This is a genomic window from Bacillus sp. cl96 (genome assembly GCF_900100505.1).
Lineage (GTDB): Bacteria > Bacillota > Bacilli > Bacillales > Bacillaceae_G > Bacillus_A > Bacillus_A cereus.
In genome coordinates this window covers 115344-218150 of the sequence record NZ_FNDM01000010.1, presented here as the reverse complement: position 1 = coordinate 218150, position 102807 = coordinate 115344, and the positions used below count along the sequence as shown (strand labels likewise).

The window sequence follows — 102807 nt, the reverse complement described above, 5'->3', positions numbered from 1 at the left end:
TGTGTTTTTTCAAGTATCTGACATATGTTATTCAAAATAGTTTAATACATTAAAAATTGATAAGCTTCTGCACTTAAGAAACCTTCAATTTTATTCAAAGGTGATTCCAATTACGTCCACATTAGATCTCCTGTAGAAAGCTTTTTAACAATTAAACCTCTTCTTCCCTTATTAATAATTTTAAAATTAAATTTCCCTCTATAGTATAATAAAGATGTTTCGTTTTCTAATGGGGTATGTCGTAAAATCAAAAGAGATTTTATCTCTTTTACCTTCTTTTCAGAGTAAAGTTCACCACTAGGAAATTCTATTATTCCTAATGTAATCTTTAATTCGCTCTCATCAAAAGCCCACTCTTTATTAAGTTCTCTTATCTTTTGTATAAAGCTTCTTTTAGTTTGTCCTATATAGAGCAATGTTACATTCTTAGCATATACTCTAGAGATTGCAAATATCCCCTTCTTAGAAGCTTCTTCCCTATTATAGAAGTCATTTATACTATACATTCCATACCATTTAATATGTACTGTTTCTATGAATCTCGCCTCGTTTTTAGCCAATATTATAATTTCTGAATGTTCGAATTATTATGGGTACATATGCTTGATTACTTGAATTATAAATTGTGCTTTTCAATAATACATTTTATTATTACTAATTTCAATAATGAAGAAAAAATACAATATTATAGTTTAATTATAAAGCTGTATAAAAACAAAGTGATGTCGTGCCACATATTTTCTTTTTTTACAATTTCAAACTATCGTGAACAAAATTTTAAAATTTATGAAATAAAAATATAATGTGTATGTACATACACATTATATTAATTGAAGAAAAAGAGTAGAAATTTAATCTCTCTACGCTGTTAAAATTATTCAACTCCAAAAAACTGTACATCTTCTAGAGATACTAATTTTCTAGTTTTGATGTTTTTATAGTGCTTGAGAGTGATATTATTCAAGCTTTTTCATTGAGAATGCATAAATACAAACAAAACCAGTAATACATCTTTTCTGTACCGTACTGGTTTTGTTTAAGATCATCTTAAATTATAGCTAGTTCACCGAGATTGCAAATTCCGATTTCGGTGCCCCAGCGAATACGATTGTTCCGTTCTTCGGAAGTTCCACCTTGTTATTGCCACTCACAATGGTGAAGTTGACGCAAACTCCCTTCTCATCATACACCGCAAATGAACCATTTGATGGCAGCGTCACGGTCATCCTTTTGTCTGTTGCCGCTTGTGGAATTGTAAACCATTTCGCATGTCCATTTGCTCCCAGCGTAACTTTGGATGATTGGCCTACATCAATTGGTTTTACATTAGATTCACTTACGTATAACAATCCAGCCATCTCCATATATTCATTGCCGCCTTCTGTATAGAAATGCGTTTCCGTCGTATCACGACCATTCATCACGGGTACTTGGATCTGATGCACCGCGGTGTTCGGACCTGTAATTTTTCTGCCATCCCAATAGCCTGCTGGGCCTTCCTTGCGAGTAATTTGAGTACTAAGATGTTTCGACTGAACAAGATATTGAATAGAACTAAATTTCTCGTTTACACGATAAAACTTGACACCTTCCCTCTTTACCCATGCAGCAGCGGTTTTCTTCGAAAGCACGTTGTCTTCTAGTTTCTCAGCTAAATAGTGGGTCATCACACTTTGCCCTAAACCTGGATAAGATTTATATGCGCTCTCCTTCAAATAAGTTCTTCCATTCTTCTCGGTTACGAAGTTGAGCTTGGAAGTACCCCCCTCATTAATAAAGCTTCCATCAGCAGTATATACATATTTTTCTTCTGGATTAGATGGTAAGAACAGTTCTCCGTTATTCGTAATTTCAATTTTAAAATGAGTTTCGCTATTGCCATAAAATCCAGCTTTCTTTGCTACGCCTTGAGGCATTTTGACTTTGACCGGCTTACCAAAGGATTTGTTCGGCTTGATTTCCTTAATAGTACCTTTTTCTTTAAGCGTAGCGAGCAGCAATTCAGTTGCCATTAGCTGATTTGTAGAGCTCCGTCCACCAGATGTCAATACAGCCGCTGCTATTTTCTGTTCCGGAAGCACGACTAATATAGCATGTTGCAATGCCGTATCGCCGCCCTTAGCCAAAGCTTTGATCCCATATTCACTGAATGGGTATAGTTTCACACTATCCCAGCCAAGACCATAGTTAAAAATATTCTCGCCAGCCCCCGGCCACATTCCTTTTTTATATTCCTCTTGCTCCATTGCCTTAACTACCTTATCAGAGAGGATTCCTTTTCCCTGTCCCATAAATAGTTGTGAGAATCGCACCATATCTTCTGCCGTGGAAGATATACCTCCCGTACCAATAACATTCACCGATTCAATTGGAAGTTGCCCTTGGTACGCCGGGTAATATAGTCCAGCCCGATTTTCATCCCTCCATTTGTCCTGCGGCGTTTTCGTATGATTCATTTTTAAAGGCTCTGTAAAGTTTTGATGTAGAAATTCAGTAAAGCTCATACCACTAACTCTTTCCACCAAAATTTCGGCCAGCGTAAAACCATCGTTACAGTATACCGAGAAAGCACCAGGGTCCGCCTTCAAGTTTTGATTTGACAATTGCTGTAACAAGGTATCATGGGCATAGGTATCATTATCGTTAAATAAAAATGCATTACCTAACGTAGAACCTTGCAATCCAGAGGAGTGATTCAATAACATACGCGGTGTAATACGTTTGTATCGACCGTCCTTCATCTTAAAATCAGGAACATAGCGGACAACAGGAGCATCCAAATCGACTTTTCCTTCATCGACCAATTTCATTACAGCCGCTGTTGCATACATTTTACTAACTGAACCAATCCCGTATAAAGTATCTTTGGTTAGCGGCTTTTCCCCTTCCATATCGTTCTTGCCAGCCTGACCCGACAAAATAAGTTTTCCATTATCAATTAGTGCATACTGCACGCTAGCTGCCCCATGGGACTTCGTAAGTAGCTCCGCCTTCTCTGCTGCAATCTTCTTCAGTTCCTGACTAGCTACTTCTTCACCAATTACAACAGTAGTCTTACTTTCAGAAAATGCTTTCGCTCCGGTTGGTAGAATCATAGTTACCGCTAATGCAGTGGCTAACACACCAGTTAGCTTATTTTTCATCACGGAATTACCTCCTTAAATAATTGATCGTTTTCATCATTCATTTGTGTAACTATGAAACTATGATAAATTTTACCCGTTTTTACTTTTAGACTACTTGCTAAATTCAGCAAGTAAAATATTTTTAAAAGGATCAGGAGTATCAGCTTTAAGGCTGTTCAAATTGACTGCCAATGTATGCTTGCCTCCAAGTGTGCCTCCAGCAAAAGTTAAAAAGCCAGGAATGGTTCCTCCATGCCCCCATATCGATTCACCGTTTGAAAGCTTCATTTTGAAAATTCCAAGCCCGGAATCACCAAGCTCATCTACTCCTGTAGGGACTGTTGTAAGCATTTGCTTTAGTTGCTGTTCTTTCAATAACTTGCCCCCAAGTAAACAAGAAAAGAATTTGTTTAAATCATCAGCTGTAGAAATCATATCTCCGGCTGAGCTCCCCATACTTGGGTTATAATAAGTAACATCTTTCGGCTCACTTGCTCCGTCTAATTGGATATATCCACGGGCATGCTTGGTTCCTGGAATGACGCTTGAATTTCCAGGTAAGAATGTATTCGCTAATTCAAGTGGTTCAATAATTCGATTTTCAATCTCTTCCGCATAGCTGTTCCCAGTTACTTTTTCAATAAGAATTCCTAGTAATACATATCCTGTATTTGAATACGACCAGCTCTTTCCTGGAGCAAAATCTGGAGGCATGGATATTCCCATCTTTACTAATCCTTCAGCAGTATAAGATTTTTTTGTATCCATCATATTAAAATCCTTTGACCTTGTGTAATTAGCGATACCACTTGTGTGATTCAATAATTGCCGGATAGTAATCTGTTTATCATCATATCCATTTCCTTGAATGACACCAGGTATCCATTTTTCAATAGAATCGTCTAGATTTAAGCGGTTTTCTCCTGCTAATTGAAGTATAACTGTTGCAGTGAACGTCTTTGTCACGCTGCCAATTCGAAAACGAAAATCTGTTTTCATTGGTTTCTTAGTACTCAGATCAGCTACACCAGCCGCATAACTCCATGTTTTTCCACTCTCAGAAGTTTTAGCAAGTATCCCTGGATATCCTAGTTTCAATGTATCCCGCATTGCCTCTTTGACGGAATTATGATCTCTTTGGGTGCTTATTTGTAACGAACTAGATACATTTTGAATGGACTCCGCTTTTACACTTGAGGTTAGAGGTGTATAAAACAGGGAACCTCCAGTTATTAAAAGAGCTAAACCTGAACATGTAATTTGACTATGCTTTTTCATCAAAATAATCCTCTCCCCTATTCATATTGTATAAATAGTTATTTGCTGTTTGGAACTAATCACACAGCTTTCTTCTTACCCCACTGCAAAAGGACGACATTGAATCTGTAATGTCTCTTTTCCTCCAAACAAGTCTTATTAATTGATTTGTTTTTTATAGAAATATATAGTATTTTTCTCCTCTCACTCTTCTTTACATTTTCATCTTACACAAGGAAAATCTCTTTTTTCTTACCTCTTCCTTACAAATTCCTTACGTTCAAAATTACTTTTATAATTGATTATTTTTTATGCGAGTCCCCTCACCATCAATTTAAGAATTAAAAAAAGAGGGGATTATCCCCCTCCTTTTTACGCTTGCTCCGACTGTCGGAATTATTTAATAAAACCACGATTCAACTTAGTTAACTTTTCATTGATGTTAAAAATTCTTACTCTAATATCTTTAACACCAGCTGCTTCAAGTCTGCTCTTGTGCATTTCCGCATATTTTTCAGCATCTTGTTTTTCTTCAAATACATAAATGCCTCCAGCTTCTTTTGTTTCTTCATTCTCAGTCCATATTTTCCAATGGAATCCTTCTTCTTCGTTAATACTTTTTGCTAAATCCCAAAATCCTTTTTCCATTTCTTCACCAAAAGGACCTTCAAACGGAAAATCAACTTGTAATAAATATGCCATTTTCACTCACTCCTATTTTTAATATAAAATTCATCGGGAATTCCTTTGTATAAAAATTCTTCCCATTCTTTTACTGATCATGATTCGAATGAAAGTAATGTCTAAATCCATATTGCTATTATTATTCAAGCACTAATTGGAGAATCCCCCTATTTGTAACATAATCACAAAACGATAGTAACTTGAACGCATAAAGTGAAAGTTTAATAGTTTTCAGTTATGTTTAAAAAATGTGATACAAACTTATCCCTAAACTAAGGACAAACAAAACAAGTGCAGGTATTGCTTTCTTAAAGGGATCTCTCGCTAATACAATTAGAGTTAATGCGGCTGCAAGCATCGTACCGCCTAATAACAATCCTGCCCATAAAGCTATTGTTGGAATCCAAATTCCTATCAACATTCCAATCGCTCCTACAATCTCAAAAGCTCCAGTTAAGAAATTAAAAAACGAAGGTAAACCAAATCGTTTGAATTCATCTGCCATTTTCCCCGATATAATTTTCGTTCCTGTCATTAAAAAGAACAGAAACAACACTACTTTTACAATATTGATGAAAATTAAAATAGTAATCACACCTTTCTTATTATTTGATAAAAACTCACTATTGTTCAGGTAGTAGTCACTACCTTTACCCTATTTCCTGAGATTACCCGTATGGAAGTCGCTTCAATTTACATTACCCTTTTCCATATTAAAGGGCTAGAAATTACATGCTATAGCATGTATAATACAAAAAATTTTGACTGGTACTAGGCAAAAAAGTGAACCTGAATCAGATATGATACAAAATAAAGTTATCTTTCCATTCGTCCAAACAAACAAAAATTATATGCTATAGCACATATAATACCTAAAACAAAGTTTGTTCCTTATGAATAGCATAGCATCAATAAGGAACAAATATTAATAGTGTGTATCATACAATTTGTTTAATAACGACTGTAATACTTTAATTTCTTCCTCGCTCAAATTACTCGTAACGAAATGGTGAGCGTCTTTCACTACAGGCAAGATTGTTTTCTTTAATTCGTCACCTTTTTCAGTTAAAAAAAGGTTATGTGAACGCCTATCTTGGTCATTCAAAGCCTTCTTTACAATCCCTTTTCTCTCCATTGACTGTATCATTCTAACAACAGTAGTTTGATCTTTATCAATAGCTTCCGCCAACTCTTTTTGAGTAGTGCTCCTTTGGCTACAAAGAACACTAATAATCCCCCACTGCTCTGGCGTAACTCCATACGGCTTTAATTTCTTCGTAAAATAATTGGTCATTTTCACATCAGTACGATGAACAAGATAGCCTATTAAATCATGTAAGTTCATATATCACCTCTATAAATTAAGATATAAAAGGATATAGCATACCAGTCAATCATTCACAATGAATGTATTTGTTTCACCATATATATGCTATGGCACATATAATAAAGTAGATTATTTTAATTGTCAAATGATTTACCTATTATTTTTCGAAAACAAAATCGCCCCCCCTTAGATTATAGAAGGAATGACTAATTTGACGTATTTCTCTGGCGATTTCTCCTCTGTCGTTTTATGATATGCTAATAACATTTGATAAAATATGGTATCTACAAATAGTCAAATACCTTTAAAGATACCTCGTCCAGTTCTTGCTGTTGCAAGATAAACAGCATATAATCCGTTAACCACCCACATTAGCAACGAAAACATAAAGAAAAGGCATTCCAAATATGAAACACCTTCTTTCGTTTTATAAAACCATCCACTTAAATCTATTTTACAAATATAACATTCAACACGCTGAAATCTTCTATTTAACGTAATCACTCATTTAACTAAAAAACTTAGTTAATTGCACAATGCTCTTCTCACTTTTCTTGCAAAATTTAGTGGATCATCAACGTCTTCGATATTAACGTAAATCAAATTTGGATCATCACATAACCACTCATTGTGTATAGACGAAACAATTATTCCTTGTTTAATAATTGTCGCCACAAATTCAGTGACTTCTTTTTGTAAGAGTGCTACTCGGCCTAGGCATAATGCTCGTCCAGTTTTATTGTCTCGTGATTCGAATGAAAAGGAAGTTGTTACTCTAAAACGTTTTCCCAAGATTGTTGCTCGTATTTCATCCCTGTTTATTGTTGCCACGCATTTCCCACCGGCGAATCCTTCTTGCCCGCCGATAATTCTTGCAAACTGTTGACAAATTAATTCATCATTAAACGCCATACCTTTAATCATCCCCCCTTTTACTGTTAGGTTATGAATGAATACATAGGTCTGAAACGGTAATGAATCTAATGTATTATAAAAAAAATGATGACAATCTATCGAGAGCTATTAGCTCAATTATTCTTGATCGTATGAATTGTTATCAGAGTTTAAATGGTGCAGAATTTTCATTTTATGTTTAATGGGCATCGGAGACTGAAAGCAAAACTCAGCTATTATATGGTAAGACATTTTTAAAAAGCATAAAAAAGACACCCTAAGGTGCTATCCTCCGACTTGAGAATCGTATCTATGTATGGAGAAATTTAGAAAAGACAAATACAAAAGAGAAGATTCTAACTATAATTTATAGAACTCTTATGCCATGAATTACTTACATATTTCCTTATTTACCAGAAGAAGAATCTCAGTTACATTATTTTCTGAACAGTCTCGTTAAAGCCATCCCAAGAAATCCAATGCCCATTCCTATTAGCCATCCAGTTTGGGCATTACCTAACATAGATCCCACTCCTCCACCAAGAAACATACAGCCAACGAATACTAATCCTCCAATTCCCCAATTCGGCCGTTCCATAATTCAATCACATCCTTTCAATAAAACATATGCGATTAGCTCCCTCAACTTTCTTCTATAGGATAGTTCATTATTTTGCTTAGGTTTAGCGCTTCAAGGAATTCATAAGATGTGAAGCTTGAGCCATTTATATAGATTGTCGAAGTATGAAGATTTTCCACATTTTCAAATGGTAACGTATAAGCATGAAAACACTATCGAAATAAAACCCCAGAAATCCAACGGTCTCTGGGGCTTCATTATATATTTAGCTCTTTTTGCTTTTTGTTTTGTTTATGTCTATAGAGCAATTTACGACTTATTAGAGAAATCACTAATAAGGTCAGAATTAATAAGATAAGTTGCATAAATGATAAATCAAAATATTTAGCACCTGTAACGATTAAAAGTGTAGAAATCGTGCCTTTTACAACGAAAAAAATAATAACCCATAACCCGCCTTTTTTCCAGTTCATTTTATATTACCCTTTCCTACGTTTAAATTCTTAAAATATTTAATGATAGTTCGTAAATATGACAACTTAATAGAAATCTATTATATTAACAAAAAATTCATGTCTAATTAAATGCGACGATTCTATATTAAGTGAAAATGATATTCATTGTCAATTTTATTGATTATTTGAATACTTATTCTTAATCTCTTTCTACTTTGTTTCTTATTAACAATACACTTTTGTATTCAAACAAAAACACCTCCATTACATTTGCACACTTAGTATGCGAATGCAAGAGGTGTTTTTTCATATACCATCAGGTAAGATTTCCTGTTTTGTTTATTTCTTGATACGTAGCTATTTTTTAGTACACGATAACTGGATCATACGTGTTCAAACTATCATATACAGTTTTTGCAACATTAGGAAGAAGGTTCACACACCCACCTGATCCTCCTGTTAAATAAGCATTATTTCCCCAGTCTTTTCGCCAGCCGGCATCGTGGAATCCTTGACCACTATTTGTGAATGGAACCCAGTAATCTACTTTAACCGCATAATCAGCTTTCCCTACTGCGCTACCTCTTAGCGTGTATGGTGTTCGTTTATATAGAACGTACCACACACCTGGTGATGTATCTTCACCAGTACTATGTTTACCAGTTACTACATTTGTTGTAACAACTAATTTTCCATCTTTGTAAATCCAAATTTGTTGCTCTGCAATTGAAACTTCCGCATACGTGTCTCCGATGCCATTATTCGCTGTTGTTTTATAACCGATACCTTCCTTCTCCCAACCATTTCCGTGAATATTAGAAGCAGAAAGCGATTTTTCGCCTTTCTCAAAGGCTTGTTGAACTTGTTTAGTTTCTTTTTCAACATCTAGTGCCCAGCCGTATCCTTGTCCTTTTACTGATATGACTGAACCAGAATGCGTTTTAAATGAGAAATCTTTATTTAATGTTGATTTGGCATTATTAATTTCAGTAATTTTCTTCTTAATGTCACTCGCATCAATTGTAACTTTCATATCCTTTGACATAGAGGCATTTTGAATTAAATCTTTCGCTTTTAAAGGATAAACTTCATCCTGCACTTTATACTCAACAGACTGCCCAAGAAGATTCTGTAGTGCTTTCTCCTCTTTTTTGACAATCGGATCGTCTTCTTTAATAGGTTTTATGTATGCAGACTTCAGATGAATTTCGCTTTTATATTTTTGCTTATCGTAATCTTTCAGTAGACTAGTAACATCATACTGTTTTCCTTCAACACTTTTCGAAATAACAATTTTCCCTTGTTCTAGCTTCGCCATAGCATCTTGAGGCGCTTTTAATTTTTCATTCATAGAGATGAGCGTTTCTTCTACAAGTTTTTTCATCGTTTCACTACGATACTGATCTGCCTTCTCTGGTAGCAATGAATAATTTTCTCCCTTTGAGGAGGGGAAAAATGTCCACTGACTTTTTAATAGTTTCTTAACTTGAGGCAAATCTTTTTCCGTAAGTTCCGTTTTTGTATCTTTTTCATCTAAAATTTGTTGTTGATCAACATAGACTTTGTTTGCTAGTCCAGATGTCTTTAATTTCTGTATTGCCTGATCAGCGCTCAGACCACCAACTTTTGTGTCATTAATTGTAACATTCGAATTGAAGTGAGTTGCCTGATAATAACTCATTCCCCCAATAAGAAGTGCAATTACACCAATACCCGCTGCGATAAACTTCCAATTTGTATAACGTTTTTTTGATCTTACTCGTTTTTGATCAATTTCTTCAACTGATTCATTTGTTGTATTGTTGTTCATCAATCTTTCCCCCGTATGCATTAACATCAAACGATTTTCAACTAAAATCATAGACTAGTGTACCTTATTTTTCCTAAAATTTCATTATTTCCGACCACATTTTATCGCAATTTAATGATTTAATTTAGATTTTTTAATAGTACGATGCATTGAACAGCCCTTTACAAGTCATAAAGTGAAACTTAAATTAACCGTCACACCAAGATATTTAGCTTAATATTCTAGGGGGAAATTTTTCTCTTTACGTAAAATACGAATTATATTATCCATTTTCATGAACATCAATCCCTAATTTTGTCAAAAAAATAAACGATAGTCCTTCTACATTTTTGATAAAAGGACTATCGTTTTTTCAGTTAGAGTATTTGTATAATCGTTTAACTTTTTATTTCCTGAAGGTCTAATGTGATGAAGATGATGAAATTTCATCTCATAGCCTTTAAATGAAAAACATTATTTTTTTATGACAATCAAGTTTATTTTTATAAATTAACCCCTTAGCTTGATGCCTTCCATATATCCAGCAGCCTAAGATTAAGTAAGAGTCCGTTCAACTAGATTTTTTCTAATATTTTTAGGAGCATCTTATTTCAGCCTCGTCATATTACACTAATTGAATTTAAAACAAATCCGTATGCTATTTAGTAAAATTTACGATTCGAGACATAATTATTGCAGTAGCCAAGATAATAATAGCGGTTATCAAACCAGATTCTCCAATCCAAATCTCAGTTTGATCTCCTGTACTTGCACGTGCGAAAGGTCCTTGAATAATGGCATTCCAAGTAGTATGAATGATAACCGAAGGCCAAACGCTACCTGTGATAAGTCGTAAATAAGCTGTAATATAACTGAATGGCACAATACAAAAATAGATGCCAAGTACTGAAAGTAGGGCAGATGTTCCCTCTACATATAGACCAGCAATAACAATTGGAACATGCCACGTTGCCCAAATCAATCCGCTAATAAGGATTGGGCGTGAAAACTCTGCATCGATTAGTCTTGTAAGCATATAACCTCGCCAACCCATTTCTTCTCCCATAACTGGAATTAAGTTAAGCAAGCTACCTAATACTCCGCTCAATACTACTATAAAAATGAAACTTAATGGTATCGGTAGATACTGAAATCCAAGTATATTGTAAATAGGTTCTAGCATACCACCTTGCGGGGGCTGAAACCTCGCAATTCCGCTCAACCAGGCGATAGAATAAGTAATTCCACAAATAATCATAGGTATTAGCAGAGCAAAACCAATCCCCTTCCATATCTTTAAGTTACCGAGACTAAAAGATACATCTTTAAACCCTTCTTTCAATATTATGCGAGTCAAAATAGAAGAAAATGCTGGGGTAAACATATATACCACAATAAGCGGCATACTTTTAATAACCATTACTACTACATTTAGAATAATAGAAGTAATGGTTAAGATACTTAGAAAGAGTTGAAGTCCTATTTTAGCACGTTGGATTTTATCTTTATTGTGGAATGCTTCTCCGTGTAATAACATTGTAATCCGCCCTTCCCCTTTTATTCATTTGTTTATCAAATTTACTTCCTGTCATTTCAACAGCTACAACTTAGAATAAAAATATTTTGACATACAGATCATTCATCTTTAAAATCCCTCCCAAATTCATAATCTAGTCTTACTTGCGATTCAACAATTTAATTATTATTTATAAACTGTCATAGCCAATAGTACAAAAGTGTAATGATTAACCTATGACTTGTGTCAATTAATCTTATGACAATATGTAACTAGAAAATATGATATGGAATAAATAACAATTGAATTAAGGCAATTGATTCGTGCAAGTACATGAATCAATCTTGTTTATAAAAATAATTCAATTGAGGTGGGCAAAAATGAATAAGAAAAGAATGATTGCAATGGTTAGTACAGCTTTATTAGTCACAGGATGCGCGGAAGTAGGAAACGCTCAAACTGTAGCAGTCGAAAATTCAGGTCAATCAGTCCAAAAAAATATAGTTAAATCAATACAATCACAGGCTAACCCATTAAAAACGATAGAGCCGTCAAAACCATTTGAAGATTTAAAACCACTTAAGAAAATGATTGGGAACGCGCAATATGTAGGATTAGGAGAGAATACTCATGGAAGCTCTGAAATTTTCACTATGAAGTTTCGCCTTGTGAAATATTTGGTTACTGAAATGGGTTTTACGAATTTTGCAATGGAAGAAGATTGGGGAAACGGCTTAAAACTAAATGAATATATCCAAACAGGAAAAGGAAACCCTAGGGAATTTTTAAAATTGTTATATCCTACTGATGAAATTATAGCCATGATTGAGTGGATGAAAGATTATAATGCTGATCCATCCAATAAAAAAAAGATCCAATTTATTGGGCTCGACTTAAAGGCGTTGGACCAAGGTAGCTTTAATAAAGTAATTGATTATGTAAGGCTTCATCGACCAGATTTGCTGGCAGAAGTAGAAGAAAATTATAAAGAATTGTCTTCTTTTACTGGAAGTATACAGGAATATATGAAACTTGCTCCTGAAAGGAAAGAGAAGTTTAAAGCAAACGCTGAGAGAGTAGCCCGATTACTAAAAGATGAGAATGAACAAGCCAACACAGAAATAATTCCATCCGATTACATCTGGGCGAAAGCAACGGCAAGTGCAATAGAGAAATTTACCACAATGCTACTCCCTAACGACTATCCAAGTATAATAAAACTACATGAACAATACTTGGCCGATCATGCAATGTGGGCACAAGAGACATTTGGTGGTAAAACGATGGTATGGGCACACAATATTCATATAGCTAAAGGAATTATCGATGAGAAATTATACCCTTATGTTGCGGGGCAGTTTTTGAAGGAACGTTTAGACAATAATTATGTCACAATTGGTAGTACAACTACGGAGGGGAATTTTACCTTATACAGCGAATATGATCCTTCCACTGGAGGTAAGATTACAACCGACACTATTCCACAAGATGTAAAAAGTTTCAATTATACTCTCGGAAAAGTGCCATATAAAATGTTTTTATTGGATAACCGTCACCTTAAAGGACAAGCAGAAAAATGGGTTAAAGCAAAAAGACCATTACTAAGTATAGGGGGACAAATCCTCCCGAACAGTTCGGTGTATTTTGATACTTCATTGCTTGAGCAATTTGATATTATTTTTCATATTCGAAAAACAAGTCCATCTCATATTAAATAAAAGTACAAAGCAATCCCGTTCTTGCAGATGTAAGAACGGGATTGCTTTGTGGAGGAGTAATAAAGTGAAACTTTAATCAGCAGGTTTTTGTTCATCCCCCACTGATTATTAGCCTTCACCAATCGTGCGTTTACCGGCAGCCCGCCCCCCACCTAACGCTGAATTTTGAGGTGGGAGTCTTACTGCCCAGTAAATAGCGGGATAAAAGCATCTTTTTTAACCAGAAGTAAGCTGCTCTCCCCTTTTTAACATCATTTAGAACTGTCATATGACACTTTTACACTAGTGAGAATGACAAAAAAAGCAGTATGATTCGGTTATTACACAGATAGGAGCGATGAACTTTATGAAATCAAGATTCATCCAGAATGGTTATTTTTTATTGCTAACTTTCGGTACAGGATTGTTTTATTTTTGTTTTTACCTAATAGCTCTGCTATTTAGTTTAACCCTTTCATTTACTGTTGTTGGGATTCCATTAATTATGCGCGTACTACAGACTACCACACCCTTTATCCAATTCGAGCGCATACAGACGAAAATTTATACAGATATTTCAACAGACTCTTACGATAGAAGTATAACAATGGATACATCGAACTGGTCTCAGGTGAAATTAGTGCTAACAGATCGTCGCACTTGGTGTGCTGTCTATTGGCTAATGCAGAAATTTACGATTGGCATTTTCAGTCTCATTAGTGCAATCATTTTTTACGTAATGCCACTTATGTTCCTGTTGGCACCACTACTGTATCGATACATCGATATGAATATTATATTTATACAAATAGATACTTTTTCCAAGTCACTCTTTGTAATGTTTATGGGTATAGTATTTACCGCCATAAGTATTAGAATAGTCGATGGTTTGACAAAGAAAATTGGGGGCTATACACGTAGTATGATTCGGCAACTAAATCAATAGAAGTTTGCAGTCTGTGAGTAGTATCGTATTTTTAAATTAAAAAGTATAATAAGGCAGGAAGGATTAAATTATTATATAGGAAGTAAAATGGTAGGCTATTTAGGGGGTAAAGGACTTGTTAGATATGGTTAAGTATTGGTTTTGGTATGATTGGATTATGTTAGGGGTACGCCTACTTGCTAGTGTGTCTATCATTCTAGCTACATTAAATTTTCAGGATGGTTTAACATTACCACTTTGGATTATTATTCTTTGGGAAATTATTGCCTTCTCTGTTCCATGGGTAGCCTTACTATTCAATTATAAATATTATTTGTTCACAGAAATACTGCTATATGGTGGACTATGTATATATTTAACCTTATTATTTCCAGAAGCTTACAACACATTTCTTATATCGGTGTTTCTAATTGCTGCGAATAGTAAGCATTTGTCCTATTATTGGACAGCTCCAATAACGGTTTTTATAACAACTGGAATTTTCTATGCGGTTGCGCCAAGTAATAGCTATTGGATTATGGTCACCTATTATGGATTCGCATATGTAATGGGCTTCGCTTTTCATTTATTAATCGTCAATCATAAACAAAATGAATCAATTCGTAAACAAAACGCGGTACTTGAGCAATATATGTCTCAGATTGAACGCATTACACTGGCGGAAGAACGAAACAGACTGTCGAGTGAGCTTCATGATACAGTTGGTCACGCTTATACTTCTATTATTATGGGGATGGAAACGTTGCGCACCGAACTTGCTACTGAAATGGGTATACAGAGGCTAGATTCTCTGCTTGAAATGGGACGTAAAAGCATCGAGGACGTGAGAGGTTACCTACATCAAATGGAGTCTCCTTGTCAATCGCCTTCCTTAATTCAATCTCTCCAAAATCTTGGAGCCGAATTTCAGGAGCACGCTCTGGTTAATGTAAGTTTTCGGGCATACGGAGAGGAATATGAATTGTCTCGGCAAGCGAAGATAGCGTTCATTCGTTGCTTACAAGAGTCCCTTACGAATGCAGTACGTCATGGTCAGGGAACTGAAATTATAGTTTCATTGCAGTTTGAACAACAATATACGAGATTAGAAGTTCAAGATAATGGAAAAGGAAATGTAGAATGGCAGGAAGGCTTCGGTCTGAATGCAATGAAAGAACGAGCAATGAATTTGCAAGGTCAATTGTCTGTATATACAAAGCCAGATGAAGGAATGCTTGTTACATGTACCATACCGCGACAAACTGAAATAAAAGATGGACTTATTCGTTTGTTAATTGTAGACGACCAGCCGTTTGTTCGGGAAAGTTTGAGGACACTACTCGATAGATATGAAGATTTAAATGTAGTCGGTTTGGCCGAGGATGGCAATGAAGCCATCGATTTGTGTGGGCGCCTTCAGCCTCATGTTATACTTATGGATTTAGATATGCAACACATGGATGGAGTCGAAGCAACCAAAAAGATTAAGCAACAATGGCCACATATCCGCATATTGATTTTTACCACTTTTCAGGATACCGAACAGGCGTTGGAATCGCTTCGCAACGGTGCGGATGGTTTTTTACTCAAATCTATTGAAACATTGGAGCTAGCTAATACGATCCGACTTATTCACAAAGGTGGGACACTGATTGATCAAGGGATGTCTCACAAAATATTTGAGAAATTTGATGAGCAAAAAGAGACACCACAATCAAAAGCAACCGCTTATGAGCTAACAGCTAGGGAGATAGAAATATTGCAGCTAGTAGCAAAGGGACTTCGATACACTACCATAGCATCAAGGTTATATTTATCGAATGGTACGGTCAGAAATTATGCTTCCACAGCTTATACAAAGCTAGGAGTCCGCAACAAAGAAGAAGCTGTGCAAAAGGCTCTAGAAATTGGAATTATTGAATAAAAAAACGTTTTTTGTTTCTTTACAGCAAGGTAAAATGTAGTTACAAGATACAGTAAAGGATAAAGTGAAACTTTAATCAGCCCTCATCAGTCGGACTTTTACGGGCAAATAGCGGGATAAAATGAGCGAACTATCATGAACTCCTGTTTTATGCGTATAATTAATAGACAACCTAAGTAACAAGTTTGTTCCATTTTTATCAGTAGTCGTATCTAGAAACCTAAAAAAGTCCATTTAGAAGATCTAAATGGACTTTTTCACTCATATAATCCTATCTATAGTTAAACGAATAAGATTAAATAAATTTAAATTTTCTTGTTTTATCTACTAAACTGTTTAGGCATTTCTTTAACGTGCTTATCATCATCACGCCAATCATAGGTTTCTTTCTGCGAAACATCTAAAGTTTGATCTCCAATTCTAACAATATTCTTATTTACCCATTCAATATATGGATCGGTATCTGGATAATTCCAATATATATTTTTCTCTGAATCTGTATCAAGGTTAACTAATTCACCCCTAACAGCATCCGCACTTAATGATCCTGCATTATGAAAATAAGTCTTGATGAGATATTTTCCATCTGGAGATTTCACTGTTCGAATTAATTCCCCTTTTGGAACACCTTGCAAACTAAAAAGTTTCCAATATCCAAATCCAATTATAATTACTAACATAGTAAGTATAGTTAGTAATACTTTTCTTTTCGTTTTTTTAATTTCACCTTTTGTATTTATAATACTCATTCAACTCCATTTCATAGAATACGCACCATATTATACCATTAAGTAAATGGTATAATATATCAAAATTAAAAATCCTCCCGTAATAGTATTATAAAAAGGGCATGTGATGATCTCCCTATTTATAAAGTGACACTTTAATCCCCCTCACCAATCGGGCTACCCGTTAATGCGGGATAAACATGAAAATTCCCCTTTAAGAAAAATATAAAAAATCAGACAGTATACTTGAATTGCTCTTCGCAAGAGAATATACTAATAAAGCAGGCTATGACGTTCCTTCCTTCTAACTTCTTTGGCGAAATAGGGATGTTACTTTCCTGCTAAACACATAGGCTATGACAATTCTTCCTTCTTTGTAGAAATTTCAAATTGTTTTAGAGTTGTCAATTTCCTATGAAAATAATTAGACTATAAAACCTCTTTCTTCTTTGGGTTTGAATAAACTTTAGTTTATCAACCATTGATGTAGAGGTTTTCTTTTCTTAATTAACAAATTACCACTTAACAACTAAATGTTATACCCCTAATTTTTCACTAAAAAATAGCTTTATACCCTCAGTGCATTTCTCTACAATTAGTGTGTTTATGCATGTAAAAATAAAAATCTACCACTGAAAGGAGGACAGTCGGACTATTCCCCTCTTTTATAAGGAGTGAATAATCGGCGTTCTCATGAAAAATTCTATTTACATAAGAAGAAGTTTGAAAGTAATTATAAAAAGAGAAGAAAATAAACTACCGAACATGTATTTAGCCACTGCTTTAAAAAACTTGGAAAGTTTAGGATTTACTTTTTCTGAGCCTTTAATAGAAGAGTTGCAAACACTTTCGGTTGGTGCATTCACATCGTTTTACAAAGAGTTGGTAAAACATTTAAAAGAAATGGTTGGTGCACATATTCAGTTTACTCCTATGTATCCAAACTTTCCGCAACAAATGATGGATTTAAGTGACGCTGATTTATACATCAATGCCGTTATTCATTATGTGACGTTGCGCCTACCTGTATCAAAAGTAGAAGAACGACTTCCTCTTTTAGATAGCGTTGATTTGAAAGTGATTGACTTAGGAAGTGAAGAAGATTTCAATCAAATGATTTCTCAATTGATTCGTGCAAACAGCTCTATTTCCTCAACTGATAAGACAGATGTAGAATGGGCTATTACACACACTGAAGATGTTTCCTGTTTTCTACCTAATGTAATTCCCCATAAGGAAAATATGTCTTTTATAATTGGGGTTTTATTAATAAACAGAAAAATATCAGCCGATGCTGCTGCAAAGTATTTTAAAACAGCAACTGATGTTCTTCGCCTTGCAGTTGCTTTATCTGAAGGTGATGTGAGTTTAGCATCCTCCGTTCGATTCAAGAAGTTTAACCGAGCAGAAAGACGCTTCCTTTTAGGATTGTTAGAGCAATGCGGAAACATTACCGAAGATATGCTTCGATACAAAAAACGTTGGATTCGTTTAGGTGAAATTCTTCATCCAGCAGAATATCATACTCGTTTCCCAAAAACCCACCGAGCATTTGAGATTCTTCGCAACAACATTAAAGTTGAAACATTTAATGGAAAAATAGAAGCAGCTTTGTTGAATCGTGATATCATGACAGCGAAAAATCTTTTAAAAACTCGCCCGGGGGAATTTGCCAGACGCTTGGATCATTTAATCCGTTTATGTAGTGATACATCAACAAATGTTTTCAATATTCTCGAAGAGTTTCTAAGTATAATAGGAGACGTTTCTACTCCTGTATTACTTCAACTCACGGCTCATTTTAAGCATCGAAATGATAAAAATGAATTTCGCACCTTTTTTCCAAAGGGAAATGTAGCAAAAGCTATTGGTATTGAAAATACACTTCCATTTATCTCAGAGGATATTTGTTTAATGATTGTAAAAATGTGTGAAGATACTTTAAAAAATCGCTTCGCAGAACTTCCAAGTCTCGGAAAAGTATTTTTGGATGAACAGTTAAAAAATCACTTAGTTCCCTTCTCTCAACGTTCAGCCAGCAAAGCGCTTCGCACATTATCTCGAGGAAGTAAAGTAGATTTGCCAGAAGGAGATACGATTCGTTTTTTCCTATGGTGGAAAGAAGGCTATGTGAATGGACAACATACAGGACGTGTTGACATTGATTTGTCTGCTGCAATGTACGACGAAGATTGGCAATACAAAGAACATGTATCCTTCACGAACTTACGTTCAAAAAATTTCAAAGCCTACCATAGCGGAGATATTACTTCTGCACCAAAGGGGGCATCTGAATTCATTGATTTCGATATTCCGTCTGTGCTGAAATATGGTGGACGCTATGTAGTTATGACTTTGCTTTCTTACACAGACCAACCATATAAAGATTTACCAGAATGCTTTACTGGTTGGATGGTTCGTCAATATCCTGGTTCAGGTGAAATATTTGAACCTTCTACTGTTCAAGATAAAGTGGATATTACTGCCGACACCCAAATCTCTATTCCAGTTATTTTAGACTTAAAGGAACGAAAATTGATTTGGACAGATTTGTCTCTTACAAGAGATCTAACTTATGATAATACCATCGAAGCTAATCAAAAAGGTATGATACTAGTTGGAAAGGCTTTAACTAATTTAGTTAAACCGAATTTATATGACTTGTTCCGATTACATATTGAAGCTAGAGGTGAACTCGTTCAAGACATCGAAGAAGCAGAAACTATTTTCTCTTTGAATAAAGGGATTACTCCTTTCGATATCGAAAAAATAATATCTGATTTTATAGCTGACTCAAAAGGCTAACTACATTACAAACATTGATAATGTGTGGAAAATATCGATGTATAATGTCTATGTGAAACAGGACCTGATAGATGTATATCAGGTCCTGTTTTTTATTTAGTAGATACTAAATAATCTGGTTAATCACTATTCATCTAAATACACTATACTAATAAAGTGAAATTTATTCGAAAGAAGTTCATTAGTTAATATGTATCTAATTAAGAAACATTCATATACCAGCCCAAACATCTTTTCCATATCGCCCTTCATCTTGCACACGATCCAACCAATTTCTTGCTTCTTGTTCACTGACTTCATGAATTTCTTGATATGCTTGACAAAGGGTATCTTCTACATCCGGAGCCATTTTACTTCCATCACCACATATATAAAGATGAGCTCCATTATCTAATAACGAAATTAAATTGATTCTATCTTGTTTTATCAAATGCTGTACATATGTTTTTGGATGTCCCTCTAAACGAGAAAAAGCTGTGTGTAAAGAGATTAATCCATCTCTTTCATCATTTTCTAATTCTGTACGATAGAGATAATCTTTTTCAGGATGACGACAACCAAAATATAGATGCGCTTGTCCTAAGTTCATACCTTTTTGCTTTTGAACACGACGCGCTTGCAAGAATCCACGGAATGGTGCAATTCCAGTACCTGGCCCAACCATAATAATTGGTGTTTCTGGATTTTTAGGTAATTCAAAGTTTGATTGTGGCGTTCGAATGAAACAGATAATCTCATCTTTATTATGACGCTGAGCTAAGTAATTAGAAGCGACTCCTTCATATGTCCCTTCCCCACTCCATGCAGGCGCATTAACAACACCGACCGTAATGCTCAGACGATTGTGTGCAACGAGTGGAGAGCTTGAAATAGAATAGTAACGCGGTTTGAGCGCAGGAAGAAGTTCTAAAAAGCGTTCAAATCGGATTTCACAAGCCTCATACTTTTCAAGAAGGTCCAACATTGAAATCCGTTTCTTTAATATTTGTTCATGGTAAACTCCTTCTTCTAATAATGCTTCCAATTCTTTTTTATGAGGAGGACATGCTGTGAATGTTACCATTTCTCGTATTTGTGCTCGAGTGGCAGCTTCTTGAACTTCAACACTATAACTAAGAAGGTCCAATAAACTAACAGGACTGTCTAAAGGTATGTGATTTATACTTCGTCCACTTGCACTCAGTATAACTTGATCCTTCCCATTTAATCCAAAACGTTTTAAAATTCGGTTGATATTTTTCTCGCTATTAACTGGCAACACTCCAAGGTGGTCTCCTTCTTTATATGTAGCGCCTTCTGGCAAAGATACCTCGATATGTCGTGTACTTCTATCACTGCTGGATGATTGAAGTTCACGATTTTCTAGTATAGATGCATAAACTGCTTCATATGTTCGTGCAAGAGGAGATCCTCCAAGACGACTGACAAATTGCAGACTCAAAGTACTGCGCTCTTTTTCCATATTTTTGTTGAGCTCCAATCCAAATGCCTTCATCGCATCAGACCACATGTTTTGTTTCCATTGCTCAAGCTGTTCCTCGAAATCACCACTTGCATCTGCTTCTCCGCGTTTAGAAAATCTTGTTGCTCCTTTTTGAGCCATTTGCTCATCAATGTATCTTGGAATCCGTTGGTAGGTACTAGCCCAATTATGATCTCCACAACCAAAAACTGCGTATTGAACCCCTTTTAGCTCATCTGGTTTTAGTTCCTCCAACCATTGCACAAACTGCCCTGCATTACTTGGCGGTTTTCCATTATAAGAAGAAGTCACAATAAGTACCGCTCCTTCTTTTGGCAAACTTCCAATTCGATCGTTAAGAGCTACCACTTCCGTTTGAACTCCTTCTAAACTAGCTGTATCTGCTAATTCTCTTGCAATACCTTCTGCTACACCTGTATCCGAGCCATACAGAACAAGAAGTGAAAGATTATCGGCCCCAATAATAGAAGGTGTCTTCTGGACGTGTTGCTTAATTTCATCGTTTTTCAGCTTGTCCTCTGTAGGTGCAAGAACAGTAGGATGACTAATAGTTTGTTTTCGGGGTAGAATCCTAATCTTAAAATCACCGGGCTTTAGCGTTAATGTTTGTTTTACGTCCAGCTGATAGTTTTGATAATCGATTATTTCAAAATGTTGAAGAAGCATTCCCATTACAAGAGTGGCTTCATGAAGTGCAAATTGCATACCGATACATGCTCTCTGGCCATTTCCAAATGGCTTATAAGCATGATGAGGAACCTTATCCAGCTCTTCAAATCGTTCAGGTTGGAATTCTTCCACATTGTCTCCCCATGCATCTTTATCCCTATGTAGCTGTGGAATAAGAACAGAAATACGATCTTCTCCTTTCTTAATTGGGTATTTCCCGCCAATCACTGTATCTTCTTTTGCATAAAGACTGAATGCTGGAGCGGTAGGCCATAGACGTAGCGATTCATTTAAAATCATCCGTATATACTTCAGTTTCATAACTTGTTGGTATGTTGGAGTAGGATCTGTCAAAACACGGTCTACTTCTTCATAGGCTTTTTTCAATTTATCCGGATTCTTTAATAAGAAGTAAATTGCAAAAGATAACAATCCACTTGTTGTCTCATGTCCAGCTATTAAAAAGGTAATAATTTGAAAACGAATATTTTCATCATCTAATTTTTCACCAGTTTCCGGATCCTTCACATTTAACATACGGGAAAGTAAATCATTTTCTTCCTGATCTCCACTACTTTTACGTTCAGCAATAATATTATCTACTAAAGAAAACATAGATTGAATATCATGCTGAAATTGACGTTTCGTTCTCCACATGAGTTTGTCTTCTATATCCAGCCTCTGTAATTGGTGCATCGCCTCATCTAGAGCACGGGTCATGCTAGTAATAAAAGGATGAGGTGTCTCACGATAAAAGCTATTGAATCGGTAATTAAAACCACATAGACCAATTGTATCTAACGTAAGACGTGTCATATCCTCCGGAACATCTACGTTTTCATTCGGATTAAGCCGTGCCCATTTTTGAACGAGTTGTACAGCAATATCGACCATCATGGCATGGTAATCTTTCATTGCCCGTTGGCTGAATGTAGGCATCAAAATATTATGAGCTTTTTTCCAGTTAGGCTCGTGAGTCTCGCTAGTAAATAATCCGTCCCCAGCAAAGGCACGAACTTTTGCTAAAGCACCCTCTATACTTTTATCGAACCGTGTTTCGTCACAAACTTCCGCTACCAATTCATGTCCAGAAACGACAATGATGGTATCACTTAAAGTTTGAATTTGAAAAATGGGACCATACTCTTCCGCTATCTTGATAAAGGATAGGGTCGGTTTATCTTTATCGATTAATGGGAGATTACCCAGCGGTCCATATGTTTTCGGCTGAGGAATGGCAGATACTTTTTTTTCCATTAAAAACACCCTTTCAAAAAAGCATGAAATAAAGATATGTAATTGATTACCTTATTTTATCTTTTCCCTAACTATTCATGATTATGATATTGCGTATAAGCTTGGCAATTAGATTTATAACTTGTAGAAAAATACTAAATTAAAATGAAGCGAATAAATATAGTTGGAGCCTTTTAATGTTGGTATTAAAAGATAATCTAAACTTGTAATGTTTATGAGAAATTGCAAACGGATCTCATCTCTTGTATTTGTTCATAAAAATGATTATTTTGATTCATTTTCTTCTAAAACACCCCAAAATAGAGAAGTTGACGAGCTTAAGATTGTAGTATTTGAAAAATCAGTGGTTTAGTTAAACCAATACAATAAGCAATATACCGTGTTACTAATGAAAGAGGACCTGATATGAACATCAGGTCCTCTTTCACTATATAATTATGTCACTGCTTCTTTCAGTTCTTTTCCCATTTTAAATACCGGCGCCTTAGTAGCAAAAATTTGTATTTCTTTATAGTTTATCTAATCAGCAAACAACTTGTAGGAATCATTATCTAACGTTTTATTCTTCTCTACCGATTTAACTTCTCGACGGCTTCCGCACTTGTATCTACACGTTTAACGAAAAAAACTAATAGTAGTGCAACAACATTCATGCCAAGCGCTACGTAGAATGAATATTGAATTCCGGATAATAAAGCCTTCTGAGTTACTATTGCCTTCGTAGTTTCTGTGAAGGTTGTTGGATCTATATGAGACATTAAACTTTCAGCTTTTGTTTTTGTTACAGAATTCATAATCGTAACAAGAATAGCAGTACCAATCGAACCGGACACTTGTTGAGCCGTATTATTAACAGCTGTACCGTGCGGATTTAAGCGAGTTGGCAATTGATTAAGACCATTTGTCATAAGTGGCATCATAACCATCGCCATCCCAAACATCCGCAGTGTGTAGATAAGAATAATATGTGTGTGACTAGAGTCAATTTGCAGACTTGCCAACATATAAGTTGAAACAGCTGTAATGGAAAGCCCCACTATGCCAAGAATCCGAGGACCATATTTATCAAATAGTTTACCTGTAATTGGTGACATAATCCCCATTATAACCGCACCTGGAAGCATCATCAGCCCAGAGCTCAGCGGCGAAATACCACGGACGTTTTGTACATAAGCTGGTGTTAAAATCATACCCGAAAACATGGCCACCGCGTTAACAATTGCAATTACAGACGCAAGTGCAAACATTGGGTACTTGTAAACACGTAAATCCAATAACGGCTCATCCATTTTTAATTGACGGATAATGAAAGCAATTAAGGCAATAGCGCCTATGATTAAGGCTGTTAAGACAACTTTATTCGTCCAGCCATCGGAGCTTGCAGAACTGAATCCATATAACAGACCGCCAAAACCGACAGAAGATAATAGTAATGAGAGATAATCAAGTTTTGCATTTTTGTTTTGTTTCATGACATTCTCAGATTTCCAAATCCCTAACAGTAAGCTAATGATTGCTAACGGTAAAATCATTTCAAAAAGCAAACGCCAGTCATAATACTCTACAATATAACCTGATAGTGTCGGCCCAATTGCTGGAGCTGTAATCATAACTAGTCCAAAAATCCCCATTGCTGTTCCCCTTTTTTCTCTCGGAAAGCTTACTAGCATAATATTCATTAACAAAGGTCCCATCACTGAAGAGCCTGCCGCTTGAACCATCCGACCAGTAAGTAATAAACCAAAATTCGGTGCTACAGCCGCTAAGGCAGTACCAAGAATAAAAATCACCATAGATGTAATAAATAGGCTCCTATTTGAAAAACGCGTTATTAAAAATGCTGAGGCCGGAATTAATATACCACTTACAAGCATATACCCTGTAGAAAGCCACTGGATCGTTGAATAATCTTGAATGTTTAAATCTTTCATTATTGATGGCAAGGCTACATTTAAAAGGGAGTTATTTAGAAATGAAACAAATGCCCCAATAAAAAGGATTACAAGCATTAAATATGGTGGTTTTCTTTTATGTAATGTTTCACTCATATATTTAATTGCCCCTTCATTATAAATTTCATTGATTCGTTTAAATCGTTTACATATTTGCACAAGAAAACATTACCCTTGCAGTATTTTGCCAAACTCTTCGAATGGATATTCTCTTTTTAGCAATTCCACTTGCTCAACATACCATTTTAAAATCTTTTTGTTGATGAAACCTTTATAAAAACGTTTGTTAACGGAATTTAAATTAGGCTGAAATACAAAAAGAAGCAACTGAAAATACCCTTCTAAAATAAATTGAAACTTTAAATCAATGGGAATTTTACAGGCAGTGAGAAAAATCAACAAGACCACGCACCCATTCCTTTAAATACAGGCTTGTAGATCTAGTTATGTAACCATCCAAAAAAAGGAATATTACATAGGCTAAGTCTAACATTACATTTTTAAAGTGAGGGGAATTAGCGTATGCACCAATATTGGTATTTGAAGTCACAGGGAAACGGGGAACAATATAATAATAAAATTTCATTATATTCACAGCCCGAAATAACTAAATTTGAGGTAATGAATGATTTGAAGCTTCCTGAGAATTGGAGTTACCGAGTTTATCCAGTTAGTTGGGATTCATCAACCAATTATACGGGGTTCAATCCCCAACCTCCTCCCTTCTCTTTGGGGCAGCAGCCAATTAATTATGCAGGGATAATACCACAAGGTCACCCTGCTAATTGGACTCCATTACCAGGGCATGCAGGTTTTAATTTTCAAAAACCTCCCTTCCCCTGGGCGCAACCATTCAATCATACAGGGATGTTCGCACAAGGTCATCTTGCAGCTTTACTATCGCCGCCAGCCAAGCCTTTTCATTTCAATACCAATAACTCGGGTGTTTTTGGAAACCCTCCAGGATGGGGTGGTCCGTGGGCCCCAATGGGATGGGGAAATAACGGAGGTAACGGTCAGCTAGGACTGCTTGGAAACTTACTTACAGCAGGAAAAGGCACCATGAGTGGAATAGGAATGATCAGTAGTTTAATCGGGATGGGGAAGTTCTTCTTTTAGTTAATTAGAACAGGAGAATGTGGCTGTAGCTTTAATCAGCCACATTTAAGGACAGTAATCTCCCACCTAACTTCCTAGCATAGCATTCGCGGAAATTTTAGGTGGATATGTATTGTTACAAGTTACTGTTTTACTTTGAGTACTCCTTTACTTTCTTATCAAGTGCCTTACTATAAGCATCTTTGTTTTCCTGTGATAACTCATAAACTGCTTTTTTCCAATGCTCTCCGTCTACACCTGATAAAAATTCAGTACCTTTCATTGCAGCTTCTTGAATCTTCTGTTTATCTTCTTTACCAGCATCCTTAATTAACTTCGTTGCTTTTCTTGCCTCTGTTACCCCTTCTTGTATGGATTTGTGAATGTCTTTGTATGTATCAGGTACTTTTATGTGTTCCATATTATCTAAAATTTTATCTATCTCGTTTGATGTTTTTAAAACAGCTTTTGCTTTTTCTTTATCCTTTAAGGATTCCCCTAAGTTTAGTAATAGTTCATCCTTCTTAAATTGGAACCCTACCACTTGCTCACATATGTAGTACGGATACTGTTGTTCGGAAAGTATTGTTATTGCTTTACTAGTTTGCTCAGTCTTATGAGTAGAATCTTTATCTCCTACCTCGCATCCGACTAACAGCATAAATGGAACTGCTAACGTTACTAGTTTCTTTGCTCTCATTATGTATTCTCCTTGTGGAAAGTATTGTAAGTAATTAACATATCAAACTATAACATACATTACATTATGGTTCACTTCCATTACGCTTTTAAAATGTAAAATAAGAATACACCTCATAAGCCACAAATAAGATTAATAGAATAGAAATGCCGAGTACCGTATATATAATCCATTTTAAATTTGAATTCATATCATCCTCCTACCTCTCAATAATTCCAGTATATAACAAAAAAGCATTGGATACCCAATGCTTTTTACACTTACGCAAATAAAGAAGTATTCGCATATAAAGCTGGTGAACCACCTGAATGTACGAATAAAATATTGTCTTCCTTATTAAAATTACCTTTTCTAATTAAGTCGATTAATCCCGCTACTGCCTTACCTGTATACACTGGATCAAGTAAAATACCTTCTGTTTTCGCAAGTAACTGAACTGCCTCTACCATTTCCGGCGTTGGTAACGCATAGCCTGGTCCTACATATTCATCAAAGCACGTAACAGCGTCGCGCGAGATAAAGTTTGGAATACCAACATGTGCTGAAGTTTCATCTACAAGTTTTGCTACTTTCTCTTCTTGCTCAGCTTTTCCTCTACTTACATTAATCCCGATTACAGGAATATGGCTTTGTGTTCCAGAAAAACCAGTAATTAAACCAGCATGCATACCGCCGCTACCACTTACACAAACAACTGAACTGAAATCAATTCCTTGCTCAAATGATTGCGCCATAATTTCTTGCGCACAAGCAACGTATCCCATAGCGCCTGTAGGGTTTGATCCACCAACTGGAATTACATATGGTGTACCACCTTTTTCACTTACTTCTTTTGCTACTTTATTCATCTCTTCCATCAGGTCTGCTCCGTTCGGTACAACAATTACATTTTCAGCACCTAATAAGTGATATAAGAAATAGTTTCCGTTAAAGTCTCTCTTCTCTTCTGGCTCAAGCCCTTCCTCTAATACAAGAATACATTTCATTTTTTCTTTTACCGCAGCAGCAAGTGTCAGGCGGCAATGATTTGACTGAATACCACCAGCTGTAATTAACGTATCTGCCCCCTTTTCCTGTGCATCTGCAACTAAAAATTCTAACTTTCTCGTCTTATTGCCACCGGCTGTTAAACCAAGTAAATCATCTCGTTTAAAATAAATAGTCGGACCACCAAGTGCTTCAGAAAAATTGTTTACCTTTTCAATTGGTGTATATGATTCTGTATATTTTTTTCTCGGGAATTTAGCTAAATTCATTGTAACGCTCCTTTTGTACTTCTTTCACAATATATGTAACGTTACTATTATTACACGTAAAAATGGTGAAGTCATCTTTCTCGGTTAAAAATGTATTAGAATTTCATTTTGATAAGTAAAACCGTATTAATGATTTTAACTCAATTACGGTACATGAAATTTATATCAACGATTTTTTAAATATATCGTTCATTACTTACAATATATCAACGATTTTTCAAATATATCGATCGTAACTTGCAGTATATCAACGATTTTCTTAATATATCGATCTATCGACAAAAAACGACAGACAGGCAACCCCTTTCTCATCAACAAAAAAAGAGCCCACACATTCAAATGCAGACTCCCTCCAATCACTTATTTACCGAAAAACGAAGTAACTGCGTTAATCCCGGCTCTAAATTCATTTCACCTTTATGGCGTACGTATACAGTTTTATCTCCATCAAATTTCGGAGGATTTGCTTGACTATACGTATGCCACTCATTCGTTCCTTCTATAGAATACTCCATATATTCATTTGCACCGACAATTATATTTTTACGATCATCTGCCATTACATTTGGTGCCATCTGCGCAATTTTTGAATCACTAATTAATAACTTCTTTATATCCTTATCACGTTTGTAATCGTAAGCTGTCACAATTACATCGTTACCATATGCTTTCACTTGTAACCCTTGTTTAAATGAATAGCCATCTGGAGCAGTTTTCTCTCCTCCATTTGGTCCTGCTGACATCCAGCCTGTTTCAATCCCGCCCGTATTTACAACAGTGAAACCTTTTTCATCTCCGCCTTTAATTTTCTTTTTACCAGCCCAGTCAGGTAAGTTTAAATCCCAATGTGTATGACTCGTGAAGAAAACAACTTGCGGATAGTCTTTTAATATATCGTACAATTTATCCACGTTTAAATAATCTTGTAAATATGGTGATTGTCTTGATCCAGATACTGTATCAGGTAAAACGTGATGAGAGAAAATGAAAATTGGTTTATTTTTATCTTTTTGGCTGTACTCTTCTAAATTTTGTTTTAACCAACCTAATTGCTCATCACTCATATATACTTCGTCCCACATTTTTGAATCGTGGTATTTCATATATTTTTCCGTTCCTAAAAATAGAAACGGATAACCGTCTAATTCTTTTTTATGATATACCTTTTCTTGTCCACTAAATTGTAAGTAGCGACCAAATAGCGTTTCTTCCGTTACACCATTTGGCCATGTACTTTGAGAAAGTTTCCCATCCGCTGTCCATTTACCAGCATAAAACTCATGATTCCCAACAGTAGACCATACATTTTCTGGATGCTTATTTTTATTTAACACACGCTTTACATCATCATATTGTGACTGTTGTCCAGTCGGCGTTATATCCCCATTCATAATAAGTGCTCTAGAAAGTGGCGTCACTTTGTTCATATCTTTTAGCACATGATCAAAATCCCCTAAATCACCTTGAATATCACTAATAACATTAAAAGTTGTAGCTGATTTTCGGGCTTGCTCTTTCCCTTCCGCATGTGCTGAAAACGTCGGTAATAATGCCGCCATAACTGCTAACGAAGCAACTGTCTTTTTCATACAAATTCTCCCCCTAATAATAGAATGTACAAACTGACATGTTCTGCTTTCTCTTAGGTGCTTGTCCAATTCACATTATAGGGGGAGATTGTAAAGATAGATGGAGTTAAAAGTTAAGTGTTTTTTAAGAGATTTTGTCGTTTTTTGCACTCCACAATTCGCGATTCACGCCAATCTAGCTTTCTAGTCTTTTACATTACATAAATGTAAATGAATATAATGAATCTCTTAGTTTAATATGTTGTCTTTTTAATCTCTGTTATATAACCGCCACAAAATATGCTATCTTTTCAAGTTCTCTTTCTTTAATAAACGTTACTCCTCTTTTAATTCGCCTTAAAATTGTAAAGTGGCTTAATAATATGTTTAATATCAATTGTTTCTTTTGTATTCTCAATAATTTCTTCCATTGGCTTATATACCATTGGCGCTTCATCTAAAGTACTTTCTGCAACAGATGTAGTCCAAACCTCTGTCATTGTATTTTGAAAATCCTCTAAGTTAAGTACTTCTTTCGCCTTCTTACGGCTCATAATACGTCCTGCTCCATGAGGGCCAGAAAAGTTCCAATCTGGATTTCCTTTACCAAATGCAATGATAGAACCGTCTCTCATATTAATTGGAATGATTACTCGTTCATCTTTCTGAGCTGAAATAGCACCTTTTCTTAGAATCATATTGTCCATATCGATGTAGTTATGGATTGTAGTGAATTGATCTGTTACTTTCCAATCCATTTTAGTGACGATTTCATCAATCATTGCTTTACGATTTAACTCCGCATATTTTTGAGCAATTTTCATATCATTCATGTAATCTTTAAATCCTTGTCCTTCTAAATAAGCTAATTCTTTGCGAATCACCGGTTTCTTAATTCCACGTAAAGCTTCATGTATTTCTTGTTGTCTACCTTCTTTCGTTAAACGTTCAATAATTTCTTCTTTAATAGATTTAACGTTTATAAGTTGCTCGTAAGCAAAGTTTTGATAATACTCTGCTACCTGTTTCCCTAAATTACGCGAACCACTATGAATGACAATGTATACATTTCCTTTATCATCCTCATTCAGTTCGACAAAATGATTGCCCCCTCCAAGCGTACCAATACTTTTTTGAGCACGTTGCAATGTAAACGGGGCTCTTACACTATCAAAATCAATCATTTCTGAAAATCTATGTTCCTTATCTCGAATACGAAAACCACTTGGGACAAATTTGCGTATCGTTTCGTCTAAGTGATCGAAGTTGATTTCCTCTTTTTTCTTATTAATCATAACAACTTCCATGCCACAACCAATATCGTACTTACCTCTCAGTTTCCTGAAAGAGTGGACTATACCTTCTCTACAGTCATCGAGATATGCAGTCTCTACTGTAGGCTCACCGTATTAATTATTCCTCTTCAATTCAAAATGGATGAGGAATAATTCTGTACCTTAGTCTGCTAACATCGTACAAGTCTCTGAACCATTCGATTATGTCACCATAACCACTGGCTGCTGATTGCCCTCGCCTTTTATCGTTAGGGTTTCCAGTCAATTGAGTGAGTAGTTTAAAGTCTGAGCCGCTTAGTTAACCCCGACTAAATTAGGAACAATCTTATCTTGAATTGTCATTGTTGTCCCAATCGTACAACCTGCGCCCGCATGTGTATCTGGCATAATACGGATCTTGCTATCCTTTACGAATTGTTGGTTACAAAGATCAATAATTTGACCTGCTGCAGTTTTTTCTACATTCGTAGTAAACACTTTTGCTTCATTGTATTTCCCTTGTAATTTCAACATCTTCTATTTCCCCTTTCCTTTAGTTTCTACAAAAAATCAATTCATACATATTATATAAATATATTTCCCACCACTACATCTCATTTCCTTTTTTATAAAGAAAGACACAGAGATTCCTCTCCATGCCTGTTAATTTCCTACCTCTTCACCGCATGCACATAATATACCGTCTCGAAAGCTTTCAAATAATCATTTCTTCCGGCAAAATATAATGTATTTATATCCTCTGGTGATAAGTGCTCATAAATGAGTAAACCTGAATTCTCTAACAGTGCTTCCATTTCGCGATAAGAATAACATGATTTCATCGGTTCTCCGCCTATTGCAGCCATTTTCACCATATTTTCAACTCGATTGGACAGTCCTTTTTTCGTAAATAAGTTTTCATCGGGATAATCGAAAACGATAGAACTCCCTACTGGAACTATCTCAAACAAGCACTCTATTAAACTAGCAAGTTCCTCTTTCGTTAAATAGTACGTAACACCTAAAAGGCTAAAGAAAGTCTTTTTATTTTCAAATCCTTCATTCCGTAACTGTTCATAGGAAAATCCTTTCGTGAAATCCATTGAAACAAAATGAAGATTGTTTGGAATTTCAAGTTCTGCTTCTTTTATTCTTTCCTTCTTAAACTGCTGCGTAGAAGGATGATCCACTTCAAATACTTCTATTTTATTTTCTAATTCTCGGTGTCTAAAACTGAATGTATCTAATCCCGCACCGAGTATAACGTATTGTTTCGCTCCCAGCGTAATCTCGTGTAGTAATACTCTTTCACAATATGCCGCACGTGCTAAAGGTGTTGGTGATAATTGCACTTGTGTAATCCATTTTAATATTTCTTGTGGATTATCTTGAAACTGCTGTGCAATGTCTGTATTGAAGAAATGTATTCCTTGAACCATATTCGTTTCAATATTAATTCGTTCTTTTGGCGAAATGAACTCTTTAGCTACATAATCATCAAAGATTTTCGGATTATCAAATTCACTATGATATGCCCTGCTGAAAGCTGATACTAACGACGTTACACTTGCTTCACCTTTTTTCACGCGCATACACTCCTTCATTTTCACAACAAAAATAGGGTTCCCCTGGCCAGGAGAACCCTATTATACACTTTATTTTTATATCGGTAAATTATAGCATAAATAAGTTTTTTTGTCAAGTTTCCAGCCTACTACGCTCCAACAATTTTTGTAATCTCTAGCAGGAAGACTTCGATCTACACCGAATATTCCAGTTTATAACAACACAAATGGAGGGCGTCATGAAAAGATTAGTTATCATTACAGTTGGAAAAACTACATTTGCTAAAGAGTACTCCCCTACCCCAAATAAGAGATTATAAAAATTACATAATCATAGATTATTATGCAAATCCTTCCTCTAAGCGCCTAACATAGTATATAATAATAAGATAATCTACTTCTATATGCTCAATTTTACACAAAACAGCTCATGCATATGAAAGAAAAGAGGTACAAAAATATGAAAACAAAACAAACAATTGCTGCGTCTACACTAGCTTTAGCAATGATTGCTGGCGCGAACCCTGCTCATGCGGAAGTAAATGATGCTACTCCTCAGCAAAGTACGGGAGATCGATTAGCTGAAATTAAGCAACATAAACAAGAGTTAGATGCGAAATTGCAGCAACACAAAGAAAACGTGGATCAAACATTGAATGAACTTAACAAGGTTAAGGAAAATGTTGATACGAAGGTGAATGAACTACATGAACGTAAACAAGTTGCTGATGAAAAAATTAACGAGATTAAACAACATAAACAAGAGTTAGATGCAAAACTTCAGCAAGACAAACAAATCGCCGAAGATAAAATCGCTGAAATTAAAGAGCATAAAAAACAAGTGGAAGATAAAGTTGCTGAAGTAAAAGAGCATAAGCAAAATATCGATAACAAAGTGAATGAGATTAAAGAACATAAACAAACTGTCGATGAAAAAGTGAATGAAATGAAGCAACATAAAGAGAACATTGATCAAAAGGTTAATGAACTTAAGGAAGTTAAAAAACAAGTAGATGAAAAATTAGCTGAGTTAAAAAAAGCGAAACAAACTGCTGAGGACAAACTCGCTGAACTAAAAGAAAACAAGCCGAATACTGGTAATACGTTAGAGGAACTTAAGAAAATTAAAGGCAATTTAGACAGTCTTTCCGCTAACTTAGAACTAGCTAAACAAGATGTAAAAAACAAACTAGCTGAATTACAAAAGGCTAGAGAAGATTTACTAAATAAAATTAACGAAATTAAACAATCGAAACAAACTGTTTCAGACGATTTAACAAAGAAAAAACAAGACTTAGATATTAAAATCAACGACTTTAAGCATACTGAGAAAAAAATTGACGACAAATTAGCTGAGTTACATACAACGAAACAAAATGTTGATAACAAGATTAATGAAGTGTCACAGTCTAAACAAACGCAAGCAGATAATAGTACTAAAAACAATAACGCTAAAGAACTTCCTAACGCTGGTAGCGAGCAATCAAACAATATGGCTCTAGGAATGCTATCTGTATTAGGCGGGATTTTATTAATAACACGCAATAAAATTAAAACGTTATTCTCAAAATAAAGCCATTATACTTATTAAAAACAATGATACAAAGGCCAACCGCATGTACGGTTGGCCTTTTTTCTTTATATTAACTGTCCATCTCGAAGCGTCAATATGCGATCACATACATCAAGCATTCTTTCATCATGTGTAATCATAATCGCTGCTTTTTGGCTCTCTTTTACTTCACGTTTCATCATTTCTACAACTTCACGTGCGCGTTTTGAGTCTAAGCTTGCCGTTGGCTCATCCGCTAATATTAAATCCGGATTGTTCATGAACGCACGAGCAATTGCTACCCTTTGTTTTTCCCCACCAGATAGTTGATTTGGATAATGATTTTTTCTTTCTCCTAATCCAAATGCCGCTAATAAATGATCCGCACGCTTTTCTGATTCTTGTTTACTTTCTTTTTTTAGCTTTGCAATATAAAGCAATTGTTCTTTCACATTTAAATATGGAACAAGATTTGCAAACTGGAAAATGAAGCCGATTTTTTTCAAACGAATGTCTGTCATTTCCTTTTCTGATAGCTTCGTAATATTTTGCTCACGAATGTAAATATCCCCTTTTGACGGTGATAATAGTGCACCCGCGATTGATAATAATGTACTTTTCCCTGATCCAGAAGGACCGACGATTCCGATAAACTCTCCAGCTTTCACATCAAGCGACATCGGATGAAGGGCTGTTACTTCCGTATTCCCTTCTCCGTACACTTTACTTACTTTGTCTAATTTCAATAATGAAGTCATTACATCCCGCCTCCAATTGCTTCTAATGCATCAACTTTTAATACTTGGTATAACGAAATAAGTGTTCCTAAAATACTAATTGCGATAAAGATTGCTGCGTATTGTGCAATCATCGGTGTTGTTAATAAGAACGGCATACCCGCTGGTAAAATTTGTTCTAACCCTTGTACAAGAACGATACTAATTACCATCGCAACGACTGATAAGAATAACGCCTGTACGACTAAACTATTTGCTAAATATGAGTTCTTTGTACCAATTGCTTTTAATACACCTAATTGCTGTGTTTTTTGTAATGTAATAACATAGAAGAATACACCAATTAATAACGCAGCGATCACAAGTAAGAACGCAATGATCATCGTTAATGTTCCTTGCTCTTCTTTAAATCCTGGAATACTTTGCAGTACTTCTTTTTTATCAATAACGTGAGCATTTTTAATTTCTTTATCTGTGTTAAGTGCAATTGCACTATAATCTTTTTGGTTTGGTTGTGAAATAGATCCCCATACGTCTTCATTTACATAAACGACTGGTGTATGGCTAAACATTTGATCTTTCGTAAATCCGACGATTGTAAATTCTTTCTTTGAAACAGGATCGATAATTGTATCTCCAATATCGATTCCCTTCTCTTTAATCGATTCATCAGCAACCATCTCGTTGTTTGCTGTACCTAATTTCTCCCCTTTTACAATGTTCGGTTCTAAAAATGAATCTCGTTCGCTTGAGAAAATAGCGATATCAACCTTTTTCGAGCTATCTTTCTTTTCATATGTTGAAACTTTCACACGAAACGGAACTGCCTCTTTCTCGCCTACTTGACTTACTACGTTATCTACATCGTCTTTCTTAATTTGTGAACGAAGTAATTTATTTTCCGCATCATCTGCTAAAACGAACTTATTTGCCTCCATATTTTGAATCGATGAAGCATTATCATATGATAATCCATTTGCTAATCCTGAAATAACAAGGACTAAAAATGATAATAACACCATAATCAATCCGATTAATCCGTATCTTAATTTTGATTGTTTTAATTCACGCAGAGCTAAAAACATTTCGCTCGCTCCTTCCTCTTTCTTTCTATGCACTTATCATAAAAAAGAAATATGAACGGAATATGAACAGAAGATTACAGAGATTAAGATTAAATTTTCAGAAAGTATTGAAAATATTTGAGATCCTTGATACAATTCAGTCAAATAATATTGACCGAGTAATTTAATTTAAGGAGTTGATCATTTTGAAGCCCGTATTAACACTAACTACTTATAGCCAACTAAAAGCATTAAGCGATCCACTACGTGCCGAAATGATGATACGTCTATGCGAACGTCCTTATACTGGACAATTACTATCTGAGAAATTCGGCATTTCAAGGGCGAAAATTCATTATCATTTAAAAGAATTAGAAAAGAATGGTCTTATAGAGATCGTTTATACAGAAGAAAAGAATGGGATTATTCAAAAGTTTTATCAATCTGTCGCGAAAGGCTTCACCCCTGCTGCAGATCTATTACCTCATTTAGAAATATTAAGTAAATCAGGTCGCCAAATCTTTTTACAAATGATAGAAAGAACGAAAAGCCAAATTCTCGCTGCACCAGAAGAAGCTTTTACATTACGAAAAGAAAGCGAAGATCCTGCTGATTGGAATTACGTTTCATCTTGCTGGGAGTTTGATGCTACGCCAGAACAATTTCAAGTGTGGGTAAAAAAGTTTTATGAATTAATGGCTGAATTAAACGAAATCACAAAAGGTGCAGATAAAGATCCGAATAGTAAACCTTATTATATTTCTACTACTGCACTTCAAATCGCTGAGAGAACAATGCAGCAATTTATTAAAAAAGAAGAAAAATCGTAATACGATTTTTTTTACATAAACGGTCAAATTTATTTTACCGAATAAATTTATTATAAAGGAGTAGATAAAGTGGACATATTAAAAAACCGGAATTTCCTCTTATTATTTTTAGGGAGAATTTTTACAAACATAGGAGATAGTTTGTATTATGTAGCCGCGATGTGGCTCGTATACAAATTAAGTGGTAATCCTTTTTATTCTGGATTAGCTGGTTTTCTTACATTATTACCTTCTGCACTTCAATTTCTTACTGGTCCATTCGTTGATAGATGGTCCATTAAACACACCCTCGTCATCACACAAGTTTTGCAATGCATTCTTATTTTAATCATTCCTATTACACACTACTTCGACCTATTAACAGTCCACCTACTACTCATCATCATGCCAATCGTAGCCTTTATTGAACAATTCGCCTATCCCGCACAATCAAAAGCTTTACCACTTCTACTGCATAAAACACAATTATTAAAAGGAAATTCACTCTTTTCATTTGCGTATCAAGGCATTGACTTAATTTGTACGACGCTTTCTGGAATATTAGTAGCACTATTTGGCGCGATCACTTTATATGTAATTGACTCTTTCACATTCGCGATTACTGCCCTTTTGTTCTTTTCATTGAAAATACCAAAGCAAACCGAAACAGGTACAACACTTTCAACTAAACAATATTTCTCTGATTTAAAAGAAGGTTTTTCAATCGTCTTCCGTTCCTTAATGGGCGTATTCTTAATCGGTTCCGTTGTCGCTAATTTTTCAATTGGTATGACGATGGCCATACTCCCTTCTTTCGCTGATTCTTTAGGGGGCGTGAAATCATATGGCTTCTTCTTAGCTGCTATATCAGCAGGTAATCTCATCGGTGCATTATTCAGTTCATGGGTTGGTAAACGTAATGTTGGCCGTGTCTCTATTATTGGCTTTGCGACTGGCGCTACCTTTTGGTTTCTCTCTACAATCGTACCGTTTCAATGGCTATCTATTCTCTTATTCGGCCTAGCTTGGATTCCAATTGGTGCAACCAACATATTATTTGCGACAATTAGCCAAATTGTAATTCCAAATCAATATATTGGCCGCATCAATTCAGTCATGCGAAGTATGAGCACAATTGCTATGCCGATCGGTTCTTTAATTGGCGGATACACTGCAAATGTATTTAGTAGCCAACTCATTTTCGCGCTCGCTAGCATCGGTATTTTATTTATTTCTCTCGTATGGCTACTTCATCCGAAATTACGAGCATTGCCAAAAGCTGATGAGATTACAGCGGATACTTTTGGAGTGCAGTTTAGGGAGGAGCGCGGGAAAGGTGCTGCTTTATAGCCAGCAAACATAACCCCGTTCTAAATTTGGGACGGGGTTAAAAATATAATAATAAAGTCGTTTGAATATCTAAATTTTATTCAACAAAAGCACCAACCTAAAACGGCAGTTAACGCTTTGATGGCCATGCCCCCTGCATTTTCCTTAATTGAATAATTTGGCCTGTATGATAAGCATCATGAAGCATGATGTCCAGTAATTTACCTTCAAGTGAATTTTGTTCAAGCTCTCTTTCAGAAATTGCACTTAATACCTGTCTTAAATTACGCTGAGCATTTTCAGAGCGTTCAACGACTTCCTTCCATTCCGTATCATTATTAGATTGCTTAGTCAGATAAAAGGTGTCATTACCGTCAAGATGATGTGTCCATTCACGTCCTTCCAAGTTTGCAGCAAGTCTTTCTTTGTAATAAGTGAGATGATTAACATTCTCCCAAATGGTATTCGTTGTCTCTCCAGCTGGTTTCCACATAGCCTGTTCAGCTGTAAGTCCTTCTATAGCATGTTTAAACGGTGCATACCAACTCTCTTTATCGAATGTTGAATCTAGTTTATTTAATAACAAGTCAATTCGTTTCAAAGTAATTTCCTCCCTACACAGTTCAAGTTTTAATACACTTCCTCTAACTCTGTAGAGATTCTACATTTTTAAATAAACTTCCTCCTAATCCCACTCCATAAACTCATCCGATTATGCAATTAAAATGACTCATATTTTTTCATTTTACACGTATACTAGCGACAAAAAAAGAAGAGGCTGTTCCCAAACAGCCTCTTTCATCTATTTAGGAAGTTCAACCCGAACAGTCGTCCCTTCCCCTTTCTTGCTATATACCGAAACGGTCCCTTTATGCAGTTCAACAATCTTCTGCACGATTGATAACCCTAAACCGCTACCTTCTACGTTTCTTGCTCTCGCTGTATCCACCTTATAAAAACGATCAAAAATACGATCCATTTCTTCTTTTTCCATACCGATTCCGTTGTCTGATATAGAAATTATAACGCTAGACTCTAACTCTTCCACGAAAAACTCAATCGTTCCACCATTGTTTGAAAACTTAATGCTATTCGTGAAAATGTTACTCCATACTTGATGAAGTAAGTTTTCATCACCTTGAATTGTAATGTCCGGCACATCAAATTCAACGGCGATATCTTTTTCCCGCCATTTCCATTCAAGCATAAAAATGACGTCTTTAATTTGTTTTTGTAAGGAAAAGTCTTTTATTTGTAAAACCTTTTCCTCCTTATCTAATGAAGCGAGCGTAAGCAACTGTTTACATAAACTAGACATTCGCTTACTTTCACCTTCAATAATTTGTAAGTAATGATTTCTTTCTTCCTCACTCATCTTTTCTGTTTGCAACGTTTTTGAAAAACCTTGTATGGAAGAAAGTGGTGATTGAAATTCATGTGAAACGTTCGAAACGAATTCTTGTCTCATTTCATCTAGTTCTTTAATACTTTTCGTCATCTTTTGGAAGCTTGTAGATAACGTTCCTATTTCATCTTTTCGTTTTACGTCTAATTCAATTTTATATTCCCCACTTGCAATTTTTTGCGTAGCCTTCGTAAATTTACGGATTGGGCGAACGATATAACCTGCTGCAATCGCTATAAAGATAATGCTTAATAGTACGATAAACCCAAGTAATACCGCTAAGAAAATTCGCATTTCGCCAAATTGGTTCTGAATGTCGGGGCGAATAAATAACGCGTACTGTTTATCACCGTGCTTTACCGGTACACCAACACTATTTATTAATTCATTATCGAAAAATCCTGTAATAAAAAGACGCGTTGGATACGTAGAAACACCATTAAACGTTTCTCCTTGCAATACTTTATGAACAGTAGCATCGCTAATAGACGTCTTACGAAACGCATTACCGATACGCTTTCCATTCTTTTGATCATCGACAATATAAATTTCATACCCTAACTTTGCAATAGAATGCAAATACGTCTCTTGATTTTCTTCACTTTGCTTTTCATATAACGATTTAACTTCTTCCGCATACTTTAAAATCTTTTCACTATTATACGGTTTTAACTTCACTTGATAATATACGTTCGTTAATAAAAAGCCGATAATACTACTAAGTAGCATAATGCCGACCGTCATAAATACAAATCTAGAATATAGTGATTTCATCTTATTTCAACTCCAACTTATACCCGAGGCCGCGCACCGTTGTAATTTGAAAATCATCCGTTCGTTTTGAGAAACGATCTCGGAGCCTTTTCACATGAACATCAACTGTTCGTTCATCTCCTTCAAAATCCATTCCCCATACTAATTCAATTAGCTCTTCTCTTGAAAATGTTCTCCCAGGATAACTAGCTAATTGTGATAATAATTCAAATTCCTTTAACGGAAGTAGAATCGTCTGTCCGTTACACTTTACTTCAACACCTTTACGATCAATTGTCGTTCCATGGAGTGTAATTATGTCAGCGCTCAGCATTTGATAACGGCGTAATAAAGCTTTCATACGGAAAATCACTTCAGCTGGTTCAAATGGTTTTACGATATAATCGTCTGTACCAGAAATGAATCCTTTTTCTTTATCCACTAACTGATCTTTCGCAGTTAATAAAATAACAGGAATATCATGATACTTCCGAATTTCTTCACATAACGTATAACCATCAACAAAAGGCATCATAATGTCTACAATCGCAAGATGAATATTTTCCTTCTCTAATACGTCTTGCGCTACCTTTCCATCTTCCGCCTCAAAAACTTTAAACCCCTCTTTTTGTAAATGATAATGCAATAACTCTCTTATATGTTTATCGTCATCAGCTAATAAAATATGTATCATCTTCATTAAACCCTCTCTCGTTCATCCTTCTACATCACTACATTAAGAAACAATTGGATTTTTTGCAAGAAAAAGAAAAAGAATCTATTTTGAAAAAAGACTATTCAAAATAGATTCTCACGTTTTAGTATTAAGATTATTTTAATCAAAAATAATTTTTAAGCCTTCGAAATATCAACAAATCCTTCTCCAAACACATCACGAACATCGTGGATAGCAATGAACGCAGCTGGATCCGTAGTTTGAACAATCCGCTTTAGCTTCACTACTTCTTGCTTATTAATAACAACATAAAGAATGTCCTTCGGCGTTTTCGTGTAATAACCATGACCTGAATACACAGTAACCCCTCTACCCATTAAAGTAGTCACCTTCCCGGCAATTTCATCTGGTTTATCAGAAATAATTGTAATGGCCTTTTTCGGATTTAAACCTTCAATTACAAATTCCATTACTTTCGTTCCTACATATAACATAATAATTGTCAGCATCAGTTTTTCTGCACCAATGATGAAATAAGATGAAAACGCAACGATTAAATCAAAGAACAGTAGACCGTAGCTAATACTCCAGCCTAAATACTTATGCGTCATCCTTGCTAAAATCGTAGTACCTGCAGTTGTTCCACCAACGCGAATGATAAGACCAATACCACACCCGATAAATATTCCACCGAAAATGGCATTTACGAGCATTTCATCAGAAGCAATTGTCCATCCTTCTGTTAAATGAAGAAATAGTGAGTTCGTAACTACAGCGATAATCGTATAAATCGTTGTAATCTTATTTAAAAATTTATAACCGACTATTAACAAAATCGCATTTAAAATTAAGTTAACTAAACCTGGTGACCACTCAAATAAATAGTACGTAATAATCGTGATACCTGTTACCCCTCCCTCACCAAACTCGTTCGGAATAACAAATAAATTGACACCTAACGCAAAAAGAAATGCACCGATAATAATAAAAATAATGTCTGTCGTTCTTTTTTTCATACAGTACCTCACTTCTTATGTAAATATTTATTCTGCCATAAACTCTCACTATTATATCGTGGAATATTCAAATCGAACAGTGGTTTGTTTTTATTTTAATATAAGATAAAAAATCAACATTATTTATTATGTACTGCAAATAAAGTTTTGATTTCACCCGTAATTTACTCTTAAAAAGAAATGCTAAACATTGACTTGCACAAATTTCAAATAAAAAAGTACCCATCTCATTGTCATACGCAATGAGATGGGTACTGCATGATACATTTAGTTTTCACATGTATTGTTTGGAGAAAATTGCAAATAACGACCTATACTCGCCTTATTAAGACCAAATCCATACATCATCATTATTTTCAGCGTTCGTCTTTGCTTCATGAACTTTTTCAATATGATCAACTGTGTTCCAGTTAATAGAAATACCACCCCAGCCCACATACTCCATATCAATTTTCACTTTCTCACCCACATTAAATACTTGTCCCTTTGTTAAGAAAACATCAATAATATCTTTCTTCCCATTTAGCGATGGATACTCAACTACGACATATTTAGTAGCACCGTCTCCCTCATCTTCCATCGTTCCTACTTTTGATACTTCTCCAATTACATAATTAGGTGAGCCATCTTCTTTCATGTGCATACCTAACTTGTTTGTTGTATTTTCAACTGCAGTTGCAACCATATATTCTGTAAAATTACGCATCATAGATCCAGTAGCTTTTACTTCATCTCCTACTTTCACGTTTGAAAGTGAATCAATATACACATTAACAGGTTCCTCATATTGCTTAGATTTTACAACAATCACACCGTTATCTACTTCTACTACTCGTCCTTCTAACGTCGAGAAATTCGATTCAATAGAAGCTGCACTCGCTTTTGTTAGTTCTAATCCTGGTACATTTGTTCCTGATAATGCTGCGATCCCTAAAGCACCTGCTAAAATTATTTTTTTCATACCCATATGTAACATCTCCATTCATGATGATTTTATTTTTGATTGGTATCGACCAACCTGTAATCATTATAGTTACAGGTTATAAAAATAACAACCGTTTTCCTCATGCAATATTGCATACTGTGATTTTCAAATATAAATTTTAGCAAAAAATATTTGTAGATTATTCCTATATTCAGCACTAATACTAAATTCTCAAATTACAGCAGGTGAACTTATTGAAGGCGGAGAAACTAATGTCATGTACAATGTTCTTCAACTCTACGGTTTGTATAGCCGTAGTTCATTACATTATGTAGGAGCGGGATTCATATGTTAATAAAGCCAAAGAGATTACAAGCAGGAGATATCGTAGCGACTGTAAGTCCTTCGTGGGGAAGCGCAGGTGATTCTGAGATAAGATAACAATATGACTGTGAATTAGTACTTTTCAAATGATAAAGGGGGATTTACGTGTATGGAAGTAACATTTACAGTAAGTAAGTGGGATGAAAAACCAATCGATGATAATAAAAAAGATTTCCCTATTAATATTGCTCATGTCGAATATGATATTGATGGGGAATTAAAAGGAAAGGCTTTTGTTGAATACTTATTATATTATTTAGACTCAAACATAAATGATGGTCACTTGGCTACGGCTAAAATTTCTGGATTTTTACACTTTGAAGGAATTTATAAAGGACAACAAGGAACATTTACAGCTATAGAGCAAGGAATATTTGATAAAGGAAATTTAGATTCCCCAGGAACAATTATTAAAGCTACCGGTAACTTAGAAAACCTGAGAGGATCCTATAATTATCAGTTTACAGGTCAAACTAGTAAACTAATTTTAGAGTTTGAATTTTAGTAAAATATCCTATAATTTAGTGGAAAGGACATTTCTTGTAATACTAGGAATGTCCTTTTTGTTGACGAGCTTATTCAACTATTTTCTAATAGTTAAGAAAAGAACAGAGTATACGTTATGGAGGAAATTAAAACTCTAAGCCTGAGAGGCAGCGGGAGCCCACTTATTCATTACTTTTCCTACCAATCAAAGAATAATGCCTGAAAAGCTCCCCTGCATTACTTCTTTTCCAAGTTGATTCATACATATAAACATTTTAATTATCTTTGGACGTTTTTTCATCAGGTTCTAATTGTTCAATGGTTACGTCACAACGAATGGTTACTATTAATTGGTGACTTTCTATTAAATGAAAATCGCCTCTTATAGAGCGCAGTTTTACTTATGTTCATTCTTATGCAAATTCTGAAGCATATTCTTCGTATGTCTTTAATGTATTAAGCAATCGAGCTGATTCAATCATGATTTCGTTCGATGAATCAGTTACACAAATGACAATAAATCGATTATCATCTCTATCTCCAAACAACCCTTCTGATTCAAGTTCCATTAACACATTTAACGTTTCTTTCAACAGTGTATGTACTCGTATGTTAAAGTCATCTTCGACGATATTATGATATTTCTTAATAATTTTGTTCACTTCATCAAACATTCCAAAATCGTCCCATTCGCTCCACTCAACAGCTCCGTATCTATAATAATTGTATAAAGGGTCCGATTTATTAACTTTGATTAGTCTTTCTTTATTTGCCACTGGTCCAATGCTATTGACACAATCGTCTGTTAATATGGAGTACCCGTATATTGTGTCAACACCGCATCTTGTTAAAAGTTCGTTATAATGACAACGAATTGCATTTTTCAATTCAACATAAAAACTTTTTTGCAGCTGCATTTTCATCGTATTTCCTCCATTTTTTTTGTAGCGACCTGTTGTTACATATTTCAATCTTAACATTAAAATCAACATTAAACGTTTACTGAGCCAAAATAAGAAAAACCGAAACTAAAAATCATTTCGGTTTTTCTAACTAAAGAAGTCTATTTATTTTAAAGAATGAACAAACAACCCACTACGCAGTTTCGGTTCAAACCACGTTGATTTCGGCGGCATGACTTCTCCGGCATCTGCGATTGCTAATAAATCTTCCATAGATGTCGGATATAATGCGAATGCTGCTTTGTATTCGCCGCTGTTCACAAGGCGTTCTAGTTCTTCTAATCCGCGGATTCCTCCGACAAAATCGATACGTGAATCAGAACGCGGATCATGTATTTCAAGCACTTGGCTTAATAAATGATCTTGCAGGATAGATACATCTAAACCTCTAACAAGATCATTCGCATCAAACGTTTCCTCTTTCACTGTGAGCTTATACCACTTCTCATTTACATACATACCAAATGATTTGGGCTCATTTGGTTTATACGGAGAAACAGTTGCTTCTTCTACATAAAAGTACTGCGTAATTTGATTTAAAAACTGTTCCTCTGATAAGCCATTTAAATCTTTCACAACTCGGTTATAGTCCCAAATCGATAATTCATCATGAGGGAATAGAACCGATAAGAAGAAATTAAATTCCTCTTCTCCTGTGTAATTTGGATATTGTTCTCTTCGCATAAGTCCTACTTTTGCAGCTGATGCAGAACGGTGATGCCCATCTGCAATATAAAGATTAGGAATATCTTCAAATGCGTTTACTAAAGTCGTAATTACATCTTCATCTGTAATCTTCCACGCAACATGCTTAACACCGTCTTCTGCTGTAAATGTATAAATTGGCGCATGTTCTTCTTTCCAGCTTCTAATTAAATGCTTTACTTCATCTTTTGTACGGTACGTTAAAAAGATTGGGCCTGTATTGGCGTCACACACATCTACGTGGCGAATACGATCTAGTTCTTTTTCATGACGTGTTCTTTCATGTTTTTTAATTGTATCATCTTCATACTCATCAATAGATGTACAAACGACAAGGCCTGACTGCGTTCTTCCTTGCATCGTCAGTTCATAAATATATAGCGCTGGCTCTTCATCTTGTATGAACACTTCTTCTCGTATAAATTGCTTTAAATTGTCTCCCGCTTTTTCATACACGCGATCATCATACGGTGACAGTTCAGGATCTAAATCAATTTCTGCTTTATCAACATGCAAGAAAGAATATGGATTCCCTTTTACAACTTCCCTTGCCTCTTCACTATTTAATACGTCATACGGTAAAGCTGCCACTTGTGCCGCTTTTTCCTCTACTGGACGAATGGCCCGAAACGGTCGTATTTTTGCCACATTCCTCTCTCCTTTACACAATCATTCGAACGGCTACAACACCTGTAATTTTGCTTATATTTTCTACAATATTCTCTTTTATTATATCATCAATTCCGTTATCGATATCAATCATTGTGTATGCCCAAGAATGTTTACTACGATTAATCATATCGGCAATATTAATATGATGTTCCGCTAAGCATCCTGTAATTTGCCCTACCATATTCGGGACGTTTTGATGCATAATTGTAATGCGTTTCTTTCCGATATACGGCAGCTCAACATTTGGATAGTTGACTGAATTACGTATATTTCCTGTCTCTAAATATTCACGTAATTGACGTGCTGCCATTACTGCACAATTTTCTTCTGATTCAGACGTAGATGCACCAAGGTGAGGCGTCGCTGTTACATTTTTCATCTTTATTACATTTTCATTCGGGAAGTCCGTTACGTAATGTGTAATAATATCTTCTTCTAATGCTTTTTGAAGAACCTTTTCATCTACAAGTTCTCCTCTAGAGAAATTAAATAGACGCATCCCTCTTTTCATCTTCTCTACAGCGTGTTCCCCAATAATCCCCTTCGTTTGATTCGTAAGAGGAATATGCAATGTAATATAATCACATGTTGCAAAAATTTCATCAAGGCTAAATGCTCTTTGCACATGTGTAGAAAGACGCCAAGCTGTTTCAACTGAAATGTAAGGGTCATATCCGATAACATCCATCCCTAACGCTAACGCATCGTTCGCAACTAAAGCACCGATTGCGCCAAGTCCGATAACACCTAGACGTTTCCCTGCAATTTCTGATCCAACAAATTGTTTTTTTCCTGATTCAACAAGCTGTGGTACTTCTTCACCCTCTAAGTTTTTCGTCCAACTTACACCATTAATAATGTTACGTGAAGACATAATAAGACTGGCAATAATGAGTTCCTTTACAGCGTTTGCATTTGCCCCCGGCGTGTTAAATACTACAATTCCTTTTTCTGTACATCGCTCGACAGGAATATTATTTACACCAGCGCCAGCTCTTGCAATCGCCTTTAAGTCTTTTGAAAACTCTTCTTGATGTAAAGAGTAGCTACGAAGCAAAATTCCATCTGGATGATTGATTCTATCTCCTACTTCATAACGTTCTTCAGTAAAAACTTGCAAACCTTTTTCTGCAATTTGATTTAACGTTTGAACACGAAACATATCCCCATCTCCCTATCTATTCTCAAGCTCAAATTCCTTCATATAATTTACTAATTGCTGTACGCCTTGTACTGGCATCGCATTGTAAATACTAGCGCGCATACCACCGACTGATCGATGCCCTTTTAACGTAACAAGTCCTCGTTCTTTCGCTTTTTGTAAAAACTCATTGTTAAGTTCTTCTGACGGTGTTGTAAACGGAATGTTCATAAGTGATCGATACGTAGGATCAACTGGTGAAGTAAACAATTTTGATTCATCTAAGAAATTATAAAGAAGTGAAGATTTCATTCTATTTTGTTCTTCAATCGCAGATACTCCGCCTTGCTCTTTCAACCACTCTAGTACAAGTTTCGTTACGTAAATACTAAAGGACGGCGGTGTATTATATAAGGAGTTATTTTTACTGTAAGTTTCATAATTTAACATTGTCGGACAAGAGCGATCTGCTTCCCCAATTAAATCTCTTTTTATAATAGCAATCGTTAAGCCCGCAGGTCCTAAATTCTTTTGCGCCCCCGCATATATAAGACCAAACTTCGAAACATCATATCGCTCTGATAAAATATTTGAGGACATATCCGCAACGAGCGGCACTTTTTCTACATGTGGAATGTCCACATATTTTGTCCCCTCAATTGTATTATTCGTTGTAATATGTACATAATCTAGTTTTTCATCACTTAATAAACCGTCCAGTTTAGGAATCTTAGTAAACTTCTCTTGCTCGGAAGAAGCAATCACTTGTACTTCCCCAACTTTTTCGGCTTCTTGCAATGCCTTTTTAGACCATGAGCCAGTTAGTACGTATCCAGCTTTTTTATACGTATTCATTAAGTTCAACGGTATCATAGAGAATTGTAATGACGCACCGCCTTGTAAAAATAAAACTTCATACTCATCAGGGATGCTCATTAATTCACGAAGTAAGTTACTCGCTTCCTCTATAATACTTTGAAAATAAGAAGATCGATGACTCATTTCCATAATAGACATGCCTGTCCCGTTATAATTTAATAGCTCCTTTTGCACTTTCTCTAAAACTGGCAAAGGGAGTATTGATGGTCCTGCTGAAAAATTATAGACTCTCTCCATTACCCTCATAACCTCCCTATTTCTCATCGGATTATTTTTTAAACTTTCTGAATTATAACCTAAAATATAATATGTGGTCAATTTGTTTTCTATTATTAGGGCGCAAGACGCGATGGAATCGCTTGCAAGTGCAGACTTTTTTATGGACATATAAAAAAGTGTTAAGTACATAATCGTACTTAACACTCTAATAATGAAAGAATAATAGCTAATCGTTCGTAAAGAACCGATCAAAAATTTGATAAATAGCAGAGAGACCAATGAGCCAATAAATAGTGTCCACAAGCGCCGGCATAGAACCAAACCATTTCTCAACTACATTGTAATCTAACGCTACAAATAACCAATTCAAACCGCCAAGAATCACCAAAATTACTGTAAGGTAAGACAAAAATTTCATTATGATTGCCCCCTAGGTGATAAGATGGTGAAAGGCCTTTCACTAGAAATATATGTAGTAAACTTTAAAACTTACCTATTTTATAAAATTTATTTTCTGTACCACCCGTTAATAACTGCCGCTGCTTCTTTACTATGTATTTGATACGCATGTGTACTATCATTAGAGCCAATAAACCAAATTGAAAAACCTTTAAAATATGGTTTCGGTTCTAATACATCGCGGTAAGCACGCCATCCATTTAATTGCACATCCTTCGAAAACACATTTGAAACATCTGGATTCCATGGATTTTGTAATCCAAGTTCACGTGCTGGAACGTTAAATCCACCGAAGTAAACTGGCTTTCCTGTTGCATTATGTAATTGTTCCAATTGCTGAACAACATTTTGCCCACGATTATATACTGTTGTCGCAAATAAACTTTGCTTCACTTCTTCATATGTTGGATTTCTTTTTCCTGAAACTTCAAACCAACTGTCTATGCTAACAATATCCACCTTTTTTAAATACGGGCGATTGATTTTCTCTTTAAACTTCGCTTCATAAGAAGGGTCCCAGCTTGCTGTTAACCACCAGTTCATTTGATACAAAACATTTCCTTTATACTGATTACGAACAAAATCAATTGTATCGCTCCAGTATCCTTCTGCATACTCCATATTCACGAAATTAGAAGCAATCTTTAGTCCATATACATTGTATTTACTTGTAATGGAATTAAAAATATCTTGCAGAATAACCGTCTTCCAATTCCAGAAGAAATCATTAATGTTACTTGGGTTCCATTCTGTCTCTCCAACATTCCCCTGCTGAATATACGGGAACGGTTCCACTATAACTTGAATATTACGCTTTAATAATTCTTGAATTAAAATAATAGCTTGTTGCTTTTGCGCTTGATTAATTACCATGTTCGTAGAAGTCACATTTGGGATATCTACTTGAATCGGTACATTTACTGTATTTAAATTTAAACGCTCTACATCAGCTAACACTTTCGCTACATTTCCAACTTCCCATACTGTTACGTTTCCTGATTTGATTTTTCCAGATTGAACAGTATTTACATCTGCCTGTACATTTCCTTGAAAACAAAAAGAAAACAACATAAGAAACACTCCTAAAAAACTTATTAAACTCTTATTTTTCTTCACAACTTTCCCCCTATAATTTTTGGCTTTCTTGATTATTTTATACAACGTTTCATATATATTCCACAAAAAATCCAATAAATTTTTATTGATAAAAATGCTATTCATCCTTTATTCACATCTTACTCATACTAAGCTCCTAAAAATAGTAAGATAAATAAAAAAGGAACGGATTTCCGCTCCTTTTTTATCTTTTTACAATTATCAATCCATTTCCCTTTTAGGCTCTACCAACATGATATGGGATTCCTTTTCAGTGAAAGGTTTATGCTCAACGCCTCTCGGGACAATAAACATCTCGCCTTTAGAAATTTTCACCTGTCCATCACGAAAATCGATGAACATCTCCCCTTCAAGCACAATAAATAGCTTATCTGTATTAGGATGCTCATGCCATATAAAATCTCCATTAGCTTTAAAAAGCTGAATTTGATCGTCATTCATTTCACCAATCACTTGTGGATACCAATAATCGTTAATTTTAGATAACTCGTCATTTAGTTTAATAGGTTGGTAATGGATAATAATCCCTCCTCACTGTCAAATTCCACTATATTACAGTAATATAAGTAAAAAAGTCGTTATTACGCTTAAAAAGAAAATGCTCCGGCCAGAACTTTTCATTCAGATAGTACAAAGGAGTGATTTCAATGAAAGTACTTTCAATCCAATGTTTCCTTTAACTCTCCATAAGTATAGAACAGTGATTTTCAAATAAGAATGGACCCCTGTTGACATTAGTATGGATTATTGATGAACTTCTCGCGATATTTAGTAGGCGAAATGCCAACTCGCTTCTTGAAAACTCTACTAAAATAAAAAGGGTCTGCGATTCCAACAGCCTGCGCAATTTGTTGTACAGGCACATCACTTGTACATAACATTTTTTGAGCCATCTTTATACGATAGTTCAATAAATATTCTGCTGCCCCCATACCTGCATGCTTTCTAAACACGTAAGAAAGACGATTTCGATTAACATTATTTTGTTCTGTAAGTGTATGAATTGTAATATCTTTATAATAGTATTTATGAACGTAACTAGATATTCGTTCGAATAAAGTATGCGACTCATAATTGCTTTCTCTATTGAAAACACTTAATAAAGCTTCATTCAACGCTTCGCGAAACAGCATTTCGGTCTGAAACATCGAAATGCCTCCACGCTGATTATATACATCCCAAAGACGCATAAGTAATTCGACAAGACGAGGAGATTGTCCTGTTAATAATTCAAAATGCTGATGAGTAAATCCAGAGTCTTCTCGTTCTGAATTGCTTATCCGATATAAAACAAGAATATATTCCCAGTTTATTTCACCAAGCATTTTATGGGCTAATGTCATTTTTGCACCCCCATGTATAACTTTTCCTGGGGAAAGAGTATACGGCGTACCATTAAATTGAAATTGCGTCTTCCCTGTAATTGGAAATACAAATCCTGGGAAAGAATCTGTAGACTCAGCAAAAGGCACACCTGGATTTTTAGCATAACGATATACTCCTTCTACTCGGAAAGGAGTATTGGCAAGATACTCTGCTAACTCATTCACGTCTAACTTCACAATACACGCCTCATTTCAATAATAGTTTTCTTGTAATTCGCGAGATTAATTGGTGTACATTCTGGGAAACGCTAAACTAAAAATAGTACATACAACTTAACAAAATCTGATTATTAACCTATAAATATATTGTTTTTCATTTATTGACCAAAGTATCCTCCCTATATTATTGATAATGATTTTCATTGTAGTTTGATAAAAAAACATTTGTCAAGTTGGCTGGCCTAGAAAAATGATGAAACAAGGGGGATAGAGGAACAGTTCTGTTGCAAATAATACCTAGTCTTTGTTAACTAATTCCCCTCAAAACTGGAATGATCATGTTAATAGTTGTAATGACTTTATTAGTTACAGCACTTACAGCATGTGGAAATAATCGTAATCCTGAAGAAGTTGCTACAGCGTATTTCGAAGATGGAAACAGCCTACTATCAAATTAAATGATAGTAGGCTGGCTGTTAAAATTATTTAAGAACTGGGTTATGTTCTAAATGATAAGCTTTCATTATCAAAAAGAGTATTACTAGTTCCCTCCACAAACAAAAACACCCTATCACTTCGGTTCTAAATTTAGCACCTTCCCCTCTATCCCCTCCGTATTCAATGTAGTCGTATGATACGTGCCATTTACCCAATCATCTATTTGATCATGATACCAATCGCTTCTAAAATGGCCCGACTGTCCTGGCCCTACGATATGATAACCGTTTGACATATCTTTCGTATCAATAATGAATCTCCAAGACGCCCCGTGATTTACAATGCCGTTTTCGCCGTAACTCGCTGCTTGCACGGTAACTTGGCTCCCACCAATCGGAACTGGTTTCTCACGATTAAAAGCGAGTAATGCTAACATACTCGATGATTTCGAAATTGGATGTGTAAAAGCGAGTTGATGGTAATCGCCCCACTTCCACTCTCCAATATCGGGTCCATATTCCTTCTGCAATTTCTTCATTACATTCTCGTACGATGTATGCACAACTTTTGTGAAACCTCCGTACTTCGTAAACCAAACGCTATTTTCTCCCGCTACTTCTTTTCGAATCATTTCATCAACAACTTGTGACTTCCCTTCAAATAACTCCAGTACATCTTTCGGTATTTCTTTTGAAAATAACGTATTTGAAATCTCTTTCATTAACAAATGGAATATTAATGGTGCCGCTTCATCTTTACTATCGTAAAAATTCCACTTTGTTAATTGGTTTACGCCTTCTTTCTCTACCTCATTTAAAGATGCTTTATTTAACTCTTTTAAAAATATAGGAGTAAACTCTTTCCCATATAAATTCTTTTGATCCATCTGTAACTCTTCTAAATCTTTCACCGTATACTTTTCCTTCTCTTGCAAAAATTCTTGAATACGCATTTGCCTATATGGCTGCGCCCACGTATTGCTAATATGATACGGATAATCATCATCAACAATTTTATTATTCGCAGTTGAAATAAACCCTTGTTTTGGATTAATTACTTTTGGAAGTTGATCAAACGGGATATACCCTTCCCATTCATATTCATCTGTCCATCCTGGAACAGGTAAGCTACCATCACCTTTTTTACGCACTGGTATATTTCCATTCGCTTTATAAGCAATTGTGCCGTCGTTTGATGCAAACACAAAGTTTTGGGTTGGTGTATGAAAATCTTGAAGAGCGGTTTCAAACTCATTCCAGTCTTTTGCTTTGTTCATATTTAATACAGCTTTTAACTCAGCTGACGGTTCTAAAGCTGTCCACTTTAAAGAGAATACTGTTTTCGTTTTCTCCTTCCCCTTATCCGCAAACTCTGAAATTACTGGTCCATGCCTCGTAATCGTAACGTTATAAGGAATTGTCTTCCCGCCTTTTACTTTAATAGACTCGTCTACAACGGTAGCTTTCTCCCATTTATCGTTATACAGAAATTCATTTTCATTATTAGGATTTCTCTTCTCAATATATAAATCTTGCACATCAGGCCCTGTATTCGTAACACCCCACGCTATTTTGTCATTGTGTCCTAATATAACACCTGGTACTCCAGCGAAAATAACGCCACTCACATTTAAACCTTTCATTTCAAGTCTCGTTTGATACCAAATAGAAGGCGTCGCAAGAGATAAATGAGGATCATCTGCTAAAATTGGCTTACCTGACGCACTCTTCTCACCGCTCACAACCCAGTTATTACTACCGTTAAACTCCGGCGGAATTATCGTTTTTGAAAAACTTTGTGCTACGTCCACATTTGTATTTTTCAGTTCAGCTAGCAATCTAGGAGCATCTTTCGGATATGCAGGAAATAGCTCATTCGCTTGCTCTTTCGGAAGATTTTTCAGCGCCCAATATCGAAATGCCTGTCCGTGCCAATGTCCTCCTAAGTCAAACGCCATATACTTCCCAATCGTTAAAGTATCAACAATTGACCACTCAGCAGGTTCATAACCTAATATAGTAAACTCAACTGGTAATTTCTTTTCCTTTTTCGCCTCACGTATAAAAGCGTTCACCCCATCAGCAAATGACTGCAGGGCATATTTCGCTTCTCCATCATATTGACTAACTGAAGCTTCGGCAGCTCGCCGTAAACCGAGTGTTCGAAACAATTTATCTCGATCAACAGCTGCTTCCCCAACAACTTCACTTAACATACCAGACGCTTGTCTTCTACTTAAATCCATTTGAAACAAACGATCTTGCGCTTGCACATATCCTTGTGAAAAATATAAATCATGTGCATTTTCCGATTTAATATGCGGTACACCTTTACTATCACGCTTCACCGTAACAGCCTGTTGTAAATCCTCTAGCTTTATCGTTCCATCTATCTTTGGCATAGATTTCAGCGTATATATGTTCAAAAAAATCGCAGCGGAAATAACTAACAAAAGAACGATACTACTAGCCCAAATAAAAATTCTTTTTCCCCTTTTTCGTTTCTTCTTTATAACGACTTCCATATAACCACCCCTTTCTCACACTATTCGCTTCTTTTTGAGAAAGAACCTTTTAAAGACATTGAAAAACCCCCTTCATTTTCCTACCAATGAAGGGGGTTTTTCTTATCGTTCGCTACGCCAACTTTCATTATGCCCAAGATTTGAATCTGTCGCTACTTGCACATTATATAACATTTCACTAAAGAAGCGTTTATCTACTTCTTTTGGTACAATGCGTCTTTCATCATCAATCTCATCGTATTCATATGAACCACGCTTCACTGTACCTGCTTTATAAAATTGAATGTCAAATACACATACATCTTCTTCATCTTCATAACCAATCGGAGCTCCGCTAAATGACAATTGCACGCCTAATCCGGTACGAGTATCTTCTTTGTAAAATGTATAATATACACCGCCATCTTGAACAGACCCACGGATCCATCCAAGCTTCGTCATCTTACCGAATAACGAACGACCATTTAGTAAAATACCGCCAAATCTCTCAATAGCACTCTCATCATTCTTTTCTACTACAAACACTGGACGCTCAATTTGTAGGAACGGCTGAACAATTCCCGCACTTTCTAATTGCTCTTTCCATAATTCCTTCTCCGCCCCAGACAATTCTAACGGATGAACGAAACCAATAACAGTGCCAGATGAAAGTTCATAACTCTTCCCGTCAATTGTACAGAACACGCCACCTTCTGCATAACGGAATGCCTTCAGCAACTTCCCTTCCTTATACTCACCCCAAATGAGTGAAATAGAAAATTGCTTCATAATTGGATTATCCATAAATACAGATTTCCATGCATTATGTGACCAATAACGCTTTAACGAAAGTGCCGCTTCTAATCGTTGTTTTTGCATTGAAAGAGTAGTTCGGAGTTCCTTCTTTAAAGAGGCTAATTCTTTTTTAGCCTCTTCAGCCTTTTCTACATCATCTTTTGCATTCGGCTTTGGAAGTGACTTCATACGTTTTCCTTCTTCTGTCTCTAATTCAATTTTTGACTCTGTAGTTAAAATGGCAGTAAAACTTCGATTCCCGAAATCAATTATCTTTTCACCCTGTATAGTAAAGCCGAGGTCCGGCACCAATTGATCTTCCAGCTCTTCCTCTGTTATACCACGTGTTTTCGCAGCAAGACTTAGCGCTTCTTTTGCTGCATTACGTACTTGCTTATGTTTATATTTAAATGCTATTGCATGAATAGACATAAGTGCAAGCTTAGATGAAGACAAACCTAAAGCACGAACGGCATCCGCTGCTATCTTTCCTCTCATTTGAAGCACCCATTCATCAATTTGCTTTATAAGTATGTCGACCATTTTGTCGTCACTATACATTCCGTATAACGAAAGAATTCCACGCTTCTTCACATCTGCGTCTTGAGAAATCCATATTTGATATATTGTTTGCACACATTCTTTTAAGTCCTCTTCATTTAAAGCTCTACCAATTACTTCTGCCGTTTCTTTCTTCTCAATAACAGCATCTGAAATATACTGTTGTAAATAGGCTAATGGAATTGCAGCATCAGCAATTTCATCAGAGTCACGTAAACGGATTTGTGGCTCATCCCCAATCAATTGCAGAAGTGAATTTCTTGTTTGTTCAGTTAAAATACGTGCACATAGTTCTTCTATTTTTTCTTCCTCCGTTTGGAATAAAAATGAGAATTTTCCTGCGAAAGATTCATTTTTACTTTCTTGCAAAGCTTCCTGTACAATTTTCGTATATTTTTCAAGCTTATACTCTATTAGTATTTTCATCACATTTTCACGAACAATCTTCTTTTTATTATGAAGTTCAACTGCTACATCTGCTGCAGCTTCCACATCTTTTGAAAGCAGTTTAACTACAGACTCACGCATTTTTTTAGATGAATCTCCTAAGCTTTTAATTAAAATTGGACGCATTTTAATCATGTTATCCTTTGCTAACTCTTCTAAAATATATGCTTTTGCCACAGCAGAATACTCATCAAATCTTTCAATGATGTACGCTTGTTCTTTTACAATTACACAAACAAGCGCTTCCTTCGCCTTATTTCTCTCTTCACTGTAGCATGCAGCTTCTTCAACTGCATAAGCGATAAGCTTTTCCTTACTTAACCCATACGAAAGCAGATCTTCTAATACTTGTTTCGGTTCTACTCCTCTGACAGAACATTCGTAAAGAAGTTCGTATAAATTAACACTATCATCATCTCCAAACTGTAGTGTAAGTACAGCTTCCCTTTTCGCTACATCATCTATATCCCAAAGAAGCGCAACCTCTAACACCGGCATACCCCAATACATACTCCTATATTTCGGATTTTTAAGTATTTGCTTCATATCCTCAAGTGACAATTTCCCTTGTAAATAATCACGATATGTATCCCGCACTGTAGACAATTTTATTTGCAAAGCAGCAACAAAAAATTCTTCTCGCATTTTCCCTATATTTAGCTCATATCCTTTTTCAGCTAACGTTCGTGCGATGATGAGATAATTCATTTTACTTACATATTGCAAAGTATGTTGAATACATTCAGGATCTTCCTCCAACATAAAGCATAGCAATTCATATTCATACGTCTTACAAAAATCCTCACTGTTCAAATCATGTTGCCTTAGACGATGCGCAAAAAATCTTTCCTTAGAAATCCAAAACTGTGTACAAAAACTTTGAATTTCTTCATATGTTTCTCTATTTACACTACCAGTTTTTTTGTAGTTTTGAGACTGACCGAGAGTGTGACACATATAACGTGTTGCATAGTTTATAAAACCCCAAACATTTTTCTTCGCCAATATTTCAATATATCGCCTCGCAACATCCGAATATTTATGAACACAAAATAATAGCCGCCAAATATGTTCCGGTAAATTCCCACCTATAAATACTTCACTATCATCTTCACCTTTTAAATACCGTTTAACTGCTTCAACCTTTTCCTTTTCCCCTAGCAGTTTTAATATAAATTCTGTATGTTCTTCTAACCTTTCATTCAATAAAGAACTATATGTACGAAACTTTTCATAATCTACATCAAACATTATGAGAAGTAATGTTAATTGTTGCTTAGTTGGTAAAGTATGTAATTGTCCCTCTATATAGTTCGGACTCTCTTTTGTTAACTCTCTAAGAAAAACATCTGCTTCATTTACATAACTTGAAATACTGGATAAATATTTACATGCGATTGCTACAAGTTTGTCCAAAGGAAGTGCACTTTTTTCTAAATAAATCTTCATTTTAGAAAAACTGACATGCGCAAAACGGACTACAAGAACATTTAATAATTGCTCCTCGAGTATATGGTAAAATAATCGAAAAAAATCCGGATCTTGTTTATGCACTTTCCTAAAATCGTTTATAAATCTCTCCGCAAAATCACTTCTTTTTTGATCACGAATTGTCGTTAGTTGAATATTTTTTAAAATCTCTTCTTCTTTTGTCTGTAAATATCGTTGTGATAATTGTTTCTGTTCTTCTGTCATATTAATATATTGAAACAACTCAGATGTACTAGTAGTCAAACTTTGTACCCCCCGCATCTTTTTATCTATTATAAAAATACCCTTATTTAATGGTAGTATAGCATAAAACTCACAAAAACGAACGTACATTCTGTATTAAATTAATGTAAATTAAAATACACTACTCAACATACATTTCCTTCTCTCTAAACTTCCCATTACAGACTTCCCCCCACTAAAATCCTTTAACTTTTTGCTACACCAATTCCTCAAAATCCCCTTCACATAAGCTAACGTTTTCTTATCATTTTCAAACGCAATTTTAAGTGCCTCTAACACTTTCTCTCCAGAAAGTCTTTGTATCCAATTCTTCAATTCCTTCACAATATATGGGGATAAACTACTAATATTTTGTTCATAAAACTTATAAACTTCACTATTTGGAACGTCCTCTTCTATGGTTTCCACCTCTTCCGCTTCTTCTTTCTCTTCAATAACTACTTGTGAACTACTATTATCCTCTTCTTTTGGCATACCAAAATGCTGCAGTACTAATGGAATCTTGTATTCTTTTTCAAGGCATTTACGTAAAAATATATGTATGAACTCATTACTTTTTACAGTCTTTAACTCACGTAATACGCACTTCTCCACATTCGTATTTGAAATAGGGTTATAGTGTAACCAATTTATTATGAATACCTCTTTCGTTTCCGTATCATATAGAATCTTTCCATACTCAACAAACCTGTTTAGCAACTTCTCAACAGTCTCCATACTATAACCTGTTTCAAGCTCTGCCACACGCTTCGGTAATATGTAGATACCACATTGCTTCGTTTTCGTACCAGTTAACAAATATATGTAAAAATAACGCTCCTCTGGCGTTAAATCTAATATGAATTCATCTTGCCAAAAGTTCACCTGCACATTACGGTATACCGCCATATGTTTCCCTCCACTCTTTGCTAGTAAATAGGAAAATTTTAATCCTTCATTATAAAGATAGGCATGCGGGAATGGTTTTGGCATTCGAATTACAATTTTTTTTACTACTACAACGCCGGTTTCATTTTTTCGTGCTTGTTTTGTTCTTGTAGTTGTTTTTGTTTTTGTTTTTGTTTTTGTTTTGCTTTTGTTTTTTCTTAGTGATTTATTACTTGATAGGGGCTTATGAGGGGCTTGGAAGGGCATTCTACATTACAATCTATCAAATACAATTGTTCTTCCTACTAAATAGGAGCTATTCCAAATTATTATTTTGGATAGCTCCTTTCAAATTCTTCTTATTTTTTACTTCTACCAATGTCAGCTTCTACATACAATTTCTTCTGCTATTTGCGGGCAGTAAAACTCTCATTTCAAAATTTGGTGAATAAACTGCTTGATGTAAGTGCGAGTGGCCCTCACTGATTAAAGTTTCCTTTTATTTTTGCATTGAATCTAACATCTTCACAATAAAGGCAGCCGCCTGACCACGAGTTGCTGTGCCTCGAGGATCAAACTCATTATTTCCAATACCATTAACTACCTTTAAGCTGTATAATCGTTGAACCGATTCTTTGTATGTTATTAAATGCTTATCTGTAAATGGTAATGCTACTAACTCACCTGTAATTCCTTTATATCGTAATGCTTTGTCAATCATAATAGATACTTCTTCACGAGTAATTGGTGAGTTAGGATCAAAAATCCCTTCACCACGACCATTAATAATTCCTGCACTTGCACAACGTTTAATACCGTCATGAAGTGATGGATGTGCCTCATTGATATCTACAAATGACTTATTTCCCTCTGGTAGTTTAAGAGCATTCGAGATTAATTTCGCAAACTCCGCTCTCGTTACATTTCGATATGGAGCAAATACACCATTGCCTTCGCCTTGCATAATACCTAGACTGTTTAATTTACGAATATGCCCTTCAAACCATCCACCTGTAATATCATCTTTTGGTTTTTGTACTTCTTCCTTAGGCTTTTGTACTTCTTCCTTTGGTACATTGTAGTTAATTTTAATCCAACTTGGGTCATAGAAAATCCATTCTCCATTACCTACTTTATACCAACCATTTTTAACCGCTAATACTTTGTAACGATCTCCGTTTGAAGCTTTACGTACAACACGATGTTCAATGCCCGCATCACTACGTACATTGATGCCACTACCATTTACCACTAGTTCCATGCTAGGTTCAGCTGGATTATTTTCATTTGGATTAAATGAGTCATTTTTATCTTGTAAAGGCGTATCAATCTGCGCATTTATATTTGCATACCACTGAATTCCTTGTACGAAACCAGCCCAATTACCTCGTGAAATTAAAATGTCAGGACATTTTTTCCCACTCCATTGTTGATGCTTGTATATATGATCTGCACCAATTCCTTCTTTGTTCATTAAATAACCTGCAAGTCGTTTTGCATTTTCTAACGCTTTATTGTAATCACCGTCTTGGTTAACCGCAATCTCGATACCGATAGACTCCCTGTTTCCTGAACCATCTCCATCTCCTGCATGCCAACCATTTTCGTTTGTTGGTAAGTGTTGATAAATTTGTTTATCATCTACAGTAAAATGCCATGAAGCTGTTCGGAAAGTGCCTTCAGTTGCTTGCTTGTATAAATATTTCGCATGATTTTCAGCATTAGCACCAGCGGCTGTATTTGCGGTCTCATGGATTGTAATGTAACGTGCTTTCATCGGATTCGCAGGACGAATATCAGGATTTCCTGCTGGAACAATCCACTCCACAAATGGAACTCCTGCAAGTGTTCCATATTTCTTCGTACTCTGTGCACTATATTGAATACCTCTTGGCTTTGCAACAGGTTTCATTTGACGATCAGATCCATCATTTCGACCATCTACAGATTCAAATGCCTTTTCAATGTTTGAAATAGCTTCCTTTTCTGCTACTTGTCCCTTCTTAGCATCTTGCATTTTGTTTAATTCTTCTGTTTCATCATGTTTATGCTTATATTCTTCTAAAAGCATTTTTTCATTTTCAGATACTTCTGCTTCGTTAATTTGTACATGATCAGGAACTTCCAACTTGAAATTAGAATAATTTAATCCGCTCGTTCCGTGTTCTCCTTGGGCAATATTAAGTTGATCAGTTTGAGATTTGTTGATCTCTTCTGCTGATGCTGATAAAGGTACACTTCCTAAAATCACTAGACTTGTTGATAGTGCGATTACTTGTTGTTTGATTGTCTTATTCATTATTATAATAAATACATACACATTCCCGCCGTGTATGTATCTCAACCTCCCTTTATTGTCACAATAATTTTTAAAAATATGAATCTACTATGTAATCCTAATATATTTTCTTTTTATTCATATATTTAAATTAAAACATTTTATACCTATTAAGAAAATATTTATATGTCATCCCTACAGATGAATTTCATCTAACATACTTTTTATAAAATACATCAACAAACATTATTTTACAACTAATTACAAATACCGTCAAAATAATCAATTTAGACTTAGACAAATAACTGGCATACAATTTCATAATAAGAGATCCTATACTATCGAAATACATCTATTACAAATTCCCTTTAACGTTTTCAACAATCTCATTTATCGTATTCCGATCAAACTTATCACTAATTTCATATGACTCACGATCTCCTACGAATTGCACGCCTACGATATCATTGCGATCCTTACCGTATTGCACTTCAATAATAGATCCTCGCTCTATTTGTTTCCAAATGAGACCTGCTTCATCTTTATTATCTAAAATAATGCAGTCTTCAATATTTTCATCAATCCCAATTAATTTATTATCATCCATATATCCAATCTCGTATTGTTGCCGTTCTTTCGCTTTGCCACTTACTAATATACCTTTGCTACCATATGAGTAATCCATATAGTCCTTTTTCTCCGTTTGTACCGCTTTCGGCTTTTGTGCTTCAGTTTTTTCAGCAGCCCCACAACCTGTAATAAGACTGATTGGGATAACCACTATTAATACGAATCTAGTAAATTTTTTTATCATTTGTAACCAACCTCATATATTTAATGCAAAACTCCATTTATTACTCTATTAAAGAATAACATGATATTAAGTAAACAGAACGAAAGATAACATATTCTTTACATACCCACACTTTAATGAAGGACTAGGCCATTTAAACCTAGTCCTACATAACTTTAACTTTGCTTCACATACTTAATTGTATGAAATGACGTCTCATTAAATAATTGCAAGTTTTCCCCATCATAATCTTGAACTTTATATGCTATTTTCTTTTTTTGAATTGTATCTTCTACACCGTCTACTAAACGTTTATTGAGATGTAAATAGATTGTAAAAGCTTCCTTATCATATTCCCAAGTTCCTTCAATATAATTCTTTTTATTTGGATACTCACCTTTACCATACGTTTCAAATGTCTTATCACCTTTTAAAATGAGTGACATATTGAAACCGTCTGTTCCTTGGAATCCCCAATTACCGATTAATTCCGTACCATCTTTCACATTCTTCATAACGTTATCTGTATTAATTCCAGCTTTCTTATCTAACTCTTTCAAATCTTTCATAGATACTGTACCGTCACCGATTTTAATATCCCCTTCAAGATCTTTGAATGCCTTAAGCCAGTAAATATCTCCTTCTTTCACTAGCTTTTCAGATTTCTCTATTAACTCTTTATCAGTCTTATCACCTTTTTCTCTTTTTTCTTTTCTGGTGAATACTTCATTTATTAAAGAAAAAGACTCTCTAAAATAACTAATTGCTTTTTCAAAATCTTTTTGTTGGTTTACATACTCTGTAGGGGGATCTATCGACTCAAATTTATCTAACACTTTGTTTAATTCTTTCACACTATCTACTATATCTGATTTCTTTTTCTTACCGTCAAAAACCTCTCTTGTAATATTGTTATGCTCCGCAAACAACTTATCAAACTCTACCCCTAATTTATACACTTTATTAGGATAGTCTTCCTTTGAAACTTTTTCTTTCTTACTATTAGACTTCGATTCTTTTACTTTAGACTCTTCCATTTTCTCCTGTTTAGAAGTGTTCGTTTTCTCAGAAACTCCACAACCAAATAACAACATGACCGGAACTGCTACCCCTAGTAGTTTCTTTGCATTCATGACTGATTTCTCCTTCTACTTGAATAGATTACTCTTACTATACCCATCCTCTTTTTTTATCTTGTAATTAAAGTTACAACTGCAATAACTCCTAAAATTGGTCCCCAATATTCCATTTTTATAAAAAATAGCGAGTGTTTTTTGTTAAACATAACTTTTTCACCAGTTTCGGCATCTATATAAACTTTACCATCTGGCTTATTAATATATTTACCTAAATACCAAGACATAACCCCTGATATAATAAACATTACCGCCATTGGCCAACTATGATTTTGAAAATATGTAGCGTCCCCCGTTATAGATCCAAAAATAGCCTTACCCAAAAGAGTATTAATAATTACAATAATTGCGACTAAAAAACCCCAACCAGACCAAATAATCATTTATTTCTCCTCCTAAAGCATACAACTTTGTGCTTTATGTTAATTTGAACTACAAACGAAAATGTTTAAAAAACCGAATATTCAGACGTTAATAATTATATTTAGCTTACATTCGATTCTAACTGTAATGTTCTAAATGCAAATGAACCAGATATAATTTGTAAAATTGTCGGAATAAGTAAAAAGAATAATGACATAAATAACATAACTATAGGAATCACAATCATACAAACTCCATAAACTTTATTATTAACCTTGTTTACTAAACACGATAAAATGAACAACCCTATTTGAACCGTTAAAATAATAGAGTAATAAGCTAAAAGTTCGTAATCAACACCTTCCATAATATTAAACGCTACAACTATTAATATTATAGAAATAATAATTCCCAAAATGCCACCAATTAAACCTAATACAAATTCAGGCGTTCTTTTCAATTCAATCCCCCTTTTATGAACCACTAACTGCTTGTATATTTTTCCCATTCACCATCATACCAAATATTCATTGGAAAAATTATACAAATGTATTTTTTATTCTACTGCAATTTTCTTGTATCTATAGATAACTTGTAGCAGTTACAAAATTAAAACCTTCACAATTACTTACTGAATTGTCATATTGAAAATTATAAATTAAAACGATAGAATTATAGGATTTATTTAATTTAACTACTTCCTTAATTCGAGAAAGTATTTTATCATCATATGAACATCCCGTTAATAACATAGAAATGTCATCACTCGCTTCTTCTAACACTTCCTTTTCAATAAAATCTTCATCTACATCAATCATATCAATATTAAAATCAACAAAAAATCTTGCTGGTATAGCGTCTCCTTCTTCATCATACGTAACATCTATATATGTATCCAACTGATCTTGCGTTTGCATATTACCGAACCATATTGAAACCATTCCGTGTACTTCCATTAATAGCGTCCTCCATTATGAATATATATTCTCATTCAACTTACGCTTTAAAATTCATGATTTTTATAAAAACCATTTCTTCTTTCCTTTCAGTCAAATAGGATTATTCGGAAATTCATTGTCATACTTATGAATTAGCGCTTTATCATTTTCATCAATTGGTACTTCACCTAAGTATTTATGTTTCCAAATAATCATCTGATCACTAAAACTATATTCTGTATCGAACCAATTTGTATAATCGAAATGCATGTTAAATTCCCCACTATGTTCCAGAGACATTGTAAAGGAGTACCAAAGCTCTTGCTGATTATCTTTGAAAACATTTCTTAATTCCTTACTCAATTTATATAAAAAATCTTCTTTCCTTTCAAACTCCTCTTCATCAACTTCGTATTTAAAAGGAATTTCTACACTATACTTATAATTTTCTTTATTTCTGAAGTTGTTATAGAAAAAGTAAGTTCCCCCTCCAGCTTCTGATATTTGTGCATAAAAATAAAATTTCTCCCATTCTTCTGGAATCATGGCATAAACCGTTTCCGCTATCTCTCTATATAATCGATTCAATTTTATTTCCAATTAAATTCCCCCTATTTAATTTTCATCACTTACTTTTTCTATATTATACCATTCTTTTAATTAGCTCTTTATTTACACTAAAGTGTAATGTAGTTCATCTAAAAATCAAACCAAGTTTCGATGCCTTTAGAAAGTAGACATACCTCTTAAATACAATTAGTATTAAAATAAGAAATATGAAAGACTTAAAAAGGCTCTTACATGAAGGAAGGAAGTGCACAACTTTGGATTTTAAAACAGTTATGCAAGAACTTGAGGCTCTAGGTAAGGAACGAACGAAAAAAATATACATATCTAACGGCGCCCACGAGCCAGTTTTTGGCGTAGCTACAGGCGCTATGAAACCAATCGCTAAAAAAATAAAAGTAAACCAAAAGTTAGCTGAAGAACTGTATGCCACAGGCAACTACGATGCTATGTATTTTGCAGGGATTATTGCGGATCCAAAAGCTATGAGTGAGTCTGATTTTGATCGCTGGATAGACGGGGCATATTTTTATATGCTATCTGATTATGTGGTGGCAGTAACTTTATCGGAGTCAAATATCGCACAAGATGTTGCTGATAAATGGATTGCAAGTGGGGACGAGCTTAAAATGTCTGCCGGCTGGAGTTGCTACTGTTGGCTATTAGGAAATCGCAAAGACAATGAATTTTCCGAAAGTAAAATTTCCGATATGCTTGAAATGGTGAAAGATACAATTCATCATTCTCCAGAACGAACAAAATCCGCTATGAATAATTTCCTAAACACCGTGGCAATTTCATATGTACCACTACACGAAAAAGCAGTCGAGATTGCAAAAGAAGTTGGTATAGTTGAAGTCAAACGTGATAAGAAAAAAAGCAGTTTGTTAAATGCTACAGAGAGTATTCAGAAAGAACTTGATAGAGGAAGACTTGGTTTTAAGCGTAAGTATGTAAGATGTTAAAAGTATGAAGGTGTCAATCTAGGAGAGATTGACACCTTTTTAGTGGACATTACTAGACTAACGGAGCTACAAGTTAAAGGAAACCAATCATTCATCTCCCACTATACATCTCAAACTTCTTCTTTCAATTTATATACCCTATCTCTTTTCTCATCATCTTTGATAAAAATAAGTTTTCCTTCTGTAACAAAACCTTCTAATAGTAAACATACTTGTCCATATGCTTTAGGCTTATTCGTAGTGAATCTTTCATCGGGTATTTTACCAGATCGTATTAATCGTTCACATAGCTCAAGCGCACTTATTTCTTCAGAATCAATTAATTCTAAAATATCTTTTTGTAATGGTGATAACGGGGCTGGTACCTTACATACCTCAGCTACCTCCACCTTTTCTTTTTCTTCTTCAAATAAATCTTCGAATGAAATTTGATTCATTACACCTGTTCCTTTCTAACAATTGATTTATATAACATGAATTGAATTCTATAGGTACGAAAACTTTAAATATTAGTCATTGTTATGTAGTGCTTACCTCGTTACATGAATTTCAAACTCATGTACATCATTTCATATAGTATATTTTGATTATACCAAATATACGTTCTGTCTTCTATTGTAGAATTTTTATAACAGAAATGAAAGTAATAGTGAACCTTTTTCTTCTCTTTAGTTGTATAGAAAACTATGTAAAAAGTTTCCATAATAAAATTATAGTGATCTGTTAAATTTCTACGCAAAAAAGCACTTGTTGCTTCAAGTAGACAATCAAGTGCTTTAACTTCATATGTTCTATAAGTAACATTAATCCGTCACTATTCTTTTTTCAATAGTCCAACTAAAGCTAGTTAATTTGGATATTTTACATATTTACTCGCTAATAATACATTCCTTAATTTAACAAAAAAACATTTTAAGATTTATTTTGCTCTTCATATTCTTTCATCTCTTCGAATTTTCTTCGCTCATTTTCATTACTAGGTTTCTTCCCTAAATATTTATATTCAAAATAATCCACTCGGTCATTCGATCCAAAAGTAGATTGATACCATTTAGTATACCCATAATAAATTTTTACTTTCCCCTCAGATGTCACAATCATATCAAAAGAATACCAAGGTTCCTGATTATTTTTTATAAATATTTCCTGTAACTCTACACTTAAATGAAATAATTCATCATATGTCTTATCATATTCTTTTTCACTCACATTAAATATATCTGGTATATCATGGGAATATATATATTCATCCGATCTATCTGGGGTATTGAAAAAGAATAATACCCCACCCTCTTGGTTATAAATCTCTGCATTAAAATAAAAGATATCCCATTCTACGGGAATTGTATCATTTATTTTTTGCGCTATATTTTGATAGATTTTATTTAATTCTAATTCGAACACTTTTACATCAACCTCCTGTTTTATTAAGTATTTCACGTATTACCTTACGTTGGCCTTCAATTTGGTATTTATTTTAAATGAGTTTGGTCTTAGTGATGAACCTAAGTATACTGATTCAATTTTTACTGATACTTTTTTAGGAGGCTTCCCACCTAATGTATTAACCCATTCTTTCTCCATATTATACCATTCTCCACCCGAACGATTAATTTGTTTATTTTGAGCGATTAAATTATCAATATCACCGGATCCATGGAATTGCGTCCCTATCAAGTGCCCACCATCATCAGGCAATCTATCTTCTCTTCCTGCAGCCACTTGCATTCCTGTGCTTCGTTTTCCTTTTTGAAGTATTAATCCTTCCGCCTCAACATCTACTATTCTACCAAGTTCATCTGTTGTATATTTATAACCATCCTCAGTGATATAGCGTACGTTTGGCGCAAGTTCTTTCCTTCCATTTTTTCCTTTAACAATGTGCTTCCCAAGATCTTTCTCTTTTATTTCAGTTATCTTAGGAGTTTCACCCGTACCCTTAACCCCACCACTCTCCAAATTCGAGATCCTACTTTGAATACTCGCCTTCGAGGCATCATGGGCTTCTTGGAATTTCCCGCTATAGTTCGTTCCAGATCTAACGACACTTCCATCTGGCAGTATTTCTACACCTTTAACGAATGGGGTTACGGTTTCCGTGTCCACAACTTTTACTAATTATATAATACTAGTAATTTATATTAACTTTAATTTACAAAAATATTTTTTAAAATTTTATAGTATGCCTATCTATAAAAAAAGCACTTGTTGCCTTTCGTAGACAATCAAGTGCTTTAAGTTCATATGTTTTTAAGTAGCATAAATTTGTAAGATTTATAAGATCTGTAAGTTTTGTATTAACAGTACGACACCTTTTACATGCCATGACAACTACTAAGTTAAAATTGACGAGTTTGTACGGGTTCTTAGTTTAATATACTTTCCATGTGATTATGTTCATCACCCAGTAAAATGTCATCTCACCTAAGCTCGTACTTCGTTTTTTCGACGTACAATGAATTAGAGAATCTATTCAAAGTTGTATAAACTCTACCTACTAAATTAGGATTTTTTTGTTTATATAAAAACTTTGCAACAGAACCTTTAAACTAAACTTCAAATCCAATTACTATCCATTCATCAACAATGTCCCAAAAATTCATATTATATCTAGGCTCTTTATTCGTCCACCATAAAGTCGCATTATCATTATTAGAATTCTTATAATCTACTGCAACATAACCACCCATACCACTTTTAAAGAAACCAAAAGTAGTTTGTAAATCAATTTGTAAAGGTTCTTCTAACTCCTCAATAATACCCCATTCATCATCATCAAAAAAAGTTACATTTTCTAAAGGAACTAACCCCATAGATTGACTCGCATAAAAATAGAAACCATTATGAACAGTTCGATAAAAATTTCGTATTGTTGAAGGAATCTTATCCCAAGATTTTTCTAATTCTTCATTATTAAACTCATCTTTGGGATTTCCCCCCTCATAATATAGAATTTCCCCATTATCTGTTTTAATAGTGTATAAAATTGAATATCTACCATTTGTGTTCATAAGCTCTACTTCTTCAAGGTGCCTAGACAAATAAGAAATAGTGTTTCTTAATTCCACTCCTACTTGCTCTTTCCATATCGATAAAATATTCTCAACTCTCTTGTCTACGTTTTCTTCTTGAAACAATTCATACCATGAATTTGGTATTTTCTCACAATCAAGTTTATTAATCCCATGGCATGATATAAGTTGTGCATTTCTTTTATATTTTCTTAAAAAACCAAGTTTTTGTTCCATAATGCTATGTCATCTCCTTTATTTATCTATATCCTTTTTTATTTCCTTTCAACAAAATCATCAATTTGTTTTTGTAAATTCATTTCTAATTCTTTTTCCTTCTTTATCATCTCTTCTCTAAACTTAGGATTAACTTCAATTTTTTCTTTCTTATAAATTGTCCAATCAGAATAAGATTTAGCCCCCTTAGATTTATTGGCTGCTTCACTTAAACCTAAAAAATTCTCTTCATTATTTAAAACCTTAAGTTGTTGTTCTTTTGTTAGTTTGTCAAAATTCTCCATCTTTTCTATATTTTTCATTGATACGATATGATCAGCTTGAAGTCTATCTGTAATATACTTACCAGGTATAGCAGGGTCAGGCGTTCCATCTCTTAATTCATCATATAATTCCTTTGAGATTCTTCTTTCCCCGTATCGAGGCTGTGTTCCAATATCACCCGTACCCTTATTTAAAACCAAAAGCGATAATTGTGTTACCAATTATCGCTTACTAAGTCAAACCATTTTATGTACTATAAAGTAACAATTATTTTATTATCTACGATAGTTCTAAAATTGGTGTAATTTCTCATCATATTATTACCATATGCACTAACTGCTTCATTACCACACACCATACTTTCATAGTTACCTTTAAATTCTTTTTTTATTGACTCTTCCAAACTGTCATAGTATCTTTTGATAGCTTCCTCTGCCAATTCACGCGACCCGTGCGTTAATATAAAATTAATATCTACCATATAACCCTTTTGAGGATAAAAACCCCTTTCAACAACCTCTTTTACAAAGTTGTTCAAATCATTCGTACACCTTTCTACAATTGGCATAAATACACTATTTAACCAATTAGTGAATTCGTTAACTGTCCTCTCCCACTCTTCCTCATTTGCTATGTTCCAATATAACTGACCGCTTGGTACATTGCACTGACGTGTATTAATATGAAATATTTTATCTTCAGATTTTAAAGGAAGAATTGCGCATTCACCATAAAATACTACGTTTTTATCAGATATATTATTCCAACTTGTATAAAAGAGTACCTTATAAATGAAATTTTTATCTTTTTTACTCATCCAATGACCAGACTTCGAATATTTCCAGCCATTATCTAAATACTTTTCAGATATTAGATTACATACGCGCTCAAATACTTTATTTGCTTTCATATTACATCTCCAATTCAAACTACCTAAGATTCATATATTTTAAACTCAATCCTCAAATCTTGAGTATTCTTCCTAAAAACCTCCAATAATTTATTACAATTTTCAGTCGGTTTATATTTAAATCTTAAATCGAATATAAAGCCATCTACTAACTTAGCATCCGGATAAACACTATAGATTTGCCCACTTTCAATAAAAGATACATAGGCATTAATTTTATCTTGTAACAATATTAAGTGCTGAAGTTCATTTTCCCAATCTAAATGATCTGCAATCATTAATGCTAACTTATTTTCACCCATACTCTTGCCAATTCCATCTATTTTATTTTTGTCTAATATTGACACTTATCTCTCACCTCATTTATTCATCAAAATAAGTTGTCCCTTCAGGACGAACAATTTGCGGTCTTGTTTCACTAGGCACTTCGTATCCCCCTGAAAAATCTCCCTTTCCTTCACCTACGACCTTTCCACCAGAATTCTTCAATTCAGGGAATCCCTTTTCTTGATTAGTAGTATAGAGAGCAGTAGTGGAACTTTTATATTCTTGTATAATAACATTCCCATATTCATCAGATGCAATTGCGTCAACTCTTACCTTAGTCCCTTCATGTGTAACAATGGTTATTTCTCGTTCAGCGTTTTCATACTGTTGTGAAAATAGATTAAAACTTTCATCAGAAAATTCTTGCCCCTGCTCTTTAAGTGATGCCCATTTTTCACTTGCTTCTTTCCACTCCAGTGGCTCTTTAGGCGCTTCACTATTCTTATATTTCCTTTCACAATATACATCATACTTAGATTGCAACTCAGCATCTTTAAATCTACCAGTATTATCAAGTAAATCAGAATTCCCTTTTCCAACTTCACCCGTACCCTCAGTAGGTACTTAAACACAAATTAAAAAAATCCACAGTATAAAAGTTTATCACTGTGGATTCTAACATTTATTTTTCTTGGCAATGCACCATATCATAAGGGTAATATGAACTATCTTTCAAGGTTGAGTCATCTAATTTTAAAATTTTAGCGATTGCTCCACTTTCAAAACTCCAGTAACCACTATAAATGTCATGTTTATTTTCATGTGCATCGTACCATGCTTCTTCTGAATGTCCCTTATACCAATATTCCTTTATATATTCCACTAAATTTTTTATAGAATTCTCTTGTGAAATTTTATTACTCTCAACTACTTCTTTTAATTTTACATATGGATATTTTACATAAAACTCTCTCTGCTCATAAAAATCTGATGGCTCGCTATTTCTAAAAGCAATAAAATAATTAATCAAATAATCATTTAATCCTTCTTTCCTTACCATTGCTATTAGTCTATTAAATTCTTTATCTTCAACTTTTAGCATTACTGCTATAGATATCATCCATAACATACGTATATATCCACTTTCTTTATTCCACACTTTTTCCATTATATTTATTACTTCAGGTAAAAAATCACGAATAGTTTGAATAGAACAACCTGCCGAGTACATTGCCCTTAATTTATTAAAATGATACCCTTGTAATGCTATATATCCATTCTTTACACCTTTATCATCTTTGCCTCTTTCCTCAATAACCTTTTCAACCAATATTAAAAACTTTTCTATTCTCTTTTCCTCATAATCGATAAATTCGTTAAAATATATATCATTTTTGATTTTATCCCTTAGCATAATTTCTCTTCCACCTTTTATATGTGGTAACAACTACTACGTTAAAACTTACGAGTTTGTACGAGTTCGTTAGTTTTATGTCCATCTCATGTGTTTATATTCACCACCATGTAAAATGTCATATCGCCTAAGCTCGTACTTCGTTTTCTATTCTATCATTGCACACAATACTCTATGATGGTACAACCATCATGAAGTATTTACTTTTTAACAGCTTATTCTTATTCTTTTTCTTTTTCTTTCCACTTCAAAAATAAATTCTTTTTCGTTTATTTGTCTTATGTGAATTCTTTAACTTCTAACCCTAATTGTCTATACCTTTCAGTACTAATTAACCCTCAAATTATAGATTTCCTGCTAACATTAAAAGGATCTACGTTATTTCCCTCTAACAACTCTTCAAATTTTTCTGTTCCGTATTTTACAAAACATTCATATTCCGACTGGGAAATAAAAAATGCTAACAAAATTTTACCATCTTGATCTTCACTTCCAGTACGTACATCACCATATTCTTCTGGAAAAGCAAATGGTTCAGTAAAGTAAACTGCACTTTTATTATATTTTTGAACAAATGATTTATCAATACTTTCAATACCACTAATTGCTGTTCCTCGTCCTATTTCTATTCCATTACCTATACAATAAAATAAAGCACTTGCAAGGATATACCCTGTACTATTAAATGCCCCATCAACTACCATTGAAATTTCAACATTATCCCCGACTATTTCTTCATATTTACTGAATCCAATTGTATTAAAAACTAAACATTCTTCAAATACATTTTCATATTTTAAAATTTGTATACTTGGAAGCTCTTCATTATTTTTAAACACCTCTCGGTCTATTGGATCACCTAAATATTTACTATAATGGTCATAATAAAGTTCTCCGTAATTAATCATTCTTTTATCTCTCCTATATATGTTCCTTCTATTCCTTCAAATTTATGACTTATATTACATTCATGACATTGAACCCTTAGTCGAGCATTATATTCATCCAATACTTCTTTTCGTGTTGATTTTACTTCACCTGTTTTCATACTTGCAACTCTTTCTGCCCAAGTATCTGGATAATGATCTAAGTCATATCCAATTCTTTTTACTGGTCCATTTTTAGTATTAATGGTAATACTACCTGGAATGTCTTTTCCGCACGTAGGACAAATCATTTTTCCTGATGCATTTTTTGGTGCTTCACTTTCTGCTTTAACACGAGTACCTTTTCTAAAACTACTTCTCTTATACAAACTATCAGTTTTTTTAACTTTTGTACTACCTTTACCCGTACCCTTAACCCCACCACTCTCCAAATTCGAGATCCTACTCTGAATACTCGCCTTTGAGGCATCATGGGCTTCTTGAAATTTCCCGCTATAGTTCGTTCCAGTTCTAACGACACTTCCATCTGGCAGTATTTCTACACCTTTAACGAATGGGGATACGGAGTCCGCACCTTTTGCTAATGTATTTTCAATTATATAAATTATATAATAATAGTAATTTTCATTAGCCTGAATTCATAAAAAATAATTTCTAAAAATTTATAGCATGTCTATCTATTAAAAAGGCACTTGTTGCCTTTCGTAGACAATCAAGTGCTTTAAATTCATCTGTTTTTAAGCAGCATAAATTTGTAAGTTTTGTAGTAACAGCATGACACCTTTTATATGGTAACAAGTAATACATTAATACTTACGAGGTCATTATTATTATTATGTCCTTTCCATGTCTTTTCAATAAAATATCATCTCACCTAATTCTCACGCTTTTCTTTCTAATACAGTTGTAAAAATAAAAAATTCAATAGCCACTACGTTCTCCTAACGTTGCCATTGAATTCCTTTACTAAGCATGTACCTTTGTCAACGTGCAAGTAACCAACAAAATAGGCACATTTCTCAATTTATTTTCTATCTCTATTATCACCCCTCCCAAATCCAAAACATTTTTATTATTTCGAATTCAGGAGGTGAAAAGTTTAAATGTATTTGTAGTAACACATGGTGTTATTAAAATTGTACGTGGCCAAAAATAGCACATTCTAGGTGGTTATGCAATCTTGATATTAACTTATAAAAAAATCTTGATCGGATTCAAGGGTGAAGGCATACAACCTTAGGCCTATCTATAATATTTGATACACCTTTCTTGAAAAGGAATTCTATCATCAAGCAACACCTCTTCTTGCAGGATTTTTGTTATATTCTCTATTTTCCCAATGAATAATGCATAAAAGTCGCCCGAATTTGGATATAAAAACAGACCAAATCCCTTTGGTGACAGTATTTTGTTGGCCATCTTGATCTTATCGGGTAAAAATTCATAATTAAATGCTTCTAATCTCTCAAGTTCTTCTTGTGTTGCTAATTCAATTTGGTGGGCAAATTCGTAATCAAGAATAAAATTTACAATTTCTTGGTATTGCTCACCTTTATAGTCAACGTATAAAAACTGTTTCGTTGTCAATCCATATTTTAATAGGTCTTCATGTAAGTCATAACTTCCTTGTTCCTTCAAAAATGTTTCCAAATCCTTGCTATCAGGAAATATAATCTGCGCTATCCCTTGATCAGGCATCTTAGCTTCCTCCCTTTTATTGAAATAATTCTCCATGCTTGTTAGGAATATATTCCGGATAGTTTTCACGATAAAATTGATCAATCATCTGAAGTACGGGATCCCATTCAGGATATGACTCATGTTCCCCAAATACCATTCTAGCTTCTGAAGTATTCATCAGAAAATTATCGATTTGAGTAGGTACTGGCAACCCTAGTTGTTTCCTTACATGGATTAAAAATAATATTTCAAAAGGATAAAATCCGTATCTGAAATCACCAAATTCACCTAGCTGTCCGATTTCAGAAGCTAACGCAGAATGATACTGAGACATTATCGAAATTAGATATTCTATTTCTTCTAAGTCACGAGTCGACCAACGTCCTAACACTTCATCATATATATTTAGGTCTTCAGGGATTAAATCACATCGCAGTTCAGCTTCTTTAAACTTATTTTTCACGACTAGATGCAATTTTTCATTTGTCCCCATGATGGTTTTATTTCTATACTGCGAGTATAGCTCTAGCAAAAACCAAATATGTCTATTCTCTTCATTAGCATCTATTAAATGTCCACCGAAGTGATGAACCATAAAATCATATAATATATTTTCTTCTTTCTCCCATCCATACATTGCAAAATGAACTAATGTGAGGACGACTTCTCTAAACGTATACCCCAAAATCATCTTTGGATATCTGATTTTATAAAGATCTTGTCCCATGCACTGGTAAAATAAGACTTTCTGCATGTTCTTTAATCCTTCTACATTGTTTCCACCGCTTATCAATACATCGTTTTTCCATAGTGACAAGTGATATGAGAAAATTTTGCTTAAATTTATTAGTAGGATGTGATCTTTCTCTGTTTCATTTTGCTCAACGATTTTCTCAATCTTTCTTCTACTGACATTATATTTATCTTTCACATCTTCAAATTTGATTCCATCCACAAAATTTTTGCTATATTTTTTAAAAGCCATTTCTAACTTTTTTTGGTTTATCATTGTATCCTCCCTATGAATTAATCTATTTTCTTATTCCAGTCCTTTACCTTTAACTCATCAACACCGAATCCAGTATCAGTATTCTTTATATCTGTTTCAACTCTAATAAAATCGAATTGTAGATCCGGACTCTCCAAATTCGAAATCCTACTCTGAATACTCGCCTTTGAGGCATCATGGGCTTCTTGGAATTTCCCGCTATAATTCGTTCCAGATCTAACGACACTTCCATCTGGCAGTATTTCTACACCTTTAAAGATTGGGGATACGGAGTCCGCAACTTTTGCTAATGTATTTTCAATTATATAATTTTCACGACTTAATCTATCTAACAATCCTTAAAAATAATCTATATTGATTTTCACTTATTTATCAATCTCTAATATCTCTAAGAAAAAAGCACTCGCTACCAATAATAGGTTTTCGAGTGCTCAAATGTATATAATCCCCATCATATTTAAATCATTTTTAAGATTTGTTCCTTCACATTTTCATCAAATTTGGCTCCTTCTACCTTTGCTCCTGTCCAAACTACATTGTCAAGTTTAGCACCGGTAAAATTCGCGCCCGTAAAATCACCATTTAAAAGGGTCGCTCCCGTTAAATCTGCGTCAGTAAAATCTGCATTTCTAGCGTTTACTTCTGATAAATTAGCATCTTCTAAATATGCTTTTTCAAAGTTACCTTCTGTAAGATTCGCGTTGCTGAAATTTGTTCCCGTACAGTCGGCCTGTTTTGCATCTATTTTATATAAATTTGCTCGTCGAAAAGTAGCATGATTTAATATCGTTCCAACTAATTCTCCATATGAAAAATCAACTTCATCAAAACATGTTTCAAAACAACTACTTATATTTATCTTTGCATATTTCATATTCGCTTTAGAAAAATCCGCTTCGCCAAACCTACAATCTGCAATATGTATTTCCTCTAAATTACAGCTCCTGAAATCAGCAAACTCAAAATCACAATCAAAAAAAGATGCTCTCATTAGTGAAGAAGCTCTTAAATGGACTTGTTTTGCCATGATACCCTCTGCCATCACCTCTGACAAATCTGAAAAAGTAAGATCTAAATTGCTCATATCTAGCCCATCTATAGTTTCATCATTGTATTGAGATCTATTTAATATTTCCATGACTCTTATTCTATCATTATTTTTCTCATCCATGATTACAAATTCCTTTCATTTAACTTTCCAGATACTCCTTCCAAGCAACATTTGGAGAATAAGTTACAACCATTCGACTTTCATGAAAACTTGGCATGGCCATTACTTGAGCTGGTTCTAAGTATTTCATTACATGTAACCAACTATCAAGTAACATATCTATATCGGCTTCTAATGGATTTTGTAAAAGGTCTATACAAATCCCACCCCAATCCAGCTCTGATACGACAGCTGGGCTATTTAGTAATAATTCCTTATCAAACATGTCTAAAATATGACCACTCAAATATGTTTTAGCGCCTACCCCCAAAGGACCGTTAGGAAGAAACCTTACCGGTATAGGTAAGGCAGACATATTCATCCACATATGTAACCGTTCACGTTCTGTATTCCATGGATAAGACGCTTTCCAAAAGATTTGCGACACCCCAAAACGTGGTTTTACAATTTCTGCGATTTGATCGGATAACTCAAAAAAAGCAGACCATAAACTTTTAGGTATTGATTTATGAAACTCAAACTCAAGATATGACCTATGACTCCAGTTAACTTTAAAGCTTCCTCTATAGTGCACTGCTTTATCACGATACAAATGTACTTCTGATACTTTACGTCCCAAAATCACCTTTTCAAGAATTTCCTCACGATTATATTCTACCCGTACGGTTTCACTGTTACCCCAATGAGTAGGAGCAAATTTTTCATTCGAATCAAACACGTCCAAAAGACGACCTAGTATCTCTTCCTGATTAATCGATACTGTAGGATACATTGCAATTGTAAAATAATTAGGTTTCATTTAAATCCCCCTTAATACTAAAAAGTAAAGTTACATACTTATCTATATTTTTATCCATATACCTCCACCTGGGATATCTGGGTGTGCTTCCCACTTATGTGTCACTTTACCACTATTCGGATCATTATAGAAAATGGCACTCTCCTTCGCTAAAGGTCCACTTGGTCTTGGATGAGGAGGAATTCCATTCAAATCGGGTTTATCACTTGATATTGTCACAATATGACTTCCACTTTTATCTTCGAGCATCTCTCTTTCAGCTCGCATTTGACTGTCATTATGAATAACGTGTTCTTTGTCACTTATTTTGTGTTTGTGGTCATGAACTAAATCGATTTCATCCTTAGCATTACGACCTATACTATCTGGACGCGTAAGATGCCCTTCACTGGATGTATACGTAACAACCTTGCCAGAGTTATTGACCTCTAATGTACGATTTAGGTGTTCTCCCAAGGCTTTTCTCCCTTTTATTTCTTCTTCTCTTCCACGCTCTTGACTTTTCTTTAAATTTTCACGCTTAACATCCCACTCTTTACGTTCTAAAGGCTCTTTTGTTTCTTCACAATGACGATTATACCTAATGTTATCTGCTTCCTTATAATCCCCCCGTGCTTTGGCTTCATCTATTTTTATTCGATAGTATTTTTCTCTTTCCGGGGTTAGTTTAATTTTGTTTGGGTTTGCGTTACTACCACCACTACCCTTAGCAAGTTGATAAGCGTCATCCTTAGCTGCCGTACTTGCCTTTGAAAACTTTCCAGCTACTTCTCCAACAGTTGAAGATTCTATATAAGGAATCCTCACTCCTATTCCAGTATCCACCATCCTAACTGCTACTGGAATAGGAGTATTTTTCATAGCATCTAGTGCATTCTTTAAAGTCTTATTTTCCTTAAGCGATTGTACCACATTATTTCTACGCTAAAACACAAAAAAGCACTTGCTGCCTCAAATAGACAATCAAGTGCTCTAAATTCAAATAATATTTTCTAAGAGTTTAATTTATTGATTATATAAGACACACACGGAACCAATAGCAATTTTTCAACAATATTATTTTGAATTAATAATTGTATTAAACGGTTCTTAATTCAAATACCCTCTATTTTAAGCCCTAAAATCAGTTAATCAGTACTAGATATTTTCAATATATCCCCTAATTCGCCTAACAGTTCTATGTTTTTTAAAGCCAACTCAACAGGTATGTCTTTCATTAGCACGAATGGTAATTGTTTTGATCCTTTTAATAAGTCAAACAATCCCTTTTTGATGATAAATACCTCTTGTATTTTCTTTAAATCCATAGCCCCTCCTACTGGTGGACTTACCAATATAAGATTACACAGTTTTTCCTTAAACACTTCCTGTTCTTCGTCCACACAGTCAATATCTATCGCTCCGTCATTTATCCACTGTATTAAATTCTCACTTACTGTGGTTGCATAATTCGGATCCATAATCCCCGAATCAACTTGTACTAACTCTGTTGCGTTTTCATTTGCATTCATTAACAGTATTTTGCCTCCACCATTACTTCCTACAGCAACATAACCCTTTGCATATTCATGGACTTCATATGTTTTATTCATTTCATCTATTATATCCACTCCAAATATAACGACTCCATTATCGGACACAAAACCATTTGTATGCTTTAGTAATTGTTTATAAGCATTAGGGAGTATTAATCCCATTTCCTCTTCAATTTTTTTAATTTCATTTTCATCAACTGGAGAATATAATTCATAAGTTGACAATTTTTGAACATTTATCATTTAAATCCTCCTAATCCATCAAAATATCTATATGCTTCTCGCATTACTTTTTTTGCTACTTTTAAATCTACACCCGCTTCAATCATTTCTTTATAGCTAATATTAAATTCGTATATTATATTCGTACTAAAACCTTCATTCCTTCTTCTAGCTCTTTGAAGAGCGGATATTATAGCATGTGGTTCACCAGAGGTAGATTTGAGTAATATTGATGGTGCTTGTCGACTGCTATAATTATTACCGCTTGTTTTAGCCCATTCATCTTGTATTGCGTGATGCGCTTGTACCAATCCATCATTTTTTGTATTCCGAAAACCTAGAGCACGATTCTTATTTGGACTCATTTTTTTATACAAGTCAACATCTTCAACAATATAACCTCCATTTTTAAGTTGACTCCTAGTGGACCTTTGCGGAAATGCAATACCGGCCCTTTCATTAATATTAGCATGGAGCTGTTCAGAAGTTAATTCGCCATATTTCCCTCTCAAATATTCTAATCTGGATTCTCCCGTACCCTTAGTTAAAACAAAAAGCGATAACTGGATTTCCAATTATCGCTTACTAAATCAAACCATTTAGTTCACTATAAAGTAACAATTATTTTATTAGCTATAATAGTTTTAAGGTTGGTGTAATTTCTGATCATATTATTACCTTATGCACTAACGGCTTCATTATTATACTTTCATAGTATCTTTTAATATCTTACTATTCCTTACTTACAAGTATTCTCTCGATTAAAGTCAAATGCTGCTTCAACGCCATTTTTCATTAATTTTTGTAATAATACATCAAGTCCATCTGTGTAATAACAATGGATTTCTTCTTTATATAATGGTAATAATGTATGGAAGTATATTGGCCAGTCACCCTCTATTCTTTTACCATCTTCACGAAATTCCATTTTGAATGCACCTGAACATTGTGGAAGCGGTGGTACCACCATAACACCGGAAAATTTTGTTTCTTCACTATATGGATGAATTGGCGCATTTAGATCTTGTTCTGCTCCACCTAACTGGGCTACATATGAATTTTTTAAATATTCCTTTGATTGATTTGGAAATACAAGCCACTGCCCCAACCAATATCCATTTCGCATTACATCTTGTCCAAAGTCCTGTAAAAGGCGTAAAGGCCAAGCATATTTCGAACTCGCCAAAGCGGCTACTGATACATCCCAATCCTTAGGTAGATGCATGACAAGCTCTGCATAACCACTATCTACACTCGATGGAGCTGGCATACGGAAATAGCTATTTCGATACGTTACTACTGTATGAAAATCAACCATTTTATTTGGTCCAACATCATATAATTCTACATCGGTGATTATTTTTGTATTGGCTTCTATATGATTCGTAATCATTCCATAATGTAGCTGAATATGTGACTTAAAATCTTCTATTGACGTTGGGCGTATCATTGGATTATTTTCTATTTTTTGTTCATCATTTTTCTCATCAGATTTCCATACTAATTCAAACTCAAATCCTTTTAGTTCACTTTTTGCAACTCTCTCTTTAAATTCGTTTGATACGAAAGTTTGTACAGATACAATCGGAAAATCTCCATATTTATGCTTTGTATTCAATGTACAAAAAATATGCTCCCCCCTAATTTTCTCTGTAATAAATGCAAATTTATCAAATCCACCAAAATCATCAGGGTCCGCATTCTCATAATCAATACAATCTAATACATTTAATACATTTACTGCATAACATTCGTATCGTTCATGAACAAGTGGAAGAATTTCAACTTTCCTTTTAATTAAATCAAATACTACTTCTATCGCTTTTTTTGTAAAAATAAGTGGTATTTCACTTAATAAATCTGATGGTTCCCCCTCATTTAAAAGTTTCATTTGCAGTGGATCCCATTTATCAATTACTGATTGACCTTGAAAAGCATTATCAAAGATTTCTTGTCCTTCCTCATTCTCACACTCTAATTGATCAAAATTAGAATTGCTAATAATTTTCCATATTTTCATTAAACTACTCCTCTTAATCTTTATATAGGAATTCTATTTTCCCCGTTAATAAATTATTTCTAGTATTCTCTATAAACTTCAATATCTCTTCACGCTTAAGCTGTTTTGTATATCTGTTAAAAAACCAGTACAACGTAATATTATTGTATGAAATAGTTTCTGCAACTCTATTAAAAAACCAACGTTTATCCTATTCATATCTAAAACATCGAAAATACCTTTCCAAAGCATTCATTTCATCTAAGGAATTTTCAACAAAATATATTTTACCATTACTAGCTCTCTCTCTATGAAAAGGCAACAACCTGCTTTTTCAACAATTCATAAAATATATATTTGTATTTTTTAACCCAAAAGATATAATTCTTTTAGAGTTTCCATAAAATCAGAATCCTTCTTTACTCCAATCATATTAATCAGATCATAAAGTTGGCTTAGTTTAAAAGAAAAATTATATAGAACAACTACGGCTCTATTTAACTTTCTAGATTTATTTATATAAATCTTAGAGTCACCTTTTCCTAAAAATAATACATTATATCTATCATTTGTGCTTTTTTCTAAAATTATTCTGTCTGGCTTAAGTGCATAAAAAGAATAATACTGTTCATCTAAAAAAGTTTTGAATATTACTTAATGGTGTTGTATTTTCAATCTCATTTTGAACATTTTCATCATATTTTCTTACTTCTAACTTACTTTTCGAAAAAATATATAAAGCCACTGCTGATTTATATTTACCTGAAAATACATCTACTTTGTATTCTTTTCCTCTAACAACTTCAAAAAGCTCATACTGATTATTTACTTCATTGAAAGTTAACTTAACAATAGCTTCAGGATAATCATCTCCACTTACTGGTGCAACATAAATAATATCTTTTTCCCCTTTAATCATTTTAAATTCGGTTTCAATTAAATTGTATATACCAATTAAGTCCATATTTTACACTCCATTATGGGTTTATTAATTTTAATCTCTGCCCATTCTTCTACGATGTTATCCATCGTTTCTATTAATTGAATTCAAATTGTTTATATAGCCTGAAAAATCACTCAATAAAATCATAACATGCCTATCCATTAAAAAAGCATTCGTTGCCTTTAGTCGACAATCAAGTGCTTTAAGTTCATATGTTTTTAAGTAGCATAAATTTGTAAGTTTTGTAGTAACGGTATGACACCTTTTATATGTCGCGACAATTACTACGTTAAACTTACGAGTTTGTACAAGTTCGTTAGTTTAGTATACATTCCGTGTGTTTATATTCATCACTCAGTAAAATATCATCTCGCCAAAGCTCGTACTTCTTTTTCTTTTCTATCATTGTACATAGTACTCCATGATGGTACAACCATCATGGAGTTTATTCTTCAAAATAGCCATTTCTTTTTCTACCCACTTCTCATATATGCTTATGCATGTTTACGTTAAACCACTATAAACTTTTATCATATATGGTATTGCACTCAATTTTTTGTATCTTCAAGATTTTTAAGATGCTTTTCTAAGTATTTTTTCCCTGAATTACTTTTAGGCATAAGACCAAGATGTTCATATTCCCAAATAATCATTCTCTCGTGGGAATTTTCATCTGAAAGGTCATCATAATTAAAGTCAATATTAAACTTTCCTGTATTATCAAAAATCATAGTGAAATTTGTCCAAGCTTCTTGATCATTATCAATAAACTCTTTCTTCATTCTCTTAATACAATCTAACAAACGATGCCACTTCTTAAAATATTCTTCTTCTGGGACATTAAAGAGTTCAACAATACTATGACTGTAAATAGGAGTACTATTCTCTTCAGGATAGTAATAAAAATATGACTCTTGAGCACCTTCCCCAACCTCACCATACAGGTAAACCTTAAACCACTTCTCTGGAATTGTATTAATTACAACCTCTGCTATTTCATTGTATAACTTGCTTAATTTTTCATCATTCATCTAGTTTTCCTCCTGGTACATTATCAAAATTCTTCAATCTCCATCTATCTTCATCACCAATTTTATATCTAATAACAAAACTGTCTGGACGTTTTGAATTCCCGCTATAATTCGGCGTTATTTTCACCCTAACTTTATCACCATCATTAAGAGCATTAGCCCATTCATTCTCTAGTTTTTTCCATTCTCCTCTGTTTAAGTTACTATTCATTGGAACTAAATTATCCATATTACCAGAGCCTTTAAATATAGTTGCAATTAAATGTCCGCCGTCATCATCATCCAAACGATCATTCCCACCTACCACTCTCTGAGCGTAGTTATTCCGCTTACCATCACCTAATTGAAGGCTACCCTCGCAACTTGCAACACACCCTTGACTATCTGTTGTATATGTATATCCTTCTTTACTTGTTCAACATTTGGCTTTAATATCTTTTTACGTTTTTCCCTAGCATATTGTTCTCCATAGTTTACTTTTACAGGCCCTTCACCCGTACCCTTAACCCCACCACTCTCCAAATTCGAGACCCTACTCTGAATACTCGCCTTTGAGGCATCATGGGCTTCTTGGAATTTTCCGCTATAGTTCGTTCCAGTTCTAACGACACTTCCATCTGGCAGTATTTCTACACTTTTAACGAATGGGGATACGGAGTCCGCACCTTTCGCTAATGTATTTTCAATTATATAATACCAGTAATTTGGGTTAGCCTTAATTCACAAAAATAATTTTTATAGATTTATAGCATGCCTACCTATTAAAAAAGCACTTATTGCCTTTCGTAGACAATCAAGTGCTTTAAATTCATCTGTTTTTAAGCAGCATAAATTTATAAGTATTTTAGTAAAAGTATGACACCTTATATGCATCGTGACAAGTACATTAAAACTTACGAGCTTGTACGAGTTCATTAGTTTCAGGTTCATTTTAAGTGGTATATATTCGTAGCCAAATAAAACCTCATCTCACCTAAGCTCGTACTTTGTTTTCTGTTCTTTCATTGCACTCCATGATGATACAACCATCATTAATCTGTACTTTTTAACAGCCCATTTTAAATAGCGACATCTTGATAACCTACTTCATCTACCCTTTCATTTATAAGACGAATTCCTAAACCATTTTCCTCATCCCATGAACAATCAAACGAGATCCCTACATCACGTCCATCACGAAGGAAATCATACGGAACAGAAATACCTACTAATGTTATATGTTCTATTAATTGATCAACTGTTTCAATTAATGGATAATCTTCATTAAATGCAACATCATAACCAAGCTCATGCCTTTTTTGTTTATAATAATTTAAAAGTGGTTGTAATATGTTATGTTGGATTTTCTCCCAATTATCCATTAATGAATTGTATGCCACATATTGACCTTCATCAAATTTACCATCATCTTCTCCTCCAATTAATAATGCTATCTCCGTGTCCTTTCCTAAAAACTTTATGGTTCTGTATCCTACCCATGTATACTGATAATAAAGTTCTCCAAAAACTTTATCATTTATTGTCATTTTATAATCTCCTTATTATTTATTTGCAAATCCTCCAGGTTCAAAAGCTCCTGCGTTTATTTCACCAACTCCACCAAGGTGTCCAAATTTGGCGTTTATTTCTGTTGGCACAAGTTGTATAGTAACTCCATCATTTAACTCATGCCATGTTAATTTATTTTTCACTCGGTATTTTTCTATATCTTTTGCCGTAATTCCACCAGCTTCCATTCCAAATTGGTTTGCCAATTCTGGTGAATTATTAAGCTGATCTGCTAACCTTTCATTTGCTTGCTTAAAATTATAATCTCTAGCAGTATTTCCTTTAGCCCCTTTTCCACCCAGCATATAATCGATTTCCAACTGTGCCTTTGCTACTGGTGAAAAATCAGGAACTCCATTTTTATACTCAATTCCATTAATACCAGCTTCATTTAAGATTTTCTGTAACGTAGGATCTGGTGGTGGTTTTAGGGTACATAAAGACTCACCTCTAACCCCTTCAAAAACGACATTTGAATTCGTTTCTGCGGGTGTTTGCTTGAATCTTGATTCATATGTACTGGCAAATTCCTCTTGCTTGTCTAGCATACTCTCTCAAATTTGGGAGCATCTCTTTATATACATTATCTTCCATGTGTATTTTTCTCAAATTCAACAAATCAAAAACAAGAGCATCACGCGACTCTAAAGAATAGTAGTATGCTTTAGAGTCATTAGTCATCTTTCGACCGTATGTCTCAGTCCTTCTATGTCTTCCACCTGTTTTCGGTTGTTCTACATTCATTGCCATACCGTCATTTTTAGCTTTTTTAGAATCCCATTCCAGTTTTCTTACTAAGAATTCTTTTGAAAGCACGTGATGGGGTATAATGTCATCACTAGGTGATCCTGCTTTAATTAGATCTTTATACGTTCCTATGTCCCCTTCATTTGGTAAAAGTTTTTTTGAATCTACATTTTTTACAGTATTACCCGTACCGTTAGAAACTTCATCGACTTTCCTTTCGAACTTGCTAATTAGATTTCCAAGCTTTTCCGTATCAACTTGGAGGGACCTCAATCCGAATAAATCAACCGTTTGACTAATCCTAACCTTAACAGGAATTGGAACATTCTGATATTCCTTTTTCCACCGTTAAGCCGTGCTCATTCCGTCATAAACAGGGAGCTTGTATTTAACTTCATAAATACCTAGAATATCCGAATGTGGCGTTTTTGTTACACCTTGATTAATATTCTTTATCGGATCACCGAAGTTGTCTAAAATGTACTATTCAAAGTTTTCAAGGTTGTGTCCACCTTTTATACCTATAGTCGGTTTTGCTTTAAAACCTTTTACTTCAATTAAATGCTTATCATAACCAGTCTTAAAATTCACTTTAATTTTCGGATTAACTTTAGGAACTTCACCCGTACCCTATGTTGTACTTTTAAATAATTCGGGGAAAAAGAAGAGGCTTTCTCTAGGTCGTTAGACCATAAAGAAAGCCCCGTTTAAATTAAAGAGATTAACCAACTATTAACTAATTCCAATCAATAAAATCCTATCATTAGTTTTCAGGAATATATAAATTATCCACAAATCCAGAGAAACTTTTAGAAATTAGTCGGATGTATTCCTCTCTTAACTCGTTATCTTCTTCAAAGTAATCCATATCACAATGATATACACTACCTCTATCTTTCCCATCAATTGATAAACAAATCAAACTCCCCGCGGGGTCAATTCCAATTGGAAGAAAATTACTTGGTACCACTTGCATCAAATTATAACTTCTTAATTTCTCTTCTAGATTTATTTCATTTTCTATTGATAGAGGAAAAAACATTGAAACAGACGATGTTATTACGCCTTTCTTAGTTGTATCATTAGTTTTAAATCTTCGTTGCTCAGTTTTCCCTCCATTTTTAGACAGCAAAAATTGTTTATAATCATCAGGTAACAATATACCATACTTATTTTCGAAATCTTCGATATCTTCAATGCCAATAGGGGTAAAAGTATATTCAAAATCTAAATTCCTCATACAATTAACCTTCTTTCCTGTTCATTTTTTTCTCAATCAGAGTATAATCTCTCAATCAATTCAGAAAAAGAGTCGCATATTAATTTAATTTTATCCTCATTCACTGATTCCTGATCATAGAAAACTACTGACGGAGAATCTTTAGTATCACAGTAATTAAAACAAATAAGTCCCCCAAATGGGTCTCTTGCAAATGGAATAATACCTTCCGGAAGTGAAGTTAATTCATAAACAACTTCTATATTTGCATCTTTGTTTGTAAAACTTAATAGACAATCAAAGACTGCTCCACCCTCATCATCATTAATATCATAAATATTAGGCTCAGGATAACCACCGTTATTTTTTTTTATGCATTCACGGTAGTCATCTGGAAATCTGACACCAAATGAATTCTCCACAGCAATAATTACTTGCTCATCTATCGCTCCATCCGTAAATAGCCAAGTTACTCGGCTCATTTTATCATCTCCAAAATAATTTTCTTCAATTTACCTGTTCTACCGTCATCTCCACCACCCCAAATTGCTCTACCACCTGTATGACCCGCAACCTGATGTTCATAGTAATCAACAAGTTGCATTTTACCAGTCTCTTGATGATGATGCCATGTGACTGATTTTGGCTTCTTACCTAATTTGAATAACTCAATATCTGTTTGGCTGAATTGTTTTGCTAAGTTTGGATCTTTCATTATATCGTCATATAATTTTTGTGAGAGATATTTAAACTGCACTGAGTCAGGCTCTAAATGATATGACTCTGATAAAGATGTTTCATATTTTGAATTAAAAATTGGGTAACCATCTTTATCATATTTAACTTTATAAGTTTCCCCATTTTTCTTAGATGTAAATGTATAAGTAGTAATTCCTGTAGAATCATCTACTACTTTTTCTTCAAAATCTCTTGGTTTATTAGGTTTTCTACTATAAGGAGGTAAATCTCTAGCTGCTTTTGTCATAGCTTCTTCATATTCTGCAGTTCTTTCATTAGTCGGTTTAATTTTTTTAGTTTGAGTACCTTCACCCGTCCCCTTAACCCCACCAATCTCCAAATTCGAGATCCTACTCTGAATACTCGCCTTTGAGGCATCATGGGCTTCTTGGAATTTCCCGCTATAGTTCGTTCCAGATCTAGCGACACTTCCATCTGGCAGTATTTCTACCCCTTTAACGAATGGGGTTACGGAGTCCACACCTTTTGCTACTAGACCTTTAATGAAATAGTCCGCATCATTAATCTTATCTACGGTTTTCCAGCCTTGTATTTTTAAATTTTTTAATAGATTATTTTCCTTAAGCGATTGTACCACATTTTTACCCAAATTTGGATTAAAACCAGGCATTCCTTCTTTGAATTTTAATAATTTGGCTAAATCAGCTAATTCACTCGTCCCTTTGAATGCTTTTACTCCTTTTCCTACCGCTCCAACAACTGGGATTGCATCTAATCCGCCAAAAATGATGTTTCCTACCCGCTCTTCTTGGCTCAATTTCCGGTGTGTTCCCCAGTCTTCTCCGTCGATACCACTTTTTATTTGTACAGCGCCGTATACTACTGCGGCAGCGGCCCCGAGTGGTGGACAAAGGATTGTTGTGATGATGATTCCTACGCCTATTCCTATGTCTCGCACCATTTCTAGTTTTTTCTTTTCATCTTCTATCGATTTGTATTCAAATCCTCGTGTGGATGGGACCACTTTCTTGTATTCTTCATAATTTAATTTTGCATCTGGATTTTGTTTTTTTAGTTCTTCGTACTCCGCTCTCAGTACGTTATCAAATGCAGGTGAATCTTTAAAAATATCTTCTACTGTTATTTTATCTTTCTTCTTCTGTATTGTTTGTGGTACACTTCCGTAGCCCGCATGCGCACCTGGTAATACTGTCGTTGTTGTAGAGCCAATTCGGTTATTTGTTTCAAAACTGAGAATAGATGTATCTCTCATTTTTTGAGCGAATTTATCCATTTCTACTAAAAAAGGTTTATCTATATGTTCAGACACCAATCGCCCTGCTTCTCCGCAATATTTTTGTAATGTCGTATAACTATCAAGTAATTCCCCGATTTTTTGCGATTGATCTTTAGGATTAAAATGTATACTACCATCCGAGTCTAAATCTCGTATTCTTCCATCAATTCTTTTTAATGATTCATTTGCTTCCCGTAATTTCATGAGTGCATCTTTTGTAATTCGATTCATACCATCCCCCATGTTTTGCCATGGTTCAGGTCTATATTTCACATCCATCTCGTTTTCATCCCCCCAGCCGTATGGTGATTTCTACAACTTACTTAATATTTCACGTAATTGTTCGTCCTTTTCAAGCATTTCTACACATACATTCCCTACAACTGTCGCTGACCTAGAATAGTGTTCAGCCAATTCTAGTGTTTTGTGTAATATATCAGGATATTTTTCAATTACTCTCATCGCTTCACCTTTTTGATAAAAATCACAGCTTAATAAACTCTCAATATTCGTTCCAATGACGTCTACATGGATTTTATATATATTTTCTAACTTCATTACTATATCTAGTAGTTCTTGAAAATTAACTAATACTTCTTCTCCACCACCAGAACCACTATCTCCCATTGATACTTGCATTATTGAATACCTCCTAACGAGAATTGTCTCGGGTCAATTAACTTTTTATATGGCATTTTTAACACGTCATACAATTTCTTATTAACCGCATAGAGGCTCACCCAGTCATATCGATTACGATCTACATCTATTTGAACGAAATCTTCTCCTTCAGTAAAATATAAGAAACATTCCCATTTTCCTCCTCTATTACTTCGAGGCCTCGTATACGTTTCTATCGCTATAACGTCTTTATTTGATAAATCTTTTTCCTCAAATGTTTGTTGTTCTGCCTCTGTCATTCTCTTTGAGAAAAATGTATCTTCTATTTCCCTCGGTTCTCTCAATAAGAAAGGGATGCGTGTTAATAAGGAAAAATATACGTCTGGCTTTGGTATGTAGTCGATCTCGTATTTTTTATTTGGCTCTATTTCCGTTAATACAGCCACTCGGTCTTTATCCTCTTTCAAAAAGCCAATTAATACATTATTCATTCTCGTGTATTCATGACAATTTTCATATTCCTTTAATAGTTCAATTATTTGAAAAGCTGCAGGGGTAATTCCATTTTCACTTGTAAGTAGGCCTTTTTCTTTTAAACTCGTAGTTGCTTTCGTGACACATTCTGCATCAAGTAAAATAATTGCGTCACGGTTTGGCAATCCAAATATATCGGTAACCCCAGCTGCACCTGCGAGAACATATAATTCAGCAGGTGCAAAACTCATTTCTTTCCCCATTCTTTTATCCCTCGTTTCTCCATCACAGTTGTTTTATCGCCCTTACTTCCGATTTATCTCCGTACGTTTGAATGCTTTTATCTAACTCTTTCAAAGCTTTCGTATGCCCTTCAAATGCCTCTACCATTTCTGAATTATATTGAATGATCAAATCAAGATAACTTAAAAAAGCATCTCGCGTTTTTCCATTCCATTTCGCACCTGTGACATATGCTTTTAAGTCTTTCGCTTGGTTTAAAGAATCCTTCATACCATTTTCAATGTTTTGTGCGTAAGAAATGGCACTTGCAGTGTTACTTCCTATAATTTCAACCTCTTTACCACTCATGTTGGTTCCCTCCATTCTTTGTATGCTTAATGGATAAAGTTTTCAAATTCCTTTTTCTTTTCTTCAAAAGCCTTGGTCGCTGCGGCGTATGCTGACGCTTTCTCTGATTCTGCTTTCGCTTTATATTCCAAATACTTTGCATAAGCTGTACTTTTTGCAGATCCAACATCGCTTAATGCACTTTTAAAATAGGATAATACTGTATTTAAGTCTTCATCCTTTTCATGACGTTTTTGTTCAAATTCAACTGCCGGAATTTTATTAGCTTCTAAGCCATTACTTTTACTCTCATACTCTCTCTTCGCTGATTCAGCCTCTTGAATGAATTGCTTTAACTCTCTTTCTTTATCTTTTAAATAATCATGTAAATCATCATACCGATCTCGTTTCCTCGCACTTTCTGTAAAACCAGACGCATTTAAAAAAGCATTGTATAATTCATCTAACATCTTTCTCCCCCTTTAGCGCAATAACTATGTAGTTAAATTCGTATATTTAAACATGAATATTCATTACATTAAGAATTAACAAATAATTATTTTTACATATTGCTATTTTATCAAAGGGATTTTAACATTTCCATATTTTATGAATGGCTTTCGCATTTTTCTTCAATAAAGTGAAACTTTAATCAATATGACTATGTATTTATGTGCAGAAATAATAAAAAACACTGCCAGGCGCAGTGTTTTTTATTACTACCTTCTATCCAATTCATTCATATTAAATTCTTGCTTGAGAGTAAGACCCATTCTTTCTTATTTCATCAACAACTATTTCTGGATAATCCCAATGAAGCGTACGAGTAGGCTCCCGGACTCGTTTTACTATTCCTTGGGCTGTTTTGTTTCTATATTCATTCCAATATTTTGGCTCAGTCGCGCTTAAAAGAACGATAGAAAAAGGATCTGATATGAATATCAGATCCTTAACTTTAATTTCTTAATACATACATCTTTTTACACGATAACTGATTCGTACGTGCTCAAATTATCATACTCAGTTTTTACAATACTAGGCGGAAGGTTAACACATCCTCAGATTCACCTTTTCCTGTAGCAGTGCATAATGTTTAATAAAATTAAAGCATATTTTTACTTACCAGACTTAATTTTTTCGTTATATTCTTCTAAAGTTAACCCTTTTTCTTTTAGATAAACAGCAACTTCTTTTCCTACATAACGATAGTGCCATGGCTCATACTTAATGCCAGTAATATTCTCTTTATCTTTTGGATAGCGGAGAGTAAATCCATATTCTGCAGCATTCTTATCTAACCATTTGAATGCATCGGTAGTTTCAAATTTTGCATTTAAATCTTCTACAGTATTCTGCCATTCAACTGAAATAATGTCTAACGCTAATCCAGTATGATGTTCACTTGCACCAGGATACTGAAGATATTCCAATGCCTTAGCACTAGCCTCTTTATCCGACAAGCCTTGAGATTTATAACTTTTAACTGAAGCATCATAATAAGTTTGTTGTAATTTTATAGCTCGATAACCTGATCTTAAATAAAGATTGATTCCCTCTTTTTTTGCAGCTGCTACCATATCCTGATAGGAAGTTGCAATTCTACTATCTATTTTCATATTTGGCTTCGCATTTTGGGTGATACTTGTTAATTCAATTCCTAGTTCCTTTGATAACATATGCTCTCTATTTACAAGGATAATTCTCCAATCATTAACATCAGAGATAGGTAAAACATCTTTTTTCTTCGCATGTATTTCATTTTTATTTTTATCGTTATTATTAGTAGTTGCCTGAGATGTTTGCTTTCCACTACAAGCAGCCAGACTCCATCCCATTGCTAATACCAATGCTAAAATTATAAATTTTTTAATTGTATCTCATTCCCTTTTTGTTTATTAATCTTTATACCAATTTCCCAACACGTCTCTAGGAATCTCCTTGAAATCCTTCAAAGAAACCGGGCCGACAAATTTTTTAATTCCATGTTTTTTAGAATTTTCATCCGAATAATCTTTTAAAAATTGAATTTTAAATTGTTTCTTACCATCAGCATAGTCGGTTACTGTCGGTACGATTGCCGCTTGTCGTATACCAAAAGTTTTATCTTCATACTTAACAAATTGTACATAAGATAATCCTCCAACCAATGTTTCTAGTTTTTCTTGCGCAGAAATAAGATTTCCAAGAGAATAATAGATTAGCGTTTCATGTCCATCTTTATTTTGTTTCCACTCAATTGGTTGAATTACATGTGGATGATTTCCAATTACTACATCTACACCTAAATCTGTTAAATATTGAGCAACTTCTTTTTGTTGCTTTGAAGGTGTTGAGGTATATTCTACTCCCCAATGCACCATAACAATCACCATATCAGAGCTACTCTTCGCCTTTTCCACATCATTTTGTATCGCTTTTTTATCAATTAAATTTAAAGCCCAAGACTTATCAGCTGGAATTTTAATTCCATTCGTACCATATGTATAATTGAGTAACGCAAAACGAATACCATTTTTTGTAATCGTTTTTATTTCATTACGCTCGTTTTGACTCTCATTAATACCTACCGGGATAACATCCGGATATTTCTTCCAGTATTCTCTTGTATTCGCAACACCTTTAATACCCATATCCATAGCGTGATTTGTCGCTTGCGTCACTATATTGAATCCAGTGTCCACTAAAGATTGGCCTACTTCTTCAGGTGTATTGAAAGTCGGATATCCTTGTACTTTTAAATTATTTCCGGCAATCGGAGTCTCCTGGTTCACGATAGCAAGATCACTTGATTTAACAGCTTTTTTGATATTTTCATAAATATAATTATAATCATATGAACCGTCTTTTTGTTTGCCATCTTTAATTACTGCGTCATGATATAAATTATCACCCGTTGCTATTAAATTCACAACCGATTGTACTTTTTTATCTTCAGTAAAATTAGGAGACTGTTGGATAGGACTTTTATCTACCCAATTTGGTGCTTTTAATGATGTATCTATATTGGATTCAGCCGGTGGTAATGAAGCTTTAGATGTCTTAACATCAGTATTACCACAAGCGGTTAAAAGCACTAAAAAAATAAGACATACTAAAAAAAACTTTTTACTTCTCTGTAAAGTATCTAACATGTGATCCTCTTTTCTGTTTTATTCCTTATAACTAGTTGTAACAAATCATTCTTTACAACAACGTATTTTGGTTTTACCCTTAATTATGGAAGGACACTCTGTTACACCTGCTTCGGAATATACTAATAATTATTTTCCGCTTTCTAGCAATCTATCGATTCCATCAGAAGTGATAGATTACTAGAAAAAGATGATCCATCAGGATGTCGACTAGTTTGATATACCTGTTCCAATTGCAGTAACTCGTTTAATATTTAAACAAGATAGGAGAATCGTTCATATAGCCTCTTCTCTCGCTTTATGTTTAAGGTGCCTCCCAAAAAGGGGATCGTTGCTGTACCCCTTTACATAGTGCGAAATTTTTGCAACTAATTTCTTTCATTCAAGCGACAAACATTATACCGATAACAATAAGTAAGACCCAAGAACTTATTTTACCAATATACGAAAAAAGTAGCAATCTTTTGCCCCATATAAAGAAGCCAATTAGGAGAAATGAACGAGAGATTCATTCTATTCAATTCCTTCATTGATTAATAAAAAAACAAGCCACCCAACTATTGGATGGCTCTATACTATAAAGAGAATTTGTTATTTGATTACTTCAATTTCCCTTCAAAAACAATCTTCCTACCGCACGGCTCAACTACTGTTTTGCCGTCTTTCTTTACTTCATGAAAGATTGGCTCTTCCATACGACGAGACGGAGCGTAGCCTTCTTGTTCCATACGTGCTAAGCAGTCTGTAATTGTTTCATTTTCAAGTACTTCAAATTTCTTTTTATTAGGTTGTTTTGTCATGCCCTAACCTACTTTCTATTTTTCTTGATGCGAATTGATTTTTCATGTAGACCATATATAACATTGCGAGAATTCCCATTATAATCATAACCGCAATAAAAAAGCTTGTATACTGTATTTTTTCTATAAATACGCCACCTAATACAGGTCCCATAATACTTCCTAAACTAAAAGCGATTCCGGATAATATATTACCTGCTGGCAATAAGTGTCTCGGTAATAAATCTGTCATAAATCCAAGTCCTAACGAGAAGCACGATCCAATGACCATACCCGCTAACAACATGCAGGCAAAGACGATCCAGTAATATTGATCAAATACGGCGGCAAGTAGAAAAATGCCCGTACTTATGCTAAACGTCCACGTTAATATACGGTCCCTTCCGTATTTGTCACTTAATATACCGAGCGGAATTTGTGTAATAATACCCCCAACTGCAAATGCTGGTAATAAGAAGGATACATCTGAAACAGACCACCCTTTACGAAGTGCGTATACTGGTAAGTTACTGTTTAGCATTGCTTCAAGTACGCCATATGCAAGTGGACCCAGCAGTGCAATCCATCCTAATCCAACAACTTGTTTATAACGAGAAAATGATGATTCACTCTTCACTTCTCTTTCATCTTGCGCTGGGAATGCATTTTTTGTTGGAAGTAGTAAAAGCCAACCTATTAAACAAAGTATAGTAGATATAATAAATGGTGTTGCAAGACCGTACTGCACAGTGCTTGCTAAATACGGACCAACGGCAAAACCAATTCCGAAGAATACACCGTATATCGATACTTGTCTCCCTATTTTACTTGGGTCTGATGTTGTCGTGATCCATGTTTGTGTTCCGACATGAAGCATATGATCTCCAACTCCAACTAGAAATCTAAGGATAAACCATACCCAAAATGAAAATGTTTGTGTAAAAAAGAATAATGAAATAATAACGAGAAACCCACCTATAACAATAATCGGCTTCATTCCAAACCTTTGCATCGGTTTTTCAAGAAACGGCGAAATAACTAATATCCCAATGTACAATGCCGTCGCATGAATACCATTAATACTTGAACTAACCCCTTCTTGTTCAAAAATCATTGCAATGGCCGGTAAGAGCATTCCTTGTGACAAACCCGAGAGTGCTACAATCCCAACCATAATCCAAAAAGTAAAACGCATTGACATCCTCTGTCCCTCTCCTTCTCACGCTTCCACTTTTCATTATAAACTGTTTCTTCAAATGCGTGTACGAATATTCGCAATAAAAAACAAGCTAAAAGAATGAACCTTTTAGCTTGTTATCTTATCCTTCCCAAACTTGCGCTTTCACATTGTAATGAAAGTGTTTAAAATATGGATTTTCATAAAATGAAGGTCCATATAAGTAATGTTGCATATGAGCTGTTAGTGGCTGCTGCATTTGTAAAGGAACTACAGCTGGTGAAACTTGCATATACATCGGATCTATCATTATTTTTGTATAGATATGATGATTATATGGCGAATAAGCGATTAAGGATGGTTTATGCATTGATAATCTCCCCTTATACATACAAATGTTATAGTATATGCAACACTTCTCATTTCGGGGATTATTTCTGTTCTAACCAATCCTCTACATGTTTTATAAATACATCTAAACAATCAATAAACGGCGAGTGTCCGCAATCTTCTAATACCTTCAACTCTGCATTTGGCAAATGTTTCGCTAATTCCTCACCGACTACTTGCGGTACGACATAATCTCTATCACCTTGTATGACGAGTGTTGACGCTTTAATACGATGAATTTGCTTACTTCCCTCTACAACCCCATTATGTTCATCTGAAATATTAAATGTAATGAGCGCATAATTCACATCTACGAAATTACGTTGCGTTAACATATCATCTAAATACTTTTCATAACGGTCCGGTTCAGGTTGATTATGTGTATATATTAATAGATTCCATACTGTACGGTAATATAGTTTGTTCATATTTTTTATCGCGTCTAATACTGGAGCGATTTGTACTGGATCTTGCGCAATTTCTTCTTTCGTCTTTACTAAACTTGATACAATCGGCTGCCCATTCGTATCTTTTTTAAAGATTGGGTATCCTTTCATTCCTACTGATTCTACTAAAATTAACTTTTCTACAAAAGTTGGGTGATTCGCTGTAAATTGCATCGCAACGCCACCACCCATTGACCAGCCCATTAATGAAAATTTCTCTAGCTTTAACTCGTCAATAAATAATTTTACATCGTCTGCAAAGTCTTGTAATGAATCTATGGACTGATTATACGTTGATTGTCCAAACCCTCTTAAATCAAGAGCGTAAATATGGTATTGATCTTGCAACTTTTCAATAACTAAATCCCAATGTTGTGACGATGTCATGTTCCCGTGAATGAGTACAAGAATATCTGTATTTCGCCTTCCAACTTCCTGATATGCAATCGTTTCTCCGTTCGATAGTGAAACAAACTCCATTGTTGCAGGCTTAATCATCACAAGTTCCCCCATTCTATTTAATAGAAAGAAAATTCTTTACTTAATTAAAGAATAGCACGTAGAATATACGTTCGCAACATAAAACCTATAAGAATTTTTTACATAAATCAACATGTCTATTACTAGACAATTATTATAAAAAAGTATATAGTTAGCTAGGTAACTAATTTGAAAGGATCAAAATACATGGACGAAAAACAACATTTTTTTCACATCGTCAGCCAGACTTCTCGAAAGTTTACGAAGAAATTTAATGAACGTGTATCTCCAACAGGGTTATTTAGTGCGCAATGGGCTGTTATTTTCCGCATTAATCAAACTGGTTCTTGTACGCAAACAGAATTGTGCCAGTATTTAAATGTTGAATCACCAACGATGACTCGTACGTTAACACGTATGGAAACGATGGGATGGATTATTCGTACAGAAGGTAAAGATCGCCGCGAGAAGCTCATTTCTTTATCCGAAACAGCGATAAAGATGATTCCAGTATGGCAAGAAGAAGTTGATACTTTCGAAGAAAAAACGCTAGAAGGTATTAATGAAGATGATTTACATCAAGCATTTCAAGTGTTACAACAAATTATTAAAAATTTAGATTAAATTGGAGGGATGACGATGCAAAGTGAGAAACTTTGGACGAAGGATTTCCTCGGAACTTGTTTTAGTAGTCTATTTCTCTTCTTAACATTTTACATGCTTATGACTACTCTGCCTGTCTATGTCATAGACGGCCTAAAAGGAAAACCTGAGGAAATTGGTTTAGTTGCAACTGTGTTTCTTATTTCTTCTGTTTTATGTAGACCATTCACAGGAAAATGGCTCGATGATTTAGGAAGAAAGAAAATATTATTTATTTCACTTTCATTATTTTTAGCCGCTACTGTTATGTATTTCGGTGCGCAAAGTTTATTCTTATTACTTGCCCTTCGCTTCTTGCACGGTATTGGGTTCGGGATGGCAACGACAGCTACTGGTACGATTGTAACTGATGTTGCGCCAGCTCATCGACGAGGCGAAGCGCTTGCATATTTCGGCGTATTTATGAGTCTGCCGATGGTAATTGGTCCTTTTTTAGGTTTAACAATTATTTCTCATTTTTCGTTTACTGTATTATTTATCGTTTGTTCCGTATTTTCATTACTTGCATTTTTATTAGGACTACTTGTAGATATTCCGCACGAAGCACCTGTTAGCAAACAAAAACGTGAAAAAATGAAATGGAAAGACTTAATCGAACCATCTTCTATTCCGATTGCACTTACAGGATTTGTTTTAGCCTTTTCTTATAGTGGTATTTTATCCTTTATTCCTATTTATGCGAAAGAACTCGGTTTAAGTGAAATTGCAAGTTACTTCTTTATTTTATACGCACTTGTTGTTGTCATTTCTCGTCCATTTACAGGAAAGATTTTTGATCGCTTCGGTGAAAATGTACTCGTTTACCCTGCTATCATTATTTTCACAATCGGAATGTTCATATTAAGCCAAGCACAAACTTCATTTTGGTTCCTTGGCGCAGGTATGCTAATCGGTTTAGGTTACGGGACATTAATTCCAAGTTTCCAAACGATTGCGATTTCTGCCGCTCCAAACCATAGACGTGGTTCTGCGACAGCTACGTATTTCTCATTCTTTGATAGTGGTATTGGTTTTGGTTCTTTCATTTTAGGTATTGTCGCAGCGAAATCCAGTTATCATAATATGTATTTTATCGCAGCTATTATCGTTGCGTTCACTTTACTTTTATATTATGGATTACACGGACGAAAACAAAAATTCAAGAAACAACCTACAGACGGAAAAATTTCCGCTTAACGTTAATAAGGAAAGTAAACTTCCCCGTTTACTTTCCTTATTTTGTATTTCTTTCAAGACGAGCGTATACTTATAGTAGAAATAAAAAGGAGGGCCATATATGAAACTAAAAAAATCTCCCCTACTCTTACTTATACTAACATTCATATTTGTAATTACAGGGCTTGGGTTTACTTACTTCAAACAAAATAAAACGACCCCATCAAAACATAATGTGACAAAAGAAAACTGGTTAAATGACCCTTACTTACGTTGGTCGTACACACACATGAAAGAATTCACTTTAGTTAATAACGTAAAAAACAATCCTGACCAAATTGCTCACTTCCCTTCCGCATTGCAAAACTTAGACGATTTTGCTGTGGAGCGTAGATTCGGAAATACAACTCCTCTAAAAAAACTTTTAGATGATAACAAAACAGATGCTTTTGTCGTTGTACATAATGGACAACTTGTTTACGAACGATATTTCAATGGGTATAAACAGAATGAACCTCATGGTATGGCGTCATTAGCAAAAGTCTTTACCGGGGCAATTATACAATCTCTCGCTGAAGAAAAACGTATTGACTTAGAAAAAACAGCTGACACTTACATAAAAGAATTAAAAAACACACCGTTCGGTAATGCCACACTTCAGCAATTAATGGACATGCAAGTGTCAGCAGAATACCCGACCCACGGATATGAGCAGCCTGGGCTAGAAAATCAAGATGCACAATTATATTTAGCTAGCAATATTTTACCCCGCGGCAAAAATTACGACGGTCCGATGAAAATTTATGATATGTTACGAGAAGCCGAAGAAACGGCACCGCCTGGTTCTGCCTTTTCTTACAATAACGGATCAACAGAAACGCTCGCTTGGATTATTAGAACTATTACTGGTAAATCACTGGCTGAAAATGTAAGCGAACGAATTTGGTCTCAAATTGGTATGAAAGAAAACGCGTATTACGTTACAGATGAAACAAAAGTAGAACAAGCTAGTGCTGGATTAAATGCAACTGCTAGAGATATGGCGAGATTCGGACAATTACTATTAAACAATGGGGAATATAACGGAAAACACATTCTCCCTTCTTCTATTACAGAAAGTGTAAAAAATGTCCAAGAAGGTGAACTTGCAATTGGCCCTGGAGCTTCCATTTCTTATCATAATCAATGGTGGATTCCGCACAATGAACAAGGTGCTTTTGAAGTGTTAGGTAGTTACGGACAAACACTTTACATCGATCCGAAAGCAAATATGGTAATCGTTCATTTCTCTTCTAACGCAACGCCAAGTAATGAAATACATTCGACTTACTCAAATATGTATATTGATATTGCACATCATTTAGAAAAGCTTCCACAGTAGTGGAAGCTTTTTCATTACAGTACATTATTTACACTACTATACCAATTATCTTTTCGTTATTAGAAAAGATTGAAAAAACAATTACCTAAAATACACCTATCGAAAATTTTATAAGCAGGTTACAATTTTAATTGAGCGTTTAACTAATACACCCACATCTTTTGGAGAATGTATTAAAACACTTCCCTTACAAAGATTGTCTGTTCATATTGGTCGAAAATTTCTTCTATAGATGAAAATAAAGTTTCTTCCGGGATGATGAACTTTATTTTTTGACCAGTTTGCAACAGTTGCTTTGAAGCCAGCTAGTAACCTTTCTCTATACTATCCCTATAAGTGCTACCCCATTTCCAACCGTTTTTCTTCTAGTATATTAAAAGCAGAATTTGATACGAGGCTCTATATCAATCTATCAATAAATTACCACTCTGTAAATATCTGAATTTTCTTTATATTGAAGGTTATCTCCTAAACAACCTCGAATAATTGTAATACATATACATAAGGAGGTTGATCTATTTTGTTTCGTTCCTTTACAAATGGTTGCGTCGCCTTAGTGCAACGCTTCTTGCCAGAACCGTTTATTTTATCATGTTTACTAACTGTTTTCGTTATCTTCTTTGGTATGTTTGCGACTCACCAAACACCTGTAGAAATGATTAATCACTGGGGTAATGGAATTTGGGGACTCCTCGCCTTTTCTATGCAAATGGCACTTGTACTCGTGACTGGATCTGCTTTAGCAAATGCTCCTCTTATTAAAAAAGGATTAACGAAAGCTGCCAGACTACCAAAAACAACTGGACAAGGCATTATTGCCATTTCAATTGTAAGTTTACTCGGTGCATACATAAACTGGGGCTTTGGAATTGTTGTATCTGTTTTATACGCAAAAGAAGTGGCAAGGCAGCTGGACGGATTAGATTATAGACTAGCAATCGCCTCTTCTTACTCTGGATTTCTCATTTGGCATGCCGGTCTTTCTGCCTCTATCCCTCTTACGTTAGCAACAGGCGGTGAAACGTTAATTAAAACGACTGCTGGAAGTATTAAAGAGGCGATTCCAATAACAGAAACGTTATTCTCACCATACGCTCTCGTTCCAGTTATTATTTTTCTCATTACGATGCCTCTCATTAATAAAGCGATGCACCCAGATGAAAAACATACGATTACAGTAGATCCTAGCGTGTTCCATGAAGAAGCTGCTGCTCAAGAAGTAGAAAAAAATACGTTCGCTGAAAAGATGGAAAATAGCATTATTATTACACTTTGCGTTGGATTGTTAGGTCTCATTTATATTTTCAATTACTTTTATACGAAAGGATTTAATCTTACTCTCGATATCGTGATTTTTATGTTATTAATTGCTGGACTTATTTTCCACCGCACTCCGATTCAGTATATTCGCGCTTTTTCAGACTCTACGAAAAGTGCCTCTGGCATTTTACTTCAATTTCCGTTTTACGCAGGAATTATGGGCATGATGATTGGAGCAAATAGTGAAGGACTTTCACTTGGAGGAGCTATTTCTAATTTCTTTATTAGCATTTCAAACGAATCAACTTTCCCGCTCTTTACTTTTTTAAGTGCTGGTATCGTTAATATTTTCGTTCCATCTGGTGGCGGTCAATGGGCTGTGCAAGCACCAATTATGATTCCAGCTGGCGCTGAACTTGGTGTACCTGCTGCAAAAACAGCAATGGCAATTGCATGGGGCGATGCTTGGACGAATTTAATTCAACCTTTCTGGGCATTACCAGCATTAGCGATAGCTGGTTTAGGTGCTCGTGACATTATGGGATTTTGTGTTGTGAACTTACTATATGCGGGTTTTATCATTAGTCTATGTTTCTTATTTATTTAAACAAAAAGCTAGTTTTATACTAGCTTTTTTACATAATAAATCACTTATTTCCCACGCAATTTATAATCTTCTCCCACTCTAACTCCGTAAGATGTAATGACTCAAATGCAAAAAAATCTTCGCAAATTTTTCCGATCAGGTGTGGATGTTCCCTCAAAAAATTCCACTGTAACGCTTTAGGAAGAAAATATGTTTCATATTCTTTACTTCCCCTTACTACCTGATCAACTTCTCTTTCACAAATTCCTCTTATTAAATAATCATTTCTTAACTCTATTTGAATTTGCTGAAATGTTTCGCTGCACTTTTTCAATTGAAGTAAACACGTAACATACTTCCGAAAAAGTTCGCCATCATACTGAACACAGTTTATAATACGATCGACTTCATTCATAATGCACGAGCCTTTTCTTCTATTTGTAATAACCATTTCTCACGCTTTGATACTTTACTCGTTTTCACAGATTGAAACACTGACCGTTTTATATCGCGAATGCCACAAAAACGTAAAATACCTCTCTTCATCATAATCCAATCTGCTGATCGATATAACAATGCGACGTACCATAGAGGCGAGTCTAACGTATTAATAACCCATGCTTTTTTCCCTTGCAATAATCCTTTCGGCAGAGCCCCTTCATATTTATAAGCAAATCCAGCTACGAAAATACGATCGATAAATCCTTTTAAAATTGCTGGCATCCCCCACCACCATATTGGATAGATGAATAGAAGTGTATCTGCTTCTTCTACTAACGTTCTATACCGAGCTGTTTCCTCTTCATTTACTAAATCGCGTCTTTTCTTCTCTTCATTAAATACGAGGACTGGATCAAATTGTTCTTTGTATAAATCAAGTACGGTAACTGAATGATTTGTTTCCTGTAGTCCTTTTTGCACATGATTGAAAATCGCCGCGTTAAAACTTGAAGGATTAGGATGAGCATATATAATTAGTACGTTCACTACAAAACAACTCCCTCTATACGTTAAAGTTTCTCCTTCTTTAATAACTTCTCTACAATTTGTACGTTTTTC

At 34.6% G+C, this 102807-nt stretch carries 101 protein-coding genes and 3 pseudogenes (1 of these 104 cut by a window edge); 15 read left to right on the top strand and 89 right to left on the bottom strand.

The window, feature by feature from the left end; genetic code table 11:
* Positions 1–110 precede the first annotated feature (110 nt).
* From BLT20_RS21395 to BLT20_RS21345, 11 genes are all read right to left on the bottom strand, one after another.
* Positions 111–506: a hypothetical protein gene (locus BLT20_RS21395; protein ID WP_000286899.1), complete on the bottom strand. Its 396-nt coding sequence runs from the start codon at positions 504–506 to the stop codon at positions 111–113.
* Between the two features lie 552 nt (positions 507–1058).
* Positions 1059–3143, bottom strand: coding sequence for a serine hydrolase domain-containing protein (locus BLT20_RS21390; RefSeq protein WP_033684651.1), 2085 nt, complete (start codon positions 3141–3143; stop codon positions 1059–1061).
* Positions 3144–3236: 93 nt separating this feature from the next.
* Positions 3237–4403, bottom strand: a complete 1167-nt coding sequence (locus BLT20_RS21385) for a serine hydrolase domain-containing protein (protein WP_000716674.1) — start codon at positions 4401–4403, stop codon at positions 3237–3239.
* 375 nt (positions 4404–4778) lie between these two features.
* The gene (locus tag BLT20_RS21380) at positions 4779–5084 is read right to left on the bottom strand and encodes a monooxygenase (RefSeq protein WP_000323758.1); all 306 of its coding nucleotides are present in this window, start codon (positions 5082–5084) and stop codon (positions 4779–4781) included.
* 223 nt (positions 5085–5307) lie between these two features.
* Positions 5308–5658: a DoxX family protein gene (locus BLT20_RS21375; RefSeq protein ID WP_029948586.1), complete on the bottom strand. Its 351-nt coding sequence runs from the start codon at positions 5656–5658 to the stop codon at positions 5308–5310.
* A 333-nt stretch (positions 5659–5991) separates the two neighbouring features.
* Positions 5992–6411: a MarR family winged helix-turn-helix transcriptional regulator gene (locus BLT20_RS21370; protein ID WP_001048563.1), complete on the bottom strand. Its 420-nt coding sequence runs from the start codon at positions 6409–6411 to the stop codon at positions 5992–5994.
* A gap of 507 nt (positions 6412–6918) precedes the next feature.
* Complete coding sequence (locus BLT20_RS21360) at positions 6919–7317, bottom strand: DUF1259 domain-containing protein (RefSeq protein WP_000589729.1); 399 nt, start codon at positions 7315–7317, stop codon at positions 6919–6921.
* Between the two features lie 406 nt (positions 7318–7723).
* The gene (locus tag BLT20_RS30615) at positions 7724–7885 is read right to left on the bottom strand and encodes a hypothetical protein (protein WP_000441009.1); all 162 of its coding nucleotides are present in this window, start codon (positions 7883–7885) and stop codon (positions 7724–7726) included.
* Positions 7886–8124: 239 nt separating this feature from the next.
* Complete coding sequence (locus BLT20_RS21355) at positions 8125–8340, bottom strand: hypothetical protein (protein WP_001104104.1); 216 nt, start codon at positions 8338–8340, stop codon at positions 8125–8127.
* Between the two features lie 346 nt (positions 8341–8686).
* The gene (locus tag BLT20_RS21350; protein WP_001064064.1) at positions 8687–10132 is read right to left on the bottom strand and encodes a L,D-transpeptidase family protein; all 1446 of its coding nucleotides are present in this window, start codon (positions 10130–10132) and stop codon (positions 8687–8689) included.
* A gap of 637 nt (positions 10133–10769) precedes the next feature.
* Positions 10770–11648 (bottom strand): CPBP family intramembrane glutamic endopeptidase, encoded by an 879-nt coding sequence (locus tag BLT20_RS21345; RefSeq protein WP_000924282.1) that lies wholly within the window; start codon positions 11646–11648, stop codon positions 10770–10772.
* Between the two features lie 359 nt (positions 11649–12007).
* On the opposite strand from BLT20_RS21345, the gene BLT20_RS21340 reads away from it, so the two are divergent.
* From BLT20_RS21340 to BLT20_RS21330, 3 genes are all read left to right on the top strand, one after another.
* The gene (locus tag BLT20_RS21340; protein ID WP_001036227.1) at positions 12008–13345 is read left to right on the top strand and encodes an erythromycin esterase family protein; all 1338 of its coding nucleotides are present in this window, start codon (positions 12008–12010) and stop codon (positions 13343–13345) included.
* Positions 13346–13691: 346 nt separating this feature from the next.
* Entirely contained in the window at positions 13692–14270 is a 579-nt protein-coding gene (locus BLT20_RS21335) for a sensor domain-containing protein (RefSeq protein WP_000842193.1), read from the top strand.
* Positions 14271–14385: 115 nt separating this feature from the next.
* The gene (locus BLT20_RS21330; protein WP_000886427.1) at positions 14386–16173 is read left to right on the top strand and encodes a helix-turn-helix transcriptional regulator; all 1788 of its coding nucleotides are present in this window, start codon (positions 14386–14388) and stop codon (positions 16171–16173) included.
* 320 nt (positions 16174–16493) lie between these two features.
* On the opposite strand, the gene BLT20_RS21325 is transcribed toward BLT20_RS21330, so the two are convergent.
* Positions 16494–16922 carry a DUF5412 domain-containing protein gene (locus tag BLT20_RS21325; protein ID WP_000022543.1) on the bottom strand — a complete coding sequence of 143 codons (429 nt, stop codon included), beginning with the start codon at positions 16920–16922 and terminating at the stop codon, positions 16494–16496.
* 672 nt (positions 16923–17594) lie between these two features.
* Between BLT20_RS21325 and BLT20_RS30270 the strand changes: the two genes are divergently transcribed.
* Complete coding sequence (locus BLT20_RS30270) at positions 17595–19706, top strand: TerD family protein (protein WP_000798036.1); 2112 nt, start codon at positions 17595–17597, stop codon at positions 19704–19706.
* Between the two features lie 211 nt (positions 19707–19917).
* Here the strand turns inward: BLT20_RS30270 and cypD are convergent, their stop codons facing one another.
* From cypD to BLT20_RS21300, 3 genes are all read right to left on the bottom strand, one after another.
* Positions 19918–23115 (bottom strand): bifunctional P-450/NADPH--P450 reductase, encoded by a 3198-nt coding sequence (cypD, locus tag BLT20_RS21310; RefSeq protein ID WP_000412765.1) that lies wholly within the window; start codon positions 23113–23115, stop codon positions 19918–19920.
* A gap of 569 nt (positions 23116–23684) precedes the next feature.
* Positions 23685–25163, bottom strand: a complete 1479-nt coding sequence (locus BLT20_RS21305; RefSeq protein ID WP_000005110.1) for a DHA2 family efflux MFS transporter permease subunit — start codon at positions 25161–25163, stop codon at positions 23685–23687.
* A gap of 72 nt (positions 25164–25235) precedes the next feature.
* Positions 25236–25475 carry a hypothetical protein gene (locus BLT20_RS21300; RefSeq protein ID WP_000243463.1) on the bottom strand — a complete coding sequence of 80 codons (240 nt, stop codon included), beginning with the start codon at positions 25473–25475 and terminating at the stop codon, positions 25236–25238.
* 114 nt (positions 25476–25589) lie between these two features.
* Here BLT20_RS21300 and BLT20_RS21295 point away from each other — a divergent pair, with 114 nt between their 5' ends.
* On the top strand, positions 25590–26186 hold the full coding sequence (locus BLT20_RS21295; RefSeq protein ID WP_000554418.1) for a hypothetical protein: 597 nt from the start codon (positions 25590–25592) through the stop codon (positions 26184–26186).
* 130 nt (positions 26187–26316) lie between these two features.
* On the opposite strand, the gene BLT20_RS21290 is transcribed toward BLT20_RS21295, so the two are convergent.
* The 6 genes from BLT20_RS21290 to BLT20_RS21260 form a co-directional block, all read right to left on the bottom strand.
* On the bottom strand, positions 26317–26865 hold the full coding sequence (locus BLT20_RS21290) for a hypothetical protein (protein WP_001201798.1): 549 nt from the start codon (positions 26863–26865) through the stop codon (positions 26317–26319).
* Positions 26866–27125: 260 nt separating this feature from the next.
* Positions 27126–28121, bottom strand: a complete 996-nt coding sequence (locus BLT20_RS21280; protein ID WP_001046632.1) for a D-cysteate sulfo-lyase — start codon at positions 28119–28121, stop codon at positions 27126–27128.
* A 356-nt stretch (positions 28122–28477) separates the two neighbouring features.
* On the bottom strand, positions 28478–29710 hold the full coding sequence (locus BLT20_RS21275) for a DUF4073 domain-containing protein (RefSeq protein WP_000754265.1): 1233 nt from the start codon (positions 29708–29710) through the stop codon (positions 28478–28480).
* A gap of 326 nt (positions 29711–30036) precedes the next feature.
* The gene (locus BLT20_RS21270; RefSeq protein ID WP_000454383.1) at positions 30037–30996 is read right to left on the bottom strand and encodes an RtcB family protein; all 960 of its coding nucleotides are present in this window, start codon (positions 30994–30996) and stop codon (positions 30037–30039) included.
* Positions 30997–31278: 282 nt separating this feature from the next.
* Positions 31279–31497 carry an RtcB family protein gene (locus BLT20_RS21265; protein WP_000916241.1) on the bottom strand — a complete coding sequence of 73 codons (219 nt, stop codon included), beginning with the start codon at positions 31495–31497 and terminating at the stop codon, positions 31279–31281.
* Between the two features lie 137 nt (positions 31498–31634).
* A complete protein-coding gene (locus BLT20_RS21260) occupies positions 31635–32555 on the bottom strand; it encodes a class I SAM-dependent methyltransferase (RefSeq protein ID WP_002026074.1) in 921 nt (306 codons plus the stop codon).
* 433 nt (positions 32556–32988) lie between these two features.
* Between BLT20_RS21260 and BLT20_RS21255 the strand changes: the two genes are divergently transcribed.
* Complete coding sequence (locus tag BLT20_RS21255; protein WP_000851000.1) at positions 32989–34101, top strand: LPXTG cell wall anchor domain-containing protein; 1113 nt, start codon at positions 32989–32991, stop codon at positions 34099–34101.
* A gap of 65 nt (positions 34102–34166) precedes the next feature.
* Here the strand turns inward: BLT20_RS21255 and BLT20_RS21250 are convergent, their stop codons facing one another.
* Together BLT20_RS21250 and BLT20_RS21245 are read right to left on the bottom strand one after the other, a co-directional pair.
* The gene (locus tag BLT20_RS21250) at positions 34167–34838 is read right to left on the bottom strand and encodes an ABC transporter ATP-binding protein (RefSeq protein ID WP_000202606.1); all 672 of its coding nucleotides are present in this window, start codon (positions 34836–34838) and stop codon (positions 34167–34169) included.
* On the bottom strand, positions 34838–35902 hold the full coding sequence (locus BLT20_RS21245; RefSeq protein ID WP_000477772.1) for an ABC transporter permease: 1065 nt from the start codon (positions 35900–35902) through the stop codon (positions 34838–34840). The genes BLT20_RS21250 and BLT20_RS21245 overlap by 1 nt, the downstream gene beginning before the upstream one ends.
* Positions 35903–36087: 185 nt before the next feature.
* On the opposite strand from BLT20_RS21245, the gene BLT20_RS21240 reads away from it, so the two are divergent.
* Complete coding sequence (locus BLT20_RS21240; RefSeq protein WP_000805786.1) at positions 36088–36711, top strand: ArsR/SmtB family transcription factor; 624 nt, start codon at positions 36088–36090, stop codon at positions 36709–36711.
* Between the two features lie 69 nt (positions 36712–36780).
* The gene (locus BLT20_RS21235) at positions 36781–38040 is read left to right on the top strand and encodes an MFS transporter (RefSeq protein ID WP_000353354.1); all 1260 of its coding nucleotides are present in this window, start codon (positions 36781–36783) and stop codon (positions 38038–38040) included.
* A 109-nt stretch (positions 38041–38149) separates the two neighbouring features.
* Here the strand turns inward: BLT20_RS21235 and BLT20_RS21230 are convergent, their stop codons facing one another.
* The 5 genes from BLT20_RS21230 to BLT20_RS21210 form a co-directional block, all read right to left on the bottom strand.
* Positions 38150–38620: a DinB family protein gene (locus BLT20_RS21230; RefSeq protein ID WP_000820995.1), complete on the bottom strand. Its 471-nt coding sequence runs from the start codon at positions 38618–38620 to the stop codon at positions 38150–38152.
* 201 nt (positions 38621–38821) lie between these two features.
* Positions 38822–40198: a sensor histidine kinase gene (locus BLT20_RS21225; RefSeq protein ID WP_000839521.1), complete on the bottom strand. Its 1377-nt coding sequence runs from the start codon at positions 40196–40198 to the stop codon at positions 38822–38824.
* A gap of 1 nt (position 40199) precedes the next feature.
* Positions 40200–40877, bottom strand: coding sequence for a response regulator transcription factor (locus BLT20_RS21220; protein ID WP_000781961.1), 678 nt, complete (start codon positions 40875–40877; stop codon positions 40200–40202).
* Positions 40878–41029: 152 nt separating this feature from the next.
* Positions 41030–41869 carry a YitT family protein gene (locus tag BLT20_RS21215; RefSeq protein ID WP_000747496.1) on the bottom strand — a complete coding sequence of 280 codons (840 nt, stop codon included), beginning with the start codon at positions 41867–41869 and terminating at the stop codon, positions 41030–41032.
* A gap of 325 nt (positions 41870–42194) precedes the next feature.
* Positions 42195–42836: a F0F1 ATP synthase subunit alpha gene (locus BLT20_RS21210; RefSeq protein WP_000525479.1), complete on the bottom strand. Its 642-nt coding sequence runs from the start codon at positions 42834–42836 to the stop codon at positions 42195–42197.
* A 451-nt stretch (positions 42837–43287) separates the two neighbouring features.
* Between BLT20_RS21210 and BLT20_RS21205 the strand changes: the two genes are divergently transcribed.
* Positions 43288–43683, top strand: a complete 396-nt coding sequence (locus BLT20_RS21205; protein ID WP_000454089.1) for a DUF3224 domain-containing protein — start codon at positions 43288–43290, stop codon at positions 43681–43683.
* 394 nt (positions 43684–44077) lie between these two features.
* Here the strand turns inward: BLT20_RS21205 and BLT20_RS21195 are convergent, their stop codons facing one another.
* The 8 genes from BLT20_RS21195 to BLT20_RS21155 form a co-directional block, all read right to left on the bottom strand.
* A complete protein-coding gene (locus BLT20_RS21195) occupies positions 44078–44587 on the bottom strand; it encodes a DUF4303 domain-containing protein (RefSeq protein ID WP_000783832.1) in 510 nt (169 codons plus the stop codon).
* 144 nt (positions 44588–44731) lie between these two features.
* Positions 44732–45979, bottom strand: coding sequence for a DUF1015 domain-containing protein (locus tag BLT20_RS21190; protein ID WP_001063078.1), 1248 nt, complete (start codon positions 45977–45979; stop codon positions 44732–44734).
* Positions 45980–45992: 13 nt separating this feature from the next.
* Complete coding sequence (locus tag BLT20_RS21185; RefSeq protein WP_000490228.1) at positions 45993–47165, bottom strand: 3-phosphoglycerate dehydrogenase family protein; 1173 nt, start codon at positions 47163–47165, stop codon at positions 45993–45995.
* 12 nt (positions 47166–47177) lie between these two features.
* Positions 47178–48260 (bottom strand): 3-phosphoserine/phosphohydroxythreonine transaminase, encoded by a 1083-nt coding sequence (gene serC / locus BLT20_RS21180; protein WP_000442919.1) that lies wholly within the window; start codon positions 48258–48260, stop codon positions 47178–47180.
* A 208-nt stretch (positions 48261–48468) separates the two neighbouring features.
* Positions 48469–48660 (bottom strand): DUF378 domain-containing protein, encoded by a 192-nt coding sequence (locus tag BLT20_RS21175; protein WP_000670804.1) that lies wholly within the window; start codon positions 48658–48660, stop codon positions 48469–48471.
* A gap of 89 nt (positions 48661–48749) precedes the next feature.
* The gene (locus tag BLT20_RS21170; protein ID WP_000739787.1) at positions 48750–49817 is read right to left on the bottom strand and encodes a glycoside hydrolase family 113; all 1068 of its coding nucleotides are present in this window, start codon (positions 49815–49817) and stop codon (positions 48750–48752) included.
* A gap of 201 nt (positions 49818–50018) precedes the next feature.
* Entirely contained in the window at positions 50019–50258 is a 240-nt protein-coding gene (locus BLT20_RS21165) for a cupin domain-containing protein (protein ID WP_000997182.1), read from the bottom strand.
* Between the two features lie 293 nt (positions 50259–50551).
* A complete protein-coding gene (locus tag BLT20_RS21155; protein WP_000762814.1) occupies positions 50552–51379 on the bottom strand; it encodes a helix-turn-helix transcriptional regulator in 828 nt (275 codons plus the stop codon).
* Positions 51380–51693: 314 nt separating this feature from the next.
* Here BLT20_RS21155 and BLT20_RS31125 point away from each other — a divergent pair, with 314 nt between their 5' ends.
* Positions 51694–51819 (top strand): hypothetical protein, encoded by a 126-nt coding sequence (locus BLT20_RS31125; protein WP_100650550.1) that lies wholly within the window; start codon positions 51694–51696, stop codon positions 51817–51819.
* A gap of 113 nt (positions 51820–51932) precedes the next feature.
* Here the strand turns inward: BLT20_RS31125 and BLT20_RS21150 are convergent, their stop codons facing one another.
* From BLT20_RS21150 to BLT20_RS21105, 10 genes are all read right to left on the bottom strand, one after another.
* Positions 51933–54323 carry a penicillin acylase family protein gene (locus tag BLT20_RS21150; RefSeq protein ID WP_000454325.1) on the bottom strand — a complete coding sequence of 797 codons (2391 nt, stop codon included), beginning with the start codon at positions 54321–54323 and terminating at the stop codon, positions 51933–51935.
* A gap of 102 nt (positions 54324–54425) precedes the next feature.
* A complete protein-coding gene (locus BLT20_RS21145) occupies positions 54426–57839 on the bottom strand; it encodes a DUF4132 domain-containing protein (protein ID WP_000213801.1) in 3414 nt (1137 codons plus the stop codon).
* A 111-nt stretch (positions 57840–57950) separates the two neighbouring features.
* A complete protein-coding gene (locus BLT20_RS21140) occupies positions 57951–58811 on the bottom strand; it encodes a DnaD domain-containing protein (RefSeq protein WP_100655473.1) in 861 nt (286 codons plus the stop codon).
* Positions 58812–59205: 394 nt separating this feature from the next.
* Positions 59206–61005: an S-layer homology domain-containing protein gene (locus BLT20_RS21135; protein WP_002026061.1), complete on the bottom strand. Its 1800-nt coding sequence runs from the start codon at positions 61003–61005 to the stop codon at positions 59206–59208.
* A gap of 334 nt (positions 61006–61339) precedes the next feature.
* On the bottom strand, positions 61340–61798 hold the full coding sequence (locus BLT20_RS21130; RefSeq protein ID WP_000591625.1) for a hypothetical protein: 459 nt from the start codon (positions 61796–61798) through the stop codon (positions 61340–61342).
* Between the two features lie 155 nt (positions 61799–61953).
* Positions 61954–62910: a DUF3994 domain-containing protein gene (locus BLT20_RS21125; protein ID WP_000992196.1), complete on the bottom strand. Its 957-nt coding sequence runs from the start codon at positions 62908–62910 to the stop codon at positions 61954–61956.
* A gap of 56 nt (positions 62911–62966) precedes the next feature.
* Positions 62967–63296: a hypothetical protein gene (locus tag BLT20_RS21120; protein WP_000587856.1), complete on the bottom strand. Its 330-nt coding sequence runs from the start codon at positions 63294–63296 to the stop codon at positions 62967–62969.
* Positions 63297–63397: 101 nt separating this feature from the next.
* A complete protein-coding gene (locus BLT20_RS21115) occupies positions 63398–63736 on the bottom strand; it encodes a DUF4064 domain-containing protein (protein WP_000831725.1) in 339 nt (112 codons plus the stop codon).
* A 121-nt stretch (positions 63737–63857) separates the two neighbouring features.
* The gene (locus tag BLT20_RS21110; protein ID WP_000451789.1) at positions 63858–64232 is read right to left on the bottom strand and encodes an immunity 22 family protein; all 375 of its coding nucleotides are present in this window, start codon (positions 64230–64232) and stop codon (positions 63858–63860) included.
* Between the two features lie 93 nt (positions 64233–64325).
* Positions 64326–64814: an antitoxin YezG family protein gene (locus BLT20_RS21105; protein WP_000403551.1), complete on the bottom strand. Its 489-nt coding sequence runs from the start codon at positions 64812–64814 to the stop codon at positions 64326–64328.
* Between the two features lie 224 nt (positions 64815–65038).
* Between BLT20_RS21105 and BLT20_RS21100 the strand changes: the two genes are divergently transcribed.
* Positions 65039–65746 carry a DNA alkylation repair protein gene (locus BLT20_RS21100; protein ID WP_000346337.1) on the top strand — a complete coding sequence of 236 codons (708 nt, stop codon included), beginning with the start codon at positions 65039–65041 and terminating at the stop codon, positions 65744–65746.
* Between the two features lie 110 nt (positions 65747–65856).
* Here the strand turns inward: BLT20_RS21100 and BLT20_RS21095 are convergent, their stop codons facing one another.
* The 40 genes and pseudogenes from BLT20_RS21095 to BLT20_RS20885 form a co-directional block, all read right to left on the bottom strand.
* Positions 65857–66183, bottom strand: coding sequence for a DUF3895 domain-containing protein (locus tag BLT20_RS21095; RefSeq protein ID WP_001071909.1), 327 nt, complete (start codon positions 66181–66183; stop codon positions 65857–65859).
* A 475-nt stretch (positions 66184–66658) separates the two neighbouring features.
* Complete coding sequence (locus BLT20_RS21090) at positions 66659–67150, bottom strand: immunity protein YezG family protein (RefSeq protein WP_000462359.1); 492 nt, start codon at positions 67148–67150, stop codon at positions 66659–66661.
* A 7-nt stretch (positions 67151–67157) separates the two neighbouring features.
* Positions 67158–67807, bottom strand: a pseudogene (locus BLT20_RS21085) (DNA/RNA non-specific endonuclease).
* Between the two features lie 488 nt (positions 67808–68295).
* Positions 68296–68994, bottom strand: a complete 699-nt coding sequence (locus tag BLT20_RS21075) for an SMI1/KNR4 family protein (RefSeq protein WP_000435840.1) — start codon at positions 68992–68994, stop codon at positions 68296–68298.
* Positions 68995–69032: 38 nt separating this feature from the next.
* On the bottom strand, positions 69033–69479 hold the full coding sequence (locus tag BLT20_RS30265; RefSeq protein ID WP_230641371.1) for a hypothetical protein: 447 nt from the start codon (positions 69477–69479) through the stop codon (positions 69033–69035).
* Between the two features lie 32 nt (positions 69480–69511).
* The gene (locus BLT20_RS21065) at positions 69512–70168 is read right to left on the bottom strand and encodes a hypothetical protein (protein WP_000646608.1); all 657 of its coding nucleotides are present in this window, start codon (positions 70166–70168) and stop codon (positions 69512–69514) included.
* 23 nt (positions 70169–70191) lie between these two features.
* On the bottom strand, positions 70192–70515 hold the full coding sequence (locus tag BLT20_RS21060; protein ID WP_000025255.1) for a DUF6572 domain-containing protein: 324 nt from the start codon (positions 70513–70515) through the stop codon (positions 70192–70194).
* 16 nt (positions 70516–70531) lie between these two features.
* Positions 70532–70978, bottom strand: a complete 447-nt coding sequence (locus BLT20_RS21055) for a hypothetical protein (protein WP_001190951.1) — start codon at positions 70976–70978, stop codon at positions 70532–70534.
* 139 nt (positions 70979–71117) lie between these two features.
* Complete coding sequence (locus tag BLT20_RS21050; RefSeq protein WP_000942840.1) at positions 71118–71849, bottom strand: PoNe immunity protein domain-containing protein; 732 nt, start codon at positions 71847–71849, stop codon at positions 71118–71120.
* A 338-nt stretch (positions 71850–72187) separates the two neighbouring features.
* Positions 72188–72757, bottom strand: coding sequence for a suppressor of fused domain protein (locus BLT20_RS21045; protein ID WP_000611566.1), 570 nt, complete (start codon positions 72755–72757; stop codon positions 72188–72190).
* Positions 72754–73344: a GH-E family nuclease gene (locus BLT20_RS21040; protein ID WP_044128317.1), complete on the bottom strand. Its 591-nt coding sequence runs from the start codon at positions 73342–73344 to the stop codon at positions 72754–72756. Before BLT20_RS21040 ends, BLT20_RS21045 begins: the two co-directional genes overlap by 4 nt.
* Positions 73345–73978: 634 nt before the next feature.
* Entirely contained in the window at positions 73979–74434 is a 456-nt protein-coding gene (locus BLT20_RS21030) for a hypothetical protein (protein ID WP_001113308.1), read from the bottom strand.
* A 16-nt stretch (positions 74435–74450) separates the two neighbouring features.
* Positions 74451–75425 carry a hypothetical protein gene (locus BLT20_RS21025; protein ID WP_000609922.1) on the bottom strand — a complete coding sequence of 325 codons (975 nt, stop codon included), beginning with the start codon at positions 75423–75425 and terminating at the stop codon, positions 74451–74453.
* Positions 75426–75553: 128 nt separating this feature from the next.
* Positions 75554–75760: pseudogene (locus BLT20_RS21020) on the bottom strand (hypothetical protein); the annotation flags it as partial.
* 122 nt (positions 75761–75882) lie between these two features.
* On the bottom strand, positions 75883–76596 hold the full coding sequence (locus BLT20_RS21015) for a pentapeptide repeat-containing protein (protein ID WP_000343661.1): 714 nt from the start codon (positions 76594–76596) through the stop codon (positions 75883–75885).
* Between the two features lie 19 nt (positions 76597–76615).
* Positions 76616–77395, bottom strand: coding sequence for a hypothetical protein (locus BLT20_RS21010; RefSeq protein ID WP_000804109.1), 780 nt, complete (start codon positions 77393–77395; stop codon positions 76616–76618).
* Between the two features lie 42 nt (positions 77396–77437).
* On the bottom strand, positions 77438–78307 hold the full coding sequence (locus tag BLT20_RS21005) for a hypothetical protein (protein WP_000250834.1): 870 nt from the start codon (positions 78305–78307) through the stop codon (positions 77438–77440).
* 215 nt (positions 78308–78522) lie between these two features.
* Positions 78523–79173, bottom strand: coding sequence for an SMI1/KNR4 family protein (locus tag BLT20_RS21000; RefSeq protein WP_000611384.1), 651 nt, complete (start codon positions 79171–79173; stop codon positions 78523–78525).
* Entirely contained in the window at positions 79170–79664 is a 495-nt protein-coding gene (locus BLT20_RS20995) for a hypothetical protein (RefSeq protein WP_002026138.1), read from the bottom strand. The genes BLT20_RS21000 and BLT20_RS20995 overlap by 4 nt, the downstream gene beginning before the upstream one ends.
* A 227-nt stretch (positions 79665–79891) precedes the next feature.
* Positions 79892–81172, bottom strand: a complete 1281-nt coding sequence (locus BLT20_RS20990) for a suppressor of fused domain protein (RefSeq protein WP_000708148.1) — start codon at positions 81170–81172, stop codon at positions 79892–79894.
* Between the two features lie 607 nt (positions 81173–81779).
* Entirely contained in the window at positions 81780–82115 is a 336-nt protein-coding gene (locus tag BLT20_RS31120; protein WP_002026137.1) for a hypothetical protein, read from the bottom strand.
* 527 nt (positions 82116–82642) lie between these two features.
* Positions 82643–83125, bottom strand: a complete 483-nt coding sequence (locus tag BLT20_RS20975) for an antitoxin YezG family protein (protein ID WP_000997353.1) — start codon at positions 83123–83125, stop codon at positions 82643–82645.
* Positions 83118–83815, bottom strand: a pseudogene (locus BLT20_RS20970) (DNA/RNA non-specific endonuclease). The gene BLT20_RS20975 and the pseudogene BLT20_RS20970 overlap by 8 nt, the downstream one beginning before the upstream one ends.
* A 45-nt stretch (positions 83816–83860) precedes the next feature.
* Positions 83861–84049 carry a hypothetical protein gene (locus tag BLT20_RS31115; RefSeq protein WP_229175213.1) on the bottom strand — a complete coding sequence of 63 codons (189 nt, stop codon included), beginning with the start codon at positions 84047–84049 and terminating at the stop codon, positions 83861–83863.
* 134 nt (positions 84050–84183) lie between these two features.
* The gene (locus tag BLT20_RS20960; RefSeq protein WP_000154328.1) at positions 84184–84651 is read right to left on the bottom strand and encodes a DUF6985 domain-containing protein; all 468 of its coding nucleotides are present in this window, start codon (positions 84649–84651) and stop codon (positions 84184–84186) included.
* A 15-nt stretch (positions 84652–84666) separates the two neighbouring features.
* A complete protein-coding gene (locus BLT20_RS20955; protein ID WP_013142052.1) occupies positions 84667–85221 on the bottom strand; it encodes an HNH endonuclease in 555 nt (184 codons plus the stop codon).
* A complete protein-coding gene (locus BLT20_RS20950) occupies positions 85184–85693 on the bottom strand; it encodes a hypothetical protein (protein ID WP_001257233.1) in 510 nt (169 codons plus the stop codon). Before BLT20_RS20950 ends, BLT20_RS20955 begins: the two co-directional genes overlap by 38 nt.
* A 490-nt stretch (positions 85694–86183) precedes the next feature.
* Positions 86184–86660, bottom strand: coding sequence for an SMI1/KNR4 family protein (locus BLT20_RS20945; RefSeq protein ID WP_001245028.1), 477 nt, complete (start codon positions 86658–86660; stop codon positions 86184–86186).
* Between the two features lie 32 nt (positions 86661–86692).
* Positions 86693–87121, bottom strand: coding sequence for an SMI1/KNR4 family protein (locus BLT20_RS20940; protein WP_000092332.1), 429 nt, complete (start codon positions 87119–87121; stop codon positions 86693–86695).
* On the bottom strand, positions 87118–88914 hold the full coding sequence (locus BLT20_RS20935) for an HNH endonuclease (protein WP_000382744.1): 1797 nt from the start codon (positions 88912–88914) through the stop codon (positions 87118–87120). Before BLT20_RS20935 ends, BLT20_RS20940 begins: the two co-directional genes overlap by 4 nt.
* Positions 88915–88947: 33 nt before the next feature.
* A complete protein-coding gene (locus tag BLT20_RS20930) occupies positions 88948–89274 on the bottom strand; it encodes a hypothetical protein (protein WP_001198201.1) in 327 nt (108 codons plus the stop codon).
* On the bottom strand, positions 89274–89993 hold the full coding sequence (locus BLT20_RS20925) for a DUF5081 family protein (RefSeq protein WP_000514121.1): 720 nt from the start codon (positions 89991–89993) through the stop codon (positions 89274–89276). Before BLT20_RS20925 ends, BLT20_RS20930 begins: the two co-directional genes overlap by 1 nt.
* A 22-nt stretch (positions 89994–90015) precedes the next feature.
* Positions 90016–90321 (bottom strand): WXG100 family type VII secretion target, encoded by a 306-nt coding sequence (locus BLT20_RS20920; RefSeq protein WP_000014535.1) that lies wholly within the window; start codon positions 90319–90321, stop codon positions 90016–90018.
* 26 nt (positions 90322–90347) lie between these two features.
* On the bottom strand, positions 90348–90770 hold the full coding sequence (locus BLT20_RS20915; RefSeq protein WP_000883466.1) for a hypothetical protein: 423 nt from the start codon (positions 90768–90770) through the stop codon (positions 90348–90350).
* 645 nt (positions 90771–91415) lie between these two features.
* Complete coding sequence (locus BLT20_RS20910) at positions 91416–92147, bottom strand: M15 family metallopeptidase (RefSeq protein ID WP_000241986.1); 732 nt, start codon at positions 92145–92147, stop codon at positions 91416–91418.
* A gap of 48 nt (positions 92148–92195) precedes the next feature.
* Positions 92196–93431 (bottom strand): CapA family protein, encoded by a 1236-nt coding sequence (locus BLT20_RS20905; protein ID WP_000887602.1) that lies wholly within the window; start codon positions 93429–93431, stop codon positions 92196–92198.
* Positions 93432–94030: 599 nt separating this feature from the next.
* Complete coding sequence (locus BLT20_RS20900) at positions 94031–94231, bottom strand: NETI motif-containing protein (protein WP_000166303.1); 201 nt, start codon at positions 94229–94231, stop codon at positions 94031–94033.
* Positions 94215–95411 (bottom strand): MFS transporter, encoded by a 1197-nt coding sequence (locus tag BLT20_RS20895; RefSeq protein WP_000062808.1) that lies wholly within the window; start codon positions 95409–95411, stop codon positions 94215–94217. The genes BLT20_RS20900 and BLT20_RS20895 overlap by 17 nt, the downstream gene beginning before the upstream one ends.
* Positions 95412–95529: 118 nt before the next feature.
* Positions 95530–95757 carry a hypothetical protein gene (locus BLT20_RS20890; protein ID WP_000549500.1) on the bottom strand — a complete coding sequence of 76 codons (228 nt, stop codon included), beginning with the start codon at positions 95755–95757 and terminating at the stop codon, positions 95530–95532.
* A 61-nt stretch (positions 95758–95818) separates the two neighbouring features.
* Positions 95819–96721 (bottom strand): intracellular short-chain-length polyhydroxyalkanoate depolymerase, encoded by a 903-nt coding sequence (locus BLT20_RS20885; RefSeq protein WP_000594879.1) that lies wholly within the window; start codon positions 96719–96721, stop codon positions 95819–95821.
* Between the two features lie 189 nt (positions 96722–96910).
* On the opposite strand from BLT20_RS20885, the gene BLT20_RS20880 reads away from it, so the two are divergent.
* The 4 genes from BLT20_RS20880 to BLT20_RS20865 all read left to right on the top strand — a co-directional run bounded on the left by BLT20_RS20880 (position 96911) and on the right by BLT20_RS20865 (position 101769).
* Entirely contained in the window at positions 96911–97327 is a 417-nt protein-coding gene (locus tag BLT20_RS20880; protein ID WP_000343680.1) for a MarR family winged helix-turn-helix transcriptional regulator, read from the top strand.
* 15 nt (positions 97328–97342) lie between these two features.
* The gene (locus BLT20_RS20875; protein ID WP_001190318.1) at positions 97343–98542 is read left to right on the top strand and encodes an MFS transporter; all 1200 of its coding nucleotides are present in this window, start codon (positions 97343–97345) and stop codon (positions 98540–98542) included.
* Between the two features lie 100 nt (positions 98543–98642).
* Complete coding sequence (locus BLT20_RS20870; protein WP_000768747.1) at positions 98643–99902, top strand: serine hydrolase domain-containing protein; 1260 nt, start codon at positions 98643–98645, stop codon at positions 99900–99902.
* Positions 99903–100422: 520 nt separating this feature from the next.
* Positions 100423–101769, top strand: coding sequence for a short-chain fatty acid transporter (locus tag BLT20_RS20865; RefSeq protein ID WP_000490029.1), 1347 nt, complete (start codon positions 100423–100425; stop codon positions 101767–101769).
* Between the two features lie 40 nt (positions 101770–101809).
* On the opposite strand, the gene BLT20_RS20860 is transcribed toward BLT20_RS20865, so the two are convergent.
* The 3 genes in view from BLT20_RS20860 to BLT20_RS20850 are tightly spaced (at most 23 nt apart) and all read right to left on the bottom strand, a layout consistent with a single transcriptional unit that may run on beyond the window.
* Complete coding sequence (locus BLT20_RS20860) at positions 101810–102163, bottom strand: hypothetical protein (protein WP_001006477.1); 354 nt, start codon at positions 102161–102163, stop codon at positions 101810–101812.
* On the bottom strand, positions 102160–102735 hold the full coding sequence (locus BLT20_RS20855; protein WP_001101572.1) for an NAD(P)H-dependent oxidoreductase: 576 nt from the start codon (positions 102733–102735) through the stop codon (positions 102160–102162). Before BLT20_RS20855 ends, BLT20_RS20860 begins: the two co-directional genes overlap by 4 nt.
* A 23-nt stretch (positions 102736–102758) precedes the next feature.
* A protein-coding gene (locus BLT20_RS20850; protein ID WP_000271526.1) for an SWIM zinc finger family protein crosses the window boundary here: on the bottom strand, positions 102759–102807 show its 3' portion. Its footprint extends 341 nt past the window's final position; 49 of the gene's 390 nt are visible here — the last part of the coding sequence; the start codon falls outside the window, past its right edge — the gene reads right to left on this strand; its stop codon occupies positions 102759–102761.

Excerpts from the sequence above, each read along its gene's own strand:
- BLT20_RS21395 (WP_000286899.1), bottom strand. The coding sequence starts at position 506 with ATGTATAGTATAAATGACTTCTATAATAGGGAAGAAGCTTCTAAGAAG.
- BLT20_RS21390 (WP_033684651.1), bottom strand. The coding sequence starts at position 3,143 with ATGAAAAATAAGCTAACTGGTGTGTTAGCCACTGCATTAGCGGTAACT.
- BLT20_RS21385 (WP_000716674.1), bottom strand. The coding sequence starts at position 4,403 with ATGAAAAAGCATAGTCAAATTACATGTTCAGGTTTAGCTCTTTTAATA.
- BLT20_RS21380 (WP_000323758.1), bottom strand. The coding sequence starts at position 5,084 with ATGGCATATTTATTACAAGTTGATTTTCCGTTTGAAGGTCCTTTTGGT.
- BLT20_RS21370 (WP_001048563.1), bottom strand. The coding sequence starts at position 6,411 with ATGAACTTACATGATTTAATAGGCTATCTTGTTCATCGTACTGATGTG.
- BLT20_RS21360 (WP_000589729.1), bottom strand. The coding sequence starts at position 7,317 with ATGATTAAAGGTATGGCGTTTAATGATGAATTAATTTGTCAACAGTTT.
- BLT20_RS30615 (WP_000441009.1), bottom strand. The coding sequence starts at position 7,885 with ATGGAACGGCCGAATTGGGGAATTGGAGGATTAGTATTCGTTGGCTGT.
- BLT20_RS21355 (WP_001104104.1), bottom strand. The coding sequence starts at position 8,340 with ATGAACTGGAAAAAAGGCGGGTTATGGGTTATTATTTTTTTCGTTGTA.
- BLT20_RS21350 (WP_001064064.1), bottom strand. The coding sequence starts at position 10,132 with ATGAACAACAATACAACAAATGAATCAGTTGAAGAAATTGATCAAAAA.
- BLT20_RS21345 (WP_000924282.1), bottom strand. The coding sequence starts at position 11,648 with ATGTTATTACACGGAGAAGCATTCCACAATAAAGATAAAATCCAACGT.
- BLT20_RS21340 (WP_001036227.1), top strand. The coding sequence starts at position 12,008 with ATGAATAAGAAAAGAATGATTGCAATGGTTAGTACAGCTTTATTAGTC.
- BLT20_RS21335 (WP_000842193.1), top strand. The coding sequence starts at position 13,692 with ATGAAATCAAGATTCATCCAGAATGGTTATTTTTTATTGCTAACTTTC.
- BLT20_RS21325 (WP_000022543.1), bottom strand. The coding sequence starts at position 16,922 with ATGAGTATTATAAATACAAAAGGTGAAATTAAAAAAACGAAAAGAAAA.
- BLT20_RS30270 (WP_000798036.1), top strand. The coding sequence starts at position 17,595 with ATGAAAAATTCTATTTACATAAGAAGAAGTTTGAAAGTAATTATAAAA.
- cypD (WP_000412765.1), bottom strand. The coding sequence starts at position 23,115 with ATGGAAAAAAAAGTATCTGCCATTCCTCAGCCGAAAACATATGGACCG.
- BLT20_RS21305 (WP_000005110.1), bottom strand. The coding sequence starts at position 25,163 with ATGAGTGAAACATTACATAAAAGAAAACCACCATATTTAATGCTTGTA.
- BLT20_RS21295 (WP_000554418.1), top strand. The coding sequence starts at position 25,590 with ATGCACCAATATTGGTATTTGAAGTCACAGGGAAACGGGGAACAATAT.
- BLT20_RS21290 (WP_001201798.1), bottom strand. The coding sequence starts at position 26,865 with ATGAGAGCAAAGAAACTAGTAACGTTAGCAGTTCCATTTATGCTGTTA.
- BLT20_RS21280 (WP_001046632.1), bottom strand. The coding sequence starts at position 28,121 with ATGAATTTAGCTAAATTCCCGAGAAAAAAATATACAGAATCATATACA.
- BLT20_RS21275 (WP_000754265.1), bottom strand. The coding sequence starts at position 29,710 with ATGAAAAAGACAGTTGCTTCGTTAGCAGTTATGGCGGCATTATTACCG.
- BLT20_RS21270 (WP_000454383.1), bottom strand. The coding sequence starts at position 30,996 with ATGGAAGTTGTTATGATTAATAAGAAAAAAGAGGAAATCAACTTCGAT.
- BLT20_RS21265 (WP_000916241.1), bottom strand. The coding sequence starts at position 31,497 with ATGTTGAAATTACAAGGGAAATACAATGAAGCAAAAGTGTTTACTACG.
- BLT20_RS21260 (WP_002026074.1), bottom strand. The coding sequence starts at position 32,555 with ATGCGCGTGAAAAAAGGTGAAGCAAGTGTAACGTCGTTAGTATCAGCT.
- BLT20_RS21255 (WP_000851000.1), top strand. The coding sequence starts at position 32,989 with ATGAAAACAAAACAAACAATTGCTGCGTCTACACTAGCTTTAGCAATG.
- BLT20_RS21250 (WP_000202606.1), bottom strand. The coding sequence starts at position 34,838 with ATGACTTCATTATTGAAATTAGACAAAGTAAGTAAAGTGTACGGAGAA.
- BLT20_RS21245 (WP_000477772.1), bottom strand. The coding sequence starts at position 35,902 with ATGTTTTTAGCTCTGCGTGAATTAAAACAATCAAAATTAAGATACGGA.
- BLT20_RS21225 (WP_000839521.1), bottom strand. The coding sequence starts at position 40,198 with ATGAAATCACTATATTCTAGATTTGTATTTATGACGGTCGGCATTATG.
- BLT20_RS21220 (WP_000781961.1), bottom strand. The coding sequence starts at position 40,877 with ATGAAGATGATACATATTTTATTAGCTGATGACGATAAACATATAAGA.
- BLT20_RS21215 (WP_000747496.1), bottom strand. The coding sequence starts at position 41,869 with ATGAAAAAAAGAACGACAGACATTATTTTTATTATTATCGGTGCATTT.
- BLT20_RS21210 (WP_000525479.1), bottom strand. The coding sequence starts at position 42,836 with ATGGGTATGAAAAAAATAATTTTAGCAGGTGCTTTAGGGATCGCAGCA.
- BLT20_RS21205 (WP_000454089.1), top strand. The coding sequence starts at position 43,288 with ATGGAAGTAACATTTACAGTAAGTAAGTGGGATGAAAAACCAATCGAT.
- BLT20_RS21195 (WP_000783832.1), bottom strand. The coding sequence starts at position 44,587 with ATGAAAATGCAGCTGCAAAAAAGTTTTTATGTTGAATTGAAAAATGCA.
- BLT20_RS21185 (WP_000490228.1), bottom strand. The coding sequence starts at position 47,165 with ATGTTTCGTGTTCAAACGTTAAATCAAATTGCAGAAAAAGGTTTGCAA.
- serC (WP_000442919.1), bottom strand. The coding sequence starts at position 48,260 with ATGGAGAGAGTCTATAATTTTTCAGCAGGACCATCAATACTCCCTTTG.
- BLT20_RS21175 (WP_000670804.1), bottom strand. The coding sequence starts at position 48,660 with ATGAAATTTTTGTCTTACCTTACAGTAATTTTGGTGATTCTTGGCGGT.
- BLT20_RS21165 (WP_000997182.1), bottom strand. The coding sequence starts at position 50,258 with ATGAATGACGATCAAATTCAGCTTTTTAAAGCTAATGGAGATTTTATA.
- BLT20_RS31125 (WP_100650550.1), top strand. The coding sequence starts at position 51,694 with ATGATCATGTTAATAGTTGTAATGACTTTATTAGTTACAGCACTTACA.
- BLT20_RS21150 (WP_000454325.1), bottom strand. The coding sequence starts at position 54,323 with ATGGAAGTCGTTATAAAGAAGAAACGAAAAAGGGGAAAAAGAATTTTT.
- BLT20_RS21140 (WP_100655473.1), bottom strand. The coding sequence starts at position 58,811 with ATGCCAAAACCATTCCCGCATGCCTATCTTTATAATGAAGGATTAAAA.
- BLT20_RS21135 (WP_002026061.1), bottom strand. The coding sequence starts at position 61,005 with ATGAATAAGACAATCAAACAACAAGTAATCGCACTATCAACAAGTCTA.
- BLT20_RS21130 (WP_000591625.1), bottom strand. The coding sequence starts at position 61,798 with ATGATAAAAAAATTTACTAGATTCGTATTAATAGTGGTTATCCCAATC.
- BLT20_RS21125 (WP_000992196.1), bottom strand. The coding sequence starts at position 62,910 with ATGAATGCAAAGAAACTACTAGGGGTAGCAGTTCCGGTCATGTTGTTA.
- BLT20_RS21120 (WP_000587856.1), bottom strand. The coding sequence starts at position 63,296 with ATGATTATTTGGTCTGGTTGGGGTTTTTTAGTCGCAATTATTGTAATT.
- BLT20_RS21110 (WP_000451789.1), bottom strand. The coding sequence starts at position 64,232 with ATGGAAGTACACGGAATGGTTTCAATATGGTTCGGTAATATGCAAACG.
- BLT20_RS21095 (WP_001071909.1), bottom strand. The coding sequence starts at position 66,183 with ATGAATCAAATTTCATTCGAAGATTTATTTGAAGAAGAAAAAGAAAAG.
- BLT20_RS21075 (WP_000435840.1), bottom strand. The coding sequence starts at position 68,994 with ATGGAACAAAAACTTGGTTTTTTAAGAAAATATAAAAGAAATGCACAA.
- BLT20_RS21065 (WP_000646608.1), bottom strand. The coding sequence starts at position 70,168 with ATGAAAGCAAATAAAGTATTTGAGCGCGTATGTAATCTAATATCTGAA.
- BLT20_RS21050 (WP_000942840.1), bottom strand. The coding sequence starts at position 71,849 with ATGCTAAGGGATAAAATCAAAAATGATATATATTTTAACGAATTTATC.
- BLT20_RS21045 (WP_000611566.1), bottom strand. The coding sequence starts at position 72,757 with ATGATTAATTACGGAGAACTTTATTATGACCATTATAGTAAATATTTA.
- BLT20_RS21030 (WP_001113308.1), bottom strand. The coding sequence starts at position 74,434 with ATGCCTGATCAAGGGATAGCGCAGATTATATTTCCTGATAGCAAGGAT.
- BLT20_RS21025 (WP_000609922.1), bottom strand. The coding sequence starts at position 75,425 with ATGATAAACCAAAAAAAGTTAGAAATGGCTTTTAAAAAATATAGCAAA.
- BLT20_RS21015 (WP_000343661.1), bottom strand. The coding sequence starts at position 76,596 with ATGGATGAGAAAAATAATGATAGAATAAGAGTCATGGAAATATTAAAT.
- BLT20_RS21010 (WP_000804109.1), bottom strand. The coding sequence starts at position 77,395 with ATGAAACCTAATTATTTTACAATTGCAATGTATCCTACAGTATCGATT.
- BLT20_RS21000 (WP_000611384.1), bottom strand. The coding sequence starts at position 79,173 with ATGATAAATGTTCAAAAATTGTCAACTTATGAATTATATTCTCCAGTT.
- BLT20_RS20990 (WP_000708148.1), bottom strand. The coding sequence starts at position 81,172 with ATGAAAATATGGAAAATTATTAGCAATTCTAATTTTGATCAATTAGAG.
- BLT20_RS31120 (WP_002026137.1), bottom strand. The coding sequence starts at position 82,115 with ATGGACTTAATTGGTATATACAATTTAATTGAAACCGAATTTAAAATG.
- BLT20_RS20975 (WP_000997353.1), bottom strand. The coding sequence starts at position 83,125 with ATGAATGATGAAAAATTAAGCAAGTTATACAATGAAATAGCAGAGGTT.
- BLT20_RS20960 (WP_000154328.1), bottom strand. The coding sequence starts at position 84,651 with ATGACAATAAATGATAAAGTTTTTGGAGAACTTTATTATCAGTATACA.
- BLT20_RS20955 (WP_013142052.1), bottom strand. The coding sequence starts at position 85,221 with ATGCTAGACAAGCAAGAGGAATTTGCCAGTACATATGAATCAAGATTC.
- BLT20_RS20945 (WP_001245028.1), bottom strand. The coding sequence starts at position 86,660 with ATGAGGAATTTAGATTTTGAATATACTTTTACCCCTATTGGCATTGAA.
- BLT20_RS20940 (WP_000092332.1), bottom strand. The coding sequence starts at position 87,121 with ATGAGCCGAGTAACTTGGCTATTTACGGATGGAGCGATAGATGAGCAA.
- BLT20_RS20935 (WP_000382744.1), bottom strand. The coding sequence starts at position 88,914 with ATGGATGTGAAATATAGACCTGAACCATGGCAAAACATGGGGGATGGT.
- BLT20_RS20930 (WP_001198201.1), bottom strand. The coding sequence starts at position 89,274 with ATGCAAGTATCAATGGGAGATAGTGGTTCTGGTGGTGGAGAAGAAGTA.
- BLT20_RS20925 (WP_000514121.1), bottom strand. The coding sequence starts at position 89,993 with ATGGGGAAAGAAATGAGTTTTGCACCTGCTGAATTATATGTTCTCGCA.
- BLT20_RS20920 (WP_000014535.1), bottom strand. The coding sequence starts at position 90,321 with ATGAGTGGTAAAGAGGTTGAAATTATAGGAAGTAACACTGCAAGTGCC.
- BLT20_RS20915 (WP_000883466.1), bottom strand. The coding sequence starts at position 90,770 with ATGTTAGATGAATTATACAATGCTTTTTTAAATGCGTCTGGTTTTACA.
- BLT20_RS20905 (WP_000887602.1), bottom strand. The coding sequence starts at position 93,431 with ATGTTAGATACTTTACAGAGAAGTAAAAAGTTTTTTTTAGTATGTCTT.
- BLT20_RS20900 (WP_000166303.1), bottom strand. The coding sequence starts at position 94,231 with ATGACAAAACAACCTAATAAAAAGAAATTTGAAGTACTTGAAAATGAA.
- BLT20_RS20895 (WP_000062808.1), bottom strand. The coding sequence starts at position 95,411 with ATGTCAATGCGTTTTACTTTTTGGATTATGGTTGGGATTGTAGCACTC.
- BLT20_RS20890 (WP_000549500.1), bottom strand. The coding sequence starts at position 95,757 with ATGCATAAACCATCCTTAATCGCTTATTCGCCATATAATCATCATATC.
- BLT20_RS20885 (WP_000594879.1), bottom strand. The coding sequence starts at position 96,721 with ATGATTAAGCCTGCAACAATGGAGTTTGTTTCACTATCGAACGGAGAA.
- BLT20_RS20880 (WP_000343680.1), top strand. The coding sequence starts at position 96,911 with ATGGACGAAAAACAACATTTTTTTCACATCGTCAGCCAGACTTCTCGA.
- BLT20_RS20875 (WP_001190318.1), top strand. The coding sequence starts at position 97,343 with ATGCAAAGTGAGAAACTTTGGACGAAGGATTTCCTCGGAACTTGTTTT.
- BLT20_RS20870 (WP_000768747.1), top strand. The coding sequence starts at position 98,643 with ATGAAACTAAAAAAATCTCCCCTACTCTTACTTATACTAACATTCATA.
- BLT20_RS20860 (WP_001006477.1), bottom strand. The coding sequence starts at position 102,163 with ATGAATGAAGTCGATCGTATTATAAACTGTGTTCAGTATGATGGCGAA.